The organism is Pseudarthrobacter linnaei, from assembly GCF_055412825.1.
This window is the reverse complement of sequence record NZ_JBVAYX010000001.1, coordinates 1-114,769: the sequence shown is the minus strand read 5'-3', so window position 1 is coordinate 114,769 and position 114,769 is coordinate 1. Positions and strand designations below refer to the sequence as shown.

The 114,769-nt window shown below is 67.3% G+C and carries 102 protein-coding genes, 1 pseudogene and 1 riboswitch (1 of these 104 cut by a window edge); of the genes and pseudogenes, 49 read left to right on the top strand and 54 right to left on the bottom strand.

Features of this window, described 5'->3' with window-relative positions:
- The 5 genes from lplAB to ACZYZ3_RS00495 all read right to left on the bottom strand — a co-directional run.
- Positions 1–239: the beginning of a lipoate-protein ligase LplAB gene (gene lplAB / locus ACZYZ3_RS00515; protein WP_463961918.1), read on the bottom strand. The gene continues 868 nt to the left of window position 1, outside the view; only the first 239 of its 1,107 coding nucleotides appear in the window; it begins with the start codon at positions 237–239; its stop codon lies off the left edge, out of view.
- Positions 240–332: 93 nt separating this feature from the next.
- Positions 333–590, bottom strand: a complete 258-nt coding sequence (locus ACZYZ3_RS00510) for a type B 50S ribosomal protein L31 (RefSeq protein ID WP_282379259.1) — start codon at positions 588–590, stop codon at positions 333–335.
- 174 nt (positions 591–764) lie between these two features.
- Positions 765–1,574 carry a TrmH family RNA methyltransferase gene (locus ACZYZ3_RS00505; protein ID WP_463961917.1) on the bottom strand — a complete coding sequence of 270 codons (810 nt, stop codon included), beginning with the start codon at positions 1,572–1,574 and terminating at the stop codon, positions 765–767.
- 44 nt (positions 1,575–1,618) lie between these two features.
- The gene (locus ACZYZ3_RS00500; protein WP_463961916.1) at positions 1,619–2,404 is read right to left on the bottom strand and encodes a sulfite exporter TauE/SafE family protein; all 786 of its coding nucleotides are present in this window, start codon (positions 2,402–2,404) and stop codon (positions 1,619–1,621) included.
- An 18-nt stretch (positions 2,405–2,422) separates the two neighbouring features.
- Positions 2,423–3,208 (bottom strand): ABC transporter ATP-binding protein, encoded by a 786-nt coding sequence (locus tag ACZYZ3_RS00495; protein WP_463961915.1) that lies wholly within the window; start codon positions 3,206–3,208, stop codon positions 2,423–2,425.
- A 144-nt stretch (positions 3,209–3,352) separates the two neighbouring features.
- Here ACZYZ3_RS00495 and serB point away from each other — a divergent pair, with 144 nt between their 5' ends.
- A complete protein-coding gene (gene serB, locus ACZYZ3_RS00490; protein WP_463961914.1) occupies positions 3,353–4,261 on the top strand; it encodes a phosphoserine phosphatase SerB in 909 nt (302 codons plus the stop codon).
- Positions 4,262–4,362: 101 nt separating this feature from the next.
- Here serB and ACZYZ3_RS00485 read toward each other — a convergent pair whose 3' ends face one another.
- Positions 4,363–5,115, bottom strand: a complete 753-nt coding sequence (locus ACZYZ3_RS00485; protein WP_463961913.1) for an SDR family oxidoreductase — start codon at positions 5,113–5,115, stop codon at positions 4,363–4,365.
- Positions 5,116–5,322: 207 nt separating this feature from the next.
- Between ACZYZ3_RS00485 and ACZYZ3_RS00480 the strand changes: the two genes are divergently transcribed.
- A complete protein-coding gene (locus ACZYZ3_RS00480; RefSeq protein WP_463961912.1) occupies positions 5,323–5,700 on the top strand; it encodes a DUF5655 domain-containing protein in 378 nt (125 codons plus the stop codon).
- A gap of 96 nt (positions 5,701–5,796) precedes the next feature.
- Here ACZYZ3_RS00480 and ACZYZ3_RS00475 read toward each other — a convergent pair whose 3' ends face one another.
- Positions 5,797–6,216 carry an Hsp20/alpha crystallin family protein gene (locus ACZYZ3_RS00475; RefSeq protein ID WP_463961911.1) on the bottom strand — a complete coding sequence of 140 codons (420 nt, stop codon included), beginning with the start codon at positions 6,214–6,216 and terminating at the stop codon, positions 5,797–5,799.
- 184 nt (positions 6,217–6,400) lie between these two features.
- Positions 6,401–7,126 (bottom strand): beta-ketoacyl-ACP reductase, encoded by a 726-nt coding sequence (locus ACZYZ3_RS00470; protein WP_463961910.1) that lies wholly within the window; start codon positions 7,124–7,126, stop codon positions 6,401–6,403.
- Between the two features lie 152 nt (positions 7,127–7,278).
- Here ACZYZ3_RS00470 and ACZYZ3_RS00465 point away from each other — a divergent pair.
- From ACZYZ3_RS00465 to ACZYZ3_RS00450, 4 genes and pseudogenes are all read left to right on the top strand, one after another.
- A pseudogene (locus ACZYZ3_RS00465) lies at positions 7,279–7,725 on the top strand (DUF3099 domain-containing protein); the annotation flags it as partial.
- Between the two features lie 107 nt (positions 7,726–7,832).
- Positions 7,833–8,081 carry a hypothetical protein gene (locus tag ACZYZ3_RS00460; RefSeq protein ID WP_463961909.1) on the top strand — a complete coding sequence of 83 codons (249 nt, stop codon included), beginning with the start codon at positions 7,833–7,835 and terminating at the stop codon, positions 8,079–8,081.
- Positions 8,082–8,972, top strand: coding sequence for an SURF1 family cytochrome oxidase biogenesis protein (locus ACZYZ3_RS00455; RefSeq protein ID WP_463961908.1), 891 nt, complete (start codon positions 8,082–8,084; stop codon positions 8,970–8,972).
- 12 nt (positions 8,973–8,984) lie between these two features.
- Positions 8,985–9,452 carry a YbaK/EbsC family protein gene (locus ACZYZ3_RS00450; RefSeq protein ID WP_463961907.1) on the top strand — a complete coding sequence of 156 codons (468 nt, stop codon included), beginning with the start codon at positions 8,985–8,987 and terminating at the stop codon, positions 9,450–9,452.
- A gap of 73 nt (positions 9,453–9,525) precedes the next feature.
- Here the strand turns inward: ACZYZ3_RS00450 and ACZYZ3_RS00445 are convergent, their stop codons facing one another.
- Positions 9,526–11,124, bottom strand: coding sequence for an ABC-F family ATP-binding cassette domain-containing protein (locus ACZYZ3_RS00445; RefSeq protein WP_463961906.1), 1,599 nt, complete (start codon positions 11,122–11,124; stop codon positions 9,526–9,528).
- Between the two features lie 316 nt (positions 11,125–11,440).
- Here ACZYZ3_RS00445 and ACZYZ3_RS00440 point away from each other — a divergent pair, with 316 nt between their 5' ends.
- From ACZYZ3_RS00440 to ACZYZ3_RS00430, 3 genes are read left to right on the top strand one after another with little or no spacing between them, the layout of a single operon-like run.
- Positions 11,441–12,130, top strand: coding sequence for a biotin transporter BioY (locus ACZYZ3_RS00440; RefSeq protein WP_463961905.1), 690 nt, complete (start codon positions 11,441–11,443; stop codon positions 12,128–12,130).
- Positions 12,127–12,924, top strand: a complete 798-nt coding sequence (locus ACZYZ3_RS00435) for an energy-coupling factor ABC transporter ATP-binding protein (RefSeq protein ID WP_463961904.1) — start codon at positions 12,127–12,129, stop codon at positions 12,922–12,924. The genes ACZYZ3_RS00440 and ACZYZ3_RS00435 overlap by 4 nt, the downstream gene beginning before the upstream one ends.
- Positions 12,921–13,592, top strand: a complete 672-nt coding sequence (locus ACZYZ3_RS00430) for an energy-coupling factor transporter transmembrane component T family protein (protein ID WP_463961903.1) — start codon at positions 12,921–12,923, stop codon at positions 13,590–13,592. The genes ACZYZ3_RS00435 and ACZYZ3_RS00430 overlap by 4 nt, the downstream gene beginning before the upstream one ends.
- 375 nt (positions 13,593–13,967) lie before the next feature.
- Here ACZYZ3_RS00430 and ACZYZ3_RS00425 read toward each other — a convergent pair whose 3' ends face one another.
- Positions 13,968–15,173, bottom strand: a complete 1,206-nt coding sequence (locus ACZYZ3_RS00425) for a thiolase family protein (RefSeq protein WP_463961902.1) — start codon at positions 15,171–15,173, stop codon at positions 13,968–13,970.
- Positions 15,166–16,590 (bottom strand): class I adenylate-forming enzyme family protein, encoded by a 1,425-nt coding sequence (locus ACZYZ3_RS00420; protein WP_463961901.1) that lies wholly within the window; start codon positions 16,588–16,590, stop codon positions 15,166–15,168. Before ACZYZ3_RS00420 ends, ACZYZ3_RS00425 begins: the two co-directional genes overlap by 8 nt.
- A gap of 58 nt (positions 16,591–16,648) precedes the next feature.
- Between ACZYZ3_RS00420 and ypfJ the strand changes: the two genes are divergently transcribed.
- Complete coding sequence (gene ypfJ / locus ACZYZ3_RS00415) at positions 16,649–17,536, top strand: KPN_02809 family neutral zinc metallopeptidase (protein WP_463961900.1); 888 nt, start codon at positions 16,649–16,651, stop codon at positions 17,534–17,536.
- A gap of 139 nt (positions 17,537–17,675) precedes the next feature.
- Here ypfJ and ACZYZ3_RS00410 read toward each other — a convergent pair whose 3' ends face one another.
- From ACZYZ3_RS00410 to ACZYZ3_RS00385, 6 genes are all read right to left on the bottom strand, one after another.
- A complete protein-coding gene (locus ACZYZ3_RS00410; protein WP_459317961.1) occupies positions 17,676–18,008 on the bottom strand; it encodes a metal-sulfur cluster assembly factor in 333 nt (110 codons plus the stop codon).
- Positions 18,009–18,021: 13 nt separating this feature from the next.
- A complete protein-coding gene (gene sufC / locus ACZYZ3_RS00405; protein WP_463961899.1) occupies positions 18,022–18,819 on the bottom strand; it encodes a Fe-S cluster assembly ATPase SufC in 798 nt (265 codons plus the stop codon).
- Positions 18,820–18,908: 89 nt separating this feature from the next.
- On the bottom strand, positions 18,909–19,268 hold the full coding sequence (locus ACZYZ3_RS00400) for a non-heme iron oxygenase ferredoxin subunit (protein ID WP_463961898.1): 360 nt from the start codon (positions 19,266–19,268) through the stop codon (positions 18,909–18,911).
- 31 nt (positions 19,269–19,299) lie between these two features.
- Positions 19,300–20,586, bottom strand: a complete 1,287-nt coding sequence (sufD, locus tag ACZYZ3_RS00395; RefSeq protein WP_463961897.1) for a Fe-S cluster assembly protein SufD — start codon at positions 20,584–20,586, stop codon at positions 19,300–19,302.
- On the bottom strand, positions 20,586–22,049 hold the full coding sequence (sufB, locus tag ACZYZ3_RS00390) for a Fe-S cluster assembly protein SufB (protein ID WP_463961896.1): 1,464 nt from the start codon (positions 22,047–22,049) through the stop codon (positions 20,586–20,588). Before sufB ends, sufD begins: the two co-directional genes overlap by 1 nt.
- Positions 22,049–22,912 carry a helix-turn-helix transcriptional regulator gene (locus ACZYZ3_RS00385; RefSeq protein ID WP_463961895.1) on the bottom strand — a complete coding sequence of 288 codons (864 nt, stop codon included), beginning with the start codon at positions 22,910–22,912 and terminating at the stop codon, positions 22,049–22,051. The genes sufB and ACZYZ3_RS00385 overlap by 1 nt, the downstream gene beginning before the upstream one ends.
- 170 nt (positions 22,913–23,082) lie before the next feature.
- On the opposite strand from ACZYZ3_RS00385, the gene ACZYZ3_RS00380 reads away from it, so the two are divergent.
- Genes ACZYZ3_RS00380 through ACZYZ3_RS00370 form a run of 3 tightly spaced genes read left to right on the top strand, consistent with a single transcriptional unit; the run spans position 23,083 to position 25,809 of the window.
- On the top strand, positions 23,083–24,051 hold the full coding sequence (locus tag ACZYZ3_RS00380; protein ID WP_463961894.1) for an ABC transporter ATP-binding protein: 969 nt from the start codon (positions 23,083–23,085) through the stop codon (positions 24,049–24,051).
- Positions 24,048–24,857 (top strand): ABC transporter permease, encoded by an 810-nt coding sequence (locus ACZYZ3_RS00375; RefSeq protein WP_463961893.1) that lies wholly within the window; start codon positions 24,048–24,050, stop codon positions 24,855–24,857. Before ACZYZ3_RS00380 ends, ACZYZ3_RS00375 begins: the two co-directional genes overlap by 4 nt.
- A gap of 7 nt (positions 24,858–24,864) precedes the next feature.
- Complete coding sequence (locus tag ACZYZ3_RS00370) at positions 24,865–25,809, top strand: COX15/CtaA family protein (protein WP_463961892.1); 945 nt, start codon at positions 24,865–24,867, stop codon at positions 25,807–25,809.
- A gap of 122 nt (positions 25,810–25,931) precedes the next feature.
- On the opposite strand, the gene ACZYZ3_RS00365 is transcribed toward ACZYZ3_RS00370, so the two are convergent.
- A complete protein-coding gene (locus ACZYZ3_RS00365) occupies positions 25,932–26,894 on the bottom strand; it encodes a heme o synthase (protein WP_463961891.1) in 963 nt (320 codons plus the stop codon).
- A gap of 521 nt (positions 26,895–27,415) precedes the next feature.
- Between ACZYZ3_RS00365 and tkt the strand changes: the two genes are divergently transcribed.
- From tkt to pgl, 6 genes are all read left to right on the top strand, one after another.
- Complete coding sequence (gene tkt, locus ACZYZ3_RS00360) at positions 27,416–29,533, top strand: transketolase (protein ID WP_463961890.1); 2,118 nt, start codon at positions 27,416–27,418, stop codon at positions 29,531–29,533.
- A gap of 71 nt (positions 29,534–29,604) precedes the next feature.
- A complete protein-coding gene (tal, locus tag ACZYZ3_RS00355) occupies positions 29,605–30,735 on the top strand; it encodes a transaldolase (protein WP_463961889.1) in 1,131 nt (376 codons plus the stop codon).
- A gap of 4 nt (positions 30,736–30,739) precedes the next feature.
- Positions 30,740–32,374, top strand: a complete 1,635-nt coding sequence (locus ACZYZ3_RS00350; protein WP_463961888.1) for a phosphoglucose isomerase-related protein — start codon at positions 30,740–30,742, stop codon at positions 32,372–32,374.
- A gap of 15 nt (positions 32,375–32,389) precedes the next feature.
- Positions 32,390–33,964, top strand: coding sequence for a glucose-6-phosphate dehydrogenase (zwf, locus tag ACZYZ3_RS00345; RefSeq protein WP_463961887.1), 1,575 nt, complete (start codon positions 32,390–32,392; stop codon positions 33,962–33,964).
- Positions 33,961–34,902: a glucose-6-phosphate dehydrogenase assembly protein OpcA gene (locus tag ACZYZ3_RS00340; protein ID WP_463961886.1), complete on the top strand. Its 942-nt coding sequence runs from the start codon at positions 33,961–33,963 to the stop codon at positions 34,900–34,902. The genes zwf and ACZYZ3_RS00340 overlap by 4 nt, the downstream gene beginning before the upstream one ends.
- Positions 34,892–35,698 (top strand): 6-phosphogluconolactonase, encoded by an 807-nt coding sequence (gene pgl / locus ACZYZ3_RS00335; protein WP_463961885.1) that lies wholly within the window; start codon positions 34,892–34,894, stop codon positions 35,696–35,698. The genes ACZYZ3_RS00340 and pgl overlap by 11 nt, the downstream gene beginning before the upstream one ends.
- A gap of 49 nt (positions 35,699–35,747) precedes the next feature.
- Here the strand turns inward: pgl and ACZYZ3_RS00330 are convergent, their stop codons facing one another.
- The 17 genes from ACZYZ3_RS00330 to ACZYZ3_RS00250 form a co-directional block, all read right to left on the bottom strand.
- Positions 35,748–36,128, bottom strand: coding sequence for an RNA polymerase-binding protein RbpA (locus ACZYZ3_RS00330; RefSeq protein ID WP_463961884.1), 381 nt, complete (start codon positions 36,126–36,128; stop codon positions 35,748–35,750).
- Between the two features lie 116 nt (positions 36,129–36,244).
- Complete coding sequence (gene secG, locus ACZYZ3_RS00325) at positions 36,245–36,499, bottom strand: preprotein translocase subunit SecG (protein WP_463961883.1); 255 nt, start codon at positions 36,497–36,499, stop codon at positions 36,245–36,247.
- Positions 36,500–36,548: 49 nt separating this feature from the next.
- Entirely contained in the window at positions 36,549–37,364 is an 816-nt protein-coding gene (gene tpiA / locus ACZYZ3_RS00320; protein WP_463961882.1) for a triose-phosphate isomerase, read from the bottom strand.
- Positions 37,365–37,445: 81 nt separating this feature from the next.
- Positions 37,446–38,672, bottom strand: a complete 1,227-nt coding sequence (locus tag ACZYZ3_RS00315; protein WP_463961881.1) for a phosphoglycerate kinase — start codon at positions 38,670–38,672, stop codon at positions 37,446–37,448.
- A gap of 10 nt (positions 38,673–38,682) precedes the next feature.
- On the bottom strand, positions 38,683–39,693 hold the full coding sequence (gene gap, locus ACZYZ3_RS00310; protein ID WP_463961880.1) for a type I glyceraldehyde-3-phosphate dehydrogenase: 1,011 nt from the start codon (positions 39,691–39,693) through the stop codon (positions 38,683–38,685).
- A gap of 283 nt (positions 39,694–39,976) precedes the next feature.
- Positions 39,977–40,600, bottom strand: a complete 624-nt coding sequence (locus ACZYZ3_RS00305) for a superoxide dismutase (protein WP_463961879.1) — start codon at positions 40,598–40,600, stop codon at positions 39,977–39,979.
- 172 nt (positions 40,601–40,772) lie between these two features.
- Positions 40,773–41,753 (bottom strand): DNA-binding protein WhiA, encoded by a 981-nt coding sequence (gene whiA, locus ACZYZ3_RS00300; RefSeq protein WP_066438143.1) that lies wholly within the window; start codon positions 41,751–41,753, stop codon positions 40,773–40,775.
- A 10-nt stretch (positions 41,754–41,763) separates the two neighbouring features.
- Entirely contained in the window at positions 41,764–42,783 is a 1,020-nt protein-coding gene (locus tag ACZYZ3_RS00295; RefSeq protein ID WP_463961878.1) for a gluconeogenesis factor YvcK family protein, read from the bottom strand.
- Positions 42,783–43,706, bottom strand: coding sequence for an RNase adapter RapZ (rapZ, locus tag ACZYZ3_RS00290; RefSeq protein WP_463961877.1), 924 nt, complete (start codon positions 43,704–43,706; stop codon positions 42,783–42,785). Before rapZ ends, ACZYZ3_RS00295 begins: the two co-directional genes overlap by 1 nt.
- 121 nt (positions 43,707–43,827) lie before the next feature.
- Positions 43,828–45,858: an excinuclease ABC subunit UvrC gene (uvrC, locus tag ACZYZ3_RS00285; RefSeq protein WP_463961876.1), complete on the bottom strand. Its 2,031-nt coding sequence runs from the start codon at positions 45,856–45,858 to the stop codon at positions 43,828–43,830.
- Positions 45,859–45,948: 90 nt separating this feature from the next.
- Positions 45,949–46,617, bottom strand: coding sequence for a lysophospholipid acyltransferase family protein (locus ACZYZ3_RS00280; RefSeq protein ID WP_463961875.1), 669 nt, complete (start codon positions 46,615–46,617; stop codon positions 45,949–45,951).
- Entirely contained in the window at positions 46,604–47,380 is a 777-nt protein-coding gene (locus tag ACZYZ3_RS00275) for an HAD hydrolase-like protein (RefSeq protein ID WP_463961874.1), read from the bottom strand. Before ACZYZ3_RS00275 ends, ACZYZ3_RS00280 begins: the two co-directional genes overlap by 14 nt.
- 122 nt (positions 47,381–47,502) lie before the next feature.
- A complete protein-coding gene (uvrA, locus tag ACZYZ3_RS00270) occupies positions 47,503–50,403 on the bottom strand; it encodes an excinuclease ABC subunit UvrA (protein WP_463962167.1) in 2,901 nt (966 codons plus the stop codon).
- A 176-nt stretch (positions 50,404–50,579) separates the two neighbouring features.
- Positions 50,580–50,951 (bottom strand): GntR family transcriptional regulator, encoded by a 372-nt coding sequence (locus ACZYZ3_RS00265; RefSeq protein WP_463962166.1) that lies wholly within the window; start codon positions 50,949–50,951, stop codon positions 50,580–50,582.
- Between the two features lie 17 nt (positions 50,952–50,968).
- Positions 50,969–52,750 carry an ABC transporter ATP-binding protein gene (locus ACZYZ3_RS00260; RefSeq protein WP_463962165.1) on the bottom strand — a complete coding sequence of 594 codons (1,782 nt, stop codon included), beginning with the start codon at positions 52,748–52,750 and terminating at the stop codon, positions 50,969–50,971.
- Between the two features lie 212 nt (positions 52,751–52,962).
- The gene (locus ACZYZ3_RS00255) at positions 52,963–54,690 is read right to left on the bottom strand and encodes an ABC transporter ATP-binding protein (RefSeq protein ID WP_463961873.1); all 1,728 of its coding nucleotides are present in this window, start codon (positions 54,688–54,690) and stop codon (positions 52,963–52,965) included.
- Between the two features lie 141 nt (positions 54,691–54,831).
- A complete protein-coding gene (locus ACZYZ3_RS00250) occupies positions 54,832–55,611 on the bottom strand; it encodes a trans-aconitate 2-methyltransferase (protein ID WP_463961872.1) in 780 nt (259 codons plus the stop codon).
- Between the two features lie 181 nt (positions 55,612–55,792).
- Here ACZYZ3_RS00250 and ACZYZ3_RS00245 point away from each other — a divergent pair, with 181 nt between their 5' ends.
- The 3 genes from ACZYZ3_RS00245 (at position 55,793) to ACZYZ3_RS00235 (ending at position 60,311) form a co-directional block, all read left to right on the top strand.
- Positions 55,793–58,339 carry a DEAD/DEAH box helicase gene (locus tag ACZYZ3_RS00245; RefSeq protein WP_463961871.1) on the top strand — a complete coding sequence of 849 codons (2,547 nt, stop codon included), beginning with the start codon at positions 55,793–55,795 and terminating at the stop codon, positions 58,337–58,339.
- Positions 58,340–58,411: 72 nt separating this feature from the next.
- Entirely contained in the window at positions 58,412–58,912 is a 501-nt protein-coding gene (locus ACZYZ3_RS00240) for a GNAT family N-acetyltransferase (protein WP_463961870.1), read from the top strand.
- Positions 58,913–59,036: 124 nt separating this feature from the next.
- Positions 59,037–60,311 (top strand): alpha/beta fold hydrolase, encoded by a 1,275-nt coding sequence (locus ACZYZ3_RS00235; protein WP_463962164.1) that lies wholly within the window; start codon positions 59,037–59,039, stop codon positions 60,309–60,311.
- A 105-nt stretch (positions 60,312–60,416) separates the two neighbouring features.
- Here the strand turns inward: ACZYZ3_RS00235 and ACZYZ3_RS00230 are convergent, their stop codons facing one another.
- The 4 genes from ACZYZ3_RS00230 to coaE form a co-directional block, all read right to left on the bottom strand.
- Positions 60,417–61,814 carry an MFS transporter gene (locus tag ACZYZ3_RS00230; protein ID WP_463961869.1) on the bottom strand — a complete coding sequence of 466 codons (1,398 nt, stop codon included), beginning with the start codon at positions 61,812–61,814 and terminating at the stop codon, positions 60,417–60,419.
- Positions 61,815–61,840: 26 nt separating this feature from the next.
- Positions 61,841–62,869, bottom strand: a complete 1,029-nt coding sequence (locus ACZYZ3_RS00225) for a TerC family protein (RefSeq protein WP_463961868.1) — start codon at positions 62,867–62,869, stop codon at positions 61,841–61,843.
- A gap of 178 nt (positions 62,870–63,047) precedes the next feature.
- Entirely contained in the window at positions 63,048–65,129 is a 2,082-nt protein-coding gene (gene uvrB, locus ACZYZ3_RS00220; RefSeq protein WP_463961867.1) for an excinuclease ABC subunit UvrB, read from the bottom strand.
- A gap of 40 nt (positions 65,130–65,169) precedes the next feature.
- Positions 65,170–66,453, bottom strand: a complete 1,284-nt coding sequence (gene coaE / locus ACZYZ3_RS00215) for a dephospho-CoA kinase (protein WP_463961866.1) — start codon at positions 66,451–66,453, stop codon at positions 65,170–65,172.
- A gap of 22 nt (positions 66,454–66,475) precedes the next feature.
- Between coaE and ACZYZ3_RS00210 the strand changes: the two genes are divergently transcribed.
- Complete coding sequence (locus tag ACZYZ3_RS00210; protein ID WP_463961865.1) at positions 66,476–67,177, top strand: IMPACT family protein; 702 nt, start codon at positions 66,476–66,478, stop codon at positions 67,175–67,177.
- On the top strand, positions 67,161–67,685 hold the full coding sequence (locus ACZYZ3_RS00205) for a GNAT family N-acetyltransferase (protein WP_463961864.1): 525 nt from the start codon (positions 67,161–67,163) through the stop codon (positions 67,683–67,685). The genes ACZYZ3_RS00210 and ACZYZ3_RS00205 overlap by 17 nt, the downstream gene beginning before the upstream one ends.
- A gap of 913 nt (positions 67,686–68,598) precedes the next feature.
- Here ACZYZ3_RS00205 and rpsA read toward each other — a convergent pair.
- From rpsA to polA, 3 genes are all read right to left on the bottom strand, one after another.
- Positions 68,599–70,080: a 30S ribosomal protein S1 gene (gene rpsA / locus ACZYZ3_RS00200; protein ID WP_282379167.1), complete on the bottom strand. Its 1,482-nt coding sequence runs from the start codon at positions 70,078–70,080 to the stop codon at positions 68,599–68,601.
- A gap of 199 nt (positions 70,081–70,279) precedes the next feature.
- On the bottom strand, positions 70,280–71,569 hold the full coding sequence (locus ACZYZ3_RS00195) for a GNAT family N-acetyltransferase (RefSeq protein ID WP_463961863.1): 1,290 nt from the start codon (positions 71,567–71,569) through the stop codon (positions 70,280–70,282).
- Positions 71,570–71,643: 74 nt separating this feature from the next.
- Positions 71,644–74,286, bottom strand: coding sequence for a DNA polymerase I (gene polA, locus ACZYZ3_RS00190; protein WP_463962163.1), 2,643 nt, complete (start codon positions 74,284–74,286; stop codon positions 71,644–71,646).
- Between the two features lie 223 nt (positions 74,287–74,509).
- Here polA and ACZYZ3_RS00185 point away from each other — a divergent pair, with 223 nt between their 5' ends.
- Positions 74,510–74,974: a hotdog fold thioesterase gene (locus ACZYZ3_RS00185; protein WP_463961862.1), complete on the top strand. Its 465-nt coding sequence runs from the start codon at positions 74,510–74,512 to the stop codon at positions 74,972–74,974.
- Positions 74,975–75,007: 33 nt separating this feature from the next.
- Here ACZYZ3_RS00185 and ACZYZ3_RS00180 read toward each other — a convergent pair whose 3' ends face one another.
- From ACZYZ3_RS00180 to ACZYZ3_RS00170, 3 genes are all read right to left on the bottom strand, one after another.
- Entirely contained in the window at positions 75,008–75,559 is a 552-nt protein-coding gene (locus ACZYZ3_RS00180; protein ID WP_463961861.1) for a dihydrofolate reductase family protein, read from the bottom strand.
- A gap of 156 nt (positions 75,560–75,715) precedes the next feature.
- Entirely contained in the window at positions 75,716–76,399 is a 684-nt protein-coding gene (locus ACZYZ3_RS00175; RefSeq protein ID WP_463961860.1) for a hypothetical protein, read from the bottom strand.
- Positions 76,400–76,502: 103 nt separating this feature from the next.
- On the bottom strand, positions 76,503–77,372 hold the full coding sequence (locus ACZYZ3_RS00170) for a universal stress protein (RefSeq protein WP_463961859.1): 870 nt from the start codon (positions 77,370–77,372) through the stop codon (positions 76,503–76,505).
- A 184-nt stretch (positions 77,373–77,556) separates the two neighbouring features.
- On the opposite strand from ACZYZ3_RS00170, the gene ACZYZ3_RS00165 reads away from it, so the two are divergent.
- Together ACZYZ3_RS00165 and ACZYZ3_RS00160 are read left to right on the top strand one after the other, a co-directional pair.
- The gene (locus ACZYZ3_RS00165) at positions 77,557–78,603 is read left to right on the top strand and encodes a hypothetical protein (protein ID WP_463961858.1); all 1,047 of its coding nucleotides are present in this window, start codon (positions 77,557–77,559) and stop codon (positions 78,601–78,603) included.
- Between the two features lie 11 nt (positions 78,604–78,614).
- Complete coding sequence (locus ACZYZ3_RS00160; RefSeq protein WP_463961857.1) at positions 78,615–78,743, top strand: hypothetical protein; 129 nt, start codon at positions 78,615–78,617, stop codon at positions 78,741–78,743.
- On the opposite strand, the gene ACZYZ3_RS00155 is transcribed toward ACZYZ3_RS00160, so the two are convergent.
- Entirely contained in the window at positions 78,740–80,053 is a 1,314-nt protein-coding gene (locus ACZYZ3_RS00155) for an erythromycin esterase family protein (RefSeq protein WP_463961856.1), read from the bottom strand. The two genes, ACZYZ3_RS00160 and ACZYZ3_RS00155, sit on opposite strands and share 4 nt — an antisense overlap.
- The gene (locus ACZYZ3_RS00150; protein WP_463961855.1) at positions 80,050–81,432 is read right to left on the bottom strand and encodes an MBL fold metallo-hydrolase RNA specificity domain-containing protein; all 1,383 of its coding nucleotides are present in this window, start codon (positions 81,430–81,432) and stop codon (positions 80,050–80,052) included. The genes ACZYZ3_RS00155 and ACZYZ3_RS00150 overlap by 4 nt, the downstream gene beginning before the upstream one ends.
- 314 nt (positions 81,433–81,746) lie before the next feature.
- On the opposite strand from ACZYZ3_RS00150, the gene ACZYZ3_RS00145 reads away from it, so the two are divergent.
- Positions 81,747–83,519, top strand: a complete 1,773-nt coding sequence (locus ACZYZ3_RS00145; protein ID WP_463962162.1) for a long-chain-fatty-acid--CoA ligase — start codon at positions 81,747–81,749, stop codon at positions 83,517–83,519.
- A 364-nt stretch (positions 83,520–83,883) separates the two neighbouring features.
- Here ACZYZ3_RS00145 and ACZYZ3_RS00140 read toward each other — a convergent pair whose 3' ends face one another.
- The 3 genes from ACZYZ3_RS00140 to ACZYZ3_RS00130 all read right to left on the bottom strand — a co-directional run bounded on the left by ACZYZ3_RS00140 (position 83,884) and on the right by ACZYZ3_RS00130 (position 87,345).
- Positions 83,884–85,071 (bottom strand): glycosyltransferase family 2 protein, encoded by a 1,188-nt coding sequence (locus ACZYZ3_RS00140; RefSeq protein ID WP_463961854.1) that lies wholly within the window; start codon positions 85,069–85,071, stop codon positions 83,884–83,886.
- Positions 85,010–86,029, bottom strand: coding sequence for a polysaccharide biosynthesis protein (locus tag ACZYZ3_RS00135; protein ID WP_463962161.1), 1,020 nt, complete (start codon positions 86,027–86,029; stop codon positions 85,010–85,012). Before ACZYZ3_RS00135 ends, ACZYZ3_RS00140 begins: the two co-directional genes overlap by 62 nt.
- Positions 86,030–86,499: 470 nt before the next feature.
- Positions 86,500–87,345 (bottom strand): dienelactone hydrolase family protein, encoded by an 846-nt coding sequence (locus ACZYZ3_RS00130; RefSeq protein WP_463961853.1) that lies wholly within the window; start codon positions 87,343–87,345, stop codon positions 86,500–86,502.
- A gap of 213 nt (positions 87,346–87,558) precedes the next feature.
- Here ACZYZ3_RS00130 and ACZYZ3_RS00125 point away from each other — a divergent pair, with 213 nt between their 5' ends.
- Positions 87,559–89,910 carry an FdhF/YdeP family oxidoreductase gene (locus ACZYZ3_RS00125; RefSeq protein WP_463961852.1) on the top strand — a complete coding sequence of 784 codons (2,352 nt, stop codon included), beginning with the start codon at positions 87,559–87,561 and terminating at the stop codon, positions 89,908–89,910.
- Positions 89,911–90,184: 274 nt separating this feature from the next.
- Here ACZYZ3_RS00125 and ACZYZ3_RS00120 read toward each other — a convergent pair whose 3' ends face one another.
- Both ACZYZ3_RS00120 and ACZYZ3_RS00115 read right to left on the bottom strand, forming a co-directional pair.
- The gene (locus ACZYZ3_RS00120) at positions 90,185–90,502 is read right to left on the bottom strand and encodes a DUF6457 domain-containing protein (protein ID WP_463961851.1); all 318 of its coding nucleotides are present in this window, start codon (positions 90,500–90,502) and stop codon (positions 90,185–90,187) included.
- 250 nt (positions 90,503–90,752) lie between these two features.
- A complete protein-coding gene (locus tag ACZYZ3_RS00115; protein ID WP_463961850.1) occupies positions 90,753–91,352 on the bottom strand; it encodes a recombinase family protein in 600 nt (199 codons plus the stop codon).
- A gap of 309 nt (positions 91,353–91,661) precedes the next feature.
- On the opposite strand from ACZYZ3_RS00115, the gene ACZYZ3_RS00110 reads away from it, so the two are divergent.
- The 8 genes from ACZYZ3_RS00110 (at position 91,662) to ACZYZ3_RS00075 (ending at position 100,108) form a co-directional block, all read left to right on the top strand.
- Positions 91,662–92,273 carry an RNA polymerase sigma factor gene (locus tag ACZYZ3_RS00110; RefSeq protein ID WP_463961849.1) on the top strand — a complete coding sequence of 204 codons (612 nt, stop codon included), beginning with the start codon at positions 91,662–91,664 and terminating at the stop codon, positions 92,271–92,273.
- Positions 92,270–93,280, top strand: coding sequence for a hypothetical protein (locus tag ACZYZ3_RS00105; RefSeq protein ID WP_463961848.1), 1,011 nt, complete (start codon positions 92,270–92,272; stop codon positions 93,278–93,280). The genes ACZYZ3_RS00110 and ACZYZ3_RS00105 overlap by 4 nt, the downstream gene beginning before the upstream one ends.
- 630 nt (positions 93,281–93,910) lie before the next feature.
- Complete coding sequence (locus tag ACZYZ3_RS00100; protein ID WP_463961847.1) at positions 93,911–94,531, top strand: RNA polymerase sigma factor; 621 nt, start codon at positions 93,911–93,913, stop codon at positions 94,529–94,531.
- Positions 94,528–95,355, top strand: coding sequence for a peptidase M56 family protein (locus ACZYZ3_RS00095; protein WP_463961846.1), 828 nt, complete (start codon positions 94,528–94,530; stop codon positions 95,353–95,355). The genes ACZYZ3_RS00100 and ACZYZ3_RS00095 overlap by 4 nt, the downstream gene beginning before the upstream one ends.
- A gap of 431 nt (positions 95,356–95,786) precedes the next feature.
- Positions 95,787–96,041 carry an META domain-containing protein gene (locus ACZYZ3_RS00090; protein WP_498049684.1) on the top strand — a complete coding sequence of 85 codons (255 nt, stop codon included), beginning with the start codon at positions 95,787–95,789 and terminating at the stop codon, positions 96,039–96,041.
- Between the two features lie 1,021 nt (positions 96,042–97,062).
- Positions 97,063–97,156: riboswitch (TPP riboswitch) on the top strand.
- Positions 97,150–97,956 carry a hydroxyethylthiazole kinase gene (gene thiM / locus ACZYZ3_RS00085; RefSeq protein ID WP_463961844.1) on the top strand — a complete coding sequence of 269 codons (807 nt, stop codon included), beginning with the start codon at positions 97,150–97,152 and terminating at the stop codon, positions 97,954–97,956. Its footprint overlaps the riboswitch before it by 7 nt.
- Positions 97,953–98,606, top strand: coding sequence for a thiamine phosphate synthase (thiE, locus tag ACZYZ3_RS00080; protein WP_463961843.1), 654 nt, complete (start codon positions 97,953–97,955; stop codon positions 98,604–98,606). The genes thiM and thiE overlap by 4 nt, the downstream gene beginning before the upstream one ends.
- Positions 98,603–100,108 (top strand): bifunctional hydroxymethylpyrimidine kinase/phosphomethylpyrimidine kinase, encoded by a 1,506-nt coding sequence (locus tag ACZYZ3_RS00075; protein WP_463961842.1) that lies wholly within the window; start codon positions 98,603–98,605, stop codon positions 100,106–100,108. Before thiE ends, ACZYZ3_RS00075 begins: the two co-directional genes overlap by 4 nt.
- A gap of 696 nt (positions 100,109–100,804) precedes the next feature.
- On the opposite strand, the gene ACZYZ3_RS00070 is transcribed toward ACZYZ3_RS00075, so the two are convergent.
- Positions 100,805–102,019, bottom strand: a complete 1,215-nt coding sequence (locus ACZYZ3_RS00070; RefSeq protein ID WP_463961841.1) for a glycosyltransferase — start codon at positions 102,017–102,019, stop codon at positions 100,805–100,807.
- Between the two features lie 104 nt (positions 102,020–102,123).
- Between ACZYZ3_RS00070 and ACZYZ3_RS00065 the strand changes: the two genes are divergently transcribed.
- The 4 genes from ACZYZ3_RS00065 to ACZYZ3_RS00050 all read left to right on the top strand — a co-directional run bounded on the left by ACZYZ3_RS00065 (position 102,124) and on the right by ACZYZ3_RS00050 (position 104,365).
- A complete protein-coding gene (locus tag ACZYZ3_RS00065) occupies positions 102,124–102,834 on the top strand; it encodes a TetR/AcrR family transcriptional regulator (protein WP_463961840.1) in 711 nt (236 codons plus the stop codon).
- Between the two features lie 310 nt (positions 102,835–103,144).
- Positions 103,145–103,738: a VOC family protein gene (locus ACZYZ3_RS00060; protein WP_463961839.1), complete on the top strand. Its 594-nt coding sequence runs from the start codon at positions 103,145–103,147 to the stop codon at positions 103,736–103,738.
- 40 nt (positions 103,739–103,778) lie between these two features.
- The gene (locus ACZYZ3_RS00055; protein ID WP_463961838.1) at positions 103,779–104,066 is read left to right on the top strand and encodes a hypothetical protein; all 288 of its coding nucleotides are present in this window, start codon (positions 103,779–103,781) and stop codon (positions 104,064–104,066) included.
- A 74-nt stretch (positions 104,067–104,140) separates the two neighbouring features.
- A complete protein-coding gene (locus tag ACZYZ3_RS00050; RefSeq protein ID WP_463961837.1) occupies positions 104,141–104,365 on the top strand; it encodes a hypothetical protein in 225 nt (74 codons plus the stop codon).
- Between the two features lie 998 nt (positions 104,366–105,363).
- Here the strand turns inward: ACZYZ3_RS00050 and ACZYZ3_RS00045 are convergent.
- The gene (locus ACZYZ3_RS00045) at positions 105,364–106,350 is read right to left on the bottom strand and encodes a LysR family transcriptional regulator (protein WP_463961836.1); all 987 of its coding nucleotides are present in this window, start codon (positions 106,348–106,350) and stop codon (positions 105,364–105,366) included.
- A 114-nt stretch (positions 106,351–106,464) separates the two neighbouring features.
- Here ACZYZ3_RS00045 and ACZYZ3_RS00040 point away from each other — a divergent pair, with 114 nt between their 5' ends.
- From ACZYZ3_RS00040 to ACZYZ3_RS00005, 8 genes are all read left to right on the top strand, one after another.
- Positions 106,465–107,343: an FAD binding domain-containing protein gene (locus ACZYZ3_RS00040; protein ID WP_463961835.1), complete on the top strand. Its 879-nt coding sequence runs from the start codon at positions 106,465–106,467 to the stop codon at positions 107,341–107,343.
- 5 nt (positions 107,344–107,348) lie between these two features.
- Positions 107,349–107,918: a (2Fe-2S)-binding protein gene (locus ACZYZ3_RS00035; protein ID WP_463961834.1), complete on the top strand. Its 570-nt coding sequence runs from the start codon at positions 107,349–107,351 to the stop codon at positions 107,916–107,918.
- The gene (locus tag ACZYZ3_RS00030) at positions 107,915–110,308 is read left to right on the top strand and encodes an aerobic carbon-monoxide dehydrogenase large subunit (protein WP_463961833.1); all 2,394 of its coding nucleotides are present in this window, start codon (positions 107,915–107,917) and stop codon (positions 110,306–110,308) included. Before ACZYZ3_RS00035 ends, ACZYZ3_RS00030 begins: the two co-directional genes overlap by 4 nt.
- A gap of 1 nt (position 110,309) precedes the next feature.
- On the top strand, positions 110,310–111,287 hold the full coding sequence (locus ACZYZ3_RS00025) for an XdhC family protein (protein ID WP_463961832.1): 978 nt from the start codon (positions 110,310–110,312) through the stop codon (positions 111,285–111,287).
- Positions 111,271–111,921 carry a nucleotidyltransferase family protein gene (locus tag ACZYZ3_RS00020; RefSeq protein ID WP_463961831.1) on the top strand — a complete coding sequence of 217 codons (651 nt, stop codon included), beginning with the start codon at positions 111,271–111,273 and terminating at the stop codon, positions 111,919–111,921. Before ACZYZ3_RS00025 ends, ACZYZ3_RS00020 begins: the two co-directional genes overlap by 17 nt.
- A complete protein-coding gene (locus ACZYZ3_RS00015) occupies positions 111,918–112,841 on the top strand; it encodes an AAA family ATPase (RefSeq protein ID WP_463961830.1) in 924 nt (307 codons plus the stop codon). The genes ACZYZ3_RS00020 and ACZYZ3_RS00015 overlap by 4 nt, the downstream gene beginning before the upstream one ends.
- Positions 112,838–114,142: a vWA domain-containing protein gene (locus tag ACZYZ3_RS00010; RefSeq protein WP_463961829.1), complete on the top strand. Its 1,305-nt coding sequence runs from the start codon at positions 112,838–112,840 to the stop codon at positions 114,140–114,142. Before ACZYZ3_RS00015 ends, ACZYZ3_RS00010 begins: the two co-directional genes overlap by 4 nt.
- A partial coding sequence (locus ACZYZ3_RS00005; protein ID WP_463961828.1) for an SRPBCC family protein occupies positions 114,142–114,769 on the top strand: 628 nt, incomplete at its 3' end. The genes ACZYZ3_RS00010 and ACZYZ3_RS00005, both read left to right, overlap by 1 nt.

Sequence of the window (114,769 nt, the reverse complement as noted above, 5' to 3'; positions counted from 1 at the left end):
GAGATGTCCGCCGCCCCGGCGTCTGACGGGAGGCCGGTGAGCGCCCGGTTGATGTCCAGCAGCGCCTCGTCCGGTTCCAGGAAAAAGTCCCCGCTGAGCGAGACGTTGGTGAGGACGCCGTCGGCAACGTCGAAATCGGCCACGACGAGTTTGCCGCCGGGAACCTTATACTCCCCGTGGCGGCGGGCCCCGCCGTCGTCCGCGCTGCCGGGACCGGGAGCCAAGTGTTGGGCTGTCATGGCGTTAATCCTGCCACGCGAACCGGCGGCGGACGCAAAAAGCCCGCACCGTCACCGGTGCGGGCTTTTCCAAAAGACCTTGGGGAGAAGAAGTTACTTCTTGCCGCCGAAGCCCTTGAAGCGAGCGTTGAAGCGCTCGACGCGGCCTGCAGAGTCCATGATGCGCTGCTTGCCCGTGTAGAACGGGTGGGACTCGGAGGAGATTTCGACGTCGATAACCGGGTAGGTGTTTCCGTCTTCCCACTCGATGGTCTTCTTGGAAGACACGGTGGACTTGGTCAGGAACTTGACGCCGGAAGCCAGGTCGTTGAAAACAACAGCTTCGTACTTCGGGTGAGTATTAGTCTTCATAATTGGACCTTCGTTCGCACAACTGGATTTTGCCAGTTGCCAGGTATGAATGGGATGGCCGGCGGAATGCACCGGACGGCCAGCTACCAATCATAGCGGAAAGTCAGCGCCCTCGCCGCGAGACAGCGGCGCTGTCCACTGCAGTTGTCCAATGCAGCGGTTCAGGGCAGCGGTTCATCCCCTGGGGCGCAACTCCCAGAAGGCGACGGCGGACGCCGCCGCGACGTTGAGCGAGTCAACGCCTGCGCGCATCGGGATCTTCACGGCGAGGTCGACGGCGGCGAGCGTGTCCGCGCTCATCCCGGCACCCTCGGTGCCCAGCACCAGCGCGAGTTTCTCCGGCCGGCGCGCCGCCAGCGCGTCGACGTCGGCCGCGTCGGCCGTAAGTTCCAGGGCGGCCACGGTGAAGCCCTGGCCGCGGAGCACCTGCAGGTCCCCCGGCCAGTCCTCCAGCCGGGCCCAGGGCACCTGGAACACCGTCCCCATGCTGACCCGGACACTGCGGCGGTACAGCGGGTCCCCGCAGCGCGGCGAGACCAGGACCGCGTCGATGCCCAGGGCCGCGGCGGAGCGGAAGATCGCGCCGACGTTGGTGTGGTCCACGATGTCCTCCAGCACGGCGACCCGGCGGGCGCCGGCGAGAAGCTCGGGCAGCGGCACGGGTTCCGGGCGCTGCATGGCCGCCATCGCGCCGCGGTGCAGGTGGAAGCCGGTGATCTCCTCGAGCAGCGCGGCGGAACCGATGTACACGGGGACGTCCGGGTACTGCGCAAAGATGTCCGCGAGGTCCGCGAGCCATTTCTCGGCGAGGAAGAAGGACCGCGGCGCGTGGCCCGCCGCGAGGGCCCGGCGGAGCACCCGGGAGGACTCGGCGATGTACATGCCCTCGGCGGGTTCCCGGAGCTTGCGCAGGTGCACGTCCGTCAGCTGCGTGTAGTCCGAGACCCGGGGGTCGGCGGCGGATTCAAGGCGGTGGAAAGTCACAGGCGGGTCATTTCAGCGGGAACTTGTGCGGTCACAGGACCGGGTTACTTGAACAGGTTGGCGATCATGAACCCGAGCGCGACGAGGCCCAGGACGAAGATGACACCGCGCAGCACCACCGGGGACAGCCGGCGGCCGACCTTGGAGCCGATCACGCCGCCGATCAGCGAGCTCACGGCGATCAGCCCGACGACGGCCCAGTCGATCCGGCCGAAGGCGAACAGCAGGTAGGAGGCTGCCGCGACAACGTTGACGGCAAGGACCAGGATGTTCTTCATGGCGTTGGCGTTCTGGATGGTCCCGGTCATGAAGATGCCCAGGATCCCGACCAGCAGGATGCCCTGCGCCGCGACGAAGTAGCCGCCGTACACCCCGGCGAAGTACACGAGGACCACCAGGAGGACGCCGTGGCGGCGGTCCCGGATGGCGTGTTCGGGGTTCTCCTCGCGGTTCCTGACCCACTGCTGCAGCCGGGGCTGGAAGGCGACCATCAGCAGCGCGAGCACGATCAGGGCGGGGGCGGCGTAATAAAAGACCTTCTCCGGCAGGTGCAGCAGCAGGTAGGCGCCGGAGATGCCGCCCAGCAGGGAGGCGGGCAGCAGCCTGAGCAGCTGCTTGCCGCGTCCCTTCAGTTCCTTGCGGTAGCCCCATGCCCCGGCGGCGTTCCCTGCCACCAGGCCCATCGCGTTGCTGATGGACGCCGTGACCGGTGCGTATCCGAGCGCGATCAGTACCGGGAAGGTCACCAGGGTCCCGGAACCGACGACACTGTTAATGGTGCCGGCCCAGAGCCCGGCAAAGAAAATGAGGACACTACTGAGGAACTCCACGCGCGGTCAGCGGCCCGGTCAGCGGCGCGCGGTGGCCGTGTAGCGGCCGGCCGAGACGCTGACGTCCAGCGGCAGCCCGAACGTCCGGCTCAGGTTCCCGGCCGTGAGGACGCCTTCGATCGGGCCCTGGGCCACCACGCCGCCCTCGCGCAACAGCATGGCATGGGTGAAGCCCGGCGGGACCTCTTCGAGGTGGTGTGTGACCAGGACGATGGCCGGGGAGGTCTCGTCGCGGGCGAGTTCGCTGAGCCGGTGCACGAGGTCCTCGCGGCCGGCCAGGTCGAGTCCGGCAGCGGGTTCGTCGAGGAGCAGGAGCTCGGGATCGGTCATCAGGGCCCGGGCGATCTGGACGCGCTTGCGCTCCCCCTCGGACAGGGAGGCGAACGGCCGGTTCAGCAGCGGCCCCATGCCCCACTCGTTCAGCAGGGCGAAGGCGCGGCGCTCGTCGTCCTTCTCATAGCCCTCGCGCCACCGTCCGGTAACACCGTAGGCGGCCGTCACGACGACGTTGAGGACCTTCTCGTGCTCCGGGATCTGGTTGGCCAGTGCAGCCGAGGACAGGCCGATCCGGGGCCGCAGTTCAAAGACGTCGACGGCGCCAAGGATCTCCTCCAGGATGCCGGCCATGCCGCTGGTCGGATGGATCCGGGCCGCCGCGAGCTGAAGCAGTGTGGTCTTGCCGGCGCCGTTGGGTCCCAGAATCACCCAACGTTCGCCTTCCTTGACCTGCCAGTCGACCTTGTCCAGCAGGGTCTTTGCCCCACGTACAACGCTGACGGCGGCCATTTCAAGAACATCACTCATAGGAGTAGACACTAGGACAAAACAGCGGACGACTGATAACCGGAACGCCGTGCCCGCGCAGCGCGCAGGCCGCCCTGTTGCCGCGGCGTCACCGGAGCGCAACGGATTCGGGCCCGCATCGGCGTGATCGCTAGGATTGCAGCCATGAACCTGTTCGTGACCGCCGTGAGTTATGCCCCCAAACTGACCCATCCCGAGGTGCAGCGGCTCCGTTCGCTGCTCGCAGCGGCGGGAGTGACGCTGGACGCGGAAACCCGCACCGGAGACGACCGCTTCGAGGTCTACACGGCGGAGGGGAGCATTGACCTGGCCGCCGGCCCGGACCACGGGGTGACGGCGCTGGCGGAGCTGCGCCGGGCAGCGGCAGATCACGGCCCCGCCGGAGTGGACACCGCGATCGTGCCCGCCGCCCTCCGGAGTGCCCGGCGGAAGTTCCTGATCATGGACGTGGATTCCACACTGATCCAGCAGGAAGTGATTGAACTCCTCGCCGCCTATGCCGGCAAACGCGAGGAAGTCACGGCGGTCACCGAGGCCGCCATGCGCGGCGAACTCGACTTCGCGCAAAGCCTGCATGCGAGGGTGGCGGTGCTCGCCGGCCTGCCGGCCGCCGTCGTCGATGCCGTCCGCGCCGAGGTGAAACTGAGCCTCGGTGCGGCGGAGCTCGTGGCCGCCTTCCACGCCGCGGGCCATGTGGTGGCGGTGGTCTCCGGCGGCTTCAACCAGATCCTGCAGCCGATCGCGGAGGGCCTTGGACTGGATTACTGGGTTGCCAACGAACTCGAAATCGTCGACGGCGCGCTGACCGGAAAGGTTATCGGTGAGGTGATCGACCGGGCGGCGAAGGAAAAGTACCTGCGTGACTGGGCCGCCAGGGAAGGCATCCCGATGGAGCACACGATTGCCGTGGGCGACGGCGCCAACGACCTGGACATGCTGGGCGCTGCCGGGATCGGGGTGGCGTTCAACGCCAAACCGGCCGTCCGTGCGGTCGCGGATGCCGCCGTGAACATGCCCTATCTCGACGCCGTGCGGCACATCGCCGGCGTCTGAGGCATGTCCCGGCAACCGGGAAAGCAGCGCAGAAGGCCGGGGCGGTTGCCCCGGCCTTCTGCGTTGCGCTTCTACGTTCCGCGGGTGGGCGCGGAAGCGCGCTAGTTGCTGCTCTTGTCGAAGTAGTCGGATCCGCCGACGTACTCGGTGTGGCCGGACTCGACGTCGGCGGTGACCATCCTGGCGACCTCGGCGGCGAACTCCGTGACCGAATACAGCTTCCCGGCCTCGGCGCGGCGGGCCTCGATGGCGCCGGGGTTGGAGCGGTCCAGCAGCGTGGCGGTGACGGTGCCCTCGATCATGTCGCCGGAGATGACGACAAGGGAGATGCCCTTCTCGGCGAGGTTCGGCACGAGTTCGCGCAGTGCGTCCTCGCCGGCACGCTTGCTGCGTGCCACGGGCTCGTAGTTCTCCATGGTGGGCACGGTGTTGATGAAGTGCGCCTGGTGGCTCGTCACGAAGACGACCCGGGACCCCTCGGGCATCAGCGGCACGGCAGCGTTGAGCATGTTCACCTGCGCGTCACGGTTGAGCTTGAGCGCGTAGCCCTCCTCCATCCCGGATTCCATCCCGCCGGAAGCGTTGAGGACCAGGACATCCAGCGAGCCGAAGTTCTCCATCGCGGCGCTGGCCAGGGCCTGGACGCCTTCCTGGGTGGTGAGGTCGGCGCCGACGGCGGCGGCACGGCCACCGGCGGCCTCGATCTCCGTGACAACCTTGTTGGCGCGGGGCGCCTTCTGGCGGTAGTTCACGACGACGGCGGCACCCTCGGCGGCGAGGATCTTGGCGACTTCAGCGCCGATGCCCCGCGACGAACCGGTCACGATTGCGGTCTTGTTCTCCAGCAGTCCCATACGAGCTCCTTTGTTCCAAACGTCCAAAAACGGTGGGTCTGCAGTCCATCATGCCAGCGGTGCAGGCGCTTTTCGTTGTCCGGGTTCAACAAAGAAGCAGCAGCGGGGTAGTTCCGGCCCGCCCCGCGGGCGTACGATCGCGGTCATGGAACGTCCGCGCGGTGTGTGCCGGAAGGCCGGACAGCGGGCTGGGCATCAGGAGACCCGGTGCCGCGGGGCGTGAGCGAGGACTCCACGCCGGAGCGGGTTTTCAGCGGTTCCCCCGTGGGCCTGGAGCTGTTCCATGCAGTGGAAAGGTTGCTGGCCGCACCGACCCCGCCGGAGGTCCGTGCAACAAAAAGCCAGGTGGCCTTCCGGGAGAAGCGCGGTTTCGCGTACGTGTGGTGGCCGGGGCGGTACGTGGATTCCGGGGTGCCCGCCGTGCTGTCGATAGCGTTCCCGCGGCGCATCGATTCCGCCAGGTTCAAGGAGGTCGTCAACCCCTCGCCCGGGGTGTGGATGCACCACCTGGAGCTGCATGACGAACAGGAACTCGACGCCGAGGTTGCCCGCTGGCTGCGGGAGGCCCGTGCTGCGGCGGGCTGAGGCCCATGCCGGGCGGCCTCGGGCGGGGGGCGGGAGTCTGGTGGCCGAACGGGGCGGGCGGACCATCAGGGTCCGCCCGCCCGGCGGCGCCGCCTGTTACGTGTGGTCGATCCTGACCTTCTTGGCCGTCTTGTCCGGCGCGGCCACAGGGGCCGGAGCCCGCACCTCAAGCACGCCGTCCTTGTAGGTGGCGGTGACGTCCTCTTCCTTGGCACCCGGCGGCAGCGCCACACTGCGCGAGAAAGAGCCATACCGGAACTCCGAGCGGTAGCCGTCCTTGCCCTTGTGCTCGGTTTTCTCCTCACGCTCCGCCTTGATGTGCAGCATGCCCTCGCTCACGGAGACGTCGACGTCCCGGTCCGGATCAATCCCGGGAACCTCAGCCCGCACCACCAGGGTGGTGCCGTCCACAAACTGTTCGACCTTGATGGACGGTGTCATGGTCATGTCCCCGTCGAGGAAACGCTTGATCGGTTCCAGCACGTCCGACGGGACCCACTTGTTCACTTCAGCCACGATTGTCCTCCTGATTTTTTTGCCCCTGCCGTGGTGTAGTTAGAGGCTGTAGCCCCATTACACACCCCGGCAGCGCCCGGCGCTACGGGCTGAAAGCCCTACTGCGGCTGACCCGGCGCGTGCCGCCGGGCGGGCGGACAGCACCGGCGGCTCCCGCCGTCGTCGTTGGCTTCTGGAACCCGCCCTAGTGGCCCATGCCCATGCCGCCGTCGACCGGGATGACGGCACCGGAGATGTAGGCGGCCTCGTCGCTGGCGATCCAGCGGACCACGTTGGCGACCTCGGAGGCCTCGGCGAAGCGGCCGGCGGGAACCTTGGAGAGGTAGTCCTTCTGGGTTGCCTCGGACAATTCCGCGGTCATGTCCGTGTTGATGAAGCCGGGTGCCACGACGTTCGCGGTGATGCCGCGGGCGCCCAGCTCGCGGGTCAGCGAGCGGGCGATGCCCACGAGGCCGGCCTTGGACGCCGAGTAGTTGATCTGGCCGGGCGCGCCGTAGAGGCCCGAGACGGAGGAGATGAGGACCACGCGGCCTTTGCGTGCCCGGATCATGCCCCTGGAGGCGCGCTTGATCACGCGGAAGGCGCCGGTGAGGTTGGTGTCGATGACCGAGGTGAAATCATCCTCGCTCATGCGCATCAGCAGGGTGTCCTTGGTGATGCCGGCATTGGCCACCAGCACCTCCACGGGGCCATGGGCGGCTTCCACTTCGGTGAACGCGGCGTCCACGGAGGACTCGTCCGTGACGTCGGCCTTGACGCCGAGGATCCCCGCCGGGAGGGACGATTCGCTGCGGTACGTGACGGCGACCTTGTCGCCGTTGGCGAGGAAGGCTTCGGCGATGGCGAGGCCGATTCCGCGGTTTCCGCCGGTGATCAGGACACTGCGGCCGGTGGTTGCTGTTACAGGCATGGTGGGGCTCCGGAATTCTGCGGCGGGGCGGTGCCGCGCTGGGGGCGGGATTTTCCTGCCTCCGATCTTAGCGCCCGGTGCCGTCCGCGTTTGGGCGGCTCTCCCGTTGGTGAGAGAATTGCAGTAAGCCTTGGGAGCGTGATCTGACAGCCTTGACACTCAAAAACCGACCCGGTGTACCTGTGCCCGGGAGCCCGGACGCACCGTCCGGTGATTCCGAGGTTCACAGCATCACGGACGCTGCCGCCGCGCACTCGGAAGAGATGCGCCAGCGGATGATCAAGTACGCCGTGGCGATGGGAATCCGCATGGTGTGCCTGGTCCTGATTTTTGTGGTGGACGGCTGGTTGAAGATCCTTCCGGTCATCGGGGCCGTGTTCCTGCCCTGGGTTGCCGTCATCATCGCCAATGGAAGCGACACGGCGGAAGTGCATTCCGACTCGCTGCTGGATTCCGCGCCGCTGGCCCAGCTCGATGCGCCGGCCGCCGGGCCGGACGCCGGACCGGACGCCGGCGGTGGCGTGGTGCCGGAAGACCCGTCGATGACCTTGCTGCAGGGCGAACTCGTCGATGAGGATGGCTCCCCGGCGGCGGCCCGCGGAGGTTCCGGCGTCCCGGAATCCCCGGACGTTCCGGAAGCCCCGGAAGCCCCGGAAGTCCCCGGCGGACACTCGGCTGATGACACCGGCCGGGGACGGGCCGCGTCATGAACCTTTTTGACCTCACCGGGAACGGCGGGGGTGCCGGACCGGCGGAAGCCGTCTGCTCCCGCAAAGCGTGCCGGAGCAGCGCCGAATGGCAGCTGCTTTGGAACAACCCGAAGATCCACACCCCCGATCGGCGCAAGATCTGGCTGGCCTGCGGAGAGCACCGGGCCTGGCTCGAGGACTATCTGCAGACCCGCGGGCTCTGGAAGGACACCGTGGCATTAAACCCGGCAGGCAGGGCAAGCTGAATGTACCGTTTTCTTTTCTCCAGCAAGTGGCTGGGGTATCTGTTGCTGGCCGCGATTTTTGCTGCGGCGTGCGTCGGACTGGGCCGCTGGCAGATGGACCGCCGGGCCGAGACGCTCGCCGAGATCAACCGGGTCACCTCGAACTACTCCGCTGCACCCGTGCCGTTCGCTGAGGTCAAGGACCAGTTCAGCTCGCTGGCGGCGGAACGCGAGTGGACCCAGGTGGAGCTCAAGGGCAGTTACGACGTCGCCGGGCAGCGCATCGTCCGCAACCGCCCGCTCAACGGCCAGCCTGGCTATGAGGTCGTCGTCCCCTTTAAGGTGGTCACCGGCGAGACCGTCGTGATTGACCGCGGCTGGCTGCCGATCGGCAACAACAATCCGGGCAGCCCCGACGCGGTTCCTGCGCCCCCGCAGGGGGCCGTGACCGTCGTCGCCCGGCTCAAACCCGCCGAGCCCGGACTCCAGCGCGGCGCCCCGGACGGACAGCTGGCCTCGATCGATCTCGCCGGCTACTCCGCGGAGCTGGGCTACCCCCTCCTGACGGGCGCCTACGGGCAGCTGGCCTCGGAAAGCCCGGCAGCAGCGGACATGCCCTTCCCGTTCCCCAAGCCCTCCACCGAAGAGGGCACCCACCTGTCCTACTCGCTGCAGTGGTTCGCCTTCGGCGTGCTGATGTTCATCGGCTTCGGCTACGCGGCCCGTCAGCAGGCCCGAAACGCCGCCATCGACGCCGAGGACGCCGAAGCCCAGGCCGGAGACGGAGGCCCCGCCGCCGTCGTTATGCACTCCAGCGGCCCGGTGGCCCGCCGGCGCCCTGTCCCCCGCAAGCGGAAGAACGCGACCGCGGAGGAAGAGGAAGACGCGATCCTGGACGCCCAGGGGTTCTGAGGAATGTCCGCCGTGGTCCCGGAACCCGTGGCCCGGGTGAAGCACGCGCTGAACGCGCTCGGCGCCGAGGACACCGTCACGGTGTTCGCTTCGACGGTCCCGACGGCGGCCGCGGCGGCTGCGGCGCTGGGCTGCGAGGTCGCGGCGATCACCAACAGCCTCGTGTTCGACCTTGAGGGCGCCCCGCTGCTGATCCTGGCCAGCGGCGCCGCCAGGGTCGATGTCCGGAAGGTCGCCGCGCAGCTCGGCGCCGGAAGAATCCGCCGAGCCTCCCGCGAGTTCGTGCTGGAGCACACCGGCCAGGAAGTGGGCGGCGTGGCCCCGGTCGGGCATCCGGAGAAAATCAGGACGCTGTTGGACGAATCCCTGAAAGCCCATGCGGTCCTCTGGGCCGGGGCAGGAGACCACCACTCGATGTTCTCCATCAGCTTTGGCGATCTACGGAGAATCACCGAGGCCGAGGAAATGCCCGTCCGCTAGCCCCACTGACTCGCAGTTGTGGCCCATTTTGGGCTGGGTGACAACGGCCCCTGCTGCGAGTCCTTGGGTGGCCCTACGCCAGCGTAATGAGGTCCAGGTAGTCTTCGTTCCAGTGGTCCTCGATGCCGTCCGGCAGCAGCACAACGCGCTCCGGATTCAACGCCTCAACGGCACCTTCATCGTGGCTCACTAGGACCACGGCGCCGGTGTAGTTGCTCAGGGCCCCAAGGATTTCGGCGCGGCTGGCGGGGTCGAGGTTGTTGGTGGGCTCATCGAGGAGCAGCACGTTCGCACTCGAGGCCACGATGGTGGCCAGGGCCAGGCGGGTCTTCTCGCCGCCGGACAGCACACCGGCGGGCTTGTCGACGTCGTCGCCGGAGAACAGGAACGAGCCCAGGATGTTGCGGACCTCCGCGTCGTTCATGTCCGGGGCGGAGGAGCGCATGTTCTGCAGCACGGTCCGGTCCACATCGAGCGTCTCGTGCTCCTGGGCGTAGTAGCCGACCTTGAGGCCGTGGCCCGCGACGACCTGGCCGGTGTCGGGCTTGTCGACGCCGGCGAGCATCCGCAGCAAGGTGGTCTTGCCCGCGCCGTTGAGTCCCAGGATGACCACCTTGGAGCCGCGGTCGATCGCGAGGTCAACGTCGGTGAAGATCTCCAGCGAACCGAAGGACTTGCTGAGGCCGTCCGCTGTGAGCGGGGTCTTGCCGCACGGCGACGGATCTGGGAAGCGCAGGGCTGCCACGCGGTCGGTCGCGCGGACGGCTTCGAGGCCGCCCAGCAGGCGCTCGGCACGCTTGGCCATGTTCTGCGCGGCGACGGCCTTGGTGGCCTTGGCGCGCATCTTGTTGGCCTGGTCGAAGAGGACCTGGGCCTTCTTCTCCGCGTTGGCTCGCTCCCGCTTGCGGGCACGCTCATCGGTTTCGCGCTGCTGGAGGTAGCGCTTCCAGTCCATGTTGTAGAAATCGATCTGCGCACGGTTGGGATCCAACAGGAACACCTTGTTCACGGTGGCCTCCAGCAGTTCCGTGTCGTGGCTGATCACGATCAGGCCGCCCTGGTGGTTCTTCAGGAATTCGCGCAGCCAGGTGATGGAGTCGGCGTCGAGGTGGTTCGTGGGCTCATCGAGGAGCATCGTTTCGGCGTCCGAATACAGGATGCGCGCGAGCTCCACGCGGCGGCGCTGGCCGCCGGACAGGGTCTTGAGCGGCTGGTTCAGCAGCCGGTCCGGGAGGGCGAGGTTGGAGCAGATCGCTGCGGCCTCGGCCTCGGCAGCGTAGCCGCCGGCAGCCAGGAATTCGGACTCGAGCCGGTCGTACCGGTTCATCGCCTTGCGCTGGACCTCGGCGTCGTCGCTGGCCATGTCCTCGTGGGACTGCCGGAGTTTGCCGACGGCGATGTCCAGGCCGCGGGCGGACAGGATCCGGTCTCGGGCCAGCTGTTCCATGTCCGGGGTCCGGGGGTCCTGCGGCAAATAGCCGATCTCGCCGCTGCGGGTGACCTTTCCGCCGGCGGGCTGGCCTTCGCCGGCGAGCACCCGGGTGAGCGTGGTCTTGCCTGCACCGTTACGGCCCACAAGGCCGATCTTGTCTCCCTTGTCGATCCGGAAGCTCACCTGGTCCATAAGGAGGCGGGCGCCGGCGCGCAATTCGAGATCCTGGACGGTAATCAATGCAGCTAAGGCCTTTCACAACAGGGAACGCCGCGGCACAAAGGTGGTAGCTGAAGGGGGCCGGGGCAGGGTGGCCGAGAGAACGGCCTCCCTAAGTCTACCGGCCCAGCCTGCGCCCGCTGACAAGTGCCCCGCCGGCTGGAGGAAACCAGGGACGACGGCGGTGCCGGACGTGCGCCGCCCGGCACCGCCGGAGGCCATTGGTGCGGCCCTCCAGTTGCCGGGCCCCCGGTTAGTGGAGCCCCTACAAAAAACCCGTCCCGGCATGCTCGTAAGGTCAGAAGCAGAACCGATTCACTCGCGATAGGAACTCCCCATGACGCAGACCAAAGGCAGCACACCCGCCACCCCCGCCCGGCAGCGGAACCGCTGGAACGCCACCGACCTCGGACTGATCGCGGTCTTCGCCGCGCTCGTGGCCGGCTCCGCCCTGATTGCCGCCATTCCGGTGGCCGGGATGGGGGTTCCCATCACGGTGCAGACGCTCGCTGTGATGCTCACCGGCCTGGCCCTGGGCCCCGGCAGGGCGTTCGCCGCCGTCGGGCTCTACGTTCTCCTCGGTCTCGCCGGGCTGCCGATCTTCAGCGGCGGTCGCAGCGGGCTCGGGGTCCTGGCCGGCCCCTCGGCGGGCTACATCATCGGTTTCGTCCTGGCCGCGGCGGCGGCGGGCTGGCTGACGGTCCTCGTGCTGCGCCGCACAGCGGGCCGTCCCGGCAGGCTGCGCGCGGTCCTGCTTTTCGCGGCCGCGATGGTGAGCAGCATCATCTTCGTCCATGGCCTTGGCATCCTCGGCATGATGGTTAACGCGAAGCTGGACTTCTCAAAGGCGTTCCTCGCGGACCTGGTCTTCTACCCGGGAGATGTGATTAAGAACGTGCTCGCCGTGACCATCGCCCTGGCCCTGCACAAGGCATTTCCGGATCTGCTGATCCGCCGCATCCCGGCCGGGGCCGGTGCCCCGGCCGGCAGGCCCGCTCCCCACGCAATGGTGGATCACCGGCCGTGATTCTCATCGCGCTGGACCGGGTTGCGGTGCGGGTGGCTGTTGACGGCCGCCCCGCGCCGAAAACCCTGCTCTCGGAGCTGACCCTGCGGCTCACCGAGCAGCGGATCGGCATCATCGGCGCGAATGGCTCCGGCAAGTCCACCCTGCTGCGGCTCCTCAACGGACTCGTGCTGCCCAGCAGCGGGACCGTGACGGTGGACACGTGGGACACGGTCCGCTCGGTACGGGAGGTGCGCCGGCGCGTCGGTTTCGTCTTCACCGACCCGCTGTCCCAGCTGGTCATGCCGACCGGGAGGGAGGACGTGGAACTGTCGCTGCGCCGCTCGGTCCGGAACGCCCGCGAACGCAGCCGCCAGGCGGAGGCAACCCTGGACCGCTTCGGGCTGCTGCCGCTGGCCGACCAGAGCATCTACGAGCTCTCCGGCGGGGAACGCCAGCTCCTGGCCCTCGCCGCGGTCCTCGCCGTGGACCCGGCGGTGCTGGTCCTGGACGAGCCGTCCACCCTGCTGGACCTGCGCAACCGGGAGCTGCTGCGCCGGACCCTGGCCGGACTGAACCAGCAGCTCATCCTTTCCACCCACGACCTTGAGCTCGCGCTGGACCTCGACCGGGTCCTGGTGGTCGACGCCGGCGCGGTGGTGTTCGACGGCGGGCCGGCCGACGCCGTCGCGCATTACCGTGCGCGGTGTGCGGAGGGGCTCCCGCCTTGCGGGGCAGCGGCGGACGCGGCACGGCAGGGGCGGCCGCAGCAGCAGGATCCGCAGCGGGCGCCGCGGGACCCGGGGCAGCGGTGAGCGGCCACGGGTTCCTGCTGGCCAACTACGTGCCGGGCGACTCCCTGCTGCACCGTGCGCCGCTGTGGCTGAAGTTCCTGCTGGTCGTCGGCTGCGGCATGGCGTCGTTCCTGATTGTGGACTGGGCCGTGGCCGCCGCCGCCCTGGCCGTAATGTGCGCCCTGTTCCTGTTCAGCGGGGCGGGTGTAGCGCGGCTGTTCCGGGCGGTCCGGCCCGTGCTGCCGGTGCTGGGGGCGATCGGGCTGTTCCAGTGGTGGCAGGTCGGCGGCCCGACCGCGGCGCGGATTGTGCTCAACGTCATGGTCTGTATTGTGGCGGCGTCGATCCTCACGGCCACCACCCCGGTGCAGCGTCTGCTCGACGGTGTGGCTTCCCTGGCGAAGCCGTTCCAGCGTCTCGGTGCGGATCCGGAGCGCTTCGCTCTGACCATCGCCATCATGCTGCGCAGCATCCCCTTCATTGCCGGCGCCTACAGTGACGTCCGCGATTCCGCCCGGGCGCGCGGGCTGGAGCGCAACCCCCGGGCCCTGATCCTGCCGGTCTTCATCACCACCGTGGCCTTCGCCCGGCAGACCGGCGACGCCCTCGCCGCCCGCGGCCTGGGCGAGGCCGAGAGCGAGGAGCATGCCCCACCGGCCACCCCCGCCACGGGACATGTTCTCCCCTGACCCCGCGGGATCACGGGACATGCGCTCCGCAGGGCGCGGCTTCGGGACATATGCCCACTGTGTCCACCGGCCCGGCCCAACGATGGGCATGTCCCCCGCTGGCGTGTTGCGGGGCTGAGCTCCCAAACCGAGGGACCACTGGACATGCGCTCCGCAGGGCGCGGCTACGGGACTTATGCCCCCTGTGTCCACTGGCCCGGCCCAACGATGGGCATGTCCCCCGGTGGCGTATTGCGGGGCTGAGCTCCCAAACCGCGGGACCACGGGACAGGCCCTCCGCAGCGCGCGGCGACTGGACCTAAGCCCACGGTGTCCGCTGGCCGGACCCAGGGCTGGGCATGTCCCCCGGAGCCCGGAGCCAGGAGTCAGACCGGGCTAGGCGAAGCTCCGGTACTCCAGCAGCGCGGCGGTCCCCATGCCGCCGGCGATGCTGATCAGGGCCAGCGCCAGTTGCCCGTCGGCCGGGCTGCGGCGTGCCTGGGCCAGCAGCCGCGTGACGAGTACGGCGCCGGACGCCCCGTAGGCGTGCCCCAGGGCCAGCGCGCCGCCGTCGACGTTGGCGCGTTCCGGGGCGATGCCCAGTTCGTCCAGGCACGCAATGGTCTGGGATGCGAATGCCTCATTGAACTCGACGAGACCCAGCTCCGGGGCCGCAACGCCGCTGTGTTCGAGCAGGCGCCGGGCCGCACGGGCAGCCCCGATGCCCAGCAGCTGCGGGTCCACGCCCGCCGTGTCTGTGCCCCGCATGAGCAGGCCGTCGCCGGCTCCCAGCCCGCGGGCGCGTTCCACCGAGGTGATGACGACGGCGGCGGCACCGTCCGCGTCGAAGCAGGAGTTCCCGGCGGTGACGGTCCCCCCAGCGGCGAACACCGGAGCGAACCGGGCCAGCACGGCGGCGGTCAGCCCGCGGCGCGGCCCGTCGTCGGCACTGACCGTATGGGAGCCGTCCGGTCCGGACACACCGGGCAGCGGGACGATCTCGGCGTCGAAATAGCCCGCGGCGGCGGACGCCAGCGCGCGCCGGTGGCTGCGCAGCGCCAGCGCGTCCTGCCGTTCCCGGCTGACGCCGAAGCGTGCGGCTACATTTTCGGCGGCCACACCCATGTCCGGATCGCCCAGGCCCGGGGGTGCGAACTGCGCCCGCGCGAAGAATTCCGGGGCCCCGCCGGCATCCCGGCGGGCCCGGAGCGGTGCCGTGCTGATGCTCTCCACTCCGCCGGCCAGGTACACGCCGCCGCCGCCGGCGGCCACGAGCCGGGCGGCCAGGGCAATCGCGTCGAGCCCGGACCCGCACTGCCGGTCCACTGTGAGGCCGGGGACGCTGACCGGCAGGCCTGCCTCGAGGGCCGCGAGCCGGGCTACGTTCCCGCCGCCGCCGGCGGCGTTGCCGATCACCACATCCGCCACCGACGCCGGGGCCACACCGGTGTCGGTGAGCAGGCGGCGGAGCACCGGGGCCAGCAGTTCATGGGCGTTGAGGGTTTTCAGGGCGCCGTTGGCGCGGCAGATCGGGGTGCGCCGGGCGGCGATGATGACCGGCTGACGGTCGTCGGGAAGACTGCGCGGATGGGCCTCAGCCAAGGCGCTGGATCCGGGGGTCGCTGCGGGCAATCCAGTCGAGCAGCAGACCCCTGCTGAGCTTGCCGCGGTCCGTCAGGGGAAGTTCGGCCAGGGCGAAGTATTCCAGCGGCCGTTTGGTGCGGGCCAGCGCGTCCTCGACGCCCGCCCTCAGCTGGGTGGCGGTCACCCCGCCGAGCGAGGGAACAATGCCCGCGACGACCTTCTGGCCGCGCAGATCGTCCGCGAGGCCCGCGGCCACGGCGGCGGCCACACCGGGGACTGAGGCCAAAGCCAGCTCGACCTCATGCGGGTAGACGTTGGTTCCGGCGGTGATGATCATGTCCGAGCGGCGGCCCAGCATGTGCAGGGTCCCGCCGTCGAGGTAGCCCTGGTCCCCCACCGTGTGCCAGCCGTCGAAGCTTTGCAGGGCCTGGCCGTCGTCGCCCCAGAGGTAGCCGTCGCTGACCATGCCGCTGCGGACGCAGATGTTGCCGTCGGTGCCGTCCGGCAGCCGGGCCCCGCCGTCGTCGAGGATGCGGATCTCGACGCCGGGAAACGTGGTCCCGATCCCGGTGCCGCGCTGGTCCGGCTGCTGCGCGGGGGCGAGGCCGGCACCGGAGACGAAGCTGAGCTCCGAGGCGCCGTAGTACTCGAAGATGGTCGCGTTGGGTGCCCAGCGGCGGGCGGCTTCCAGGGTCCGGGCGTCCAGTTTTGACCCGGCGCAGATGATGCTTCGGATGCCCGAGGCGTCGACCCCGCCGCTAAGTCCCCGTTCGCTGAGGATCCGGAGCATCGTGGGGACAAGGACCAGCCGCGTGATGCCGTCGTGGCTGACGGCGGCGTGTGTGTCGCCGACGTCGAAGCCGGCCAGGGTGTGGAACTCCGAGCCGGCGTAGAGGCATTCGGCCAGGGCATAGAGGTTCAGGCTGGCCGCGAGGGGCCCGGGCGCCAGGGTCCGGTCGTCCGCGGCCAGGCCAAAGAATTCCACCGACGCGTCGAAGGACAGCTGCCAGGACCGGCGCGAGCGGGTGAAGGCTTTAGGGACAGACGCGGTACCGGAGGTCAGGCCGATCAGGAACGGGGTGTCCGGGAGCCCGTCGACGAGTCCCGGACCGTCAGCAAGGTCCGCGACAGACGCGGCGACAGGCGCGGGAACGACGGTCCCGCGGATCCGGTCCCTGATGCTGTCCTGCAGCGGCTGCGGCCACGTCGGGTCCAGCACGGCGCATTGCCGCTCCCCCGCGACGGCGGCCGCGAATGCTGCAGCGAAGTGCAGCGAGTTTTCCTCGGACAGCACGGTCACTGCGGGGGTACCCGGCACCAGGCCGGCGGCGGTGTCCCGCAGCTCTTCCCAGCTCAGGCGCTGGCCGGCCACGACGACGGCGGTCCCGTCGGGGCGGTGATCGGCCCAGCGCTGGAGTCTGTCGAGAAATGGCATCAGACCAACTTTACCGGCCCGGGGCGGCCCGAAAGGGGGGACGCGATATTGTGACAGCATGAGTTTCAATGACAACGTCCAGCTGGACCCCTCGCAGGTCCAGGACCGGCGCGGCATGGGCCGCGGCGGAAAAGTCGGGATCGGCCTCAGCGGCGGCATCATCCTGCTGATCGCTTCCCTGCTCGGCATCAACCCGGGCCTGCTGGAAGACCTGGCCGGCAGTACGCAGGACCCAGGATCGCAGGGCCAGGGCACCGCCCCGGCCTGCACCAGCGGCGCCGACGCCGACGCCCGGCTGGACTGCCGGATCGTGGGCACTGTGAACAGCCTCAACGCCTTCTGGCCGGCCTACCTCGCCCAGTACGACAGGCAATACCCGCAGCCCGAAACCGTGATCTTCACCGGAGGCACCAACACAGGCTGCGGCGCGGCGACGTCGGAAGTAGGGCCGTTCTACTGCCCCGCCGACACCACGGCGTACTTCGACCCGGGATTCTTCCAGGAACTGGTGGACCGCTTCGGCTCCTCCGGCGGACCGCTGGCGCAGGAGTACGTGGTGGCCCACGAGTTCGGCCACCACATCCAGAACGTGCTTGGGAACCTCGATCAGGCCCAGCAGGATCCCCAGGGGCCGGAATCAGGGGCGGTCCGGGTCGAACTCCAGGCTGACTGCTACGCCGGGCTGTGGGTCCGCTACGCCACCACCCAGGAGGACCCCAAGACCGGGCTGCCGTTCCTGGATCCGCTGACGGAGAAGGACCTGCAGGACGCCCTGTCCGCGGCCTCGGCCGTCGGCGATGACCGGATCCAGCAGGCAGCGACAGGGCGGGTCTCGCCCGAGTCCTGGACGCACGGGTCCAGCGAGCAGCGGCAGAAGTGGTTTTACCAGGGCTACACAACCGGCGACATCAACAAGTGCGACACCTTCGGCGTCGCCACTCCCTAAACCCGTCCGCTGCTCCATAACTGCCGTTCTGACGGCCCATAAGGGCAGTTACGGAGCAGCCGATTCCACTCAGGACGACGACGGCGGACCCACCTCATCGAGGTGGGCCCGCCGTCGTTTGTGCCTCAGGGAGGCGGTGCTAGATGTTGAAGCCCAGCGCGCGCATCTGGTCGCGGCCGTCCTCGGTGATCCGCTCCGGACCCCACGGCGGCATCCATACCCAGTTGAGGCGCCATTCGTCGACAACCCCGTCCAGGGACTTCCCCACCTGCTCCTCGATCACATCGGTGAGCGGGCAGGCGGCCGTGGTGAGCGTCATGTCGATCAGCAGGGCGCCGTCGTCGTCCGAGTACTTCAGGCCGTACAGCAGGCCCAGGTCAACGATGTTCACGCCCAGTTCGGGGTCGATCACGTCCTTGAGTGCTTCTTCGACATCCTCGAGGCCCGTACGGGCCACATTGAGTTCGGTCATTGCCAAGTCCTAACTAGGCCTGTGCTGCAGCGGACGCCGCAGCGATGGTGGCTGCGCCGGCGCCGGTGGCGTAGCGGTCGTAGCCTTCTTCTTCGAGGCGGTCGGCGAGCTCCGGGCCGCCCTCTTCCACTACCTGGCCGTCAACGAACACGTGCACGAAGTCCGGCTTGATGTAGCGCAGGATCCGGGTGTAGTGCGTGATGAGCAGGGTGCCCATTTTGCCCTCGGAGTGGGCGCGGTTGACGCCCTCGGAGACAACCTTGAGCGCGTCGACGTCCAGGCCCGAGTCGGTCTCGTCCAGGACTGCGAACTTGGGCTTGAACAGCTCCAGCTGAAGGATCTCGACGCGCTTCTTCTCGCCGCCGGAGAAGCCCTCGTTGACGTTGCGCTGGGTGAAGTCGGCGTCGATGCGCAGCTGCGCCATGGCGGCCTTGACGTCCTTGGTCCAGGTCCGCAGCTTGGGTGCTTCGCCGTCAATGGCCGTCTTGGCGGTCCGCAGGAAGTTCGTCATGCTGACGCCGGGAACCTCGACGGGGTACTGCATGGCCAGGAACAGGCCGGCGCGGGCGCGCTCGTCCACGCTCATCGCCAGGACGTCTTCGCCGTCCAGCGTGATGGTGCCGGAGGTGACGTTGTAGCGCGGGTGCCCGGCGATGGTGGACGCCAGGGTGGACTTGCCGGATCCGTTCGGGCCCATGATGGCGTGTGTTTCGCCGGTCCGGATTCTCAGGCTGACGCCCTTCAGGATTTCCTTCGTGCCCTGCTCGGTGTCAATGCTGACGTGCAGGTCCTTGATCTCAAGAGTAGACATATGCCTTGTTCTCCTCTGCGCCGTGCCCTCCGGCACGGTGCGGTTTCTTGTCGATAAGTTCTGTTGTGCGGGTTGCCGGCTGCGGGCAGCTAGCTGAAATTCGGGGCCTCGGCGCCGTTCAGGACGTTGGTGAAGTCCACGTAGACCTCGTCATCCAGGACGGTCACAGCGAAGACGGGCACAGGATCATAGGCCGGCAGCTGGAGCGGCTCGCCGCTACGCAGATCGAACTGGGAGCCGTGGCCCCAGCACTCGATCTTGCAGCCTTCCACCTCACCCTCGGAGAGGGAGATGTCCGCGTGCGAGCAGGTGTCGCCGATGGCGTGGATCTCGCCCATCGAGTCCTTCACGATCGCGACAGGGTAGTCGTCGATCAGGATCCGCAGCGCCTGCTTGAGGTGGATCTCACTGGCGTTGCAGACGAGCTCGCCTTTTGGCTGTTCAGTCATGAAAGGTTTCCGTGTTCTCTGGTGCTGCGCACTAGTTGTCCGTGGCCGCGAGTTCGCGCTCGACCGCGGCTGTGAGGCGCTCCTCGATGGCGGGAACCCTGATCTGCTGGATGATCTCGTTCAGGAAGCCGCGGACCACCAGGCGGCGGGCCATTTCTTCCGGAATGCCGCGGGCCATCAGGTAGAACAGGTGCTGGTCGTCGAACCGTCCGGTGGCGCTGGCGTGGCCGGCGCCGGCGATCAGGCCGGTTTCGATTTCCAGGTTCGGCACCGAGTCGGCGCGGGCGCCGTCGGTGAGGACCAGGTTGCGGTTGGCCTCATAGGTGTCGGTGCCTTCTGCTTCCTTGCGGATCAGGACGTCACCCACCCAGACGGTGTGCGCGTTGCGGCCCTGGAGGGCGCCCTTGTACAGGACCCTGGACTTGCAGTTCGCGACGGCGTGGTCCACGAAGAGGCGCTGCTCCAGGTGCTGGCCGGCGTCAGCGAAATACAGGCCAAACAGCTCCACTTCAGCGCCCGGGGCGGTGAAGCGGGCCGACGGGGTGACGCGCACGAGGTCGCCGCCGAGGCTGACGACGATGTGCTTGAACTTGGCGTCGCGGCCGAGCTTCGCCTGCTGGGAGGACGCATGCACAGCGTCGTCGGTCCATTCCTGGAGCGAGATGACGGTGAGCTGCGCGCCGTCCTCCACCAGGATCTCGATGTTCTCCGACACGACCGCGGTGCCCTGGTGGTCCAGGACCACCACGGACTTGGAGAATTTCTCCGCGATGATCACCACGTGCTGGGCGGAAGCCTCGGTCCCCTGGCCGGTCAGCAGGACGCTGACCTCGCCGTCGACCTGGACCTCGGCCGGGACCGTGATGACGGTGGCTTCGGTGAAGTTCTCCCAGGCGTTCGCGGAGACCCGGTCCTCGGGGATCGCTGCGGAGCCGATCCGGCGGTCATTCCGGCCGACGGTTTCGACGGTGACGCTGTCCGGGGCGGTGACGCTCACGGACGGTGCGGCCCCGTTGAGGACTTCGGTGTGCAGGCCGCGGAGGCGCTTGAGCGGGGTGAACCGCCAGTCCTCCTCCATGCCGGTCAGCGGCTTGAAGTCTGCCAGCTTGAAGGAGGTCAGGCGTCCGGCGCGTGAGCTGTCCGGAACGCCGACGCCGCCGCCGTGCGAGTGGCGCTTGACGGCTTCGCCGGCGAGCGGGGACTTGGACTCTGCGGCGTTCAGCGGTGAAAGGCTTTCGCCTTCCTCGGTGAAGCCGTTGATGAACGGCTTGGCTGAGGGCGCGCCAATGCGGGCCTTTTCAGTAGTGATGTCAGTCATTAACCGACCGATCCTTCCATCTGCAGTTCAATCAGGCGGTTCAGCTCGAGGGCGTATTCCATCGGCAGTTCACGGGCAATCGGCTCGATGAAGCCGCGGACGATCATCGCCATGGCCTCGTCTTCGCGCATGCCGCGGGACATCAGGTAGAACAGCTGCTCTTCGCTGACGCGCGAGACCGTGGCCTCGTGCCCCATCGTGACGTCGTCCTCGCGGATGTCGATGTACGGGTATGTGTCCGAACGGCTGATGGTATCCACCAGGAGCGCGTCACAGCGGACCGTGTTGGCCGAGTGCTTGGCGCCTTCGCGGACCTGGACCAGGCCGCGGTAGGCGGCGCGGCCGCCGCCGCGGGCCACGGACTTGGACACGATCGAGCTCTTGGTGTTCGGCGCGATGTGGACCATTTTGGAACCGGTGTCCTGGTGCTGGCCTTCGCCCGCGAACGCGATGGACAGGGTCTCGCCCTTGGCGCCCTCGCCCACGAGGTAGACGGCCGGGTACTTCATGGTGACCTTGGAGCCGATGTTGCCATCGATCCATTCCATCGTCGCGCCCTCTTCGCAGATGGCGCGCTTGGTCACCAGGTTGTACACGTTGGTGGACCAGTTCTGGATGGTCGTGTAGCGGACGCGGGCGCCCTTCTTCACGATGATTTCCACCACAGCGGAGTGCAGTGAATCCGAGGTGTAGATCGGCGCGGTGCAGCCTTCGATGTAGTGGACGTAGGAGTCCTCGTCCGCGATGATCAGCGTGCGCTCGAACTGGCCCATGTTTTCCGTATTGATGCGGAAGTAGGCCTGCAGGGGAATGTCCACGTGGACGCCCTTGGGGACGTACACGAAGGAACCGCCCGACCAGACGGACGTGTTCAGCGAAGCGAACTTGTTGTCGCCCACCGGGATGATGGTGCCGAAGTACTCCCGGAAGATCTCCGGGTGCTCGCGCAGCGCGGTGTCCGTGTCCAGGAAAATGACGCCCTGCTGTTCCAGGTCCTCGCGGATCTGGTGGTAGACGACCTCGGACTCGTACTGGGCGGCCACACCGGAGACGAGGCGGCTGCGCTCCGCTTCCGGGATGCCCAGCTTCTCGTAGGTGTTCCGGATGTCCTCGGGGAGGTCTTCCCAGGTGTTGGCCTGTTTTTCCGTGGACCGTACGAAGTACTTGATGTTATCGAAGTCGATGCCGGAGAGGTCGGCACCCCAGGTCGGCATGGGCTTGCGGTCGAAGTACTTCAGACCCTTGAGGCGCAGGTCCAGCATCCACTCCGGCTCACTCTTCTTGGCCGAAATGTCGCGGACCACGTCCTCGTTGATGCCGCGGCGTGCGTTGGCTCCGACGTCGTTCTTGTCGGACCAGCCGTACTCGTAGGTTCCGATTCCGTGGAGCTCGGGATTCTTTTCCAGAATCTCCGAAATCACAGTGGATTCAGCAACCTTTTTCTCTGATAGTTGGTCCGTCATCACGGCCTTTCTTGCAGATGGTTGGATACTTCGTCCAGACTGCCCGGGGTGGTTGCGGGGCTGTGAGGCCCTCTGGCCGCCGGACGGCCTGTAGGTATGTGGGTGGTGCAGACGTGCCCGCCGCGTGCCAGCGTGGAGAGCCGGCGGACGTCGACGCCGACCAGCCGGGAGAACACGTCGGTCTCGACGTCGCAGAACACCGGGAACTGCGCGGCCAGTTGCTGGATGGGGCAGTGTCCCTGGCAGAGTTGGACGCTGGAGAGCGCCGCAGGCAGCGGCGCCTTGGCCTGGATCGACGTGGTGGAGGCCACAAAACCGTCGCGGCTCAAAGCCTCGGACAGCGCCCGGGCCCGGGCAGTGATATCCGGGCCGGCGGCGTCGATCTCCGGCGCGTAGCGGCGTTCCATCTCCCCGAAGCGTTCGACGGCGAACTGCCGCACGGCGTCGGGCCCGGCCGTTTCGCCGAGACGCTGCAGGGCCAGGGTGGCAATGTCCAGGTAGTCGTTGCCCAGCGTGGACTGGCCCTGGGAACTGAGGACATAGCGGCGGGCCGGGCGCCCAGCACCGGCACCGGCACGGGTTGCGCGTTTGACCTCAATTACGCCGCTGCGTGAGAGGTGGTCCAGGTGCCGCCGGACAGCGGCGGGCGTAAACCCCAGCAGGTCGCCGAGTTCGGCGGCGCTGATGGGGCCGTGTTCCAGTACTGCGTTCAGCACGCGGTCCCGGGTGCGTTCTTCGGCGTCGGCCGCCGGGAAAGCGGCGGCCGCCTGGGCTGCCACGGATCCCGCTGGCCCCGCCGCGGCGGACGACGCCGCACGCAGGCGGCCGCGCCCGGCAGGCGCGACAGAAGTGGAGGGGCTCATGGAATACACAACACAATCATGTCGTAATTTAGTCCCGCAGGCCAGTAAGGCATGGCTATCCTCGGCCCCCGGCGGGAGTGGCAGTCCGGAGCCGACGCCGTGCGCCGTTCCCCGGCCCGGCTCCGGCAGCCGGCCGGAACGGGCCGTACTACATCCCGTAGAATGCTGTGGTGCGATCCCCCGAATCCCCCGTCCTGTCCATCAGCGGGCTAGTCAAGGATGTTGGGCCGCTGCCCACCCTCGACGGCAAAATGCTGCGCGTGGTCAGCGGCCTTTCCCTCGTCGCCGAACGCGGGCAGGTCACGGCCCTGCTGGGGGCCAACGGCGCGGGCAAGACCACCACCATCGAGTGCGCGCAGGGTCTGCAGAAACGCACGCACGGCAGCATCAGCCTCCTCGGTGAGGACCCGGACACCGCGGGGGCCGGACTGCGGGCCCGCGTCGGGGTGATGCTGCAGGACGGCGGGCTGCCGCCGTCGGCCCGTCCCGTTCCCCTGCTCAAGCATATTGCCGGGATGTACCAGGACCCGTGGCCGGTCGGGGAGCTCATCGAGCGCCTCGGGATCGACACTTTCAGCCGGACGTCGGTGCGGCGGCTGTCCGGCGGGCAGAAGCAGCGGCTCGCGCTCGCGGCCGCGCTGGTGGGCAACCCCGAGGTGCTCTTCCTGGACGAGCCGAGCGCCGGCCTGGACCCGCAGTCGCGCCAGCTGGTGTTCGAGCTCATCTCTGAACTCCGGAACCGCGGGATGGGGATTGTCCTGACCACCCACCTTATGGACGACGCCCAGCGCCTCGCCGATTACGTCTACATCATCGACGCCGGCCGCAATGTCGCCGAGGGGACCGTCGCCCAGCTCCTGCAGAACCCCCTGCCGCCGGAAGCCGGCGAGCGGCACGTCCGCACCCTGCTGTTCGAGACCGACCCCGGACTGGATTTCACCGGGGTGCTGCCCGACGGCGTCAACGTCACCGAGGCGCGGGCCGGCAGCTACGCCGCCACCGGAGCGCTGACCGCCGCGGACCTCGCGGCGATCACCGCATGGTGGGCCGCGCGGGGAATCATGCCCCGCTCGCTGAGCCTTGAAGCCCGCAGCCTTGAGGACGTCTTTCTCGACATCTCCGGAAGGGAGATCCGATGACCCGCGACAGTGCCGCCCTGGGCAGCGCACCGCCGGGCAGCGCCGCGCCGGCCCGCCCCCTCGGCAGCGCCCCGGCCCCGCTGCTGCGGCGCATCGTGCTGCAGGGCAAGTACGAGACGATCACCATGATCCGGAACGGAGAGCAACTGATCCTCGCGGTCGTGCTGCCGCTGCTGGCCATGGTGGGCCTGACGGTCACGCCCCTGCTGGACGGGTTCGGCGCGAGCCGGATCAATGTTGCCGTGCCGGGGATCCTCGCGCTGTGTGCCATGTCCACCGCGTTCACCGGCCAGGGCATCTCCACCGGGTTTGACCGCCGCTACGGGGTCCTGCGCTTCCTTTCCACCACTCCGCTGGGGCGCACCGGGCTGATCGCCGGGAAGGTCCTCGCGGTCCTCGCGGTCCTGGCGCTGCAGGTGCTGGTGGTCTCGGCCGTGGCCCTGCTGCTGGGCTGGCAGCCGGATCCGCTGGGCTGGGCCCCGGGGCTGGCGTTGCTGGTGCTCGGTGCGGTGGCCTTCACCGCGCTGGGCCTGCTCGTCGCCGGGACCGTCCGGCCGGAGGCGACCCTCGCGATCACCAACCTGCTGTGGATCCTGCTCGGTGCCCTCGGCGGGATCGTGATCCCGGCCGAACGGCTGCCCGCCCTGCTGGAGTCGATCGTGCAGTTCCTTCCCTCCGGCGCCCTGGGGCAGGCCATGAGGGAAGCTTTCCTTTCGGGCAGCGTCAGCCCTGTCCCGGTACTTGTCCTGCTGCTCTGGACGGCGATCGCCGGCGGCGCAGCAACCCGTTGGTTCAAATGGAATTGAGAAAACTGTGAGCACGGCCTCCCGCCCTCCCCGGACCGCGTCCCGGAACATCGCCTGGCTGCCCGTCACCGTCAACACGACGGTGCGGCGGCTGGCGGTGCTGTCCCTGATCGGCCAGACCGTCCTGATCGTCACCGGCGGCGCGGTCCGCCTCACCTCCTCGGGCCTGGGCTGCCCCACCTGGCCGCGCTGCACGGACGCCTCGCTCGTGAACACCCCGGAAATGGGCATCCACGGCATCATCGAATTCGGGAACCGCCTCCTGACGTTCGCGCTGGCCGCCGTCGCGATCGCCATGCTGGTGTATCTCTGGAACCTCCGCAGGGAACGCCGCGACCTGTTCCTGCTGGCCCTCGGCCTGCTCGCCAGCATCCCGGCGCAGGCCGTCATCGGCGGCATCACGGTGCTCACGCGGCTGAACCCCTGGGTGGTTGGCCTGCACTTCCTGGTCTCGATGGCCCTCGTGGTCGTGGCCACCCTGCTGGTCAACCGGGCCTACGGGCGGACGGGCCGCTTCCGGGTGGCTGGACTGCCGGCCCTGCCGGGTGTCGCGCGCCCGCTGATGACCGCCGTCGCGCTGTTCTCCGCCCTGGCCGTCTGCCTGGGCGTTGTGGTCACCGGCGCGGGCCCGCACGCGGGCGACGCCGAGGCGCCGCGCAACAACCTGGACTGGGACCTGTTCTCGCACATCCACGCCGTGCCGGCCTACCTGGTGACTGCCGGGGCGCTGTTCGCGCTCTACCTCGTCATCCGCGACCGGATCCCCGGCCCGTTCCGCGCCGCCGTCGTGATGCTCCTGGGCGTCACCGTAGTGCAGGCCGCCATCGGCTTCACGCAGTACTACAACGGCATCCCGGCGCTTCTGGTGGCGGCGCACATGCTCGCCGCCGCCCTGCTGATGAGCGCGGCCACCAACGCCGTCGACCTGGCCCGCAGCAGCCCGGTCAAGTAGCCGCACCACCCAGCCCGGCCTACCCGCCGCACACAAAACAACGCGGGGTCACTTACGGCCCATCCGGACGCCCGGATTGGGCCGTAAGTGACCCCGCGTTGGTGTTGCGGAGGGTGGGGGGGCTAGCCGCCCATGATGGGAGAACCGACGAACGGGTCGACGGCGAGGGCGATGAAGAGCAGGGTCAGGTAGCTGATCGAACCGTGGAAGACCTTCATGGCGCCCTTATTGGACACGTCGCCGGCCTGCGCCCGGTTGTACAGGCCGTGCGATTCGTAGAGGAACCAGGCTCCGGCGAGCACCGCGGTGACGGTGTAGACCCAGCCCGCGCCGCCGACCGGGACCAGCAGCAGCGAGCAGGCCACCATGGCCCACGCGTACAGGACCACCTGGACGGCGACCACCTTGGCCCCCGCGATTGCACCGAGCATCGGCACATTGGCGTTGCGGTAGTCCTCGCCGTAGCGCATGGACAGCGGCCAGTAGTGCGGCGGCGTCCACAGGAAGATGACCATAAAGAGCACCACGGCGGGCCACTGAACCGTGTTGGTCACAGCGGCCCAGGCAATCAGCACCGGGAAGCAGCCGGCCGCCCCGCCCCAAACAATGTTCTGGGCCGTGCGGCGCTTGAGGATCATCGTGTAAATGACCACATAGAAGACGATGGCGCCGACGCCGAGCCAGGCGGCGAGCGGGTTGGCGCCGAACCAGAGGATCGCGATCGCGGCCGCGCCGAGCAGCCAAGAGAAGACCAGCGCCTCGCGCGGGGTGACCTCGCCGGTGACCAGCGGCCGGTTCTCGGTGCGGTGCATGAGCTTGTCGATGTCGCGGTCGATGTAGCAGTTGAACGCGCCCGCGCTGCCGGCGGCAAAGGCACCACCCACCAGGGTCGCCACGATCAGGCCAATCGACGGGAAGCCGCGCTCCGCGTAGATCATGGTCGGCAGGGTGCTGACCAGCAGGAGCTCGATGACACGGGGTTTCGTGAGCGCCAGATAGGCCTTGGCTTTGCGGGCGAAGCCGATTCTTCCGCGGACGGGAGAGGCGTTCAGCGGCGTATCTGTTGTGCTCACGGTGGCAGTCACTCTGTTCTGTCTGGCTGTTCAGTCCGGCTGGTTCCGCAACGCGGGTTGCTTATCGGAGGGGTCCACGCGCAGCGCACAGGCAAGTCCCCGCCCCCGTTGGTCGCCAGGACCTATCATACCGTGCAGGCGCAGCGCGGCGGGTCCTTCGGAACACTGCTGGTGGAGAGCCCTGATTCGAACAGATTAACGCGGGCTCACAGCCGCCGCGGACACCGGTGATTCACATAAGGGACAAATCCGGTCCAATTGGTGAGATTTACCGCACCCGCCCGGAGGAATAGGGCTAAGCTGTCTGCAGATCAGCGCGCACAGGAACGGCCAAAAAGGCCTTAGCTGGTGCCGGATGTACCTTCCTGCAGATTTCTGCAGGCGAGCACTGGCGCACGCCGCTGAAGGATAGATCAACGTTTCGATGGTGAACGGCTGGTACGTACCGCAGCGGGCACCGAACTGTGCCCCGGACGGGACTGACCGTACCACCCGCCATCAGCACAGAGAGGGGCCCGGTTTTCGTGCCACATTTGGAAGAGCAAGAACTGTCTTGGACCAGCCTGGACCAGCGGGCCGTGGACACCATCCGTGTCCTCGCCGCCGACGCGGTGGAGAAGGTCGGCAACGGCCACCCCGGCACCGCCATGAGCCTGGCTCCGGCCGCCTACCTTCTCTTCCAGAAGCTGATGCGGCACGACCCGAAGAACCCCGACTGGCTGGGACGGGACCGCTTCGTCCTCTCCCCCGGCCACACCTCCCTGACGCTGTACATCCAGCTCTTCCTCGCCGGCTACGGCCTGGAACTGAAGGACCTTGAGGCGCTGCGCACCTGGGGTTCCCTGACCCCCGGCCACCCGGAATACAAGCACACCGCCGGCGTCGAGATCACCACCGGCCCGCTGGGCCAGGGCCTGGCCTCCGCCGTCGGCTTCGCCTACTCCCAGCGCCGCATGCGCGGGCTGTTCGATGCCGACGCCGCCGCGGGTACCAGCCCGTTCGACCACACCATCTGGGTCATCGCCTCCGACGGCGACCTCCAGGAAGGCGTGACCTCCGAGGCTTCCTCGCTCGCCGGGCACCAGGAGTTGGGCAACCTCGTGGTGATCTACGACGAGAACCACATCTCGATCGAGGACGACACCGACATCGCCTTCACCGAGGATGTCCTGGCCCGCTACGAGGCCTACGGCTGGCACACCCAGCGGGTGGACTGGACCCGGACCGGGGAATACAAGGAGGACGTGGCCGAACTGCACACCGCGCTCCTCGCCGCGAAGGCCGAGACGGGCAAGCCCTCCATCGTCTCGCTGCGCACCATCATCGGCTACCCGGCCCCCAAGAAGCAGAACACCGGCAAGATCCACGGCTCCGCCCTCGGCGCCGAGGAAGTCACCGCGCTGAAGAAGGTCCTCGGCTTCGACCCGGAGCGCACCTTCCAGGTCGACGACGACGTCCTGGCCCACGCCCGGAAAGCCCTGGACCGCGGCGCGGCCGCCCGCACCGAATGGCAGGCAGCCTTCGAGGCCTGGCAGTCGTCCAACGCCGAGGCCGCCGCGCTGCTCGAACGCATCGAGGCGAAAAAGCTCCCGGCCGAGCTCGACGCCGCGCTCCCGGTCTTCGAAGCCGGCAAGGACGTCTCCACCCGCGCCGCGTCCGGCAAGGTCCTGAACGCCATCGGCCCGGTCATGCCGGAACTGTGGGGCGGCTCTGCCGACCTCGCCGAATCCAACAACACCACGATCGAGGGCTCGCCGTCGTTCATCCCGGCCTCCCGCTCCACGGCCGCCTGGAAGGGCAACCCCTACGGACGCGTGCTGCACTTCGGCATCCGCGAGCACGCAGCCGCGTCGATCGTGAACGGGATCGCCCTGCACGGGCGCACCCGCGCGTTCTCGGGCACGTTCCTGATCTTCAGCGACTACCAGCGCCCGGCGATCCGCCTCGGTGCCCTGATGGGGGTCCCGTCCCTGTACGTCTGGACGCACGACTCGATCGGCCTCGGCGAGGACGGACCGACCCACCAGCCGGTGGAGCAGCTCGCCTCACTCCGGGCCATCCCGGGCCTGGACGTCGTCCGCCCGGGAGATGCGAACGAGGTCGCAGCGGCCTGGAAGGTCATGCTCGAGAATCACGGGAACCCTGCCGGCATCGTGCTGACCCGCCAGAACATTCCCACCTATGCCCGCGGAATTTCCGGCGCCGAGGGCGACACTTTCGGTTCCACCGACGGCGTCGCCAAGGGCGGCTACGTCTTGGCGGAAGCCTCGGCCAACGGCCGGACCGCCGCGCCGCAGGTCATCCTGATCGGCACCGGCTCGGAAGTCCAGCTGGCCGTCAACGCCCGCGAAGCGCTCCAGGCCGAAGGCATCCCCACCCGCGTGGTGTCGATGCCGTGCGTGGAGTGGTTCACCAAACAGGACGCCGCCTACCGCGAAGCGGTGCTCCCGGCGGCAGTCAAGGCACGGGTGTCCGTCGAAGCCGGGCTGGCCCTGGGCTGGAAGGAATTCGTCGGCGACGCCGGCCGTTCCATCAGCCTCGAGCACTTCGGCGCCTCGGCGGACTACAAGCGCCTGTTCCAGGAATTCGGCATCACCGCGGAGGCTGTGGCCGCCGCAGCCAGGGAATCCCTCGCGGCCCTTCCGGCCTGATCCACAACTTCACGCTTCCCGGGCCGCCGCCCCAATTTCAGGGCGGCGGCCCCAGACTTCAGGAGTTAACTATGAGCACCACCCCCAGCTCTACCCCCACGCAGCAGCTCTCCGACGCCGGCGTCTCGATCTGGCTCGATGACCTCTCCCGCGGCCGCCTCGCCACCGGCACGCTGCGGAAGCTGATCGAAGAGAAGAACGTCGTCGGTGTCACCACGAACCCGTCGATCTTCCACGCGGCCATCACCACCGGCCACGACTACGACGACCTCCTCGCCGCCAAGGCCGCCGCCGGCGCCAGCGTCGAGGAGACCATCTTCGCGATCACCACCTCCGACGTCGCCGACGCCTGCGACCTCTTCGCTCCGGTGGCCGCGGCCACGAAGGGCATCGACGGCCGCGTTTCGATCGAGGTTGACCCGCGCCTGGCCTGGGACTCCGCAGGCACCATCACCGAGGCCAAGGAACTCTACGCCCAGGTCAACAAGGACAACGTCCTGATCAAGATCCCGGCGACCCTCGAGGGCCTGGAAGCCATCACCGCCACGCTCGCCGCCGGCATCAGCGTCAACGTCACCCTGATCTTCTCGCTGGAGCGCTACCGCGCCGTCATCAACGCGTTCCAGTCCGGCCTGGAGCAGGCCAAGGACAACGGCCACGACCTCTCCAAGATCCACTCCGTCGCGTCCTTCTTCGTCTCCCGGGTCGACGCCGAAATCGACAAGCGCCTCAACGCCATCGGCACCGACGAGGCCCGCGCCCTCAAGGGCAAAGCCGGCCTCGCGAACGCACGCCTGGCCTACCAGGTCTACGAGGAGCTCTTCTCCACCGAACGCTGGGCCCTCCTCGCCGACGCCGGAGCCCTCCCGCAGCGCCCGCTGTGGGCCTCCACCGGTGTCAAGGACCCGGCCTACCCGGACACCCTGTACGTCACGGAACTCGTCGCCCCCGGCGTCGTGAACACCATGCCGGAAAAGACCCTCGACGCGGCCTTCGACCACGGCACCGTCACCGGCAACACGATCAGCCGCGGCTACGACGACGCCAACGCCACCCTGAACGCCCTCGATGGCCTCGGGATCTCCTACAACGAGGTCGTCGCGGTGCTCGAGTCCGAAGGCCTCGACAAGTTCGTGGCAAGCTGGAAGGAACTCCTCGCCGACGTCGAGGCAGCCCTCGCCGCTGCACGGAAGGACGCATAGTCCCATGACCACTCTCAGCTACGACGCCACCGGTGCCGCCCGACTGGCCCACGAACAGCACCTGCCCGCCCTGCTGGAAGACAAGGTCGCCACCCGGATCTTCGCCAAGGACCCCACCCTGTGGGGTCCCGACGCCGAGGCCGAGGCCACCGTCCGGCTCGGCTGGGTCGAGGCGGCCACCGTCTCCCAGCGTCTTGTCGCTGACATCCTGGCCCTCCGTGACGCCCTGCGCGCCGACGGCGTCAGCCGGATTGTCCTGTGCGGCATGGGCGGATCCTCGCTGGCCCCCGAGGTCATCGCCGGAACCGCCGGCGTCGAGCTGACCGTGCTGGACAGCACCGATCCGGAACAGGTCGCCTCCGCGCTTGCGGACCGGCTGGCCGAAACCGCGATTGTGGTGTCCTCCAAGTCCGGCTCCACCCTGGAGACGGATTCGCAGCGCCGGATCTTTGAGACCGCCTTTACCGAGGCCGGGCTCGACGCGAAGAGCCGCATCATCATCGTCACCGATCCGGGTTCGCCGCTGGACAAGGCCTCCCGCGAGGCCGGCTACCGCGCCGTCTTCAACGCCGACCCCACCGTCGGCGGACGCTACTCGGCGCTCACCGCGTTCGGGATGGTGCCGTGCGGACTGGCCGGCGTGGACATCCAGGCATTCCTGGACGAGGCGGAGGAAGCCGCCGAGGTCCTCAATGAGGACGGCGAGGAAAACATCGGCCTCGCCCTCGGCGCGGCGCTGGGCGGCACCAGTCCGCTGCGCGACAAGATCGTCATCGCCGAGGACGGCTCCGGGATCAAGGGCTTCGCGGACTGGGCCGAACAGCTCATCGCCGAGTCCACCGGCAAGCTCGGCACCGGTGTGCTGCCGGTCGTCGCCGGGCCGTCCTCCCCGGAGGCCACCCTCGGCGCCCCCGACGTCCTGGTGATCCGCCTCGTCGCGGCGGACGCCGACGTCGAACTCGGCGACAACGAGGTCGCGATCGCCGGCGGCCTGCCCACCCAGATGATGACGTGGGAGTTCGCCACCGCGGTCGCCGGGCGCCTCCTCGGCATCAACCCCTATGACCAGCCCGACGTCGAGGCCGCCAAGGTGGCGGCGCGCGGCCTGCTGGACGCCCAGCCCGAACCGACGCCGGCGGCCTTCACCGACGGCGCCATCGAGGTGCGCGGCGGCGACTGGCTCGGCGGTGCGGGCACCGCGGCCGAAGCGGTCAGCGCCCTGCTGGGCGAACTTGGTCCGGACAACTACTTGAGCGTCCAGGCCTACTTCGACCGGCTTGCCTATGCACCCCTTGAGGGGGTCCGGGACCAGCTGGCAGCGCTCAGCGGCCGTCCGGTGACCTTCGGCTGGGGTCCGCGGTTCCTGCACTCGACCGGGCAGTTCCACAAGGGCGGACCCGCGATCGGAGTCTTCCTGCAGGTGACGTCCGCGTCGGCCACCGACCTGGCCATCCCGGACCGTCCCTTCAGCTTCGGCGAGCTGATCTCCGCGCAAGCCGCCGGCGATGCGCAGGTACTCGCTGAACACGGCCGCCCGGTCCTCCGCCTGCACCTCACGGACCGCGCCGCCGGCGTCCGCCAGCTGCAGGAGATTATCTCCACGCTGGCTGGCCAGGCAGTCCCCTCCTCCGAAAGCTAAGGCGCCCACGCAACCATGCCAGACAAACACAACGGCGGCCGCAGCTCCGCGACGCGTTCGGGCCGGCCTGCCCGCAACCCGCTCCGGGACCCGCGGGACCGCCGCCTGAACCGTATTGCCGGACCGTCGTCGCTGGTCCTGTTCGGGGTCACGGGGGACCTCGCACGCAAGAAGCTCATGCCGGCCGTCTACGACCTGGCCAACCGCGGGCTGCTGCCGCCCAGCTTCGCCCTGGTGGGCTTCGCCCGGCGGCACTGGGAGACCGAGGACTTCGCCGCCGAGGTGAAGGCCGCGGTCAAGGCCTACGCCCGCACCCCGTTCGATGAAACGGTGTGGACGCAGCTCGCCGAGGGCATCCGCTTCGTGCAGGGCGAGTTCGACGACGACGACGCCTTCAAGCGGCTGTCCGAAACCATCGACGAACTCGATGAGCAGCGCGGAACCCGCGGCAACCACGCGTTCTACCTCTCCATCCCGCCGAATGCCTTTGAGCTGGTCTGCCGGCAGCTGTCCAAGCATGGCCTGGCCCAGGCCGAAGGGAACAAATGGCGGCGCGTTGTGATCGAGAAGCCGTTCGGGCACGATCTCGAGTCAGCGCGGCAGCTCAACGACATCGTCGAGTCGGTGTTCCCGCCGGACGCGGTCTTCCGGATCGACCATTACCTGGGCAAGGAGACGGTGCAGAACATCCTGGCGCTGCGTTTCGCCAACCAGCTCTTCGAGCCGCTCTGGAACGCGAACTACGTGGACCACGTCCAGATCACCATGGCCGAGGACATCGGTACCGGCGGGCGGGCCGGGTACTACGACGGCGTCGGCGCGGCCCGCGACGTTATCCAGAACCACCTGCTCCAGCTCCTGGCGCTGACCGCGATGGAAGAACCGATTTCCTTCAACGCCGATGACCTCCGCGCGGAGAAGGAAAAGGTCCTCGCCGCCGTCCGGCTCCCCGAGGACCTCTCCACGCACTCGGCGCGCGGGCAGTTCACCGGCGGCTGGCAGGGCGGTGAAAAAGTGGTCGGCTACCTCGAGGAGGACGGCATCCCCGCCGACTCCACCACCGAGACGTTCGCCGCGATCCGGGTCGACATCAACACCCGCCGCTGGTCAGGGGTGCCGTTCTACCTGCGCGCCGGCAAGCGGCTGGGACGCCGGGTGACGGAGATCGCCGTCGTGCTCAAACGCGCGCCCAACCTGCTCTTCACCGACCACGGCGAGGATGACTTCGGCCAGAACGCCGTCGTGATCCGGGTCCAGCCCGACGAGGGCGCCACCATCCGCTTCGGGTCCAAGGTCCCGGGCACGCAGATGGAGGTCCGCGACGTCACCATGGACTTCGGCTACGGCCACTCCTTCACCGAGTCCAGCCCGGAGGCCTATGAACGGCTCATCCTCGATGTGTTGCTCGGGGAGCCGCCGCTGTTCCCCCGCCACGCGGAAGTCGAACTGTCCTGGAAGATCCTGGACCCGTTCGAGGAGTACTGGGCGTCCCTGGCCGAGCAACCCGAACCCTACGCCCCGGGAAGCTGGGGACCCCCCTCCGCCGACGAGCTCCTTGCCCGTGACGGACGAACCTGGAGAAGGCCATGATCGTAGATCTTCCCGACACCACCACCTCCAAGATTTCCAAGAAGATTATGGCGCTGCGCGAGCAGGGCGGCGTGATTGCCCTGGGCCGGGTGCTGACCCTCGTGGTCGTCACCAAGTCCGGGCTCGAGGAGGAGGCCATCGAGGCCGCCAACGAGGCCAGCCGGGAGCACCCCTGCCGGATCATCGTCCTCGCCGACGCCGGCGCCAAGGCCCCGACCCGGCTCGATGCGCAGATCCGGGTGGGCGGCGACGCCGGGGCCTCCGAGGTCATCCTGCTCCGCGGCTACGGTGAACTAGCGGAGGAAAGCGAGTCCCTCGTCGCGGCCCTGCTGCTGCCGGACGCGCCGATCGTGGCCTGGTGGCCGCACGGCGCGCCGAAAAACGCCTGCGAGACCTCCATCGGCCGGATCGCGCACCGCCGGATCACGGACTCCGCCAACGAGAACGATCCGCAGCGCGCCCTGGAGAACATCCGCCGCACCTACAAGGCCGGCGACACCGACTTGGCCTGGACCCGCCTGACCAACTGGCGGATCCAGCTCGCCGCGGTCCTGGACCAGGTGAACGGCTCGCCGGTGACGGCGGTCGCCGTCGAGGGCGCCTCGGACTCCCCCAGCACGATCCTGCTGGCGGCCTGGCTCACGCTGGCGCTGGACGCGCCTGTCACGATCGTCGAGGACCCCGCCGGCACCGGGATCCGGCGGGTGCGGCTCACCCGCACCGCAGGGGATGTGCAGCTGTTCCGGCCCGGTCTCACCGTGGCGGAACTGAGCCAGCCCGGGCAGCCGGTCCAGCGCATTTCGTTGCCGCGCCGCAGCCTTAAGGACTGCCTGGCCGAAGAACTGCGCCGCCTCGACCCGGACGAAGTGTTCGGTGAAGTGATTACTATTGGACTGCCACGTACCAATCTAAGGAGTGTCCGTCCCAGTGAGCGCTGACCCCAGAGTAAGCATTCATCCCGACTCGTCCGTCCTGATGGCAGCCATCGCGGCCCGTCTGATCACCAAGCTGGTGGACATCCAGGACAAACACGGCGAGGCGACGGTGGTACTTACCGGCGGGACGATGGGCATCGGCTCGCTCAAGGCCGTGGCCGAGTCGCCAGCCTCTTCCGCCGTTGACTGGTCCAAGGTTAATTTCTGGTGGGGCGATGAGCGCTTCGTCGCCGCCGACGACCCCGAACGCAACGCCCGGCAGGCCCACGAGGCGCTGCTCTCGCGCATCAATGCGGATCCGGCCCGGATCCACGTACCCGGGTCCACCGGCGACTTCGGCACCCCGGAGGAGGCAGCCGTGGACTACGCCCGCCAACTCAGCGACGCGGCGGCAGCGGAACACGCCGCGGACATGTCCGCTGACCGGCCGGAGCACGCGTCAGGACTCCCCCGCTTCGACATCGTCCTGCTGGGGGTGGGGCCGGACGCGCACGTTGCGTCGCTCTTTCCCGAACATGCCGGCATCCGGGAGAAGGAGCATTCCGTGGTGGGGGTCCGCAACTCCCCCAAGCCGCCGCCGCATCGGGTTTCCCTGACGCTGCCCGCCATCAACACGGCCTCGGAAGTCTGGATGGTCGTCGCCGGCGAGGACAAGGCAGGCGCTGTGGGGCTGGCCCTCGCGGGCGCCAACCCTGTGCAGGTGCCGGCGGCCGGGCCGCGGGGCAGGAACGAAACCCTCTGGCTGATCGACGAAAATGCCGCCGCCCGGGTTCCGGCACAGCTGGTCCGGAAGAGTTAGCCCGGCAGGGCTTCTGCCCGGGGCTATCCCCCTGCGTTATCGCCTTGTGTCATCCCTCCGGGAGGGCCCGGCTGGCCCGCAGTCGCTCAAGCGCTCCGGCCAGCACGTCTTCGGCGTCCTGGCTGGAGCGCCGCTCTTTAACGTATTCCAGGTGGCTCTTGAAGCCTTCCGCGGGAACTTCCTCGAGCGCGAACTGCGCCTCGTCCCGGGTGGCCGTCCCGCCGCAGCGGCGGCAGTCCCAGACCCCGGGGACCTGGTCATCGGGCAGCTGGGCGAAGACCAGCGGCGTGTCATGGCCTTTGGCGCAGCGGTAGCTGATGCGGATGCGGGGTGTGCGGACGGCGGCGCCGTCGAGCGGTTCGTGGCGGGGAGAGGCCCCTTCGGTGGCTCCTACGCGGATGCCCCGGAATCCGGAGGCGGAATGCAGCATCGGGAACTCCTGGCTACTTGGGGACGGAATGCGCGTGCAGTCAGCCACAGTGTAGTTCGGAGTTCCCGATGCAAGGGAGGGCCAAAAGGACCCCATATTAAGTTTTCGGAGGGGACTTAGGAGTCGCCGCCGCTGAACCGCATGATCAGGCCAAGGCCGACGATCACGGCACCCCACGTGATACCGAGGATGACCGTGAAACGGTTAAGGTTTCGTTCGGCCACTCCGGAGGAGCTGAGGCCGGAGCTCATGCCGCCGCCGAACATGTCGGACAGACCGCCACCACGACCCTTATGGAGCAGGATGAGCAGGGTCAGCAGGAGGCTGGTGATACCCAGGAGGACCTGCAGAATGACATGAAGAACGTCCACGACGGCCTTTCAGAAGATTTGGATTGCGGGGGCCACGACAGTGTCCGGACTAATCCGTCAGCAGGTGACTCTCGAACCTGACAATATTAGCAAACTCAGCGGCGTCCAGGCTGGCACCGCCGACCAGCAATCCGTCCACGTCGCGTTCCTTGAGGATCGAGGCGGCATTGTTGGCCTTGACCGAGCCGCCATAGAGCAACCGGGTCTTGGCGGCGACGTCCGCGCCGAAGAGGGTGGCGAGCTCGGCGCGGATGGCCGCGCACATTTCCTGGGCGTCGTCCGGCCCGGCAACTTCACCGGTGCCGATGGCCCAGACCGGCTCGTACGCGACGACGAGTTCGGCGGCCTGCTCGGGGGTGAGGCCCTCGACGCCGGCGCGGAGCTGCGCGAGGGTGTGGTCGACGTGTGTTCCGGCCTGCCGGATTTCCAGGCCTTCACCGACACAGAGCACCGGGGTAATGCCGTGCCGGAAGGCTGCCTTGGTTTTGGCGTTCAACACCTCGTCCGACTCGTGGTGGATGGTCCGGCGTTCGCTGTGACCGACGAGGACGTAGCTGCAGCCGAGCTTGGCGAGGAACTGCCCGGAGATGTCGCCAGTGTAGGCGCCGGAGTCGGCCGGGGAGAGATCCTGGCCGCCGTAGACAATCTTGAGCTCGTCGCCCTGAACCAGGGTCTGGACTCCGCGAAGATCGGTGAACGGTGGGAAGACGGCGACCTCCACCCGGCCGTAGTCGTGCTTGGCGTCGGACAGGGTCCAGGCCAGTTTCTGCAGGAGGGTGATGCCCTGGACATGGTCCATGTTCATCTTCCAGTTGCCCGCAATGAAGGGCGTGCGGTCGAAGGTGCCGTTGGTTGAAGTAGTCACGTGGTCTCCCAAAAGGTCGTAGCAGTGGAACAGCCGGCAGGGCGCCCCGGCCCGGGATGGGCGCCCTGCCGGCCGGAGGGTCTAGCGGTCCAGGACGCTCAGGCCGGGAAGATCCTTGCCTTCAAGGTACTCGAGGCTGGCGCCGCCGCCGGTGGAGATGTGACCGAACTGGTCATCGGCGAATCCGAGGGTCCGCACTGCGGCAGCGGAATCGCCGCCACCGACCACCGTGAACGCCCCGGTCTCGGTCAGCGCCTGCGCGATGGCCCGGGTGCCCGCGGCGAAAGCCGCGAACTCGAACACGCCCATGGGGCCGTTCCAGAACACCGTCCGGGCGCTCTTGATCCGTTCAGCGAAGGCTGCCGCGGATTCCGGTCCGATGTCCAGGCCGATGCCCTGGGCGCCGAAGCTGCTGCCTTCAATCGCCTCGGCCCGCACTGTCTCGTGCTCGGCGTCGGCGGCGAACTTGCTGGCCACCACGACGTCGGTGGGAACCACGAACTCGGTGCCGGCGTCCGCGGCGCGCTTGAGGTAGTCCTGCACGACCGGGACCTGGTCCTCTTCCAGCAGGCTGCCGGCCACCTTGTGGCCCGCGGCGGCGAGGAAGGTGAACAGCATGCCGCCGCCGACCAGGATGGTGTCCGCTTTGCCGATGAGGTTGTCGATCACGGCGAGCTTGTCCGAGACCTTTGACCCGCCCAGCACGACAACGTAGGGGCGCTGAGTGTCCGTGGTGAGCTTGCGCAGCACCTCGACCTCGGCGCGGACCAGGTCGCCCTGGTAGGACGGCAGGCGGGTGGCAACGTCGTACACGGACGCATGCTTTCGGTGCACGGCCCCGAAGGCATCATCCACGAAGGCGCCGCTGGAACCGGTCAGGGCCACCAGCTCGTCCGCGAACGCGCCGCGCTCGGCGTCGTCTTTGGACGTCTCACGGGCGTCGAAGCGGACATTTTCGAGGACGAGGACTTCACCGTCCTGCAGGGCCGCGGCGGAGGCCCGGGCGGACTCCCCGACGGTGTCCTCCGCCAGGGACACCTTAAAGGAAGCGAGCTCGGTCAGCCGCGCCGCGGCAGGCTCGAGCGAGTACTTGTCCTCGGGGGCGCCCTTGGGGCGGCCAAGGTGGGCTGTGACCAGCACGCGGGCGCCGGCGTCGGTAAGCTTCGCCAGCACCGGCAGGGAAGCCTTGATGCGGCCGTCGTCAGTCACTGTAGAGCCGTCGAGCGGCACGTTCAGGTCACTTCTGACCAGAACGTACCGCCCGCGGACACCATCAGCGATCAGTTCGTCGAGGGTGTGGAATGTCATGAGTCTTACCCTAGCCCAGCTTGGCTGCGACGAGCTCCGTGAGGTCCACGAGGCGGTTGGAGTAGCCCCATTCGTTGTCATACCAGGCAACAACCTTGACCTGGTTGCCGATCACCTTGGTCAGGCCGGAGTCGAAGATGGAGGACGCCGGGTCGCCGACGATGTCCGAGGAGACGATCGGCTCATCGGTGTAGGTCAGCAGGCCCTTGAGCTCTGCGGTCTCGGAGGCGGCCTTGAGGACTGCGTTGACTTCCTCGACCGTGGTTTCGCGGGAGACGACGACGGTCAGGTCAGTGGCGGAACCGGTGGGAACGGGGACGCGGATGGCGTAGCCGTCGAGCTTGCCCTTGAGTTCCGGGAGGACCAGGCCGATTGCCTTGGCCGCACCCGTGGAGGTGGGGACCATGTTGATGGCGGCGGCGCGGGCGCGGCGGAGGTCCTTGTGCGGGCCGTCCTGCAGGTTCTGGTCGGCCGTGTAGGCGTGGATGGTGGTCATCAGGCCGTGCTCGATGCCGAAGGCGTCGTTGACCACCTTGGCCAGCGGGCCGAGGCAGTTGGTGGTGCAGGAGGCGTTGGAGATGATGTGGTGCGCGGCGGGGTCGTAGAGCTTCTCGTTGACGCCCATCACGATCGTGATGTCCTCGCCCTTGGCGGGGGCGGAGATCAGCACCTTCTTGGCGCCGGCGTCGATATGCTTCTGCGCGTCGGCGGCCTTGGTGAAGAACCCGGTGGATTCGATCACGATGTCCACGCCGAGCTCGCCCCACGGCAGCTTGGCCGGATCGCGCTCGGCCAGGACCTTGACGGTCTTGCCGTCGACGACGATGTTGCCGTCCTTGACCTCGATGCTCTCCTGCAGGCGTCCGCCCACGGAGTCGTACTTGAAGAGGTGGGCCAGGGCTTCCGGGCTGGTGAGGTCGTTCACGGCCACGATCTCCAGGTCTGCCCCCTGGGCAAGTGCGGCGCGGAAGTAGTTGCGGCCAATACGGCCGAAGCCGTTAATACCAATACGGGTGGTCACGTTTTCAGTCTCCTTGGTGCTCTTGCAAGCACGACTAGTTGAGAAGGCGCTCAAGCCAACTAACAAATCCCGCACGCCATTGGGCAGAGATGATTAACAGATCGGAGGGCGACCAGCCACATTGCTGAAGGCTGACCGCCTTCCGTGACCTATCTTACGTTTAACTTGGCCTGCCCCCGCAAGTGCGGGGGCAGGCCGTCCACGATCTGAGCCGGCCGGCCCGAATTGTGAAGTTTGTTACAGGTGCGTGAACTCCGTCCGACGGACCAGCGACGCGGCGGTGTTAAAGCGTGATCAGGCCGGTGGCGTTCTTGCGGGCGGCGTCAAAGCGCTTGGCGACGTCGGCCCAGTTCACGATGTTCCAGAAGGCCTTGACGTAATCGGCCTTGACGTTGACGTAGTCCAGGTAGAAGGCGTGCTCCCACATGTCCAGCATCAGCAGCGGGGTGGTGCCGAGCGCGACGTTGCCCTGCTGGTCGTAGAGCTGCTCGATGACGAGGTTGCCGCCGATGGGCTCGTAGGCCAGGAAGCCCCAGCCGGATCCCTGCAGGCCCAGCGCCGCGGCGCTGAACTGGGCGCGGAACGCGTCGAAGGAGCCGAACGCGTCGTCGATAGCGGCTGCCAGCTCACCAACGGGTTTGTCGCCGCCGTCCGGGGAGAGGTTGTTCCAGAACACCGAGTGGTTGACGTGCCCGCCGGTGTGAAACGCGAGGTCCTTGGAGAGGCGGTTGATGTTGGCGAAGTCGCCCTTGTCGCGTGCCTCGGCCAGCTGGGCGAGGGCGTTGTTGGCTCCGGCCACGTAGGCGGCGTGGTGCTTGCTGTGGTGCAGCTCCATGATCCGCGCGGAAATGTGGGGCTCCAGCGCTGCGTAGTCGTAGCTCAGTTCGGGCAGTACATACTCGGTCACAAAATCCTCCAATGTCGTGGACTGGTTGTCCGTTGGGTAACTCTCGGATTGTGCATCCGGATGCGGTGGCACCCGGAAGGCTCTGGATCGGAATCCAGTGGGCATAGCCTCCGGTCCCCCTGAGGTATTCCCGCCGGCCCGATCCGATTCTGCAGATGTTTCTGCGGAGAGGCTACTCGTCCAGCATTTCCGGCGTCACATTGGCTTCCGTGCCGGGGATGCCGAGGTCCTGCGCTCGTTTGTCCGCCATGGCCAGCAGGCGGCGGATCCGCCCGGCGATGGCGTCCTTGGTCATCACGGGGTCCGCGAGGCGGCCAAGTTCATCAAGGCTGGCCTGTTTGTGCGCCACGCGGAGTTCACCGGCGTACTTCAGGTGGTCCGGGACGTCGTCGCCGAGGATCTCCAGGGCACGGTCCACGCGGGCGCCCGCGGCGACTGCAGCCTGGGCCGAACGCCGCAGGTTGGCGTCGTCGAAGTTGGCCAGCCGGTTGGCGGTGGCCCGGACTTCCTTGCGCATCCGCCGTTCCTCCCACACCATGAGCGCGTCGTGGGCCCCCATCCGGGTCAGCAGCGCGGCGATCGTGTCGCCGTCGCGGATCACCACGCGGTCCACTCCCCTGACCTCGCGGGCCTTGGCCTGGATGCCGAGCCGGCGGGCCGCGCCCACGAGGGCCAGGGCCGACTCGGGGCCGGGGCAGGTGACCTCCATGGCGGAGGACCGGCCGGGCTCGGTGAGGGAGCCGTGGGCCAGGAAGGCGCCGCGCCAGACAGCCTCGGCGTCGGCGGCGGATCCGTTCACCACGACCGAGGGCAGGCCGCGAACCGGGCGGCCCCGGGCGTCCAGCAGGCCGGTCTGGCGGGCGAGGGCCTCGCCGTCGCGCACCACCCGGACGACGTAGCGGCTGCCGCGGCGCAGTCCGCCGCCGGACACGACAATGATCTCGCTCTGGTGGCCGTAAACCTCGGCGATGGCGGCGCGCAGCCGCCGCGCGGTCGAGGCGAGGTCGACTTCGGCCTCGATCACGATCCGTCCGGAAATGATGTGGAGTCCGCCGGCGAAGCGAAGCATGGCGGACACTTCAGCCTTGCGGACCGAGGACTTCTTGATGTCCAGCCGGGAAAGTTCTTCCTTGACTGATGCTGTCAGTGCCATGGCACTTTTCCTACCTGTTCCCGAAAATGTCGTGGTACGCCGTTGCCAGACGCAGCGGGTCGTGGATCGGCCGGCGGCTCGACGCCCCCACTTTACCCAACACCACCTCCGCGCCGAGCATCCCGGCCGCCTGTTCGAAATCGGCGAGGTCCGTCACGGAGGCCGGATCGGCCAGGACGACGTCGATCGTGAAGTCCGGGGCGTAGTCCCGGAGCACCCGCAAGTGGTCGGCGGCGGACATGCCGAGGGTTTCCTTGGTGTCGGTGGCGAGATTCATGGTGAGGCAGCGGCGTGCGGCCGTGCTGCAGAGCGCCTCGCGCATTTCCGGCAGCAGCAGGTGCGGCAGCACGGAGGTGTACCAGGAGCCGGGGCCCAGGATGACCCAGTCGGCCAGTTCGATCGCGGTCAGCGCCTCGATGCAGGCGGGGGCGTCCGCAGGCAGCAGGCGGACGCGTTCCAGCGAGCCGGCGATGGCGCACTTCGCCTGGCCGGTCAGGGTCTGCAGCGCCTGGCTGCCGTCCGGCGCGGTGACCCGGACCTGGCCCTCGATGGTCAGCGGGACGCTGGACATCGGCAGGACCTCCCCGCGGGCGCCCAGCAGCGCGCCGGCCCATTTGAGGCCGGCCACGGTGTCGCCGAGGAGCTCCCACAGGGTCACGATCAGCAGGTTGCCCATGGCGTGCTCGTCGAGGGAACCGCCGCGGCCCTTGCCGGGCGCGAAGCGGTGCTGCATGACGTCGCGCCACGTGCGGCCCCAGTCGGTGTCGTCACAGAGCGCCGACAGCGCCATCCGGAGGTCACCGGGCGGCAGGACGCCGTACTCCTCGCGCAGCCGTCCCGAGGACCCGCCGTCGTCCGCGACGGTGACGACGGCGGTCAGCTCTGAGGTGAGGAGGCGCAGCGCGGACAGCGACGCGGCGAGGCCGTGGCCGCCGCCGAGCGCCACCACGGAGGGACCTTTGTCCTGCTGGCTGGCGAAGGCGGCGCTGGCCGGGGGGACAAGCGGCAGAGGACCGGTGAGCAGCGCCATTATTCGCGGCCCAGGTCCCGGTGGGTGGTGGTCACGGTGACCCGCGGGTACTGCGCGAGCCGGCGGGACAGCTCGACGGCGACGGCCACGGAGCGGTGCTTGCCGCCGGTGCAGCCGACGGCGATGGTGGCGTAGTGCTTGTTCTCCCGACGGTAGCCGTCGAGGACCGGTTCGAGGGCCAGCACATAGCGTTCCACGAAGCTGCTGACGCCACGGGCCTCCAGCACGTAGTCGCTGACGTCCCGGTCCAGCCCGGTGTGCGGGCGCAGCGCCGGGACCCAGTGCGGGTTGGGGATGAAGCGGGCGTCGGCGACGAAGTTGGCGTCGACCGGGAGCCCGTATTTGAAACCGAAACTCATCACGTTGAGGCGGAGGGCCACGGGCCCAGTTTCGCTGAACAGTTCGGTGATCGCGGTGGCGAGGCCGTGGACGTTCAGGGTCGAGGTGTCCAGCACGATGTCGGCGGAGGTGCGGAGTTCGTGCAGCACCTCGCGTTCGGCGGCGATGCCGTCCAGGATCCTGCCGCCGCCCTGCAGCGGGTGGGGGCGCCGGCCCTGCTCGAACCGGCGGACGAGGACGTCGTCGTTCGCGTCCAGGAACAGCACCCGGAATCCGACGCCGCTGGCTTCCAGGTTGCGCAGGGCGGTGCGGATGTCAGCAAACAGCTCCTTGCTGCGGACGTCCATCACGACCGCGAGCTTGGAAATGGAACCCGGCGCGTGGGACACGATTTCCGCGAGGGTGCCGAGCATCTGCGGGGGGAGGTTTTCCACGACGTACCAGCCGTGGTCCTCCAGCGCGTCCGACGCAGTGCTCCGGCCGGCTCCCGACATGCCCGTCACGACGAGCAGTTCGGCCTCGACGGGTTTGACCGGCGTCATGCCGTCCGACTCCGTCCCGGATCCTACCGTCGACTCTGCCATCAGTGAAGCCCCGTTCTGCTGTGCTGTTGTTCCCGATGTCTGACAGGAGCGGCCCGCGGTGCGATGAACCGCGGCGCGCCGTTTCCCAAGTCCTTACCCTAGCTAAGTTTGCCGGGGCTAGCTAAGTCTCCAGGATTTCGCCGGTGGTCATGTTGATGGCGGGGACGGTGGCGGAGCCGCCGCCGTCGTCGCTGAAGTGCCGGACGATCGCCGCTGCCAGCGAGGGGCCGATCCCCTTGGCGCCGGTGAGTTCCTCGACGCTGGCGGTCCTGATGCTCCTGACCGAGCCGAACTGGGCGAGCAGGGCCTTGCGCTTGGATTCGCCGAGGCCGGGCACGCCGTCGAGCGCCGACACGGTCATCGCCTTGCCCCGCTTCTGCCGGTGGAAGGAGATCGCGAAGCGGTGGGCCTCGTCGCGGACGCGCTGCAACAGGTACAGCCCGGCCGAGGCGCGCGGCAGGATCACCGGGAAGTCGCTGTCCGGCAGCCAGACCTCCTCGAGCCGTTTGGCGAGCCCGACGACGTAGACGTCGTCGATGCCCAGTTCGGCCAGGGCACGGGCGGCCGCGTTGACCTGCGGCCTGCCGCCATCGACCACCACGAGGTTGGGCGGGTAGGCGAACCTGGTCCGCGGCGCCGGGGTTGTCGTGTCGGCCAGTGCAACCGCGGAAGAAGCCGCGACGGCGGCGTCGGCCGTGGCGTTGAGCATGGCCTGATGCCCCGGCTGCCGGGCGGCGTCCGCCTGGACGGTTTTCTCCTGCAGGTAGTTCCGGAACCGCCGGGTCAGCACGTCATGCATGGCCGCGGTGTCGTCCGTGGCGGCGGCGCCGGTGACGGAGAACTTCCGGTATTCGGACTTCTTCGGCAGACCGTCCTCGACCACCACCATGGAACCGACCACGTTGGTGCCCTGGACGTGTGAGATGTCGAAGCATTCGATCCGCATCAGCGCGACCGGCAGATCGAGGGCCTCCTGCAGTTCCTGCAGTGCCTGGGACCGCAGCGTCAGATCCCCGGCGCGGCGGGATTTGTGGAGCTTGAGGGCGTGCTCGGCGTTTTCCCGGACGGTGGACAGCAGGGCGGCCTTGTCCCCGCGCTGCGGCACTCGGACATCGACGCGCGCCCCGCGCAGCCCGCTGAGCCACTGGGCCAGCTCCGCGGCGTTGCTGGGCTCCGCCGGGACGAGGACCTCGCGGGGCAGTCTGCCCTGGAGGCCGGCTTCCTCGCCGTACACCTGCTGGAGCAGGTGCTCAACGAGGTCCGGCGTGGTGGAATCCTCGACCTTTTCGACGACCCAGCCGCGCTGGCCGCGGATCCGGCCGCCACGGACGTGGAAAACCTGCACGGCGGCTTCGAGTTCGTCCTCGTGCAGGGCGAAGACATCGGCGTCGGTGCCCTCGGCGAGGACGACGGCGTTGCGTTCGAACACCTTCTTCAGCGCGACGATGTCGTCGCGGATCCGCGCTGCCCGCTCGTAGTCCAGTTCCGCGACGGCGGCGGCCATGTCCTTTTCCAGCCGCGTGACGAAGGGCTTGGCCTCGCCGCCCATGAAGGTGCAGAAGTCCTCGGCCAGGGCGCGGTGCTCCTCGGCGGAGATGCGTCCGACGCAGGGCGCCGCGCACTTGTCGATGTAGCCGAGCAGGCAAGGCCTGCCGCTGGCCTCGGCCCGCTTCAGGACGCCGGTGCTGCAGCTGCGGACGGGGAAAACGCGCAGCAGGGTGTCCATGGTGTCGCGGATGGCACCGGCGGTATAGGGGCCGAAGTAGCGGGTGCCCTTGCGGCGTTCGCCGCGCAGGACCTGGACGCGCGGGTACTTATCCCCCATTGAGACGGCCAGGTACGGGTAGCTTTTGTCGTCCCGGAACATCACGTTGAACCGGGGCTTGAATTCCTTGATCCAGGTGTACTCGAGCTGCAGCGATTCGAGTTCGCTGCCGACGACGGTCCACTCGACGCTGCTGGCCGCATGGACCATCGCATGGGTCTTGGGGAGCAGCCCTGCCGGGTTCGCGAAGTAGGAGTTCAGCCGCGCGCGCAGGTTCTTGGCCTTGCCGACATAGACGACCCGGCCATGCGGGTCGCGGAAGCGGTACACGCCCGGATTGGTCGGAATCTCACCCGTCTGGGGTCGGTAACTCGCTGGATCTGCCACGGTTCAAGTCTACTGAGCCTGCGGCGATGACTCGGACGGCGGGTCCCGGGCCGCTCGGCCCCTGGCGCTCAGGCCGTGCCGGTCCTCCCTTTATTCAATGGATTTGCTCTGGTTGTAGATCGGGGAGCGTTCCTGGCCGCTGAGTTCCGCGATCGCATCCATGATGCGGTCGGTGGCCTGCCGGCGGGCGGGCAGGGAGTGGTCCGGCCCGGTCTTGTCGAAGTACAGCGGTGCACCGACTTTCATGGTGAAGTGCTGCGGCTTGACCGACTTGCTGTCTGCGGGCTGGAGGTGTTCGGTGCCGACCAGTCCGACCGGGATCACCGGGGCGCCCGTGGTCAGGGCCAGCCAGCCGACGCCAGTGCGGCCGCGATAGAGGATGCCGTCGCGGGAACGTGTTCCCTCCGGATAGATGCCGACGCCCTTGCCGGAGTCAAGGATTTCCAGCAGGGTCTTGAGCGCCTGGACGCTGGCGGCCTGTTCGCCGCGTTCCACCGGGATGGAACCGACAGCTTCGAAGAAGGACTTCATCACCTTGCCCTTGACCCCGCCGGTGGTGAAATATTCCGCTTTGGCGAAGAAGGCCACGGGGCGGGGCATAAGCGCCTGGACGATCACACTGTCCAGGAAGGACAGGTGGTTGGGGGCCACGATGAACGGCCCCTCCTTGGGGACGTTTTCGAGTCCGATGACCGTGGGCCGGCACGTCGAGGTCACCAGGCCCCGCGTGGTCCAGCGGATTGCATCAAACATTGCCATCGGTGTGCACCTCGTCTACGGCGTCGGTCATCGGGTCAGCGGTCACTGCGTCCGGGTTCACGGCGGTAACCCGCCCCGGATCCCGCCGGGCAATGGTCTCGTGGAGGGCCGCGCTGCTGTGCACGATCTCCACCGCGCCGGCCGCGTCGAGTTCGCCGTCCGGAGCGAAGCCCCAGCCTACGCCGATGCATTCAATTCCGTTGGCAGCCGCTCCGGCCACGTCCTGCGCGCGGTCTCCCACCATCACGGCATGCCGGGTGTCCACGCCGTAGTGGCCGGAGAGGTCCGCCAGCGCTGCGGCCACGATCGCCGCCTTCCCGGAGGGACCCCCGGCTGCCGCCGCCTCGTCGGCATCCGAGCCGCGGATGGTGTGGAACAGGGCCGCGATGCCGTGGTGCTCCAGGACAATGCGGGCGAGGCCTTCAGGCTTCTGGGTCGCGACGGCGATGGGCCGGCCTGCCTCGGCGAAGGATTCCAGCAATGCCCGGATTCCCGGGTACAGCAGGCTTTGGCCGATGCCCGTGGCGCGGTAGTGCCCGCGGTAGATGCGGATGGCGTCCTGGAGCCGTTCGGCCGGCACGCCGGCGATGTCCGTGAGGGAATGGCTGAGTTTCGGGCCGATCATGGCATCCATCAGGGCTTGGCCGGGAACGCCGAGTCCAAGCTCCGTGAGGGCCGCTGCGATTCCGTCCGTTATCCCTCCGGCCGGATCGACAAGAGTGCCGTCCAGGTCGAAGATCACGGGCACTGTTGTTTGCGTCACCGGCCTAGTTTCTCACGAGAGCACGGATGCCAGAAACTCGCATGCCCCGGTGGGAATGTATCCGTGGCGGGAGGGCCGGCGCCTCCGCGGAGACTGCGTGGAGGCACCGGGGCCGGGCCGGGTCAGGCCAGAATTTCTGCGAGGAAGGCCGCCGTGTGGCTCTCGGTGGACTTGGCCACCTGTTCCGGGGTTCCGGAGGCGACAATCCGGCCGCCGCCGGACCCGCCGTCGGGGCCCAGGTCCACGATCCAGTCCGCACTCTTGATGACATCGAGGTTGTGCTCGATCGTGATGACCGTGTTGCCCTTTTCCACGAGGCCCTGGAGGACCAGGAGCAGCTTGCGGATGTCCTCAAAGTGCAGGCCGGTGGTGGGTTCGTCCAGCACGTAGATGCTGCGCCCGTTGGAGCGCTTCTGCAGCTCCGCGGCGAGCTTGACGCGCTGCGCCTCGCCGCCGGAGAGCGTCGTTGCGGGCTGGCCCAGGCGGACGTAGCCGAGGCCGACGTCGACGAGGGTCCTGAGGTGCCGGGCGATCGGCGAGAAGGCAGCGAAGAACTCCGCGCCTTCCTCGATCGGCATGTTCAGGACATCGGCGATCGTTTTGCCCTTGTAGTGGACTTCCAGGGTTTCGCGGTTGTACCGGGCGCCGTGGCATACCTCGCAGGGCACGTACACGTCCGGCAAAAAGTTCATTTCGATCTTCAGCGTTCCGTCGCCGGAGCAGGCCTCGCAGCGGCCGCCCTTGACGTTGAAGGAAAACCGGCCAGGCAGGTAGCCGCGGACCTTGGCCTCGGTGGTTTCGGCGAAGAGCTTCCGGATGTTGTCAAAGACGCCCGTGTAGGTCGCCGGGTTGGACCGCGGGGTCCGGCCGATCGGGCTCTGGTCGACGTGGACCACCTTGTCGAGGTGCTCGAGGCCCTGGATTGACTTGTGCCGCCCGGCCACCTGCTTGGCGCCGTTGAGCTTGTTGGCGAGGACCTTGTAGAGGATCTCGTTGACCAGGGTGGACTTGCCGGAGCCGCTGACGCCGGTCACCGCGGTGAACAGGCCCAGCGGGAAGGCGGCATCCACGTTCAGGAGGTTGTTCTCCTTGGCGCCGACGACCTTGAGTTCGCGCTTCTTGTCGTACTTGCGGCGTTTCTTGGGGATTTCAATCCGTTTACGGCCGGAGAGGTAGTCGCCGGTGAGCGATCCGGTGTTCTCAAGCAGCTCCTTGTAGGAACCCGAGTGCACCACCATGCCGCCGTGTTCACCGGCCCCCGGTCCGATGTCCACCACCCAGTCGGCTTCCTGGATGGTGTCCTCGTCGTGCTCCACCACGATGAGGGTGTTCCCGAGGTCCCGCAGCCGGGTGAGAGTCTCGATCAGGCGGCGGTTGTCCCGCTGGTGCAGGCCGATGGACGGCTCGTCCAGGACGTAAAGCACGCCCACGAGGCCGGAGCCGATCTGGGTGGCCAGCCGGATGCGCTGGGCTTCGCCGCCGGACAAGGTGCCGGACGGGCGCTCCAGGTTCAGGTACTCCAGTCCGACGTCGAGCAGGAACGTCAGGCGGGCCTGGATCTCCTTGAGGACTTGGTTCGCGATCTGGGCTTCGCGGCCGGTGAGGACGAGATTGTCCAGGAAGTGGGCGCATTCGCGCATCGGCAGGGCGGCGACCTCGGCAATGGACTTGCCGTTGATCAGCACCGAGAGCGACGCCGGGTTCAGGCGCGCGCCGTTGCACGCCGGGCAAGGGATCTGCCGCATGTATTCCTCGTAGCGGTCGCGGGCCGAGTCCGAGTCCGTTTCGAGGTGTTTGCGGTGGACGTACTGGATGACGCCCTCGAAGCCGGTGCTGTATTTGCGTTCCCGGCCGAAGCGGTTGCGGTACTGCACCACGACTTTGTGGTCCTTGCCGTGCAGCACGGTCTGGCGGGTGTCCTCGGAGAGCTTGTCCCACGGGGTCGTCATCGAGAAACCGAGTTCCTTGGCGAGACCGCCGAGCAGGCGGTTCCAGTACTCGGTCGTGGCGGTGCCCAGGGACCACGGTGCGATGGCCCCTTCCGCGAGGGACAGTTCCCCGTTCGGGATGATGAGTTCCTCATCGACTTCCAGCTTCGTGCCGATGCCGCTGCAGGCCGAGCAGGCGCCGAAGGGGTTGTTGAAGGAGAAGGAGCGGGGCTCGATCTCGTCGATGGCGAGGGGGTGCTCGTTGGGGCAGGCGAGGTGCTCGGAGAACGCCCGGATCCGCTCCGGGTCATCAGCTTCAAGGTCGACGAATTCGGCGAGGATGCGCCCCTCGGCCAGACCCAGAGCGGTTTCCACCGAGTCGGTGAGCCGCTGGCTGATGCCTTCCTTGACCACGAGGCGGTCCACGACCACTTCAATGGTGTGCTTGAACTGCTTTCCCAGCTTGGGGGGATCGCTCAGCTGGATCAGCTTGTCATCGACCCGCGCCCGCGAGTAGCCCTTCGCGGTGAGTTCCTTGAACAGTTCGACAAACTCGCCCTTGCGGCCGCGGACCACCGGGGCCAGGACCTGGAAGCGGGTGCCCTCCGGCAGTTCCAGCAGCTGGTCGACGATCTGCTGCGGGGTCTGCTTCGCGACGAGCTCCCCGCAGACGGGGCAGAACGGGCGGCCGACGCGGGCCCACAGCAGGCGCATGTAGTCGTAGATCTCGGTGATGGTGCCCACGGTGGAGCGGGGGTTCTTGCTGGTGGACTTCTGGTCGATGGACACCGCGGGCGAGAGGCCCTCAATGAAGTCGACGTCGGGCTTGTCCACCTGGCCCAGGAACTGCCGGGCGTAGGCGGACAGGGATTCGACATACCGGCGCTGGCCCTCGGCGAAGATCGTGTCGAAGGCCAGGGACGACTTGCCCGACCCGGAGAGCCCGGTGAAGACAATCATGGAGTCGCGGGGCAGGTCCAGGTCAACGTTGCGCAGGTTGTGCTCGCGCGCCCCCTTGACAATGAGCCGGGACATGTCCGGGCGTTTCACCGCGGGGCGGGGATCCGCCGCGCGGCCCGGTTTGACCGGACTCATCGGATCGGAGTCCATCGGAACTGGGCTCTCCTGGACTGCGGAGGGCGGGGAATCAACGGCTGGATCTTCAGCTACGGCTTTAGGCACGCTACCAATGCTAATCGAAAACTTCTTCGAATTTCCATTTCCGGCCGTGCCGCCGGGCGGGCCAGGCCACCCGATGTGTTAATGGTGCGCTAGTCGCGGTCGTAGGCGGCGGCGAGGAGTTGGACGGCCTCGGCGAAGCTGGCGCCCTGGGCCTTTGCTGCGGCAGCGAACTCGGCGGCGGCAGCGGAGAGGGAACTCCAGGCCTCGTCCCGGGCGCACACCACCGTCCCGTTCCGGCCCCTGGTCACCACAACGCCGGCGCCCTCGAGTTCCTTGTAGGCGCGGGCCACGGTATGCGGCGCGACGCCCAGTTCGCCGGCCAGGCTCCGGACGGCAGGAAGCTTGGTCCCGGGCGCCAGGGTGCCGTTGTCCGCCCGTTCAATGACGTTGAGCCGGAGCTGTTCGAACAGCGGGACGGAGCTGCCCGGATTGGGCCGCCAGGCACCCGGGAACGGTGTGATGGACGTCTCGGTGGGGGTCACTGTCCGGGCTCCTTGGGGTGCTTGCCGTGTTCGCGGCGGGCGAACTGCGCCTCGTGCAGATTCGGGTACAGCCCGCCCCTGGCCATGAGTTGCCGGTGGGTGCCCTGTTCAACAATCCGTCCTTGGTCCATGACGAGAATTAGATCAGCGTCCCGGACGGTGGACAAGCGGTGGGCAATCACGAAGCTGGTCCGCCCCTGCCGGAGCCGCCGCATGGCCTGCCGGATCTGCGCCCCCGTGCGGCTGTCCACGGAGCTGGTCGCCTCGTCGAGGACCAGGATGCCGCGCCCGGCCAGCTGTGCCCTGGCGATCGCGATCAGCTGGCGCTGGCCGCGGCTCAGCGAGTCACCGTCGTTCCCGAGCATCGTGGCGTAGCCGCCGGGCAGGGCACGGACGAACTGGTCCACGTGGCTGGCCTGCGCCGCGGCCACAATGTCGGCGTCGCCCGCGCCGGGGCGGCCGTACTCGATGTTGTCCCGGATGGTTCCGGTGAACAGCCACGTGTCCTGCAGCACTGTGCCGAAATTGGCCCGCAGTTCATCCCGAGGGAGCGCCGCGATGTCCGCCCCGTCGACCGTGATCCTGCCCGAATCCAGTTCGTAGAACCGCATCAGGAGGTTCACCACAGTGCTCTTGCCGGCGCCGGTGTGCCCCACGATCGCTACGGTCTGGCCCGGCTCCACGGCAAAGGACAGGTCCCGGACCACGGGCGAGCCGGGCCGGTAGCCGAAGGTGACACGCTCGAACGTGACCCGGCCGGCGGGCCCGGTCGCCGGCACCCCGGCGGCGGACGCCACAGCGGAGGCCCCAGCGGAGCCCCCCGGCGCACCTGCCGGTGGAGCCGGGGCAGGTTCCGGCGGGATCTCCGGAGCGTCGAGGAGTTCAAAGACCCGCCCCGCCGACACGAGGCAAGACTGCATGAGGGTCAGCATGCCGCCGATCTGCCCCATCGGCACGCTGAAGAGCCTGCTGAACTGGAAGAACGCCTGGAGGCCGCCGATGGTCAGGGCGCCGGAGAGGACCTGAAGGGCCCCGACGACGGCGACCGCGACGTAGTTGAGGTTGGACACCAGGACCATGAGGGGCTGTACGACGCCGGACACGTACTGGGCGCGGGCGCTGGCACGGCACAGCTTGTCGTTGCCGTCCTTGAAACTGGCCGCGGCGGCCTCCTGCCGCCCGAAGGCCTTGATGACCTCGTGGCCGGTGCAGAACTCCTCGAGCTGTGCGTGCAGCTCGCCCGTGCTCCCCCACTGCTCGGTGAAATGGGCCTGGGACTTCCGGGCCAGCAGGAAGGTGATGAGGGTGGACACCGGAACGGAGACCAGCGCGATCACGGCCAGGACCGGGGAGAGCCACAGCATCATGGCCAGGGCCCCGGAGAGCATCAGCAGCGACAGGATCAGCTGGTTGAGGAGCTGGTTGAGGGCCTGGGCGATGTTGTCGACGTCGTTCGTGGCGCGGCTCAGCACGTCCCCGCGGTGTTGGACGTCAAAATGGCTGGACGGCAGGACGTGCAGCTTCTCCTCCACCGAGGCCCTGAGCCCGTAGCCCAGGCGCTGCACCGCTACGGCCGTCAGGGTTCCCTGGAGCCAGCTGAAGACAGCGGCCCCCAGATACATGACGGACACCGCCGCCAGCAGGGTTACCAGTTTTTCCTGGTCGAAGGATCCGGTGGCCACGCCCTCGACGACGACGTCGGTGGCGTCCCCCAGGATTTTGGGCGCCGCCACATTGAGCGCCACAAAGGCGCAGGTGGCGGCGATGACGCCGGCCATCCGCCACTTTGATGGCCGCAGCAGCCCGAGCAGCCGTCCGGCCGTGCGCCAGCGGAACCGGCTGCCACTTCCCGCGTCCTCAGAGGACACCGGATGGGATTCATTGCGGCCGCCGGAGGTCAGGTCCGCCCGGATCAGGTCCGCCCGGGTCGGGTCCGGGGCGTCCCGGGCGGTGGGTGCGTCGGTCCCTGCGTCGAGCGCCGGTTCACGGGTCACAGGGTTTCCTCCAGCACCAGCTGCGACGCTGCGATCTCCTGGTAGCTCGGCGACGACTCCATCAGCTCGTGATGTGTTCCCCGCGCCACGACCCGGCCGTCTTCGATGACCAGTATCAGTCCGGCGTCCACGATCGTGGCGACCCGTTCGGCGACCATCAGGACGGTGGCCGTGTGCAGCAGCGGCGCCATCGCCTCACGGAGCCGGTAGTCGGTGCCGTAGTCCAGGGCCGAAAAGCTGTCGTCAAACAGGTACACGGGAGCCTTCCGGAGCAGCGCGCGCGCGATGCACAGCCGCTGCCGCTGGCCGCCGGAAAAATTCGTGCCGCCCTGGCTCACCGGTGACTCCAGGCCCTGCGGCAGCTCCCGGACAAACTCCGCGGCCTGCGCGGCGTCCAGCACCTGCCAGAGATCCTGGTCCGTCGCCGCGGGCGCCGCCATCCTCAGGTTCCCGGCGAGCGTTCCGGAGAACAAGTACGAATGCTGGGGAACGACGGCGACCAGGTTCCGCAGCGCCGCCAGGGGCAGGCCGCGCACATCGCATCCGCCGATGCTGATCTGCCCGCCGGTGGCTTCCAGGAACCTGGGCAGCAGGTTCAGCAGGGTGGTTTTGCCGGTGCCGGTGGCGCCGATGACCGCCGTCACGGCCCCGGGAGCGGCCGTGAAGCTGACGCCGTCGAGGACCGGCGCCTCGGCGCCCGGGTACGCGAAGGACACGTCGCGGAACTCCACGGCGTTGCCCTCGGGTGCGGCTGCGCCCGGACCGTCCGTGATCGCCGGCGCCGTGTCCAGGACCGCCTGGATCCGTTCGGCGCAGGCTGCCGCGCGGGGTGCCGTCATAAAGACGTACATCGCCATCATGATGGCGATCAGGATCTGCAGGATGTAGGCGATGAACGCCGTCAGCGCGCCCAGCCGCATGTCGCCGGACTGGATCCGGTGACCGCCAAACCAGACCACACCGACCGAGGACAGATTAACCACGAGCATGATCAGCGGCATCATTCCCGCGACCAGCAGCGCGGAACGCAGGTTGTTCCGGGTCAGGTCCCTGTTGGCCCCGTCGAAGCGCCGCATCTCGTGGCCTTGGCGGACAAAGCCCCGGATGACGTTGGCGCCGATGATCTGCTCGCGCAGCACCCGGCTGATCCGATCGATGAGTTCCTGGCCCTGGCGGTAGAGCGGGACCAGGCGGCGCACGATCAGGACCATGATGACCGCGAGCACCGGAATGACCGCGACGACGATGCCGGACAAGGCGATGTCCTGGTGCACGGCCAGCACGATGCCGCCGATGAAGATGGCGGGCGCCGCGACCAGCATCGTGAATACGAGGACCATAAGGGTCTGGATCTGCGCGACGTCGTTCGTGGCCCGGGTGACCAGACTGGCGGCGCCGAACGCGGCGACTTCCTGGGAGGACATGGACTGCACCTTGGCAAACAGTTCTTCGCGCAGTTTCCGGCCGACCTCCATTGCCACGACGGCGCCGAGATACCCGGCGGCGACCGCCGCCGCCACCTGGACGCAGGCGATCGCGGCCATCCACGAACCCAGGTGCAGGATCTCCGGGATGTGGCCGCCGACGATCCCGTTGTCAATGATGGCCGCGTTGAGGGTGGGGAGGAGGAGGTTCGCGGTCGTCTGCACGAGCTGCAGGACCACGATGGCCAGCATGGTCCCTTTGTGGGCGGTCAACAGCCGGCCCGTCAGGCCAATAAGCACCGAACCTCCTTCGCTACGTCAGGGCACGGATCGGGATGGGTCGAGGCAGCCGCCCCCACGCTGCCTCGACATTGTAAGCAGTCTCACACCGTGCTCCCTTGTCATATGTTGTCCGGCCGGTCTGCCGGTCCCGGCTGCGGATCAGGCCCGCTTCCGGGCCACGGCGAAGATCCGACGGAAGGGGAACACGGTGCCATGCGGCCCGGCCGGGTAGGCCTCCGCGAGCAACGTCGAGTATTCGGCTTCAAACACACGGGCGTCCGCGCCGGACAGTGCCGCGAGCACGGGCCGGAGTCCGGTGCCGCGGACCCACTCCAGGACGGGGTCCGGGCCGGGGACGAGCTGGAAGTACGTGGTCTCCCATGCGTCGGCGTCGCAATCGGCGTCGAGCATGATGGCCAGGTAATCGTCCGGCTCGCCCACCACGTCATCGTGGCGCAGCACTCCGGCGAGCCGCCCCGCCCACGCCGGGGACTCAGCCAGCCCGCGCATCAGCGTGTGCGAGGGGGAATTGAAGTTCCCGGGGACCTGCAGCGCGAACCAGGCGCCGGGCCGGAGCGCCGCGAGCCAGCGGGCCAGCATGTCCCGGTGGCCCGGAACCCACTGCAGCGCAGCGTTGGTGACGACGACGTCCGTGTCCGCGGCGGGCATCCAGCCGGCGATGTCTGCCCCGCCGAAGGACAGATTGGGCAGCCGCTCCGCATAGCCGGCGGCCTGGGCCAGCATTTCCGCGGAGGAGTCCAGTCCGGTGACCCGGGCCAGGGGCCAGCGCTCGGCGAGGGTGGCCGTCAGGTTGCCGGGACCGCAGCCGAGATCGACGACCTGACGGGGCGCGTCCGCAAGGACCCGGGCAGTCAGGTCAGAGTACGGCCTGCCCCGGTAGTCCCCGAACTGCACGTATTTGGCGGGATCCCATTTCACTGCTTCCTCCAGTCACCGGCGAACGACGCGACGTCCGAAGCCTAACCCCGGCCGGAATGGCAGCCCAGGAGGCGCGCGACCCTGCCGCGCCGGCCCTGCCGCGCCGGCCCTGGCGCGCCGGCGGGCACGGCGTCCCGGACACAGCCCTGCGCCGCGGCTCCGGCCACTAAGCTGGTGAGCAATGAAACTTGTTGATCAGCTCCCCGCCCCGGCCGCCCGAGTTCCCGGCCGGGCCGGCCTGGACCCGGACGAGCTTTACACCCGCTTTGTCGAGTGGACGGAAACCCGCGGGCTGGCCCTGTACACCGCCCAGGACGAGGCTGTTATGGAGCTTGCCGCCGGCGCCAATGTCATCCTGGCAACCCCGACCGGATCGGGGAAGTCCCTCGTCGCGATCGCGGTGCACTTCCAGGCCATGGCCCGCGGACAGCGCAGTTACTACACCGCACCGATCAAGGCCCTCGTCTCGGAGAAGTTCTTCGCCCTGTGCGAGATCTTCGGCGCCGAGAACGTGGGCATGATCACCGGCGACTCCGGCGTCAACCAGGACGCCCCGATCATCTGCTGCACGGCGGAAATCCTGGCCAACATCGCCCTCCGCGAAGGCGCCGCCGCCGAGCTCGGCGCCGTCATCATGGATGAATTCCACTTCTATTCCGACCCGCAGCGCGGCTGGGCCTGGCAGGTCCCGCTGCTGGAACTCCCCCAGGCGCAGTTCCTGCTGATGTCCGCCACGCTCGGGGACATGGGCCGCTTCGAGGCCGGCATCACCGAGCTGACCGGCCGGCCGACGACGACCGTCAGTTCGGCGGAGCGGCCGATCCCGCTGCACTACTACTACGAGCAGACGCCCGTGCACGAGACGCTCGAGGAACTCCTCGCCACGAAGCAGGTCCCCGTTTACGTGGTGCACTTCAGCCAGGTGGAGGCGATCGACCGGGCCCAGAACCTGATGAGCGTCAACGTCTGCACCCGCGAGGAGAAGGACAAAATCGCGGAACTGATCGCCGGTTTCCGCTTCGCAGCCGGTTTCGGCAAGACGCTCAACCGGCTGGTCCGGCACGGCATCGGCGTCCACCACGCCGGCATGCTGCCCAAATACCGCCGGCTCGTGGAGCAGCTCGCCCAGGCCGGGCTGCTGAAGGTCATCTGCGGTACCGACACCCTCGGCGTGGGCATCAACGTCCCCATCCGCACCGTGCTGCTCACGGCGCTGAGCAAGTACGACGGCGTCCGCACCCGGCTGCTGAATTCCCGGGAGTTCCATCAGATCGCCGGCCGCGCAGGCCGGGCCGGCTACGACACCGCCGGGACCGTCGTCGTGCAGGCCCCGGAACATGTCACGGAGAACGTCAAGGCGATGGCCAAAGCCACGGCGAAGTTCGGCGACGACCAGAAAAAGCTCCGCCAGGTGGTCAAGAAAAAGCCGCCTGAGGGCTTCGTGTCCTGGGGCGAACCGACCTACAAGCGCCTCGTGGAGTCGGTCCCTGATCCGCTGACGTCCAGTTTCAGTGTCACCCACGCAATGCTGATGAACCTGATGGAGCGGCCGGGCGATCCGTTCAAGGCCGCCCGCCGCCTGCTGACCGAAAACCATGAGCCGCGTTCATCCCAGCTGCAGCTCATGAAGAAGGCACTGGGCATCTACCGGGAGCTCCTGGCCGCCGGGGTCGTGGAGCGGATCCCGCTGCAGGAGCAGGGCGCGGACGGCCGCACGGTCCGCCTGACGGTCCACTTGCAGGCCAACTTCGCCTTGAATCAGCCGCTGTCGCCCTTCGCCCTCGCGGCGCTGGAGCTGCTGGATCCGGAGTCGCCGTCGTACGCCCTCGACGTCGTGTCCGTGATTGAGTCCACGCTGGAGAAGCCCCGGCAGATCCTGTCCGCGCAGCTGAAGAAGGCGCGCGGCGAGGCGATCGGCGCAATGAAGGCCGACGGCATCGACTACGACCAACGCATGGCCATGCTTGAGGAAGTCAGCTACCCGCAGCCGCTCGCTGAGCTCCTCGGCGAGGCGTTCGATGTGTACCGCCGGGCCGCCCCGTGGATCGGCGACTTCGAACTCGCACCCAAGTCCATCGTCCGGGACATGTACGAACGGGCGATGAACTTCGGCGAGTTCGTCCAGTTCTACGGACTGGCACGTTCCGAGGGCATTGTGCTGCGCTACCTTGCCGACGGTTTCAAGGCGCTGCGGCAGACCGTCCCGCAGGACGCCCTCCGCGAAGACCTCGAGGACCTCATTGCATGGCTCGGCGAGCTGGTCCGCCAGGTCGACTCCAGCCTGCTCGATGAGTGGGAGGAGCTGACCTCCGGCAAGGCGCCGACGCCGCACGACGCGCCACCGCCGCCGCCGCCGTCGCTGACCTCCAACGTCCGCGCCTTCCGTGTGATGGTCCGCAATGAGATGTTCCGCCGGGTGGAGCTCTTCGCGGACGAGGACGCCACCGCCCTCGGCGAACTCGACGCCGGTACCGGCTGGGACGCAGAACGGTGGGAGGACATGCTGGATGACTACTTCGACGAACACGACGACATCGGCACCGGCCCGGACGCCCGCGGCCCGGGCCTGCTGATCATCACCGAGGAGCCGGGCCGGTGGAAGGTCCGGCAGATCTTCGAGGACCCGGCCGGGAACCATGACTGGGGCATCTCCGCGGAGGTGGACCTCGCGGCATCTGACGAGACCGGAACCGCCGTCGTGCGGGTCACGGACGTGAACCGGCTCTAGCGGGTCCGCGAACCTGATCGGCACCAGCGGGCCGGATCGGCAGCAGCGGTCCGGCGCTAGTAAACTCGGGTGATGAGTGTAATCCGGCCGGCGACGGCGAACGATGTCCCCGATATCCTGCAGATGATCCATGATCTGGCCACCTACGAGAAGGAGCCGGACGCGGTCCGGAACACCCCGGAGATGCTTGCCGAAGTACTGTTCGGTGGGAACCCGCGGGTGTTCGCGGCGGTGGCCGAGAACGAGGCCGGCGAGGTCCGTGGCTTCGCCCTCTGGTTCCTGAACTACTCCACCTGGGAAGGCGTCCACGGCATCTACCTCGAGGACCTGTACGTGCGCCCCGAGGCCCGGGGCGAAGGCCACGGGAAGGCGCTCCTGCAGCATCTCGCCGCGACCGCTGTCGACCGCGGCTACGCCCGCGTCGAGTGGAGCGTCCTGGACTGGAACGAGCCCTCCATCAATTTCTACAAGAAGCTTGGGGCCAACCCGATGGAGGATTGGTCCACTTTCCGGTTGACCGGTGACGCGCTGGAAGCCTTCGGGATCGCGCACAAAGTCCGCGCCCATGGCTGACCTGCCCCGGGCTGCCCTTCCCCTGCCGGGCCTTCCCCGGCCGGGGACCGCTGCCGCCGGCCTGCTGGAGGCGGTGCCGCCGACCGTCGCGCACACCATCAAGGCGCGGCACGAGTACCGCGGGATGCGCACGGCGGAGCACTACTTCGAAGTGCCCCTGGACCACTTCGGCTCCGGCGCGCCAGCGGGCGAGACCATCACGGTCTTTGCCCGCGAGTACGTCGCCACGGACCACAGCGAGGCCGAAGCCGCCGAGCTCCCGTGGCTGCTGTACCTGCAGGGCGGCCCGGGCGGCCGCGGCAACCGCCTCCCGGCGCTGGGCGGGTGGAGCAAGGCCGCCGCCAAGGACTTCCGGATTCTGATGCTGGACCAGCGCGGCACCGGCCTGTCCGCCGCCGTCGACCGCAACACCCTGCCGCTGCGCGGGAACGACGCCGACCAGGCCGACTACCTCGCGCACTTCCGGGCAGACTCGATCGTCGCCGACGCCGAGGCCATCCGGCTGGCGCTGGGCTCCGGTCCGTGGACGATCTACGGGCAGAGCTACGGAGGCTTCTGTGCCCTTAGCTATCTCTCCTTCGCCCCCGGGGGCCTCCGGGAAGTCCTCATCACCGGCGGCCTCGCGCCCCTCGCCGGACCCGCGGACCGGGTCTACCGGGCCACCTTCGGGCGGGTGGCGGCCCGCAACGCCGAATACTTCGGCCTGTACCCCGAGGACCGCGCCGCGGTCACCCGGATCGCCCGGCACCTTCGCGACACGACGGAATACCTGCCCGACGGCGAACGGCTCACCGTGGAACGCTTCCAGATGGTGGGGTCCTTCCTGGGCGGGAACACCCGGGTGGATGCCCTGCACCACCTGCTGGAGGATGCCTTCGTCGGCACGCCCGGCGGGGATCGCCTCTCGGACGCGTTCCTTGACCAGGTCCGCGGGCTTGTGTCCCGGGCCGCCAACCCCCTGTACGCGCTGATGCACGAGTCCATCTACGGCCAGGGCGAGTCAACGGACTGGGCCGCCTGGCGGGTGCTGCAGGATTTCCCGGAGTTCTCCCCCGGGGCCCCCGAGCCGCTGCTGACCGGCGAAATGGTTTATCCCTGGCACTTCGAGCAGGATCCCGCACTCCGGCCGCTGCAGGACGTTGCCCGGCGCCTCGCCGAAAAGGACGATTGGCCCCGGCTCTACGACCCGGAGCGGCTCGCGCTCAACACCGTCCCGGTGGCCGCTGCCGTCTACACCGACGACATCTACGTCGACCGCGGACTGTCGCTCGAGACGGCCGCGGCCGTCCGGGGCCTGCAGGTCTGGGAGTCCGCTGACTTCCACCATGACGGCATCTCGGACGACGGCGAGGGCATCTTCGCCCGGCTCCTTGGCCTGACCCGGTCCGTCCGGGACTGAACCCGGGACTGAACCCAGGACTGGACCCGTGACTGGACCCGGGACTGAACCCGGGCCTGAACCCGTGACTGAACCCGTGACGGAACCCGGCGGTGCCTCCGGCGCCTAGGCCGGTGCCTGCCCGCCGCGGTCCTGGCCGGCAGCGCGGAGGGCGACGGCGAACACCACCGCGGCGACGGCGGCTGCCGCCATGTTGAGGCCCTGGTAGCCGACGCCGCTCATCACCAACCCGGAGAACCCTGCGCCCACGGCGCCGGCGACCCCCATCATGGTGTCCGAGACGCCCTGGACGAGGACTCGGTCGTCGGCGCCGACGCTCTCGGCGAGCAGCGTGGAGCCGGCGATCGTGGCCGCCGACCAGCCGAGCCCCAGCAGCACCAGGCCAACCGTCACCAGCACCGGCGCGGCCTGGCCGAAGCCTGCCACGAGCACGGAGAGCAGGATCAGGCCGTGGCCCAGCAGGATGACCGGAAGCCGCCCGGCCTTGTCGGTCAGCCAGCCCATCACCGGCGAGAGCGCGTACATCCCGGCAATGTGCAGCGAGATGGTGAACCCAATCAGGACCAGCACGTCGGTGCTGGCCGCGTGGGCGTGGCCGGCCGGCATGTCAGCCAGGGGGCCCCCGGTCAGCAGCTGCAGGTGCAGGGGCGTCATTGACATCACGGCGGCCATGCAGCCGTGCGCGGCAATGGTCGCGAGAAGTGCCAGTCCGGCCCGCGGCGAGGCCCGGATGGCGCGCATGCCGTGACGGATGCCGTGCCGCGGCCGGGTTCCGCCGGCGCCTCCGACGGAGCCGCCGGCCGCGCCCCTCGCTGTGCTCGCCGTCCCGCCGCCGGCGTGCCGTCCGTCTGCCCAAAGCCGGGCCGCGAGCAGCAGCGGATCCGGGCGCAGGCCGATGAGCAGCAGCAGCGCGGCCAGCGCGAGCCCCGCCGTCGAGAACACAAAGGGTCCGGCCAGTGCCGGAAGCCCGAGGGCCGCCCCCACGAGGGCGCCGGGACGGATCAGGTTGGGCCCAGCGACGGCGCCGATGGTCACGGCCCACACCACGATTGCCAGGGACCGGCCGCGGTGTTCCGGCGCGGCGAGGTCGACGGCGGCGAAGCGGGCCTGCAGGTTGGCGGCCGTGCCGAGCCCCAGGAGGGCCGCGGCCAGCAGCAGTACCGGGAAGCTGCCCGTCACCGTAGAGGCGATCACCAGCAGGGCCCCGGCCATGGCGGCGAGCAGACCCGTCACGAGGGAGGCCCGCCGGCCGCGCCGTCCGGCCAGCCCGGCGAGGGGCAGGGCGGCCGCCGCGGCTCCGAGGGTCATGGTGGTGGTAACCGAGCCCGCCCAGCCGTTCGAGCCGGAGAGCTGGACGGCCAGCAGCGACCCGACGGACAGGCTGGCGCCGCTGCCGACGCCGCTGAGGAGCTGGGCGCAGCTCAGCACCCAAACGGTGCGGCGCTGGACCCGTTGCGGGTCCAGCGCCGTACCGTTGACTGCTGGAGTGTCGAAAATTTTCACGGTCCGAGCCTAGCCGAACCGTAGGGCTACTCGGCGTCGACCAGGCTCTTGCGGGAGTCCTCTTCGAGCCGGGCATCGAGCTTCGACTGCGTGGCCTTGGAGCTGACCAGGCTGGCGATCACAGCGACGATAATAGTGCCGACGATCACGCCGAGCGAGATGTACGTCGGGATCTCGGGGGCCCACTCGATGTGCTGGCCGCCGTTGATGAAGGGCACTTCGTTGACGTGCATGGCGTGCAGGACCAGCTTCACACCGATGAAGGCGAGGATCACCGAGAGTGCGTGCTTGAGGTAGTTCAGGCGGGTCATCAGGCCACCCAGGAGGAAGTACAGCTGCCGCAGGCCCATCAGGGCGAAAATATTGGCCGTGAAAACGATGAACGCGCTCTGGGTCAGCCCGAAGATGGCCGGGATGGAGTCCACCGCGAAGAGCAGGTCCGTCAGGCCGATCGTGACGAAGACGATCAGCATCGGGGTGAAGACCTTCTTGCCGTCGACCACCGTGCGGAGCTTGCCGCCGTCGAACTTCTCCGACATCGGCAGGACCTTGCGGATCCGGGCGATGAGCGGGTTTTCCTTGTCCTCCTCGTCCTCACCGTCGTCCTGGGCCTGCTTCCACGCGGTCCACAGCAGGAAGACACCGAAGATGTAGAAGACCCAGCTGAACTGCTCGATCACGAGGGCACCGAGAAGGATGAAGATGCCGCGCAGGATCAGCGCGATGATGATGCCGACCATCAGGACTTCCTGCTGGTACTTACGGGGTACCGAGAAGCGGGCCATGATGATGATGAAGACAAAAAGGTTGTCGATGCTGAGGCTGTATTCCGTCATCCAGCCGGCGATGAACTGCCCGCCGTATTCCGGGCCGGTGAAGGCAAACATGGCACCGGCGAAGACCAGGGCCAAGGCAATGTAGAAGGACACCCACAGGCCGGCTTCCTTCATGGAAGGCTCGTGCGGACGTTTGAGGACCAGCAGCAGGTCGATGGCAAGGATGATGCCGAGAACGACGAAGGAACCGATCTCAAACCAAACGGGAAGTTCGGGCACGAAGGTACCTTTCGCAGGGTGAGACCGTGCGGTGTAAGTCTGTCCGACTGGCCTTAGTGTCCGGTACTAACGAATCCGGTTCTGCTTGGCTGCCCGCTACGCCCGGCACGGCATCTGTGCCGTGCGTGCTGACGATCGTAGCGATTGGGATACTCCCCTACGTCCGCGCAACATTACCCTAGGCATGCCCCGCGGACTGCATCTGGCGCAGTTCCTTCTTGAGCTCGCCCACCTCGTCGCGGAGCCGTGCGGCAAGCTCGAACTGGAGCTCCCCGGCGGCGGAGTGCATCTGTTCGGTGAGCTGCTCAATCAACCCCACCAGGTCCTCGGCCGGTGCGGCCGCGAGGCCGTCCGCGCGGATCCTCGAGGCGCCCTTGCCCTTCCCGCGGGCCTTGCCCGCGTTGGCGAGGAGTTCGCGGGTGTCGGCGTCCTCTTTGGCGATCTGGTCGGTGATGTCGGCGATCTTCTTCCGCAGCGGCTGCGGGTCGATGCCCTTTTCGGTGTTGTACGCGACCTGGATCGCGCGGCGGCGGTTGGTCTCGTCGATGGCGTGGGCCATGGAATCGGTGATCCGGTCCGCGTACATGTGCACCTGGCCGGAGACGTTGCGGGCGGCACGGCCGATGGTCTGGATCAGCGAGGTGGACGAGCGCAGGAAGCCTTCCTTGTCCGCGTCCAGGATGCTGACGAGCGACACCTCGGGCAGGTCCAGGCCTTCGCGGAGCAGGTTGATGCCCACCAGGACATCGAAGACGCCCATCCGGAGCTCGCGGAGCAGTTCCACCCGGCGCAGGGTGTCCACGTCCGAGTGCAGGTATTCCACTTTCACGCCGTGGCCCAGCAGGTAGTCGGTGAGGTCCTCGGCCATCCGTTTGGTCAGGGTGGTGACCAGGACGCGCTCGTTCTTTGCCGTGCGGGTCCTGATCTCACCGAGCAGGTCATCGATCTGGCCCTTGGTCGGCTTGACCACGATCTCGGGGTCGATCAGTCCGGTGGGCCGGATGATCTGCTGGACGTAGCCGTCAGCCTTGCCGAGTTCATACTTGCCCGGCGTCGCCGAGAGGTAGACCGTCTGGCCCACCCGGTCCTGGAACTCATCCCACTTCAGCGGCCGGTTGTCCATCGCGGAGGGCAGCCGGAAACCGTGGTCCACGAGGTTCCGCTTGCGGGACATGTCGCCCTCGTACATGGCGCCAATCTGCGGCACGGTGACGTGGGACTCGTCAATCACCAGCAGGAAGTCGTCCGGGAAGTAGTCGATCAGGCAGTGCGGCGCGGTCCCGCGGGCGCGGCCATCGATGTGACTCGAGTAATTCTCGATGCCGTTGCAGAACCCCATCTGCTGCATCATTTCCAGGTCATAGGTGGTGCGCATCCGGAGCCGCTGCGCCTCCACGAGCTTGTTCTGGCTCTCCAGGACCTGGAGCCGCTCGGCGAGTTCGTCTTCGATCCGCTTGATCGCCCGGCCCATGCGTTCCGGACCGGCCACGTAGTGCGAGGCAGGGAAAACGTACATCTCGGTCTCATCCCGGATGATCTCCCCGGTCAGCGGGTGCAGCGTATAGATGTTCTCGATCTCGTCGCCGAAGAACTCGACCCGGATCGCCAGCTCCTCGTACATCGGAATGATTTCCACCGTGTCGCCGCGGACCCGGAACGTGCCCCGGTGGAAGTCCATGTCGTTGCGGGCGTATTGCATGGAGACGAACTTGCGGAGCAGGTCGTCCCGGTTCATCTGGGCACCCTTGCGGAGCGTCACCATGCCGGCGATGTACTCCTCCGGGGTGCCCAGGCCGTAGATGCAGGACACGGTGGCCACGACGATCACGTCACGGCGGGTCAGCAGCGCGTTGGTGGCGGAGTGCCGGAGCCGTTCGACTTCCTCATTGACTGAGGAGTCCTTTTCGATGAAGGTGTCCGTCTGCGCCACGTAGGCTTCCGGCTGGTAGTAGTCGTAGTAGGACACGAAGTACTCGACGGCGTTGTTGGGAAGCAGCTCGCGGAATTCGTTGACGAGCTGCGCGGCGAGGGTCTTGTTCTGCACCATCACCAGGGTGGGCCGCTGGACCTGCTCGATCAGCCACGCCGTCGTCGCGCTCTTGCCGGTGCCGGTGGCACCGAGCAGCACCACGTCCTTCTCGCCGTTGTTGATGCGCTCGGTCAGTTCAGCGATCGCCGCCGGCTGGTCACCGGCCGGCTGGAATTCGCTGATGACCTCAAAGGGCGCCACGACACGATTGATCTGCTGCGCAAGACTCATGTATCTAATCTACCGCCGGCCCCCGACACGAGGTCCTGATTCAGCTTTGGGCGGTACGATCCGTCTCTGTCTCTGTCGCTGTCGCTGTCGCTGTCTCCGTCCCGGGGCCGGGGCCGGTGTACGACGGAGGGGACCAGCCGGTGCGCTGCACCCACGCCTGCATCCGAGGGGCCGCGTGCCCGGTGAACCAGGCTTCCTTGTCGGCGGCGTAGCGCGCGGTGGATTTGTCCACGCCGTGCAGCCTGGCTACCCGGCGCTTCTCGGCGAGGTAGTCGGTCCGGGCGGTTTCGTCGTCGCGCAGCCAGTCCCGGAAGCAGAGCGCAAAGCGCCAGCCCGGGGAGCCCACCGCGCGGACGTGCAGGTTGACCGCGCGGCCGGGGTCCGCGTTGCCGTGCACCCGTTTCGGCCAGTCCGACGGGTCCGGGTGGGAGGGCTTGGGGTTGTCGGTGAGGATGCCGGGCCAGGAGGGGAATCCGGCGTCGGCCAGCAGCGGCGCGAGCCGCTCCGCGGCGGCCATGTCCACGACGCCGAGCTGAAGGTCCAGAATGTCCTTCGCCGGGAGTCCGGGGACGGCCGTGGAACCGACATGGTCCAGGGTGAGGATGTCCCCGGCGGCGGCCGCCCGCAGACGCGCGATGAGCCGGGCGGCCTGCGCGGGCCAGACAGGGTTGGCGGGCGCCAGTACCGGCCCCCCGGTCCGCGGTGCGAGGCGGTGCCTGGCCAGGTTCACGGCAAACGGTGCCAGACGGAATTTCCAGAGCCGGTCCACCGCGTCCCGCAGCTCCTCCTTGGCGCCGGAGTTGTCCAGGACGGCGTCGGCTGCTGCCAGCCGGTCGGCCCTGGTGGCCTGGGCGGCCATCCGGGCCCGGGCGTCCGCGGCGGTCATGTGCCGGTGCTGCACCATGCGCTGCACCCGGACGTCGTCCGGGGCGTCCACCACCACGACCAGATGGAAGTTGGCGCCCTGGCCGGTCTCGACGAGGAGCGGGATGTCCTGGACGACGACGGCGCCCTTCGGAGCGGCGGCGGCCAGCGCGGCGGCGCGCTCCCTGACGAGGGGATGGATGATGGCGTTAAGTACGGCGAGGCGTTCCGGGTTGCCGAAGACGAGGGCGCCGAGCTTCGGCCTGTCCAGGCCGCCGTCGGGCGCCAGGATGGCCTTACTGAAGGCATCGGCGACCTGGGCGAGTCCCGGTGTTCCGGGTTCCACGACCTCACGGGCCAGGGCATCGGCGTCGATCACCACGGCCCCGAGTTCGCGCAGGCGTGCGGCGGCCACTGACTTCCCTGAGGCGATGCCGCCCGTCAATCCGATTTTCAGCACCCCTCCAGACTAAACTGATCCGGTGGCTGAAGATGCGGAATTCCCGGAGAGCAGGGCCACCGTTTACACCACGCTGGCGGCGGGGCGGGAGTTCCGCCACGAGATCGAAGTGAAACGCTCCCGGTTCATCACCGTGCTGCACCGCACCGAAGACGAGGAGGGCGCCCGCGCCGTCCTCGCCGGGCTGCGCAAGGAATTCCACGATGCACGGCATCACTGCTCCGCATTCGTGCTGGGTCCCGACCGCGCCGTGCAGCGCTCCAACGACGACGGCGAGCCGTCCGGCACCGCGGGCACCCCGATGCTCGACGCCTTGCTTAAACGCGAAACCGCGCCGGGTGTGACGGACCTCAGCGACGTGACCGCCGTCGTCGTCCGCTATTTCGGCGGGATCCTGCTCGGCGCCGGCGGACTTGTCCGGGCCTACTCCGAATCCGTGTCCGCTGCCCTCGACCGGGCACCGCTCGCCCAGCGCCGCCGGCTGCGGATCTGCGCGGTGACGGTCCCGCACACGGCGGCCGGCCGGCTGGAGAACGAGCTGCGCGCCGCGGGCTATGTAATGGCCGAAACCAGTTATGAAGTGCAGACTACTGTCCTGAGGCTTGCCCTGCCGGATGATCCGGCGGGTCTGGCCCGGGCGGGGGAACGTGTCGCCGCCCTGTCCGCCGGAACCGCCGAATTGCTGCCTGGAGAAACGGAGTGGATCGATGTCCCCCTCGGCTGAGCCCTCTCCTGCCGCTGTCCGGCTCGTCGACGTCACCGAGCCGGTTTTGGAGCAGCTCCTGACCGTCGCGATCCAGGACGCAGACCCGGACGAGGTGACCCCTCCCCTGGGCAGGGCCTCCGGCTGGAACTCGGAGCGGATTAGCTGGTTCCGCGAGTACCACCACGCTGCCGCAGGGCTCGACGGGCCGGCGAAGCAGAAGAGCTGGGCAATCAGCTCGGACGGGAAGCTGGCAGGATCCATCCGGCTCCAGCGGACCGGAGCGGACTCGCTGGAAACGGGTATCTGGCTGGGCCGCAGCTTCCGTGGCCACGGCATCGCACGTGAGGCCCTGCGCCTGGTGATTGGGCGGGCTGCCGCGTCCGGGGCTGCCGTCCTGGAGGCCGACACCACGGCGGGCAATGCTGCGGCGCTGGTCCTCCTGCGCTCAGCCGGGGCCGAGTTCGTGGAAGGCGAAGCCTCAGACGCCGCAGCGGTCCCGGTCAAGGCCAGGATCCCGCTGCGCTGAGGGCCCGGCTGGACATGCCCCACGGCCTGCCCTCCCAGCGGACATGTCCCACCAGATCACACGCGCTCCGCTGGACATGCCCCGCCGGACCACACGCGCTCCGCTGGACATGCCCCGCTCTCGCCGCAGCAGCTGGACATATGCCCCTTGTGCCCATTCGCGTGTCCCGTGACTGGACATGCCCGCCTCCGGTCCGCGGCCCGCGACTGGACATGCCCCGCCGCGGTCGCAGCCACTGGAAATATGCCCATTGCGCCCATTCGGGTGGCCCGCGATTGGACATGTCCTGCCGCTGGCTGCGCGGGCGGGGCTGCAACTTCACCGATGTGGCCGGCTGGATGGCTGACATTGGCCGTTCGTATCGCCCAGGGCCGGTCCATCGGTCGGTTGAGTGGCCCGAGGCCGCCGCCCGCGAGTTCGGCCCACAGGGCGTCGATGGCGTTCACGGCGTGTACCTCGGTGGAGCACTGCAGTCGAGACCCCGCGGCATCGGAATCCGACACGCCGGGCGGCCTCAGTTTGGGACCTCGGGGCATGCCTCGCGCGAGGACCCGGGGCTGGACATAATGCCACTGTGTCCACGCTGCGGAGGGAAGAGTGGGCATGCCCCTTGGGCACCCCGGAGACGCATGCCGGAGCATGCCCTGCCCGCAGGTCCGTGGCTGGACATATTGCCGACATGTCCAGGGGCCGCGGTCAGGGCTGGGCATGTCCACCTCGGAAAGGGGGCAACACTGGGCATGTCCACCTCGGAAAGGGGGCAGCACTGGGCATGCCCACCCGGACAAGCACCCGCGGGGCATGTCCTTAACGAAAGGTGGCCGCCCCCGCAGGGACGGCCACCTTCACGGTGCTGCTTCAAGCTACCTACTGCCACGCCTCAGGGAGCGGACTCCCTGAAGAGCAGAGGCAATTAGTTGCCGGTCAGCTTCTCGCGCAGTGCTGCAAGAGCCTCGTCGGAAGCGAGCGTGCCGCCACCGGTGTTGGTCTCGGCTGCAGCCGGCTCGGAGGAGTAGCTGGTGGTGCCGGAGTCGCTCTCACCGGACGTTGCAGCTGCAGCGTCGTCGGCAGCGTGCTGGGCAACCTGCTTCTTGTGGGCTTCCCAGCGGGTCTGGGCGTCAGCGTACTGCTGCTCCCAGGCGGCGCGCTGCGTCTCGTAGCCTTCAAGCCACTCGTTGGACTCCGGATCGAAGCCCTCCGGGTACTTGTAGTTGCCCTCTTCGTCGTACTCAGCGGCCATGCCGTAGAGAGCCGGATCGAATTCGGTGGACTCGGCGTCGACGCCCTCGTTGGCCTGCTTGAGGGACAGCGAGATGCGGCGGCGTTCGAGGTCGATGTCGATGACCTTGACGAACAGCTCGTCACCAACGGAGACAACCTGCTCGGCCAGCTCAACGTGGCGCACGGCGAGCTCGGAGATGTGGACCAGGCCTTCGATGCCGTCTTCAACGCGAACGAACGCGCCGAACGGAACCAGCTTGGTGACCTTACCCGGCACAACCTGCCCGAGGGCGTGGGTGCGGGCGAAGGTCTGCCACGGATCTTCCTGCGTAGCCTTGAGCGACAGGGAAACGCGCTCGCGGTCCAGGTCGACCTCGAGAACTTCGACGGTGACTTCCTGGCCGACTTCGACAACCTCGGACGGGTGGTCGATGTGCTTCCAGGACAGCTCGGAAACGTGAACCAGGCCGTCTACGCCGCCCAGGTCCACGAAGGCACCGAAGTTGACGATGGAGGAAACGACGCCGGGACGAACCTGGCCCTTTTCCAGCTTGTTGAGGAACGTGGAGCGGACCTCGGACTGGGTCTGCTCGAGCCAGGCACGGCGGGACAGCACAACGTTGTTGCGGTTCTTGTCCAGCTCGATGATTTTGGCTTCGATCTTCTGACCGATGTACGGAGCAAGGTCGCGCACACGGCGCATCTCGACGAGGGATGCGGGCAGGAAGCCGCGCAGACCGATGTCGAGGATAAGACCACCCTTGACAACCTCGATGACGGTACCGGTGACGACACCGTCTTCTTCCTTGACCTTCTCGATGTCGCCCCAGGCACGCTCGTACTGAGCGCGCTTCTTGGAGAGGATCAGGCGGCCTTCTTTGTCTTCCTTGGTGAGCACCAGGGCTTCGACGAGATCGCCAACGGAGACGACGTCTCCGGGATCAACGTCGTGCTTGATGGACAGCTCGCGGGAGGGAATGACACCTTCGGTCTTGTAACCGATGTCGAGCAGGACTTCGTCGCGGTCGACCTTGACGACGGTACCTTCGACGAGGTCTCCGTCGTTGAAGTACTTGATGGTGGCGTCGACTGCTGCGAGGAAGTCCTCAGCGGTACCGATGTCGTTAATGGCGACTACGGGTGTACCGGGCTTCTCGGTGGAGGTGATGGTCATGTAGTAGGGGCTCCGTTGTGGATAGTTAGTCGGTCAGGCAAACCGCTGCGCCCGCGTCGGCGACACGGGCACAGAACACGGCATATCGCCGGGTCATCCTGATTTATGGATTGTAGATGCGCGCACGTAGTACACGCCCGTTTAGTGTAGTCGTTTACGGGAACGCCGGTCAAAGCGCAACGGGGCGGCCGGGATCCGCCTAGAAGTGCGTCAGGCAGTGCGGTGCGCGCTCGACGGCGAACATGAGTCTCGCCGTCAGCGCCGCCCCGGGCGCGTGCTCGGTGATCCGCCCGGCGGCGGCCAGGGTCACCGGGCAGACGGCGCCAAGATAGATGGATCCGAGTTCCGCGACGTCGAGGGTCAGCTCCGGACCGGCGCCGTCCGGGGCCGCCGCGACGCTTGCTTCCCCGGCACTCACGGTCAGGGTGAACACGCCGGCCGCGAATCCCAGGGTGTCGGTGACGCGCAGCACCAGGCTGCCATCGGAGGAGTAACGCCGCGCGCCCAGGGCCTTGACCGTGTCCAGAATCCGGAGCCAGAGCATGTCGCCGTTTTCGCTGGACTCGATGCAGCGCGGGTCCTCCAGGGCCCACGCCAGCGGATCGTCCACGGGCGCCTCTGCCCAGGTGACCCGGTCGATGAGGTCAAGGCTGCCGAGGAACTGCCACAGCTCCAGGTAGCCGGGCTCGGTGGCCGCCACGAGGTCGATGACTTCCATGGCGGGAGGCTTGGTGTCCCACCCGGAGAACTTGTAGGCGACATAGCCGTCCACGGCGCCGTCGGCGTCGTAGTGCAGGGCGCACCTGATGGATTCGTCCTCCGCGCCGTCCTGGCCGAGCGTGCCCGAGCTCCGCTGCCGGTAGGCGTCCTGCCGCACGAGGGAGCCCGGTGTGGCCCGGTGGACGCGTTCGAACACGACCGGTGCCAGTTCCAGCAGGACCTTCCGGTCGGCGATCTCCACTGAACCAGTCGGGGTGTGCCGCAGCCGGAACCGCGGTCCGGTGTTGACCTTGATGCTGCGCTCAAACGTTGCGACGCCGAAGCCGAACCGGCCGTAGATGGAGGCCTCCGATGCCGTCAGGGCTGCCATCGCCAGGCCGTCGGCCCGCGACGCGGCGAGGTCCTCGGTCATCATCCGGCGCAGGAGTCCCTGCCGGCGGTGGGTTCCGCGGACGGTCACGGCGGTGATCAGCTGCGCCTCAAGCTGCCGGCCGTAGCCGACGTTCAGGTGCTTGCGCAGGGTGCCGAAGGTTGCCACCGGAACATCGGCCGCCAGGGAGTGCGCGGCGACGGTGCCGGCCTGGTAGACCCCGGTCATCTCCCGGTTGTCCGTCCGGTACATGGCCATGACCTTGTCGACGAACTCGTCCTTGTGCCGCTCGTCGTAGAACCCGACGCCGACGCCGCGCAGCCAGGCGACTCCCAGCGCGTAGTCCGGTTCGCCCTTTTCGGCCGAGCGGAACCTCCGGATTTCGTATTTTTCTGCCACGTGTTGCTCCCCCTGAAAATGTTGCGGTGCCGGCAACCCCCGGAGGGGACCCCGGCGCCGGGCTGGCTGGATGACTAGTGCCCGGCCTCGTACCAGCTGGATCCGACACCGATCTGGACGTCGAGCGGAACGGTCAGCCTGGCGGCCGAGCCCATCTGCTCGGTCACGAGCTTCTCCACGGCCTCACGCTCTCCATGGGCCACTTCGAGGACCAGTTCATCATGGACCTGCAACAGCATCCGGGATTTCAGGCCCTGGCCGGCCAGGGCCCCGGAGACGCCCAGCATGGCCCGTTTGATGATGTCCGCGGCTGAGCCCTGGATGGGCGAGTTCAACGCGACCCGTTCGGCGATTTCACGGAGCTGGCGGTCGGTGCTGGTCAGGTCCGGCAGGTACCGGCGCCGGCCCTCGATGGTGGCGGTGTAGCCGTCGATCCGGGCCTGCTCCACCACGCCGCGGAGGTAGTCGCGGACGGCACCGAAACGCTCGAAGTACTCCTTCATGAGGGTCCTGGCCTCATCGACGGAGATCTCCAGCTGCTTGGACAGCCCGAAGGACGTCAGCCCGTAGGCCAGGCCGTACGACATCGCCTTGACCTTGGACCGCATCGCACTGGTGACCTCAGCGGGGGGCACATGGAAGATGTGCGAGCCGACGTAACGGTGCAGGTCCTCACCCTCCTGGTATGCCTGGATCAGTCCGGGATCGCCGGAAAGGTGGGCCATAATGCGCATTTCGATCTGCGAGTAGTCCGCGGAAAGGAGGCACTCGTAGCCCTCGCTCACCACGAAGATACTGCGCACCCGGCGGCCTTCCTCGCTGCGGATGGGGATGTTCTGCAGGTTCGGGTTGTTTGAGGAGATACGCCCGGTCGCGGCCACGTTCTGGGCATAGCTAGTGTGGATCCGGCCATCCTCGGCGACGGACTTCTTCAGCGATTCGATCATCTGCCGCAGCTTGGCGGATTCCCGGTGCGCCATGAGCTGGACCAGGAACTCGTGGCCGGTTTTTTCCAGCAGGTTTTTCAGCGACGCGGCGTCGGTGGTGTAGCCGGACTTGATCTTCTTGGTCGTGGGCAGCCCCAGTTCCTCGAACAACACGGTCTGCAGCTGCTTGGGCGAACCGAGGTTGACCTCGTGCCCGATCGCGGCGAACGCGAGCTCCTGGGCGTTGTCGATCACCTTGGCCAGGTCCGCGAGCTGTTCGTTCATCCGGTCCATGGACACGCCGATGCCCTCGAGTTCCATCTGGGCGAGGACCCGGCTGACCGGCAGTTCCAGGCTCGTGAGCAGTTCCTGGGCCTTGCGGACCTTCAGTTCCGTTTCGAAGTGGTGGCTCAGGGCGTGCACGACGGCGGCCCGCTGGACGAGCGCGCCGGCGGCGGCGTCGTCGTCCTCTCCCCCGAGGGCGAGTTCCAGCTGCCCGGTCTTGGCGGCCTCCGTGGAGACCGTCATCTTCAGGTGGTGCTGCGCGAGCTCGGCGAGTTCGTAGCTGCGGCGGTCCGGCTGGATCAGGTAGCCGGAAATCGACGTGTCGTCGACAACGCCGTCCAGGCCGAGGCCGCGGGCGGTGAAGGCCTTCAATGCGGACTTGAAGCCGTGCGTGACCTTGGCCGCCTCGGGGTCCTGCAGCCAGCCGGCGAGCACCGACTCGGCCGCCGCGTCCAGCGCCGTGAGGTCGATGTAGGCCGCCGCGTCCTCGCGGAGTACGGCGATGGCGGGGGCGTCGTCGACGATGCGGCCGGGGACGAAGTCGACGGCCAGGGCCGAACGGTGGCCCTTTCCGGCGTCGAAGAAGGCCTTGAGCTCCGCCGCGTCGCTGAGCGTGGAGAATTCCGGGACCTCAATGCTGTCCTGCCCGGCATCCTCGGCGTCGGCAGCGTAGAGCGCGAACAGCCTGGGACGGAGCGTCTTGAACTCCAGCCGGTCAAAGATCTCTTCGATCGCGTCATTGTCCGGGCGCGGCTCCTCCAGCTCCTTGAGCGAGACGGGCAGTTCCAGGTCGGTCAGGAGCCGGTTCAGCCGGCGGTTCCGCTTGACGGAGTCGATGTGCTCACGGAGCGCACCGCCGACCTTGCCGCCGATCGAGTCCAGGTTCTCCAGGATGCCCTCGAGTCCGCCGTACTGGTTGATCCACTTCGCGGCGGTCTTGGGTCCGACGCCGGGGACGCCGGGAAGGTTGTCCGCCGACTCACCGACGAGCGCGGCGAGATCCGAATACTGCGGGGGTGTGACGAAGTATTTGGTCTCGATGGCCTCGGCGTCCATCCGCGGGATGTTGCTCACGCCCGTCTTCGGATAGAGGACGAAGACGTTGTCCGTGATGAGCTGGAAGGTGTCGCGGTCCCCGGAGACGAGGAGCACCTCATAGCCTGCGGCGTCGCCCTGGGCTGCCAGCGTGGCGAGAATGTCGTCCGCCTCGTAGCCGGGCATTTTGATGGTTTTGATGCCCCACGCGGTCATGACCTTTTCGATGAGGTCGATCTGTCCGCTGAACTCGCGTGGCGTCTCGTTCCGCCCGGCCTTGTAGCCGTCGTATTCAGCTTTGCGGAACGTGGTGTCGTCGGAGACGTCGAAGGCGACGGCGACGTGCGTGGGCTTCTGTTCCTTGATCAGGTTGATCAGCATCGACGTGAACCCGTGGACCGCGTTAGTGTGCTGGCCCGTCGACGTGGCGAAGTTTTCGGCCGGCAGGGCGTAGAAGGCCCGGAAGGCCATGGAGTGGCCGTCGAGGACCAACAGGCGGGGCTGGTCTGTGATCGGCACGACCGGCGCCTCGGTGGCGGAGACCTCCGCGGCGGTGCGGCGGGTCTTCCTGGCAGGCTCGGCGACGAGCACGGACGCGGTGCCGGCGGCGGGAGCCGGGTCTGTTGCGGTGTCTGCAGAAAAAGGGGAAGGGGCCGGTTTGGTAGTTTCGCTCACAGGTGCCAGCCTAGTTCCCATGAAGGACAATTTCACGCCGGGCCCGTTCGCGGCCGAACTGGCGGCTGCCGGGATTCCCGAGGAAATGCACGACTGGCTGGGGCAATACGGCGTGGGTGCCCTGGTCGTGAAGATGGGGATCCAATTCCTGGAGATGAGTCCGGAGCGCACGGTCGCCACCATGCCGGTGGAAGGCAACACCCAGGTGGCCGGGATCCTGCACGGCGGCGCCCATGTGGTCCTGGCCGAGACTTTGGGTTCGTTCGCTGCCGGAATGCACGCCGGGCCGAAGCGGCAGGCACTGGGGATTGAGGTCGGGGCGACCCATCACCGGGCCATCACCACGGGGACCGTGACCGGCACGTGCACGGCGATCCATCTGGGCCGCACCCTGACCACCCACGAGATCGTCATGACGGACGAGCAGGGCCGGCGGCTGTCCACGGCGCGGATCACCAACCTGATCCGCGACACTTCCGAATAGGCACCGCCCGCGTGGCCACCGCCCGGGCGGGGGCTACGCCGGGGCGGGCCCGAACCGGTACCGCAACTCGACGATTCCCCGCCCCATGGTGTGCGAGGACAGCAACTCCAGCGGCGCCGTCGGGCCCGTCATGGGCAGCACCGCCTTGCCGCTGCCAAGGACCACGGGAATGATCGAGATGATGATTTCGTCGAGCGCCCCGGCGTCCGCGAACTGGGCCGCCAGGACCCCTCCCCCGACGACCCAGACGTTCCGGCCCCCCGCTGCGGCCCTGAGGTCCTCTACGAATTCGGCCACGGGGCCGCGGACAAAGGTCACGTCCGCCCCCTTGGGGGCGGAGAGCTCGTGGTGGGTGAACACCCAGCACGGCGTGGCGGGATACGGCCAGTTGCCTGGTTCATGTTTCCTCAGCCAGGCGTAGGTGTCGCCCCCCATAACGATGCAGCCGACGTCGGCCATGAACGCGTCGTAGCTGTCCTTGCCGCCGGCGAACCCGTCGAACTGGAGCAGCCAGTCCAGCTGGTCATCGGAAGTGGCGATGAACCCGTCCAGCGAAGACGCGACGAAATACTGGAATCCAGACATGGCCCCAGCCTAGCCAATCCCGGCCGGGCTGCCCATCCTCCGGGTCCCTGCGGTGCCGTGCGCCGCTCCGGTGCGCGGCCCGGAAGCCCGGGGCTACTTGCTGAAGTTGGGAATGATCAGGTAGAGCCCGGGTCTGCGCACCCGGGCCCGCCGCCGTCAGCCCTGATGGTCATCGGGTTTTCTGCCCGCGCCGATCATTGCGGCGATCTTCTCCTCAAGCGCGGCTAGCGTCGCGGCCGGCAGAACAATCAGCCCGTCCAGTTCGCGCCGCGCACGCTTGTACGCGGTCTGCCGCTCCGCCGGTGTCGCGGCAGCGTCCGAAGCGATCCGCAGCAGTTTGCGGGCCGTGGCGAGGCGGTCCCGCTCCGGCCCGGTGAAGTTGCTGTCCTTGATCCGCCGGGCTTCCCGCTCGGCGACGTCGAAGGCCAGCTCGAAACCGTGGACGGCCTCGCGGTACTCCCCCAGCTGCGCCGCCGTCGTGATGTCCTCCGGCGCTCCCGGCCGCAGGCTGTCGGCCGCCCGCTTGGCCCGCAGGAACGCCACGGTCAAGGGTTCGCGCACATCGGTCATGACCGGGAAGTCGATGAGTTTCCCCACGTCAAGCTCGTAGTCGAGCCAGCGGCCGTTGACGGCGTCGTGGCTGTCCATGAGCTTCCGGACCTGGGTCCGGCTGGCCTGTTCCAGTTCGGCTGCCTGGTTCCGGAGCTTATAGAGTTCCACCTTGCGCCGGTGCCGTCGTTCGCTGGCTTTGGACCAGGAGCGGGCCCAGCCGCCGAACAGTCCGCTCAGGGGAAAGATGAGCCACCAGAAGTGACCGACAAAATCCAAGATGGGTTCCACGGCATCATCCTCGCATCCGTCCCCGACAGGCTCAAGGGTCGCGCAGCAGGACAGCCCCCTCGCTCAAGGGGACTGTCCTGCGAAGGACTGGCCGTTCCGCCGCTCAGTCCTCGTGCTTGACCTTGTGCAACCGGGTGACGATGGTCGGACACGGCAGGTTGAGAAGGACCGCGTGGGCTGTGGACCCGAGGACCATCCGGGAGAAACCGCCGCGTCCGCGGCTGCCGATCACCAGGAGCCGGGCGTCCTTGGCCGCTTCGACCAGGGCCTTGGCGGGTTCGGTATCGGGCTCGAGCTTCTGGTGGACGACGAGGTCCGGATACTTGTCGCCCAGCCCGGCCACGGATTCGGCCAGGACGACCCGGTCCTCCTCGAGGATGGTCTCGGCGAGCCCGCTTTTCGGCAACTGGCTCTCGATCCAACGGGCGGGCCGGCGGAAGGCGAGGACTACGGTCAACTCGTCACCACCGCGGTCTGCTTCCGCCGCGGCGATGTCCACTGCCTGCAGGGATTCTTCCGAGCCGTCCACACCAACCACGACGCCGTGGCCACTGGACCCGCGCTTCAGCGGGATCACGGCCGCCGGGATTTCCGAGGCAGAGACGATCTGCAGGGCACGGTCCGTCAGCGGGCCGCCATCCATCCAGTGCTTGTCGTGCTCGCCGACGACCACTATGGATGCTTCCTTCGACACGTCGCGCAGGACCGAGCCGCCGCCGCCATGACGCAACTGGATGTCGACCTTCACGTCGGGCGCCTGCTCCGCGGCGCTGGCTTGCGCCTTCTGGAGCAGGTCCATGCCCGATTGCCTGATCAGCTCGTGGTACTGGAAATCCGGGGACATCCAGCGGTCGTCCACGGCATGGATGATGGTGACCGGAAGCTTGTAGCTGCCCGCCCTTTGGAGGGCCCACGCCAGCGCGGCCTCGCTGCCGGCTGATCCGTTGAAACCGACGACAATTGGTTTATTCATTCTGAATCCTGCTCTTTTCCGTGGCGCGGTCAGTTCTGCAAGGCCATGATCCGGGCGGCAGCCCAAGAGTCCGCCGACACCTCAGTGTGCGCCGGGCCCTGACCTCAGTGTGCGCCGGGCCCTGACCCCCGGTTAGGGCCTTAAGCCCCTCACTCCCCATGGGCACCGTGCGTAGCGTCGAGCCATGCACCAGGACGCGTTGCCGGCAGCCGTTGCGTGGCTGGCGGCATCCGAAGAACCTGCCGTCCGCCGGGCGGCGCATCTGGAATTCCTTGGCACGCCGTGGCCGGGTGGCTCCGTGATCAACGGCAGGATCGTGGCCTCCCTGCTGTCCGGCCAGCGGCCCGACGGCAGCTTCGGCGTCCACCCGTACCGGAAATGGACGGGCGCACACTGGCGGCTCGTCTCCCTGGTCGACCTTGGAGTGTCGGGAGCGGATGCCCCGTCACTGCTGGACGCCGCCGGCACAGTACTGGACTGGCTGCACAGCGACCAGCACCGGAGCCAGATCCGCATCATCAACGGACTCACCCGCCGCTGCGCATCGCAGGAAGGGAACGCCCTGTACGTCTGCAGCCGGCTGGGTCTGGCCACAGACCCCCGGGTGGCCCGGCTGGCCGACGACCTCATCCGCTGGCAGTGGCCCGACGGCGGCTGGAATTGCGACGTCGACGCAGGCGGAGACCGCTCCTCGTTCCACGAATCGCTGCCTGCCGCCAAGGGGCTGTACGCGTACTGGAGTGCCCGCGGTGACCCTGCGGCTTGGGCCGCCGCGGAACGGACGGCGGAGCTGTTGCTGGCACACCGGCTCTTCAAATCCTCCTCGGCCGGGCTTCCGATCGACCCGCGCTGGGTCAAGCTCCGGTACCCGGAGTTCTGGCACTACGGCATCCTCCCGGCCCTGTTGCTGCTGTCCCGGATGGGACTGTGCGGAGACCCGCGTGCGCTGGATGCCTGCGACGTGCTGCGGAGCAAGATGTTGCCCGACGGCCGGTGGCCGGTCGAGGGGGCCTGGTGGCACCCGCCGGGGTCGAAGGGCCAGACTGACGTGACTGACTGGGGCAGAACGGGGCCGAACGACTTTGTGACTCTCAGCGCCGTCCGGATCCTGGCCCCTGGCCCAAGCCCCCGAGGCCCCCATCAGCTGCCTCGTGATGGCCGGCCTGATCGTGAGCCGGACCCGCCAGACCCCGGCCCCCGGAGCACGCCGGCCCAGGCTCCGATTCCCTGACAGGAGCCAACATGGACCACCCCCGCAGGCATGCGGAGGCCCCCGCCGGGCTGTACTGCCTCAGCGGCGCGCCCAGCGGTCTGCTCGCCGCCGTCGCCATGCTGCGCCGGCCCGGTGTCCAGGCGCGGGGAACGGATTAGAAGCCGGTCGGTTCCGTCTCGAATTCCGATTCCGTTGGCGGTCTTTCATGGTGCACCGGTCGCAGTGCGTTGGTGTGTTCGAACCAGATCAGCGCATCGTAGCGTTCACCGATCCGGGTCGGAACGTAGTTCCCGAGCTCCCGCTCGGGGTGGTAGACCACACCGATCGCCCGGTGGCCAAGCCAGGTCGAGAGCCACGGGCCGGACCTGTCCTCACCGAACTCCAGGACCGACGGCACACCCAGGGCCTCGTGCAGGAAGTCTTCGTGGGTGCCCCGCCGGGCCGGCGGAACCGGCAGGATCCGTTCCGGGCTGCCCCACGCGTCCGCGGCGATCACCTCGCCCCGGTGGGAGGCCAGGCCCACCAGCATGACGCCGTCCGCGGCGTGCCGTTCACGCAGCAACTGCCCCACGTTGACGAGCCCGTCCTGGGCCATGTCGGTGGCCCGGGCATCCCCCACGTGGGTGTTGTGCTCCCAAATGAGGCCCTTCGAGTCAGGCCCAAGGTGCCTGCTGAGCCGGTCGATGGTGTCGGCCATGTGGTGGTCCCGGACGTTCCAGGACTGGCGGTCGCCGCGGACCATGATCCGGTAGTAGTGCTCGGCGTTGGCGGCCACTTCGGCATTCTGCACTGCGCCGAAGGCGGCCTCGTCGTGCCCGCCAGGGGTGGACACCCGGCTCCTGACCTCAGTAAGGAGCGCGATGACGTCAGCCTCGCAGGACTGCGGAACCAGCCGCGTACTCCAGGCGTACTTGTGCGGGTCTTCGCTGTGGGGCAGGAAACACTGCCAGGCACGCAGGGCTGCGGGGACGGCCTCGGGCACGTTGTCCTGAAGCCAGCCAATGATCTCCCGGAGTGAATCCCAGAGCGAGTACACATCGAGTCCGTAGAAGCCGACGCGCCGGCTCATCGGACGGCTCAGGTTCCAGGTGCGGAGCCAGTCCAGGAACGCGGCAACCTCCTCGTTCGCCCACATCCACGTGGGCCAGCGTTCGAAGCCGGCGAGCAGGGCATGGACACCCTGCTCCTGCCCCGTCTCGCCCCGCACCCAACGGTTGATCCGCCAGCAGTCCGGCCAGTCCCCCTCCACCCCGATCCAGTTGTAGCCCTCTTCTTCGATGAGGCGGCGGCTGAGGGTGTCACGCCAGGTATAGAACTCGTGCGTGCCGTGGGAGGCTTCCCCGATCGCGACGAACCGGCAGTCCGCCGCCCGCCGGACCAGCCCGTTGAGGTCCCGGTCCGTCTTCAGCGGCCGGGCCAGTGAGTGGATTTCGGCCAGGACTGAGGATTTGGCGACGCCGGAAGTCATCGCGGTTCCTCGATCGGTATCTGCTCCAGGTGTTCTGGGACCCGCGCACGCCAGCCGAGCTCTCGTTTGATCCTGATGCGCAGGGCATCCGAGGCGTCCGGTTCGCCGTGGGTGATGTAGGTCATCCGGGGTTCCCGTTCCGCGGCCTGCATCCACGAGATGATGCCGTCCGCGTCGGCGTGCGCGGACAGGCTTTCCATCTGGATCACTTCAGCCCGGACCAAGATGTCCTCACCATAGATCCGGAGCTCGCGCTCGCCGGCTGCCAGGGTGGAGCCCCGCGTGCCGCCGGCCTGGTAGCCGCTGAGGATCACCGCGTTTTTCGGATCAGGCCCGTACGCGCAGAGATGGTGCAGGATTCTTCCGCCGGTGAGCATTCCACTGGCGGAGATGATGATCATCGGGCCGCCGCGGAGATTCAACAGCTTGGATTCGTCGACCGAGCGGGTGAGCTTGGCGACCTTGTACATATTCAGGTATTCCTGCTCCTTCAGCCGGTGCTCCTCGGGGTGCCGCTGGTACATCCCGGACGCATCGATGGCCATCGGACTGTTGAGGTACACCGGGATGTCCGGGATCAGGTGCTTGCTGCGGAGCCGGGACAGGTGCAGCATCAGGGTTTCCGCCCGGCCGACGGCGAACGCGGCGAACAGCACGACACCGCCGCGCTTCGCGACGCGGTTGATGATGTCCCCGAGCTGCTGTTCAGGGTCCACGGTGGAGTGTTTCCGGTTCCCATAGGTGGACTCCGTGACCAGCACATCGCTCGCGACGAGCGGCCGGGGCGGGTACATCAGCGGGTCGTCCGCCCGGCCCAGGTCCCCGGTGAAGTGCACCGACCGTGAACCGATGCGGACGTGGACCTGCGCGGCGCCGAGGATGTGCCCGGCCGGCAGCAACGTCAGTTCCATGCCCCCGCCGAGGTCCAGCGGATCGTCGAAATCCTGGGTCTGGAAGCTGTTGAGGGACTTCACCGCGTCGGCCGCCGTGTAGAGCGGAAGGGCCGGACTGTGCGTGGACGATCCGCGGTGGGTGGCGTACCGGGCTTCCTCCTCCTGCAGGTAGCCGCTGTCGGGGAGGAGCAGCTTGCACAGGTCCGTGGTACCGGCGGTGGCGATCACCGGTCCGGTAAACCCGTCCCGCACCAGCGCGGGGACGTAGCCGGTATGGTCCAGGTGCGCATGGGTCAGGACCACGGCGTCGATCGAGGCCGGCGGGACCGGGAACGGGGTCCGGTTCCGTTCGCGGCTGCGTTTGTAGCCCTGGAAAAGGCCGCAGTCCACCAGCACGCGTTTTCCGCCGGCCTCGAGAAGGTACCTGGAACCGGTGACGGTGTCGGTGGCTCCGAGGAATCGGAGGGTGGGCTGCTGGTGTTTCATGGTGCTCCCGATCCCGGATGCCCTGCCTCGACTGACCTGCATCGATACGAAACGGCACGGCTGATCCGCGCAGGCGATGTACCAAGCTTCCGCCCGGGCCAGGCCCGCCCCTAGGGCCGAAGGTCACGAGCCGCCGCGGCGACGCGCGCCGCTGTGCGGGGTGCCGCACAGGACCCGGCGGGCGCCGATGGACGGGGTCCGGGCACAGGGCCCGGCGGGTAACCCCGCGCAGCCAGGCCCGGGCACCGGTAGGATCTTCCGGCGGGCCCTTTTACTCGCAAACACCCGGCGGATTCCAGCGGCAAGGACTGATGATGAAGAAGAAATCCACGCGGACGGCGCCCAAGGGCACAACACAGCAGCCTGGGCAGCCTTGGCGTGACCGCCCGTGGACCGCTTCCTACGGTCCAGGCGTTCCGGCGGACCTGGTGCTCCCCGAGGGTTCGCTCGTGGACCTGATGGACAGCTCGGTCCGCCGCTACGGGTCGAAGACCGCCTTGGAATTCTTCGGCGCCCGCACCAGCTACCGCGAACTCGGCAGGCTGATCAGTCTGGCCGCCGCGGGGCTGGAGAAGCTCGGTGTCAAAGCAGGCGACCGGGTTGCCCTGGTAATGCCGAACTGCCCGCAGCACATCGTGGCCTTCCATGCCGTGCTGCGCCTCGGCGCCGTCGTCGTCGAGCACAATCCCCTCTACACGGACCGGGAACTGCGCCACCAGTTCGAGGACCACGGGGCCGCCGTTGCGATCGTCTGGGACAAGGCAGTGGAGCGGGTCCGCCAGCTGCCGGCCGACGTCGGGCTCCGCAGCATCGTCTCGGTGGAACTCATCCCCGCGATGCCGCTGCTGCAGCGCCTGGCGCTGCGGCTTCCGGTTCCCGCAGCCCGCAAGGCCCGAGCTGCCCTCTCCGTCGGCAAGGACCAGCCCAGGGGCCGGACGGCCCCGGCCTCCCGCCCTGTGCTTCCCTGGCGGAAGCTTCTCGACGCCGGAGAACTCAAGAGGAAACATCCGCGGCCCGCGGCCCGGGACCTCGCAGTCCTCCAGTACACCTCCGGCACCACGGGACTGCCGAAGGCCGCCATGCTCAGCCACGCCAATCTGCAGGCCAACGCGGCGCAGGGCCGGGCATGGGTGCCGGGGCTCAAGGACGGCCGGGAGACCGTGTACGCGGTGCTGCCGATGTTCCACGCCTACGGTCTGACCCTGTGCATGACGTTCGCCCTAAGCATCGGCGCGAAGCTGGTACTGTTCCCGAAGTTCGACGTCGACCTGGTCCTGAAGGCGCTCAAGAAGTCCCCGGCGACCTTCCTGCCGGCCGTGCCGCCCATTTATGACCGGATCGCCGCCGCGGCGGCGGAACGCGGCATCGGGCTCGAAAGCATCCGCTTCTCCATTTCCGGTGCAATGAACCTGCCGACGTCGACCGTGGAGACCTGGGAAAAGGCGACCGGCGGCTACCTGATCGAAGGCTACGGACTGACCGAAACGTCCCCGATCGCGATCGGCAACCCCTTCGGACCCAGCCGCAAACCGGGGACCGTCGGGGTGCCGTTCCCACTGACCGACATCCGGGTGGTGGATCCCCGGAACGTCGCCCTGGACCGCGCCCCGGGCGAAGAAGGGGAACTCCTGATCCGCGGCCCGCAGGTGTTCTCCGGCTACTGGAACCGCCCGGAGGAGACCGAGGAGTCACTGCTCGACGGCGGCTGGTTCCGCACCGGCGACATCGTCTCCGTGGACAACGACTACTTCGTGACGATCCGGGACCGGATCAAGGAGCTGATCATCACGGGTGGATTCAACGTCTCACCCAGCGAGGTGGAGGACGTCCTCGCCACGTTCCCCGGAATTTCGGAAGTCTCCGTGGTCGGGTTGCCACGTCCCGGAGGGGGCGAGGACGTGGTCGCCGCCGTCGTGCCCATCCCGGGAACCACCATCGATCCCGACGCGCTCCTGGTCTTTGCCCGGAAACACCTGACCGCCTACAAGGTGCCGCGCCGGGTGGTGGTGCTCGACTCCTTGCCCCGCTCGCTCATCGGCAAGGTCCTCCGCCGGGAAATCCGGGACACCCTCGTCGCAGGTCACTGACTGGCTGGACTCATAGGCGTTCCTGTGGGCCCCGCCTTCCTGGAGGGTGTGGTTACATGGTTCGGCCTTGCCGTTCTGCCAGGGGCGGCGGGGTTCCGTGCGCCGGTGTTTGGCGCCCAGACCGCGATGACCTTGGCGATTCCGCGGACCGGACGTCGGCCAGGGCGTTGTCGATCATGAGGTCGCGCACAGGTGCCCCGTTCGCGATTCCTCCAAGTTTCTTGACTTCAGTGTGCCGCAGCCCTCCGGCGGTCCCGGGCCAGCCCGACCAGGCCTTCGCGGTGCTTTTCGCCCGCCGGGAGTACCTTCGACCCTCGCCGCGGCCACGACTCCGGCGGGCCATGCCGGCGCATCAGCCGGCCCCTCAAAGGCTGGTGTCGGCAGGGACTCCGGCGCGCAGCCGGGCCAACGGCGAGGTCTGCCTGCTTCCACGCCTGAAGCGAATAAGCCCGAAGTTCTTTTCCGGTAGGGCCATCGCAAGGTACCAGGCGACACCGAGGGGAAGCAGGATAAGGCTTGTGAGCAGGGTATAGAAGGGCATCAACAGCAACCAAGAGTTCCGGGTCCTCCAGTGAATGCAGTAAACCATGCCGAAATAGAGTAGACCGGCCACGAGGAGTGACCACCCTGGTTGCAGGAGAGCCGACCATCGCAGGAAGAAGAAAGCGAAGAGGACTACGGCTCCGTAAATCCAGAAAAAGGGATGCCAGAAGCTGAATCGGATATTCATCACGTACAGTCTGAACTCACCGCCGGACCACGCCAACCGCTGCCGCCACCAGGAACCCCACGTTGACGGAACATCCGTATGGACAGAGAAGGGGATGTGTGTCACCCGGTACCCGAGTCGTTCGGCGATCAAACCCGTTTCGACATCATTTCCTTGGAAGAACAGAGAGTGTTGCGCCATGATCCTCCGCATCGAAGACGATCTACCCACGTGACACGCCCCGCTGAGGAGCCACGGAATGACAAACCGAAGACGCATCGCGAGACGGTACTCGTGTCGTTGCAGTTGGACCAACGCATTCCCCTGATCCTGGGGAACCAACTCTACGGATGCAACGTCGTCCCCTCTCAGCGAGAGTTCGTCCACCAATTCCCGCAGGGGTCTCGACGACGTTGTATCCGCATCCATACACACGACATAGGTAGCGGTCACGACTGACTCCAGGGCATCACGGACCACACGATCACGGATAGTCCCTCCGGTCCTTCTGAGACCATTGGACGGCGGCGCTGTATAGTCGCTCGCGAATATTCTAAAACCGTTGATGGATGCAATTCGCTGGAGAGAAGCGTGAAAAGCCTCAGTCTCGCCGGACGTCGTGCATAAGATGACGGAATTCCCATACTTGCGGAGATATTCGATGTTGGTCAGATACTTGGTATCCCCATAGATCGGAACTAGGACTTCGAACGATTCCCCCGCTTGAATTTTTTCAAGTTCGTGATTCCGGAATAGGCTACTGCGCGCAGCCGCAATCGCATCAACTGTTACTGCCAGTGCGGGCAGCAGCAAAAGTGGTAGTACGGTTCCGATCCAGTCCATTATTCGCCTTTCGGTCAACATTGAATTCAAGCGCTGTCCGGACGAGACCGGGATGTGCGCCATGGCTAACGAGCTGGCGAAGTGAATTCAGGGCTTCTTCTATTGGGTAGTAGCCGACGTCCACCCTGAGGATCCTCGGGTGTGCCGTCGAATAGTATGTTTCGCGCTGATCAAAGAGTTCTTCCGAAAGCTTCTCGCCAGGACGAAGCCCGGTGTACTGAATGGCCGGAGGAAGGCATCCAGCCAATTCGACGTAGCGCCGTACCAGTGACTCGATAAGAACTGGCGATCCCATGTCAAGGACATACGTTTCTCCCTGTTGCGCAAGACACGCCGCTTCAATCACCAGGCCCGCCGCTTCCGGGATGGTCATGAAATAGCGTGAAACGTTAGGGTCGGTAATCCTGATACAGTCCCCGTTCTCGATCTGCGTGACGAGAGTCGGAAGAAAGGACCCGCGGCTCCCGAGTACGTTACCGAAACGGACGCTGGCGATCTTGGTATCAGACGTGCGCGCATACTTGGCTGCAACATGTTCTGCGAGTCTCTTGGACCAGCCGAGCGCGGACGTCGGATTAGCAGCCTTGTCAGTACTGATGTTGACCACACGGTCCACATTCGCCGCGATTGCGGCGACAATCACGGCCTCCGTGCCGAAGACGTTGGTCTTGACTGCAGCTTCGGGAGCACGTTCCAGGAGTGGAAGATGCTTGTGGGCCGCAGCGTGGAAGACTATGTCGGGCTTCACTTCCTGCATGAGGCGCCGCATCAATTGTTCGTCCCTGACATCAGCAAGACGATAGGTTTCGTCGTCAAGCAGCGCCACACCCTCCTCCCCCATCTGGAGGTTGTAGAGGGCAAATTCGTCATTGTCCACGTAGTAGATCTGCTTCGCCCGCAGGAGTCGGATCTGCCGCGCAAGTTCAGAACCGATTGACCCACCGGCCCCTGTTACCAGGATAGTTTTGTCTTCGATGAGCGCTTTGGCACTCTGTCCGTAGACATGGATGGCTTCCCGGCCAAGAAGTCTTTCCGCACACACTCTTTGAACCATCGCTGACCCCCAATATAATCAGATGCTTATCCAGCTCATGACAAATCCGGTTAAATGCAGGCGGGTCTCAAAATGCCACGTAACTTCTCGGGAGAACGGAGCAATCAACGGCGTAATCAATGGACAATCCACTATTTCCGCTGCAAATTCTTTGTTCTGAGACCTTCCTATCCAAGCAAACAGGTTCAGAGTCACCAGTACACGAGTAGTCTGTACCCGCATCGCCTCTGTGAAGATCGATTGGCTACTCGAAAAGTAATTGCGACTACTTGGAAAATTGGTAGCGGCGAAGAAGTCATCCCAGACATGTAGATGTAATTGCGACGCCCTTCAGAGCCAAGCCCCCATTTGCGACGCCCTCCAGCGCCCAGCTATTAACTGGCCGTAGTGATGTCCGGCCGCAGGCGCTCTTCGATAAACTCGATGGTCCGTTCCAGCGCCGCTTTCGTCGGGTGTCCCGGGGTGTCCACCAGGTCCACCGTCAGGACGCAGTGCGCGGATGATGCGATGCCGAACGGGTTGCCCGGCGACGAATCGACCTCAATGCCTTCGAAGCTCTCACCGAACTCCCGCCGCAGGGTGGCGAAGCGCTCCGCCGGGCACCCCCGGTCGTTACTGAACCGCAGACCGAGCACCCGGAGTCCCTGGCTGGTCCGCGCCTTCACGCGCGCCAGTTCCTCCCCATCCAGCCCGAGCGCGGCACGCCTCCGCGCGGTCAGACCCGCCGGCAGCGCGGGCTGACTCATGACCGGCGCCAGGACTGCGGGTTCCATCGCCATCGCGAGGGCGAAGCTCCCCGTCATGCACATGCCGATCGCCCCGACGCCGGGACCGCCGCACTCCCGGTGCGCCTGGACGGCGAGGGCGCGCAGCCAACTCGTGGCCGGGCTGCTGCGGTTCGCCAGCACGGCGAATTCGCGGGAAATGCAGACCTTCGCGATGGACTTCACGATTCCCTCGCCCGCCTTTCCGCCGGGCCGCCCGAACATTGAGGGGAGGTAGACGGTGAAGCCCCGCTCGATCAGCCGGCGGCCGAGGTCCAGCACGCCCGGGTGGATCCCGGGAACCTCGTGGATCAGGATCACGGCCGTGCCCGCCCCGGCCCGAAAGACCTGGTGGCGGATGCCGCCGTGGCTGAAGGTCGACTCGGTGAAGCCCCCCAGCGCTTCCCCTTGCTCCGGTGGCTCCCGGTGCTCGGACGGTTCCCGGTGCTCCGGCATGGACGGCTCCCCTCGGTTCCGGGCGGCACTGCTGGAGACACTTCAGCCGCCCGCGTACCGGACATGCTGCGGAACCGGTGGCGCCGCCGTCGACGGCAGATCCCTTGCGGCGCTCCGAATCAGCTGATAGGCCTGTAACAGGCCAAAAGGTAGGGTGCTTAATACTAGAGACCCACGGCCTGAGCAGGCGGTGGTTGCAGAAGGGAAGTTCACGTGACCCGCAAGAATCCCCAGGTCGAGGAAAACGACGAAAAGGACATCGTGGTCGGCGACGGTCCAAAGGACTGGGCCGCCGGCATCCCCGGGGTGCTGCACTCCATGAAGCCGGCGATCGAACACATGGGCCTGAACCGCACCCGCAAGACGGTGCTGGCGATGAACCAGAAGGACGGTTTCGACTGCCCCAGCTGCGCGTGGCCGGACCCGAACCACCGCAAGGCTTTTGAGTTCTGTGAGAACGGCGCGAAGGCGGTCACCTGGGAAGCGACGCCGGTGGTCATTGGCCGGGAGTTCTGGGCGGAACATTCCGTCAGTGAACTGCGGACGCATTCCGAGTACTGGCTGGGGATGCAGGGCCGGCTCACCGAGCCGGTCCACAAGCCGGCCGGGGAGGACCACTACAAGCCGGTCAGCTGGCCGGAGGCGATCCGCATCATCGCGGACAAACTCAAGGGCCTGGACTCACCGGACGAAGCAGCCTTCTACACCAGTGGACGCACCTCCAACGAGGCTGCCTTCCTCTACCAGCTGGTGGTCCGCGGCTACGGCACCAACAACCTGCCGGACTGTTCCAATATGTGCCACGAGTCCTCGGGCTGGGCCATGGGCCAGACCATCGGCATCGGCAAGGCCACCGTCAGCTTTGACGATTTTGCCAAGGCTGACCTAATCATCGTTATGGGCCAGAACCCCGGCACCAACCACCCGCGGATGTTGACCGAGCTGGAGGCTTGCAAGGAAAACGGCGGCGAGATCGTCGCCGTCAATCCCCTGCCGGAGGCCGGCCTGCGCCGGTACAAGAACCCGCAGAAGGTCAAGGGCATCATCGGCCGCGGGACGGAGATAGCGGACCAGTTCCTGCACATCCGCATCGGCGGCGACATGGCGCTGCTGCAGGCCATCTCCAAACGTGTGTTCGACGCCGAGTCACGGAACCCGGGCACCGTCCTGGACCACGCGTTCCTCGCCGAGCACTGCGAGGGGCTGGACGAGCTCAAGGAACACCTCAGCCTGCTGGACGAGGACGCGGTCCTGCTGGCGACCAGCCTGCGCACCGAGGAAATCGATGAACTCGCCGCGCGTTACTTGAAGGCCGAGAAAGTCATCATCACCTGGGCCATGGGCATCACGCAGCAGAAGAAGGGCGTGGCCACCATCAAGGAGATCATCAACCTGCTCCTGCTGCGCGGGAACATCGGCAAGCCCGGCGCCGGCGCCTCGCCCATCCGCGGCCACAGCAACGTCCAGGGCGACCGCACCATGGGGATCTGGGAGCAGATGCCGCAGTCCTTCCTGGACTCCCTCGGCGAGGAGTTCGGCTTCGCGCCGCCCCGCGACCACGGCGTGGACGCGGTGGAAACCATCAACAAGATGCGCGACGGCGGCATCAAGGCGTTCATAGCGCTCGGCGGGAACTTCGTCGGCGCCATTTCCGACACCAACGCCACCGAAGCGGCCATGCAGAACACCGAACTGTCCGTACAGATTTCCACGAAACTCAACCGGTCCCATACCGTGACCGGCGCCGAAGCCCTGATCCTGCCCACTATGGGCCGGAGCGAAATCGACATCCAGGAGTCCGGCCCGCAGTTCGTGTCCGTGGAGGACACGGTCTGCGCCGTGCACCCCTCTTGGGGCAAAGTTGAACCGGTCTCGCACCACCTGCTCTCCGAACCGGCGATTGTCAGCCGGCTCGGCAAGGCGCTGGTCGGAGACAAAGTCAAGGCCGACTGGGACGGTTTCGAAAAGAACTACGACCTGATCCGGGATCACATCTCGCGGGTCGTCGGCGGCTGCGAGAACTACAACGAACGCATCCGGCAGGAGGGCGGCTTCATCCTGGCGAACGGTCCGCGGGATTCCCGCACCTTCCCCACCCCGACCGGCAAGGCAGTGCTGACCGTCAACGACCTGGAGCACGTGGAGAAGCCTGCGGGCACCCTGATCCTTCAGAGCATGCGCTCCCACGACCAGTTCAACACCACCATCTACGGCCATAACGACCGCTACCGGGGCATCAAGAAGGGGCGCCTCGTGGTGTTCGTGAACCCGGACGACATCGCCGAACTGGGCCTGGCGGACGGAATGTTCGTTGATATCCGGGGCGAGTACCAAGATGGCGTGGAGCGTATGGTCCGCAAGTTCCGGGTGGTCTCCTACCCGACCGCCCGCGGCTGCGCGGCGGCGTACTATCCGGAAGCCAACGTGCTGGTGCCGCTGAACCATACGGCTGAAGGCAGCAACACCCCGGTGTCAAAGGCTGTGATCGTGCGGCTCGAACCCAGCGAGGACCAGACCCCGGACGGTTCGACCACAGTGGCATCCGGCGCGGCCAGCACGCAGTAGTGCGCCACCCCGCGGGAACGTTCCGCGGGACACGAGCACAGGCTAGCTCCACGTGCGAGCTCCACGGGGACATGCCCCACTTTGGCGGCGGCCACTGGACGTCATGCCAATATGTCCATCCGCGGGCGCCCAGGGAGGGCATATCCCGCGGTGGCTGCCAGGTCCTCCACGGGGACATGCCCCACTTTGGCGGCGGCCACTGGACATCATGCCAATATGTCCATCCGCGGGCGCCCAGGGAGGGCATGTCCAGCCGGGGGCCTGGATCCTGTGGCTATTGGGCGCGCTTGGCCCAGCCCTTTTCGTCGGGGCCGCCGGACTCACCGTCCGCACAGAGCTCGAGGACTTTGTTGGACGCCGCGTGAACCGCCTCCTGCGCGCTCTTCCTGCCGTCGGTCGACGCGGTTCCCGCGGCGTACCCGACGATGAAGGCGCTGATGGCGTCTGCGTGCGGCCCGACGGCCTTCAGCGACCCGTCCGCGACCTGGACGATCTTCTCGTGGTCCACTTCCAGGTCAAGGATCTGCAGTGCCTGAATCAGGCGGGCGCTCCAGTGCCGCAGTGCGCTGTCTTCGTCCCGGGTCAAAGTCATTGTTGCTCCTTTACATTGGTGCGTCAGCCGATTGGCGTTCCTCACAAGGGTTAGCACCGACGCCGTGGTTCCGCAACGCGACACAGGCAAAACCCCGACGCCGGAGGAGGCCACATGTCATTTTCAGTACTCGCCTGCACAGCGTTCCGCGTGTTTCCAAGGTTCTGCAGGCCAGTATTGAGCGTTGAATTTTCAGTACTTTCCTGCACGACTCGCAGCTTTCGCTCGATACTCCTATACACCCTGATTCTCAGGGGCGTGTTGGTTCCGCCGCACTGCGTTGCCCGCGTTCAATTGCCCGGTAGACAGTGGAGCGGCCGACACTAAACAGCTCCGCCAGCTCTGCCTTGCTGTATTTCCCCGCGGCGTGCAGTTCGAGGAGGTGATTTTCCTGTTTGACGGTGAGTTTCGGTTGTTTCCCTCGTAGCCGGCCCTTGGCCTTGGCAACCTTCATTCCTTCACGGGTGCGCATGCGGATGAGGTCGGCTTCGAACTCGGAGATCATCGCCAACACGTTGAACAGCAGTTTGCCCATCGGGTCAACGGGGTCGTGGACGGATCCACCAATGCTGAGTTTGATTTCGCGGTTAGCGAGGCCATCTGCAATTTCGTGGGCATCACGGACGGAACGGGCCAAGCGGTCAAGTTTCGTGACGACGAAGGTATCCCCCGCCCGGCACGCGGCCAGGGCTTCGCGAAGTCCGGCGCGGTTCTTGTTCGTGCCAGTAAAGCCGTGGTCAACATAAATTCGTTCAGACTCAACGCCAAGGGCAGCGAGGGCATCACGCTGCGCAGTGAGGTCTTGCGCCTCGGTGGACACGCGCGCGTAGCCGACCAGTATTTTTGACATGGAAAATAGTGTGTCATATAGAGCCCCCTTACCGAACACTTCACCGGACGGGTCTTACGGGACGCTGATGGGCCCCAGCTCGCAATGATGCAGTTCAGCGGTGTGTGCGACCGCTGGAGGACCTTCTTACGGGACGGCCCGAATGTCAATCCGGACAGACCCCTAACGGGACGACGCCACTAATTCGGTGGCCAAAAGAAGTGCTGTACCTGATTCGTCTTTTGGACGATAAACGCCGCTCTATGTTGACGCCCGAAAAGTTGTCGGGCAAAACATGGAACCTTTCGATGTGTGCGGACACTATGGGGTATGGACGGAGATGACGAAGGGACAGACGAGGTACTTTGGAAGCTCGTCGTTAATGGGGACGGTGACGCCTTTGGCGCACTGTTTGATCGCCACCGCGATCGGGTTCTGCGTCACGCCCTGAGGCTCGTCGGCTCCGCTCATGCCGCCGAAGACGTCACTGCAATGGTGTTCTATGAGGCGTGGCGTCGCCGTGAATACGTGCGCATGGTCAACGGCTCCATCGTTGCCTGGCTGCTGGTCACCGCGAACAACACCATCCGCAACGATCTGCGCCAACGCCGGCGGTACAAGAACTTTCTAAACCGCCTCCCTCCACCGGCACATAGCCCCGATATCGCTGAGGCGTTCGCCGACGAGAACCAGCAGGAATTTGAGGCCGCGACGCTAGACCGGGCCTTCGCACGATTGCGCCAAGTGGACCGCAACGTGCTGACGCTTTGCGTGGTTGAAGAAATGAACATCCGAGACGCTGCGACCGCACTCGGTATCCCCGAAGGCACCGTGAAATCCCGACTAAACCGGGCCAAAACAAAGCTCGGACACCTCTATGACGAAGTTTCCAGCACTTATGCGATCGACCGTCAGGCCGCGTTTGAAAGGAGGCCACAATGAAGACACACCAGTTCCAGCCCGACAGAAGCGACGCGCTTCGCCGCCAGCTCGTGGACATGCCGGCACAAGAGCTCCCCAGGAGACGGCCGACAGGAAACTCGCAGGTTCCTGCAGCCAACCTGGCGTCCACCGATCATGGTCCTCTCCACAGACCACAACGCACGCGCCGCGTGGTGTTGACGATGGCCGCAGCCAGTGTCGGCGTGATCGTTCTGGGTCAGACCAATATGTCGATCCAGAGCGCCCACGCGGCCGGTCTCCTGCGGTCAGCAGCGGAACAAACTATGGCCTTTTCAGACCCCACGCCGGGTCCAGGGGAATACCTGCGCGTCCACACCCACGCCAACTGGCTGGCGGGCCGAAGCGATACTGCTGGAAATGACATGTTCACCATGAACGCCCAGACCATTGACGTCTACGTTCCCGGGGACCCCTCACGCGATTGGGTACTAGACCGGGACTGGGGCGCCATCGCCCCGCGCCCCGGTCAGAAGGACACCATCCACGCACCCGGTGGCGAGTTCTACGGGATCCCCTGGACCGTGATCGATAAGCAGGAACTTATAGGCCTGCCTCGCGAAGGCAAGGCCCTGATCGAGCACTTTAATGCCCAGTACCAGGGAGGGTCCGCGTCGCGGGACGAGGATAACTTCGTGCGCATTACGGATCTGCTGCGGACCGGACTTGTCCCGGCAGACCTGCGCGCAGGCCTCTACGAGGCGCTGGCACTGATCCCGGGCGTGAACGCCAGTGAGCAAACCAATTTTGATGGGAAACCAGGGATCTCCATCGGTCGATCAGAGCCGCTCCGGGCAGGACAACGCGATGAAATCATCATTGACCCGGCCACTGGCCTGGTCATCGGTGAACGCACCGTTATGACTTACGCACTCTTCGGGCTGGGAGCCAATAATCTCACCGCTCATACCGCCATTGACTACAGCATCGTTGGATCCGTCCCGCCGGCGAACCAGCCAGCCATGGAGGCCGGAGGGCCAGAGAAATGACCCACCGAAACGCTGTCAGCTCGGCAGGATCTGACAGCCGGACACTCCTTGCTCTCTTGGCTGCGTTCACAGCCGCCATGCTCTGGTGGATAGGCATCGTCGGCACCATCACCACTGGAGGCGGTGGAGCAATATTCCTCACCGTCCCAGCCCTGGCCACCATCGGAACCATCATGATCGGACATCGACACGGACGCCACTGGCCAATTCCCACGGCGCAACGACAACGCAGACACAGGAGCGCGCCACTGCCCGGCGCCCCCTATTCCGTTGTTAACCTGTGCGCATTTACGACCGCCTTATTGTGGTGGATAGGCATCACCGGTCTCGTCAACACAGGAGGCAGCGGAGCGCAGCCCTTCCTGACAGTTCCAACCATTGCAAGCATTGGGACACTAATAATCGCGCTCCGTCACCACCAAGGAAGAACCAGCAGCACGAGAAGTTAGCAGCCCGCCACGACCGTAGCGCTTAACAGAGCCATACGCATGGACATGTCCCGGGGAGGGTTTCCCAACGTAATGCATGTCAGGAAGCCCGCCAGGATCACCAGTCAGCTGGTGTGCCTAAGATTTCTGAGAAATCTCTGGGTCTGTGTAACCTTTTCGGCTGTCCCGGACAATACAGGGCATGGGGAACGTGAAGAATGACGAGGACCGACTGTGGTCCCGGAGCCTAAGTGGTGACGGCGATGCGTTCGGGGTGCTGTACGACAGGCATCGTGACCGGATTTTTCGCCACGCGTACAGGCTCGCGGGTAACCACCACGACGCCGAAGACGTCATGGCTGCTGCCTTCCTCGAACTCTGGCGGCGACGCACCAACGTGCGTGTAGTAGAAGGGTCAATTCTTCCCTGGCTGCTCGTCACGACGACCAACATGGCACGCAATAACGGGCGCGCAGCCCTCCGCTACCGGAAGCTGCTGAACGCATTACCGCGCACCGAAGGGGCCTCAGAGCCCATGGACATTGAACATTTCACCGGTACCCAGGAGACCCTGGACCGGGACTTCGCCAAGGCTCTCGGAACACTCAGCGCCGAGGACCTGCACCTGGTGAGTCTGGTCGTGTTCGAGGACTACCCTTTGGCTGCCGCAGCGGCAGTCCTGAATCTGACTCCCGGTGCCGCGAAGACCCGCATGCACCGGGCAAGGCAACGGATGAAAACCGCCCTCACCGGCACCACCAGCACGGGCGCTCCTACTGCCGGCAGCCTCGCACGGTCAGTTTTGGAAGGAGACAGGTCATGAACCAGTTCAAGGTCGATGACCGATTCAGCGACGCACTTCGAGCAGAACTCGTCGCCCAAGTCCACCAACCGGCCCCGGTACGGGCCCGCCAACACACCCGTCTCTGGCTCGGCGCCGGCACGCTGGCCGGCGCATGTCTGCTCGGTGGCATCGGCGCAGCCGCAGCCGGGTTCTTTCAGATTCCCGGCTCCCAGCAAGTGACTCCGTTGGCTTCGCCCGTGACAGAGAGCTACACCGGAACAGCCACCGTGGAACTCGGGAAACCACCGGCAGGCGCCACTGACATCGAATTGACGCTGACCGCCCTGACCCCCGGTTCGTTCGAGTTCCCAGGCGGTGCCAGCTGCAGCTACACCGACATCGATATGCAGACGCGTCTAAATTCCTGCCGGTACACCATTCCCCTCGAACCCGGACAGGAGACCGTTACGATCGGGACGGAACCGGGTAACCGCTGGCAACTCTCCGCCAGCTACGTGAAGCAGGAAAGGACCGAACTAGGCGTCAACGACAAAGGTGAAACCTACGGGGTTGAAAGTCCCGAAAACGGAGTTCCGGATCTGATCGCCGTCATGGCGACTAATGGAGCATCAGGCTACGCCTACGCAAAGGACCTCTACGGCGGCCCAATGCCTACCAGCCCGGAAGACGCAGCGAAAAACTTCAACACTCCGCGCCCACCCCGGGAGATCCCGGTATTCCTCAGCGACGGAGGAACCCAAGTTGGTGTCTTCCTGGCAGCGGGTTCTGGAGGCGGAACACCCGCCTACCCGTCTAGGTCACCAATCCCTTCACCGGACGCCACAGTAGTTCCAGCGCGCTAAACAAGCGTTCGCCGCCAGGACCAGACCGTAAAGGGTTCCCCCTACGGGGAACCTCGAACGGGACACTTTCGGGATTCATGAAAAACTCGGCCGTCTGTGTATAGGCTCCCATCAACGTCCACCTTCAGGGGAGCACAATGAAGCGCAATCGGTTGTGGCAATACACGGTTCCCCTCCTACTTCTCGGCATGCTGTTGACATCTTGCGGAGACACGAAAACGGGCGAACCGGGAACTGCCATACCCACGCCCAGCTCCACTACCTCGGCTACGTCCACCAGCTCAACCCTTGGCTCAACCAGCACCACGCCACCCCAAGAAACATGTACGGCGTTCCTACCAACGACCCAGTGCTCCCGATACGCCAGTGTTTCCGGCACGGCCGCCGGCAACGATCTACCCTGGGCGGCATCCGGCGGCGTCAGGGCATGGTTGACCTCCGCGAATGGAGAGCTTCAGTTGACCGTGACTACCGGATGCGGCCCCCTGGGCGGGCAGGCGACAATCACCGGGAACACGCTTACTGTCAGGAACATCGCCACCGGAGCGATGGGGTGCGCGGGCGATGTCGGCGAACAGCATCTGTGGGTGATGGAGTTCCTGAAGCGGCCCATCGAACTGACATTCAGCCAGGGCACTCTCAGCTGGAAGAGCGGAACAGACACACTCAGCTTCAAAAGCGAGTAGCAGCCCGCCCACCCACTTCGATCTTCCTTGTGCGAACCGCAACTGGATAGGACGAACCGATCCCTAAGCATGGCCGCTCTCGTGGGACGCGCGTCCCCAAGTCCCGCAAAAGGATCCCCTAGGGGACGGTGCCGCGGAGGGTTCGGCTCGGAGCCCTCCGCGCGGCCGGCAACGAGAACTCGTCCTCTGCGCGGCCGGCAACGAGAACTCGTCCTCTGCGCCTCGTGCCAGACGAGCCTTACGTCTTCGCCTGGGACAAGCTCAAGAAACTCATTCGCCCTCTGGACGATGCAAACGCTCGAACCCCTACTGCCGTTCTTTGGCGTCCAGAGCCTGTCGGGGACCGCCTAGTTACCCCTGGGTAGGCGGATGACCCGGACGGAGTGGAAAATGATCAGCCCCACTCCAACGCTCACGAATATGGTGTCTGGCCAGCGAGGCGGTTCTGTGGCCAGCCTGTATACGGCTGGAACCATGATGAATATGGCGAGGCCAATACCGAGCCAGGCTGAGAACCTGATTCGCCTTTTCTGTTCCGACGTTTTGGCAGCGGGCTCATTGCTGGTGGTGTGATCGTTGTCTGGTCTGCTGTAATGCTCTGGTTCCATGCGGCCCCCTCAGGCTTGGTGTCCCGAGCCTACCCGAGCCACCCGCCCACTTCAGGAGCAGCTGTCGGTCCCGTAGAGGGTTCCGCTTCCGGACCGGCTTACGGGCGCTTGATGTACTAGCCGTGGTCTTCTGAAGTGTGAGTCCCTTCTCCTGCCCAATGAGGTTTCGCAACGCAGTTACGCGATTCACCGTGCACCGAGATTCCGAGAGGTTCTGAGTGGGTCCCGGTCTCTTCGGTAGGACGCCTCTTATCTCTAGGGACACGAGACAACGCGCCTATCGCCGTGGGAGCCTTAGTTCGATTTCAGTTTGTCTGCCGGGGGTCGCGTCCGTAGCGCGGTGCTGCGTAGATGTGTTGGCCGCGTCCAACCATGAATGAGAACGAGGGCGCTGCGATACGCTGGGCCATAAGCCAAGTGACACGGGGTGCTCCATCTGGAGCTGAGATAACACCCGTTGAACCTGATCTAGTTAGTACTAGCGAAGGGATGTCGCGCATATGCGCACGCCAGAAGACCTGATTTCATTCACCTGTTCAGCTCTCGACGAGGTGCGGTCCCACCCGCCGCTCGTGCAGTGCATCACCAATAGTGTTGTGGTGAACTTCACCGCGAACGTGCTGCTGTCGCTAGGTGCGGCACCAGCGATGGTCGACATTCCGGGGGAGGCGGGCGCGTTCGCGCGGGTCGCATCCGGACTGCTCGTTAATCTCGGTACCCCCACCGCGGAACAACGCGACGCGATGGTCGAGGCCGTCACCGCCGCGAACGCCGCCGGAACACCGTGGGTGCTCGACCCCGTTGCCGTTGGTTTCCTGCCCGTGCGCACGCCGCTGGCCTTCGCCCTGCACGACCTGCGACCCACGGTGGTGCGCGGGAACGCATCGGAGATCATCGCGCTGGCGGGTGCCGGATCCGGCGGGCGCGGGGTCGACTCGTCCGACGAGGTGGATGCCGCACTGGCCGCAGCAGACGCACTGATAGGTATGACCGGTGGGGTGATCGCCGTCTCCGGACCCGTCGACATCATCACGGATGGCCGTGGGCTGGTACGCATCGACAACGGGCATCCGCTGCTCACTCGCGTTACCGGCGGGGGCTGTGCCCTCGGCGCGGTCATGGCCGCGTTCGCCGCGGTCGACGACGACAGGTTCGCCACCACGGTGGCCGCGGCCACGGTCTACACCGTCGCGGCCGAGCTTGCGGCAGAGTCCGCCGCCGGTCCGGGCAGCTTCGCTGTCGCCTTTGTGGACGCCCTGGCCACCGTCAACGCGCAGGACATCGCCCGCCGAGCGGTGCTCCGATGAACCTCGACCTGTCGTTGTACTTGGTGACCGACTCGGCGCAGGCCGCCGCGGCCGGGCGCAGCATCGTGGACGTGGTGCGCCGCGCCGTTTCCGAGGGAGTGAGCGCCGTGCAGGTGCGTGAGAAGGCGACCGCCGGGCGGGAGTTCCTCGACACCGTTCTGCGCATCGCGGATGTGCTGCCGGACACCGTGGCGCTGATCGTGAACGACAGGGTCGACGTATTCCTGGCCGCCCGTGCCGCAGGGCGCCGGCCGGCCGGGGTGCACGTCGGGCAGTCCGACCTGCCCGTCGGCGTGGTGCGTGCCCTCATCGGGGGTGACGCGGTGATCGGGCTCAGCGCATCGACGGATGCCGAGCTGCGCCGCGCGGCCGAGGATCCGGCCCTGGTCGACTACGTCGGCATCGGCGCGCTGCACGCCACACGCACCAAGAGTGACGCGCCCCCCGCCCTGGGGCTGGTCGAGTTCGCTCGCCTGGTCGGGGTTAGCACGCTGCCGGCCGTGGCCATCGGCGGGGTCGGCCTGCGCGACCTGGCCGCCCTCCGTGAGTGTGGGGCGGCGGGCGTCGCGGTGGTGTCGGCGATCTGTGCGGCGCCGCACCCCGAGCAGGCCGCCCGCGAATTGCGGGCAGCCTGGGGCGCGACGGCATGACCGGCGCATCCCTCCGCATTGCCCGCGTGCTGAGCATTGCTGGTACCGACCCGACCGGCGGAGCGGGCATCCAGGCTGACCTCAAAAGCATTGCGGCGAACGGGGGCTACGGCATGGCCGTGGTGACCGCGCTGGTCGCGCAGAACACCCACGGTGTGCGCTCGGTGCACGTGCCGCCGGTCTCGTTCCTGCTCGAGCAGCTGCACGCCGTGAGTGACGACGTCGAGATCGATGCCGTCAAGATCGGGATGCTGGCCGATGTGCACGTCACCAGCACCGTGAGCGAGTGGCTCGGCCAAGTGAAGCCCAGGCTCGTGGTGCTCGACCCTGTGATGATCGCTACTAGCGGCGACCGGTTGCTCACCGAGGATGCCGAGCAGGCTCTCCGCGACCTGCTGAGCGTCGTGCACCTGGTGACGCCCAATATCCCGGAGCTGGCCATCCTGGCCGGTTCTCCGGTGGCGACGAGCTGGTCGGCGGCCCTGAGCCAGGCGCAGCAGATCGCCGAAACGTACGGGGTTCTCGTGCTGGCCAAAGGCGGGCACCTCGCCGGTGACCTCGTCCCAGATGCCCTCGTCGATGCCCACACCGTGCGAGAGTTTCCCGGGCTGCGGATCGACACCCTGAACACACACGGAACCGGGTGTTCCTTCTCCTCCGCCGTCGCGACCAGGGTGGCGTCCCGGGCCGGCACGGCCGGACCGAGCCTCGCGCACTGGGGAGACGCTGTCTCCGAGGCGAAGCTCTGGCTGACCGAGAGCATTGCCCACTCCGGCGACCTGCAGGTCGGGTCCGGCCACGGTCCGATCCAGCACTTCGCCGGGCTGTGGCAGCGCGGCGGCCTGCAGAACCGGCCCAGCCCGGCGCAGGTGGCTGAGTCGTGGTGGCACGACATCCGTGACATCCGCACCGACACCGACGAGTTGCCGTTCATTCGAGCACTTGGGGATGGCTCGCTGCACCGGGAGGCCTTCGTCTGGTACCTCGCCCAGGATGCCCTGTACCTGCGCGATTACGCCCGGATGCTGGCCGTCGCGAGCCGACTCGCCCCGACCGCCACCGAGCAGGTGTTCTGGGCGGCCAGCGCGCATGGCGCGATCGCCGCCGAACTCGACCTGCACTCCAGCTGGATTGCCGACGAAACCCTGGCCGGCGTGCAGCCCAGCGAGACGACGACCGCCTACCTGAACCATCTGGCGGCCGCCGGCGCGAGCGGCGACTACGGCGTACTCGTCGCGGCGCTGTTGCCGTGCTTCTGGATGTATCAGGATGTCGGCACGCGGCTGCATCCGCTCTCGCACGACGCGCATCCGTACCGCAGCTGGCTGGATACCTACGCGGATGAGGAGTTCGCTGCCTCCACCGCCCGCGCAATAGAGATCGTCACCACGGTTGCCGCCACCGCGGATGAACCGTCCCGCCACCACATGGCCCAGGCGTTCCGCGCGTCGGCCAGGCACGAGCGAGAATTCTTCGCCGCGCCCCTGATCAGCCCCCGGTAGGAGTGCAGGTCCATCCTTTCGCGCCCCCAGCGGTTGCCGGAGCGACCATTCGTCAAGCACGCTGCGGCCCATGGACGGGCGAGACAGGAGCTCAGTTGCGGAGGATGAGTTCGCACAACTGCATGGTGCTGACGTTGTCAGCGGCGTTGCTTGAGGTGACTTCATGCGCTGGGCTTGCGCGGCGAAAGGCCTCGACCTCGCCTACGAAATCGCTCAGGTGCAGGTCTCGTTCGATGCCGGAGATGACGCTTGCGGTGGGTGTGAAAAGTCGTGACGTTCTCGCCGACCCGGCGCCAGTTCGGTGCGTCTGCTGGAGTGCGAATCTGCAGGACCAGGCGTGCGACATCTGTGATCAGCACGTGACCGGTGTTGCCGGAGACTCGCAAGACCTTGTTCTCGCTTGAGTACGTGGGTAGGCCGCTGAGGTACAGCGTGCTGACCATGCTGGAAGCGAACTGCAGAGTTGAGGAGAGGGCGACGGTCGCGCCGTGCGAATCGGAGTAGTTGACTGCCGGATCAATCCGCTGCTGACGACACCCTGTCAATCGAGACGCCAAATAGCGATCACAGAACTCCGCCAAACAGCGCGAATATTCACACCATGCAGGCGACTTTGGAAACTGACAAGTGCACCGAATCTTTTGAACGCGCCTGGTGGTTTGTAGCGGAAACGGTCGTTTTTGGAACGTGCTACCTCTACTTAGCAGCGGCCCGCAGCGCTGTCGCGACGGGCGCGGTTCCGTCTTCCGTTGCGAGCATTGCTGCCAGTTGGCGTGCTCGTGCGGCGTAGGCCGGCGTCGTGGTGGCCTGCGTGATGGCGTCGGCCAGCCGTTCGGTGGTGAGTTCCTTGTAGGGGACCTGTTGCGGGCCCGCGCCGAGGGACGTGATCCGTGCGGCCCAGAAAGGTTGGTCCGTATATATCGGCACGCTGACCGTCGGCACACCGGCGCGCAGCCCCGCCGCGGCGGTCCCCGCTCCGGCATGGTGGACGACCGCGGCCATCTGCGGGAACAGCCATTCGTGCGGAACAGCACCGATGCTGACGGCATCGGGTCCGGAGGCACCCTGCACGCCCTGCAGTACCGCGCGAACCCCCGCACGGTGCGCGGCGCCGAGCATGAAGTCTGCGTCCAGGGCCGCACTGCTACCAAAGCCGATGAACACCGGGGGCGGTCCGTCCGCGAGGAATTCGGCCAGCTCCGCAGGTGGCTGCCAGCCCGGCTCAACTTCCGGCCACCAGTAGCCGGTCATGGTGAGCCCGGATCGCCAGTCCGCCGGGCGCGGGAATATGGTGTGACTAATGCCGTGGAGAACGGGACTGTTGGTTTTCCTTCGGGTACGGTCGGACGCGGACCGGGCCTTTTTGGGTAGGCCGAGCATCTGGCGGATGCGGGCGCTCGGGGCGTCGTAGGGTGCTTTTCCCGCTGATATCAGTGAACCGAGCAGCTTGTTTCCGACCGGCCCCAGACTGCGGGCGGTCCCCAGGACCACGGGCGGGTAGGCGGTGCTGGGTTCGGTCGGCTGCAGGTGGGCACCGATGGCGGGGACACCGAGGGCCTCAGCAACATCGTAGGCATAGGGGGCGATCGCATTGGCCAGGATCAGGTCGGTGCCGGCCTCGGCCGCGGCAAGGGTGCCGGTCGCGGCCAGGTCCATGTAGTCACCGAGTTCGCGCATGTACCTGCGCAGATCCGCGCCCGTGGCCTTCTTCCCTGGCGCGGCGGGGCTGACCAGGTGGCTCATATCACCGGGCAGTTCGCGGTGCTCACACCCGGCTGCGGTGACCAGCGGGGCATAGGCGGCATTCGCCGCGATTGCGACGTCAAAGCCCAGGGCTTGAAGTCTGCTGCCGAGCCCGGCCATCGGGGCGACATCGCCTCGGGTCCCTGGCGTAATCATGAGTACCCGCATGACATTCCTCATTCCGCTTGATTGCGATCACTGTTCGCAATTAAGAATATAGTGGAATAGGTACGGCACCTAACCCAGGCGGCTAGACGAAAGGCGGAACTGGTATGCCCTCTCATGACCCCGTTAATATCTGGCTGCGGCCGGAGCGTTCCGGTGTCGGGCCGAAACCGGAGCACTCACGCGCGGGGATTGCCGCGGTGGCGATCGATATCGCCGACCGGGACGGCCTGACGGCGGTGTCCATCCGACGCGTGGCGGCCGCCATCGGAGCCGGCGGGGCGTCCCTGTACCGGTATCTGAAATCCCACGACGAGCTCATCGAACTCATCGTTGACACGGTCAGCAGTGAATACGACCTTGCCCCCTCCGATGAACCACCACCGATCCAGCTGCTGAATCTGGCACGGCAAGGCCGGGCCATTATGCACCGGCACCCGTGGCTGGCTCCGCTGCTGCTGACCCGGCCCTCAATGGGCCCCAACGCTCTCCGATATCTGGAGCGTGCCTTGTCCGCAATGGAGGCGGTGGACATGCCCGGGCCCGCCAAGCTGCAGACCGTGGCCATGATGACGGCCATCACCTCCGCATTTGTACAAAATGAGCTGGCATCAGCCGACAGCTCCGGGACGGGCCTCGACGGGGCGAACGCGCGCCTGCAGTACCTCTCCGATGTAGTCCAGTCCGGGAATTACCCGTTCCTGGCGGGCGCACTTACCGGGCAACACGACCCCGAGAGACCAGAAGAAGTGTTCAACAGCGTCATCACCAATTACCTGGCGGGCGTGGGCCTTCCAGTCGCCGTCGGTTCCGCCTGAGGGCACCTGAACCGCCAAACCGAGCTGTGGAAAAACCGCCATTCTGAATTGACAGTCACACGGGACGCTGATGAACCCCAGCTCGCATTGATGCAGTTCAGCGGTGTGTGCGACCGGTGGAGGACCGGCCTGCGGGCGGCTACTCGGCATCCGCGCTCAGGTTAGTGAAAGCCGCTTCGCTAATGCAGCAGGCGCCCATTTCCCTTGAAGATGCGTCCGACATCGGATTCACTGTTGGCACACGTAGGGGAGGCATTCAAAAATGACGATCTCGAACGCTGCAGCTGAATCACAAACTAGGTCTCTAAATATGAACATGCTGACGGGCGAGGCGATCGCCGAGGCCAAGCTAGCCGACTGGCGCATATTGGCCCGAGGACTGCACGCCATGGTCAGCGCCGACGCCATCTACCGCGGCGACGAGGGCACCTTACACGTCGTCGAATGGGTCACCCAGCAGGACGTCGACCTCGCGCGACGGATCACCGAGATCGCCGTCGACCACAAGGTCGCCGCCGACCCGGCCTCGGTCAGCGTCCTCGAACTCGGCCTCGACACGGGGCACGCAGCGACCATCGCCCCGGTGTGGGCAGCCCTGCTGACCGGCAACGCGGACGCCCAGGGCCACGGGTCACCCAGCGATGAGATCCGGGACGCCACGGGGCGTGTACCCAACCTGTGGTTCGGTGACGCCGACGAGCACGAGACGCCGAGTCAGCGGTTCCACGTCGAGGTCTATGTGGCGCCCGAGGTGGCCGAGCCACGAATCGCCGCTGCCGTCGCTGCGGGGGGAACCGTCGTGGATGACAGCGGTTCGCCGTCGCTCACCGTGATCGCCGACCAGGACGGCAACAGAGCGGTCCTGTGCGTTGCCGGGTCGCCGGCGACGAAGTCAGCTTCCTGACCTTCTTGAACTCGTTTCCGAGACAACCGCTGAGGTGGGCGTGGCAGCTCCGCACGTGATCAAGCCGCTCACCCCGGCGACCTTTCCGGCGTGGCTGGCGCTCGCGCAGAAACACAACGGGGTCTGGGGCGGGTGCTACTGCTCGTATTTCCACGACGACACCGAGGACACCGTCAAAAGCGAGTACGACCGGCCGACGTTCAAGCAGCGCCTCGTGGCGGAGGGCGTCGCACACGCCGCGCTCGTCTTCGACGGCGGCGACGCGATCGCATGGTGCGAGTACGGAAGTCCGGTTGAGCTGCCGGGGATCTATCACCGTAAGGAGTAAATGCGGGTGAAATCAAGCCAGCGCCATGGCGCATCACGTGCTTCTTCGTCGACCGCGACCACCGACGTCCGGGCGTGGCACGGGAAGCGCTAGACGGTGCGCTCGAGCTGATCGCGCAGGCCGGCGGAGGCGAGGTGATCTCGTTTCCCAACGAACTCACTCTCGGCAAGAGGACGTCGTCGTCGTTCGTTCACAACGGCACGCGAGCCATGTTCGAGAAGGCGGGATTCACGTTCGAGCGCCACATCGGCAAGAGCAAGACCGTGATGCGCAAGACGGTCCAACCTGCCCGCGGCTGACGCCAGGTTGAACAGGCCGGGCCAGCAACGAGTCGATAAGCGGACCCGCTGCGGGACGGCTCCCCCCCATCGCGTGAGCGCGTCCGGCCATGGATCCCTAAATGGCTCCAGCCGCGGCGGCGGGGTAGCCCTATTCCGCACCGATCAATAGCATGAGGTGTGGCCACGCCAAGTGAAAGTTCAAAGTTGATCAGGCGCCTAACGGTTGTCCTGCTCGGTTTTTCTCTTTTCGCTACGTCCTGCGCCGGAACGGGGCCTGCGGGTCGGGGCGGCGAAACTCCTCAGCCGCCCACGCATGAGTCGGCGCCAAGCCAACCGCCTACTGGCTCACTGGTCAGTCCTGAAGCTGCGCCGGCTGACGGAGCGATCGCTCATGTTGCCAGCACGCTGAGTCGGGAGCTGGCAGGGGATGCTGAATTCGCCTCAGTCGAAGTGATCAACGGGAACCGAATTATCGTTCATTGGCACGGCCCGGTGAGCGCGAAGCTGCGGGACCTACTGGCCCGGTTTCCGAGCGTCGACATTTCAGTCCAGCCCGCCGACTGCTCCCCTGCGCAACTTAACGATTTCGCCAGCGAGCTGTTGGCGTCAGACCCTGCTGTGAACATCACTTCGGTATCGCCTGATGGGTCGCACCTGACCCTCACGCTGGATGAATCAGTCAGGGCCGCATCGGACGTCGCCGACCTGGAGCGGAAGTATTCGCAGGCAGCTGGGTGCCCGGTCAAAGTGGAATTCGGGGGTATTGCCCCACTCGGCGGGTAATCCACACCCACTACGGAACGTCGTAAGGAATCCGACCGCAACCCTCGACAAAAAAACATCTGAAATCTCCGCGCGGTGTCCGCTAAGGGTTCCCCCTACGAACATGTGGGTCGTGCAGACGAGTGTGGACGTTCCGTGCAGGGCTTCGGAAACTGACATAGCCCGACGCCGGGGTTCCGCAACGCGACACGGGCAAAACCCGACGCCGGAACAGGCCACAGCCTGAAACTGCCTCAGCTCCACAACGCGACGTGGAACTTCGATCCCCGGCGTTCCAGTCCCCGGGAGCCGCCGGGAGCGACCATCGCCGCGGTCGCCTCAGCCGTGCCGGCAAAGCGCTGCAGCGTCCGCGCCATCGTGGTGGTCCGGTGGTTGTCCAGGGTGCTCGCCCACCACAATCCGGTGACAGGCGTGCCGACGACAGGCAGCCGCACGAGGATCCCGCTCTGGAGTTCGGACCGGACGATGTGGCCAAGCGCCAGCATGATGCCCTCCCCCGCCCGCACAGCGGCCAGGGCTTCCGTCTCGCTGCTGAGCCGGATGATCTCCGGCGCCACCCCCGTCGACGCCAGCCAACGGCCCTCCTCCGCGCTGTCCTGGATCCCCGCCGGTCCGGCGAACCAGCGCTGGTCCAGCAGCCGGGCCACGGATACCGGTCCGGGCGCCCGGACCAGCGGGTGCCCGGAACCGGCGACCAGGATGCGCTGGTAGCGCAGGAAAGGCACGCATTTCAGTCCCGGGCTGCTCACCGCGGTCCCCGCCGGCGCCGTCGGCCGGGCACCCAGGGCGATGTCGTAGGCCCGCTCCTGCAGCAGCGAGCACAGGTCCTCGGCGGACTCGACCACCACGTCCACCGAAGCGCCGGGAACCCGCTTGGTAAAGAGGTCCAGAAGCCGGCCGGCCGCATGTTCGGCAAAGGGCGCGGTGGCCACGATCTTCAGCCGCCCGGCGTCGTTCGTGGCGTTGGAAACCTCCCAGCGGGCCTGGTCCGCCAGCCCGACAATGTCCTGGGCATATTCCGCCAGCGCCCGGCCGCCGGGAGTCAGCGCAATGCCACCCCCGGCGCGCACGAAGAGCGGATCGCCGAGGTCCTGCCGGAGCGCCGTCAGGGCAGAGGAGACCGCCGGTTCGCTGACGCCGAGGGTCTCCGCGGCAGCGTGCAGCGAGCCCAGACGGGCAACGAGAGCGAACGTGCGGAGTTGGCTCAATGTCATCGACATGGCGTCATAACCTTTCGCTTATGACGATATTGACACTCCGTCCCAGGCGGGGCAAGACTGGCCTGAAATCGGTGCTGCACGACGTTGCCAGCGCCCTGACGTGAGGTGGGGACTATGCAGATTCCGGCTCCTTTCGACTACGTTCGGGCCACGTCCGTGGATAACGCCCTGGAACTCCTCTCCCGCCACGGTGCGGAGTCGCGGGTCATCGCCGGGGGCCACAGCCTCCTGCCGATGATGAAGCTCCGGCTCTCCAGACCGGAGTGGCTGATCGACATCAACGACCTGTACGAACTCGACTTCATCCTGCGCGACGGCGACAAACTGCGCATCGGCGCCCTGACGCGCCACACGACGCTGCTGGAGTCGGACGAAATCGCGGCGCTCTTCCCCATCGTCCGGGACGCCGAAGCCGTGATCGCCGACCCGGTCGTGCGGAACCGGGGCACCATCGGCGGTTCGCTCTGCCAGGCCGACCCGGCCGAGGACCTGTCCACGGTCTGCGACGTGCTGGGTGCCGAAGCCGTGATCCGCGGACCGGCCGGCGAGCGCATCCTGGCCATGGCAGACTTCCACCGCGGACCTTACGAGACAGCGGTGGGCCAGGACGAAATGCTGTGCGAAGTCCGCATCCCCATCCTTCCCCGGTCGGGCAGCGCCTACGAAAAGGTGGAACGCCGCGTGGGCGACTGGGCGGTCGGCGCCGCCGGCGCGTCCGTGACGCTGGCCGCGGACGGCACCATCGCCGACGCCGCCGTCGGGCTGACCGCCCTCGGACTCGACCACACCATCGCCGGGGCCGCCGACCTGCTCCGCGGCCGGCAGCCCCGGGAGGAACTGTTCGTGGAAGCCGGGCGGCTCGCCGCAGCGGCCTGCGACCCCGTGGCCGACCAGCGCGGTCCGATTGACTACAAACGGCATCTCGCCGACGAACTCACCCGGCGGGTACTGCGGCAGGCCTGTACCCGCGCCGCCAGGACACAGGAAGGCTGAAGCGGATGCAGATCAGCATGACCGTCAACGGCAACGAAGTCACCAGCGATATTGAGCCCCGGGTGCTCCTGGTCCACTACATCCGCGAAGTCCTGGGCCTAACCGGGACCCACTGGGGATGCGACACGAGCAACTGCGGGACCTGCGTGGTCCTGATGGACGGCCAGCCGGTGAAGTCCTGCACCGTCCTCGCGGCGATGGCCGCCGGACACGACATCCGCACGGTCGAGGGCCTCGCCAGCGGCGCCACCCTGGACCCGGTCCAGCAGGGTTTCATGGAGGAGCACGGGCTTCAGTGCGGTTTCTGCACCCCTGGGATGATGCTGACCGCCCGTGCCCTGCTCGATAAGAACCCGCACCCGGACACCACCGAGATCCGGCAGGCCATTTCGGGCCAGATCTGCCGGTGCACCGGCTACGCGACCATCGTCCGGTCGGTGCAGTGGGCCGCCGCCCACCCGGCGGGCGGCAACACGGACCCCACGGTGGACGAGGTCATCGAGGGCACGGACACGGTCATCGAGGACATCCCGGCGGAAACAGCGGAAACTGCAGACAACGAGGTGAGGGCATGACCGTCATCCACGAACGGCCCAGCAACCCGGCGGCCGGCGACGAGGACCGCCCGATCGGCTACGGCCGGATCCAGCGGAAGGAAGATCCGCGGTTTGTCCGTGGCAAAGGCAACTACCTGGACGACATCGTCCTGCCCGGCATGCTGCACGGCGCCATCCTGCGCGCCCCGGTGGCGCACGCCCGGCTGGTCTCCATCGACACCACCAACGCCCTCGCCCACCCCAAGGTCATCGCCGTCATCACGGGGAAGGACCTGCTGGGCCTCAAGCTCGCCTGGGCCCCCACCCTCTCCGCGGATGTCCAGGCAGTCCTCGTGACAGACAAGGTCCGCTTCCAAGGCCAGGAGGTCGCGTTCGTCGTGGCCGAGGACCGCTACGCTGCGCGGGACGCGCTGGAGCTGATCGACGTCGAATACGATGTCCTGCCCCCGGTCATCGACGCCCGGAAGGCCCTCGACGCCGGTGCCCCCGTAATCCGCGACGAGATCGAGGGCAAGACCGACAACCACATCTTCGACTGGGAAATGGGCGACAAGGCCGAAACCGAGGCTGTCTTCGCGAGCGCCGACGTCGTGGTCGCCCAGGAGATGGTCTACCCGCGGGTGCACCCCGCCCCGATGGAAACCTGCGGCGCGATCGCCGACTTCGACGCCGTCGACGGCAAACTGACCCTGTACGAAACCACGCAGGCCCCGCACGCGCACCGCACCCTCTTCGCGATCGTCGCCGGGATCCCCGAGCACAAGATCCGTGTGGTGTCCCCGGACATCGGCGGCGGCTTCGGCAACAAGGTGGGCATCTACCCCGGCTACATCCTCGCTGTCGTCGGGTCGATCGTCACTGGCAAGCCGGTGAAATGGGTGGAGGACCGCTCGGAGAATCTGATGTCCACCTCCTTCGCCCGCGACTACATCATGCAGGGCGAGATCGCGGCGACCAAGGACGGCAAGATCCTCGCAGTACGCACCAACGTCCTGGCCGACCACGGCGCGTTCAACGCCACCGCCCAGCCCACCAAGTACCCCGCCGGCTTCTTCTCCATCTTCACCGGAAGCTACGACATCAAAGCCGCCTACTGCAGCGTCACGGGCGTCTACACGAACAAGGCACCCGGCGGCGTCGCCTACGCCTGCTCCTTCCGCGTCACCGAAGCCGTGTACCTCGTCGAGCGGATGGTGGATATCCTCGCCCGCAAGCTGGAGATGGACCCGGCGGAACTGCGGCTGAAGAACTTCATCAAGCCCGAGCAGTTCCCCTACGCCAACAAGACCGGCTGGGTCTACGACTCCGGCAACTACGAACCGGCCATGAGGCTGTCCATGCAGCTGGCCGGCTACGACGAGCTCCGCCGCGAGCAGCGTGAGAAGCGCGAGCGCGGCGAACTGATGGGGATCGGCATCTCCTTCTTCACCGAAACGGTGGGCGCCGGACCGCGCAAACACTTCGACATCGTGGGCCTCGGCATGGCCGACGGCGCCGAACTCCGGGTCCACCCCACCGGCAAGGCCGTCGTCCGGCTCTCGGTGCAAAGCCAGGGCCAAGGCCACGAGACCACCTTCGCGCAGATCGTCGCGGAAGAGCTCGGCATCCCCCCGGAGGATATCGACGTCGTCCACGGCGACACCGACCAGACGCCCTTCGGCCTCGGCACTTACGGGAGCCGTTCGACGCCGGTCAGCGGCGGCGCCGTCGCGCTCGTTGCCCGGAAGGTGCGGGAGAAGGCGAAGCTGATCGCCGCGGCGATGCTGGAGACCCGGCCTGAGGACCTCGAGTGGGAGAAGGGCCGGTGGTTCGTCAAGGGCGATCCCGGCGCCGGGAAGACCATCTCCGAGATCGCCATGGCGGCCCACGGCACCATGACGCTGCCCGAGGGCGTCGACGGCAACCTCGACGCCGAGGTCACCTACGACCCGCCGAACCTAACGTTCCCCTTCGGCGCCTATATCTGTGTCGTCGACGTGGATCCGGGCACCGGTCACGTCAAGGTGCGCCGCTTCATCGCGGTGGATGACTGCGGCACCCGGATCAACCCGATGATCATCGAGGGGCAGGTGCACGGCGGACTGACCGACGGCGTCGGGATGGCCTTGATGGAGATCATCGAGTTCGATGCTGACGGCAACTGCCTGGGCGGGTCCTTCATGGACTACCTGATCCCCACCGCGATGGAAGTGCCGGACTGGGAGACCGGCTACACCATCACCCCGTCCCCGCACCACCCCATCGGCGCAAAAGGCATCGGCGAATCCGCCACCGTCGGGTCTCCCCCGGCGATCGTGAACGCGGTTGTGGACGCGCTGGCCCCCTACGGGGTGGTTCACATGGACATGCCCTGCACCCCGGCCCGGGTCTGGGCCGCCATGCAGGGCCGGGCAAGGCCGCCGATCTAGGATGACCACGACAGCAGACTCCCTCACGGCCCGGGCGAACGACCTTGCCTCCCGCCGTGAGCCGTTCGTGCACGCCACGGTGGTCCGCGCCCAGCACCCCACCAGCGCCCACGCCGGGGACACCGCCCTGGTGCTCCCCAGCGGGGAGATCCAGGGTTTCGTCGGCGGAAACTGTGTCGAGTCCTCGGTGCGGGAGTACAGCCGGCAGGTCCTCGTCTCGCAGGAACCGCTGCTGCTGCGGGTGGTCCCGGGCGAGCCGTCCCGCACCGCCGGGGAAGGCGCGGTCGAGGTCTCCAACCCCTGCCTGAGCGGCGGCGCGATCGAGATTTTCCTCCAGCCGCACATTCCGGCGCCCCGGGTCGTCGTGGTCGGCACCACGCCCGTGGCCCAGGCTCTTGAGACCCTCGGCGCCAGCGTGGGCCTGGCCGTGGAACTCACCGACGGGGAATCAGCGGGGCCCCGGGCCGACGACGCCGCGCTCATCGTGGCCTCGCACGGCAAAGCGGAGGAAGTCGCCCTCGAGGCGGCCCTGCGCGCCGGCGTGCCCTATGTCGCGCTCGTGGCCAGCGGGACGCGGGGAGCCGCAGTGCTGGAATCCCTCGACGTCGACCCGGCGCTGCGATCACGGGTCTTCACCCCCGCCGGGCTGCAGCTGGGCGCCCGCACCCCCGGAGAGATCGCGCTCTCGATCCTGGCCGAGCTCATCCAGGAGCGGGCCAAGTCCCGGCACGCCGCCACTGAAACGGCGCCAGACGCGCCGGCCGCGGCGCCGGTGACTGCGTCGGCCACAACATCCCCGGCCCCGGCGGCCGCCGCGCACACCGCGGCGACGGCGGTAGACCCCGTGTGCGGCATGACTGTCGCCGCCGCGGAATCCTCGCTGCAGCTCGAGCATAATGGCGTCACCGTGTACTTCTGCTCGCCCGGTTGCCGAGCGGCCTTCCGCAAAGATCCGGAGCGCTATGCCCTCATACCTTGACCGCGCAGCCACCACGCACCGGACGGCGGGGCTGATCCTGGCGGCCGGGGCGTCGCGGCGCCTGGGCCGGCCCAAGCAGCTGCTCCCCTACGGCCGCGGGGTCCTCCTCGACGCCGTGCTGGCGGCCGCCCGCGACTGCGGCTTCGACCAGACCGTGCTGGCCCTGGGAGGTGCAGCCGGGGAGGTGCAGCGCGCGGTCGACACGACCGGCTGCGAGATCGTGCTCAACCCGGACTTCGGCGCGGGCTGTTCCTCCTCGATCGCCGCCGGCATCGCCACGCTCCACCCGGACACGGACGCCGTCGTCCTGCTGCTCGGGGACCAGCCGGGCGTCCGGGCCGACACCGCACGGGCCCTGCTGGAGCTCCTGTTCACCGGCGGGCCAGGCGCCGGCGAGGGCGCCCCCGGCATCGCCGTCTGCCGTTATGACGACGGCGTCGGCCACCCGCTGGCGTTCGCCCGGCGGATGCTCCCGGAGTTGGCCGCCCTGCACGGCGACAAGGCAGTCTGGAGACTGCTGGAGCAGCGGGCAGGCGACGTCGTCGAACTCCCCGTTCCTGGCCCCGTCCCGCCGGACGTTGACACGGAAGAGGACTACCGCCGGGTCCTGGCCGGCCTGGAAGGCGCGCTATGAACACCGCGGCGCGCACCGGCGCGGAGGAGGACGTCCAGCGCAGGGTTCCCGACGTCGCTTCGCTGATGGAGGCGCTGGACAGCAGCGACTACCTGGCCGACGTCGGGCTGGCCACGGCGTTGTTCTTGGCCGTACGGCTGCCGCAGCCTATCCTGCTCGAGGGCGAGGCGGGCGTCGGTAAAACCGAGGCAGCGAAGGCCCTGGCCGAGCTGCTGGACACGCCGCTGTACCGGCTGCAGTGCTACGAGGGAATCGACGCCGGCGAAGCCCTCTACGAGTGGAACCACCAGCGCCAGCTGCTCGGGATCCGGCTGGCGGAAGTCCGGGATGGCTCCGTCACCGAGACGGACCTCTTCGGCCCTGAGTACCTGCTGCGCCGGCCGCTGCTGCAGGCGATCGAACATCCCGGCCCTCGCCCCGCGGTCCTCCTGCTGGACGAGATCGACCGGGCCGATGCCGAGTTCGAGGCCTTTACCTTCGAGCTCCTCGCCGAGGCCGCGGTCACCATCCCGGAGCTGGGCACGATCCGGGCCACCCACCCCCCGATCGTCATCCTGACCTCCAACCGGACGCGGGACCTGCACGACGCCCTGACCCGGCGCTGCCTCTACCACTGGATCGACTACCCCGGGCCGGAGCGGATCGCGGAAATCGTGCGCCGCCGCGTGCCCGCCAGCAGCGGCCCGCTGGCGTTACAGGCCGCTGCGGTGATCACCAGGCTGCGTACCCTGGACCTTGCCAAACCGCCGGGGATCTCCGAGGCCATCGACTGGGTGTCCGCCCTGGCCGTGCTGGGCATTGACCGTATCGACGCCACGACGGTGGAGCAGACGCTTGGCTCGATCGTCAAGAACCGCGACGACCTGGAGCTGGTGGTCGCCCGCGGGGCAGACTGGCTCGTGGCCGGGACGGGCGGGTGAGCCCGGCGATGGCCCGGGTCATCGGGGTCACGGTTACCGGGGACACGGCCGCTGCACCCCCCGCAGTGGAGGCCGCGACCCTGTCCGCGGCGTTCGTGACCGCCCTGCGCCGGGCTGGCCTGACGTGCTCGCCCGACCGGGCCGTGCGGCTGGCCGAGGCCCTCCGCCTGATCCCGCCCTCCGACGTCGAGCAGCTCTACTGGGCGTCCCGGGTGGTGCTGGTGTCCGCGCGCGGACAGTTGCCGGTGTTCGACGCCGTGTTCGCCGCAGTCTTCCGCGGCGGTTTCGACCCTTCCGGGCACCGCAGAAGCGCTACGCGCCCGTCCCCGCCCGGCAGCCCCGAGCAGGCAAGCACCCGGCCCTCCCCGGCCGGGGACCGTGCCCCCGGACAGGCGGCGGGGTTGCAGCAGACGGCGCCGGCCGTTGCCTCCGCGGGGCAGGACGGCGGCGGGGACCGCGACGCCCCGGAACGGGAGGCCGTGCTGGCCATGGCCTCAACCGAGGAACGGCTGCACGGGATGTCCTTCGCCCAGCTCACCGAGGAGGAAGTCCTGGAAATCAGGCGGCTGGCGTCCCGGCTGCTGCTCGCCACCCCCGTGCGCCTGAGCCGCCGAACCCGCAAGTCCGCCCACAGCAGCGCCCGGCTGGACGTCCGCGCCACGGTCCGCGCGGCCCGGCGCTCGGGCACCGACACCACCCGGCTGTTGTATGCCCGGCGCCGGGAGCAGCGCCGCAAGCTGGTGATGCTGTGCGACGTCTCCGGCTCCATGGAACCGTATGCGCGGATCTTCGTCTCGCTCCTGCAGGGTGCTGTCGCAACTGCCGGCGCCGAGGCCTTCGTGTTTTCCACCCGGCTGACACGCCTGACCCGGCAACTGGCGCTGCGCGATCCGGACGCGGCCCTGGCCCGGGCCGCCGTGGCCGCCCCGGACTGGGCCGGCGGCACCCGCATCGCCGACAGCATCCGGCACTTCGTCGACGAACACGGCCGCCGGGGCCTGGCCCGGGGCGCGGTGGTGGTGATCTTCTCGGACGGCTGGGCACAGGAGGACCCCGGAGAAGTGGCGGCCCAGATGGCGCGGCTGCGGCGCCTGGCGCACCGGATCATCTGGGTCAATCCGCGCAAGGCCGCCCCCCACTACCAGCCGCTGGCGGGCGGTATGGCAGCGGCCCTGCCGTACTGCGACGCTTTTGTCAGCGGACACAGCTACACCGCTCTGGCAGAGGTGGCGGCCGCAATCCGCGGCGACGGCCAGTCATCACTCAACGGCCAGTCATCATTCAAGGGAAGAGGCAACTAATGCAGATCAACAGCACTTTCTCGGTCGTCGCGCCGATCGACACCGTTTGGGACACCATCATGGACTTCGAAGGTGTGGCGGGCTGCGTCCCCGGCGCCAGGATCCTGAACAAGCTTTCCGACGACGCCTACCAGGTGGGCATGACCGTGAAGCTGGGACCGGTGAACATGCAGTACAAAGGGCTGCTCAACGTGATCGAACGCAACGCCGCCGAACACCGCGCCGTGCTTGGCGGCAAAGCCCAGGAAACCCGCGGCCAGGGCACCGCCGAGGCCACGGTGACCCTGCAGCTGACGGAGGAGGCCGGCGGCACCACCCGCGGCACCGTCAACGCCGAGCTGTCACTGTCGGGCAAGGCCGCCGCGATGGGCAAAGGCGTGATCGGCAGTGTCACCGAGCAGATGATGGCACTGTTCGCCAGCAACCTGCAGGCCATGATCACCGCGCCCGCCGCCGGAACAGAAGCGGGCGGCCTGCCGGCGGCCGTATCCGCGGCCGGGCTCGACGCGGAGGCCGAAGCGGAAGTCGCCGCGGCCAAGGTCGCCGGTGCCCCGGCGCCGGCCCCAGCGCCGGGACTTCCCGGCCTACCGGCCGGCGCCGTGCCCGCAGCGGCCCCGCCCGCCGGCA

Coding starts and splice junctions, on each gene's coding strand:
- ACZYZ3_RS00510 (WP_282379259.1), bottom strand. CDS start 590: ATGAAGACTAATACTCACCCGAAGTACGAAGCTGTTGTTTTCAACGAC.
- ACZYZ3_RS00495 (WP_463961915.1), bottom strand. CDS start 3,208: ATGAGTGATGTTCTTGAAATGGCCGCCGTCAGCGTTGTACGTGGGGCA.
- serB (WP_463961914.1), top strand. CDS start 3,353: ATGAACCTGTTCGTGACCGCCGTGAGTTATGCCCCCAAACTGACCCAT.
- ACZYZ3_RS00485 (WP_463961913.1), bottom strand. CDS start 5,115: ATGGGACTGCTGGAGAACAAGACCGCAATCGTGACCGGTTCGTCGCGG.
- ACZYZ3_RS00470 (WP_463961910.1), bottom strand. CDS start 7,126: ATGCCTGTAACAGCAACCACCGGCCGCAGTGTCCTGATCACCGGCGGA.
- ACZYZ3_RS00460 (WP_463961909.1), top strand. CDS start 7,833: ATGAACCTTTTTGACCTCACCGGGAACGGCGGGGGTGCCGGACCGGCG.
- ACZYZ3_RS00455 (WP_463961908.1), top strand. CDS start 8,082: ATGTACCGTTTTCTTTTCTCCAGCAAGTGGCTGGGGTATCTGTTGCTG.
- ACZYZ3_RS00440 (WP_463961905.1), top strand. CDS start 11,441: ATGACGCAGACCAAAGGCAGCACACCCGCCACCCCCGCCCGGCAGCGG.
- ACZYZ3_RS00420 (WP_463961901.1), bottom strand. CDS start 16,590: ATGCCATTTCTCGACAGACTCCAGCGCTGGGCCGATCACCGCCCCGAC.
- ypfJ (WP_463961900.1), top strand. CDS start 16,649: ATGAGTTTCAATGACAACGTCCAGCTGGACCCCTCGCAGGTCCAGGAC.
- ACZYZ3_RS00410 (WP_459317961.1), bottom strand. CDS start 18,008: ATGACCGAACTCAATGTGGCCCGTACGGGCCTCGAGGATGTCGAAGAA.
- sufC (WP_463961899.1), bottom strand. CDS start 18,819: ATGTCTACTCTTGAGATCAAGGACCTGCACGTCAGCATTGACACCGAG.
- ACZYZ3_RS00400 (WP_463961898.1), bottom strand. CDS start 19,268: ATGACTGAACAGCCAAAAGGCGAGCTCGTCTGCAACGCCAGTGAGATC.
- sufD (WP_463961897.1), bottom strand. CDS start 20,586: ATGACTGACATCACTACTGAAAAGGCCCGCATTGGCGCGCCCTCAGCC.
- sufB (WP_463961896.1), bottom strand. CDS start 22,049: ATGACGGACCAACTATCAGAGAAAAAGGTTGCTGAATCCACTGTGATT.
- ACZYZ3_RS00385 (WP_463961895.1), bottom strand. CDS start 22,912: ATGAGCCCCTCCACTTCTGTCGCGCCTGCCGGGCGCGGCCGCCTGCGT.
- ACZYZ3_RS00375 (WP_463961893.1), top strand. CDS start 24,048: ATGACCCGCGACAGTGCCGCCCTGGGCAGCGCACCGCCGGGCAGCGCC.
- tal (WP_463961889.1), top strand. CDS start 29,605: ATGAGCACCACCCCCAGCTCTACCCCCACGCAGCAGCTCTCCGACGCC.
- ACZYZ3_RS00350 (WP_463961888.1), top strand. CDS start 30,740: ATGACCACTCTCAGCTACGACGCCACCGGTGCCGCCCGACTGGCCCAC.
- zwf (WP_463961887.1), top strand. CDS start 32,390: ATGCCAGACAAACACAACGGCGGCCGCAGCTCCGCGACGCGTTCGGGC.
- ACZYZ3_RS00340 (WP_463961886.1), top strand. CDS start 33,961: ATGATCGTAGATCTTCCCGACACCACCACCTCCAAGATTTCCAAGAAG.
- ACZYZ3_RS00330 (WP_463961884.1), bottom strand. CDS start 36,128: ATGCTGCATTCCGCCTCCGGATTCCGGGGCATCCGCGTAGGAGCCACC.
- ACZYZ3_RS00315 (WP_463961881.1), bottom strand. CDS start 38,672: ATGACATTCCACACCCTCGACGAACTGATCGCTGATGGTGTCCGCGGG.
- whiA (WP_066438143.1), bottom strand. CDS start 41,753: ATGGCACTGACAGCATCAGTCAAGGAAGAACTTTCCCGGCTGGACATC.
- ACZYZ3_RS00295 (WP_463961878.1), bottom strand. CDS start 42,783: ATGGCGCTGCTCACCGGTCCTCTGCCGCTTGTCCCCCCGGCCAGCGCC.
- rapZ (WP_463961877.1), bottom strand. CDS start 43,706: ATGGCAGAGTCGACGGTAGGATCCGGGACGGAGTCGGACGGCATGACG.
- ACZYZ3_RS00280 (WP_463961875.1), bottom strand. CDS start 46,617: ATGGCAATGTTTGATGCAATCCGCTGGACCACGCGGGGCCTGGTGACC.
- uvrA (WP_463962167.1), bottom strand. CDS start 50,403: ATGAGTCCGGTCAAACCGGGCCGCGCGGCGGATCCCCGCCCCGCGGTG.
- ACZYZ3_RS00260 (WP_463962165.1), bottom strand. CDS start 52,750: ATGGCCGGCGTCATCGCCGCCACCTGCGCCTTTGTGGCGCTCAATGTG.
- ACZYZ3_RS00245 (WP_463961871.1), top strand. CDS start 55,793: ATGAAACTTGTTGATCAGCTCCCCGCCCCGGCCGCCCGAGTTCCCGGC.
- ACZYZ3_RS00240 (WP_463961870.1), top strand. CDS start 58,412: ATGAGTGTAATCCGGCCGGCGACGGCGAACGATGTCCCCGATATCCTG.
- ACZYZ3_RS00235 (WP_463962164.1), top strand. CDS start 59,037: ATGCGCACGGCGGAGCACTACTTCGAAGTGCCCCTGGACCACTTCGGC.
- uvrB (WP_463961867.1), bottom strand. CDS start 65,129: ATGAGTCTTGCGCAGCAGATCAATCGTGTCGTGGCGCCCTTTGAGGTC.
- ACZYZ3_RS00205 (WP_463961864.1), top strand. CDS start 67,161: ATGTCCCCCTCGGCTGAGCCCTCTCCTGCCGCTGTCCGGCTCGTCGAC.
- rpsA (WP_282379167.1), bottom strand. CDS start 70,080: ATGACCATCACCTCCACCGAGAAGCCCGGTACACCCGTAGTCGCCATT.
- polA (WP_463962163.1), bottom strand. CDS start 74,286: ATGGCCTTCCGGGCCTTCTACGCCCTGCCGGCCGAAAACTTCGCCACG.
- ACZYZ3_RS00185 (WP_463961862.1), top strand. CDS start 74,510: ATGAAGGACAATTTCACGCCGGGCCCGTTCGCGGCCGAACTGGCGGCT.
- ACZYZ3_RS00180 (WP_463961861.1), bottom strand. CDS start 75,559: ATGTCTGGATTCCAGTATTTCGTCGCGTCTTCGCTGGACGGGTTCATC.
- ACZYZ3_RS00170 (WP_463961859.1), bottom strand. CDS start 77,372: ATGAATAAACCAATTGTCGTCGGTTTCAACGGATCAGCCGGCAGCGAG.
- ACZYZ3_RS00165 (WP_463961858.1), top strand. CDS start 77,557: ATGCACCAGGACGCGTTGCCGGCAGCCGTTGCGTGGCTGGCGGCATCC.
- ACZYZ3_RS00160 (WP_463961857.1), top strand. CDS start 78,615: ATGGACCACCCCCGCAGGCATGCGGAGGCCCCCGCCGGGCTGTACTGC.
- ACZYZ3_RS00155 (WP_463961856.1), bottom strand. CDS start 80,053: ATGACTTCCGGCGTCGCCAAATCCTCAGTCCTGGCCGAAATCCACTCA.
- ACZYZ3_RS00150 (WP_463961855.1), bottom strand. CDS start 81,432: ATGAAACACCAGCAGCCCACCCTCCGATTCCTCGGAGCCACCGACACC.
- ACZYZ3_RS00145 (WP_463962162.1), top strand. CDS start 81,747: ATGAAGAAGAAATCCACGCGGACGGCGCCCAAGGGCACAACACAGCAG.
- ACZYZ3_RS00140 (WP_463961854.1), bottom strand. CDS start 85,071: ATGGACTGGATCGGAACCGTACTACCACTTTTGCTGCTGCCCGCACTG.
- ACZYZ3_RS00130 (WP_463961853.1), bottom strand. CDS start 87,345: ATGCCGGAGCACCGGGAACCGTCCGAGCACCGGGAGCCACCGGAGCAA.
- ACZYZ3_RS00120 (WP_463961851.1), bottom strand. CDS start 90,502: ATGACTTTGACCCGGGACGAAGACAGCGCACTGCGGCACTGGAGCGCC.
- ACZYZ3_RS00115 (WP_463961850.1), bottom strand. CDS start 91,352: ATGTCAAAAATACTGGTCGGCTACGCGCGCGTGTCCACCGAGGCGCAA.
- ACZYZ3_RS00110 (WP_463961849.1), top strand. CDS start 91,662: ATGGACGGAGATGACGAAGGGACAGACGAGGTACTTTGGAAGCTCGTC.
- ACZYZ3_RS00105 (WP_463961848.1), top strand. CDS start 92,270: ATGAAGACACACCAGTTCCAGCCCGACAGAAGCGACGCGCTTCGCCGC.
- ACZYZ3_RS00100 (WP_463961847.1), top strand. CDS start 93,911: ATGGGGAACGTGAAGAATGACGAGGACCGACTGTGGTCCCGGAGCCTA.
- ACZYZ3_RS00095 (WP_463961846.1), top strand. CDS start 94,528: ATGAACCAGTTCAAGGTCGATGACCGATTCAGCGACGCACTTCGAGCA.
- thiM (WP_463961844.1), top strand. CDS start 97,150: ATGCGCACGCCAGAAGACCTGATTTCATTCACCTGTTCAGCTCTCGAC.
- thiE (WP_463961843.1), top strand. CDS start 97,953: ATGAACCTCGACCTGTCGTTGTACTTGGTGACCGACTCGGCGCAGGCC.
- ACZYZ3_RS00075 (WP_463961842.1), top strand. CDS start 98,603: ATGACCGGCGCATCCCTCCGCATTGCCCGCGTGCTGAGCATTGCTGGT.
- ACZYZ3_RS00070 (WP_463961841.1), bottom strand. CDS start 102,019: ATGCGGGTACTCATGATTACGCCAGGGACCCGAGGCGATGTCGCCCCG.
- ACZYZ3_RS00065 (WP_463961840.1), top strand. CDS start 102,124: ATGCCCTCTCATGACCCCGTTAATATCTGGCTGCGGCCGGAGCGTTCC.
- ACZYZ3_RS00060 (WP_463961839.1), top strand. CDS start 103,145: ATGAACATGCTGACGGGCGAGGCGATCGCCGAGGCCAAGCTAGCCGAC.
- ACZYZ3_RS00045 (WP_463961836.1), bottom strand. CDS start 106,350: ATGTCGATGACATTGAGCCAACTCCGCACGTTCGCTCTCGTTGCCCGT.
- ACZYZ3_RS00040 (WP_463961835.1), top strand. CDS start 106,465: ATGCAGATTCCGGCTCCTTTCGACTACGTTCGGGCCACGTCCGTGGAT.
- ACZYZ3_RS00035 (WP_463961834.1), top strand. CDS start 107,349: ATGCAGATCAGCATGACCGTCAACGGCAACGAAGTCACCAGCGATATT.
- ACZYZ3_RS00030 (WP_463961833.1), top strand. CDS start 107,915: ATGACCGTCATCCACGAACGGCCCAGCAACCCGGCGGCCGGCGACGAG.
- ACZYZ3_RS00025 (WP_463961832.1), top strand. CDS start 110,310: ATGACCACGACAGCAGACTCCCTCACGGCCCGGGCGAACGACCTTGCC.
- ACZYZ3_RS00020 (WP_463961831.1), top strand. CDS start 111,271: ATGCCCTCATACCTTGACCGCGCAGCCACCACGCACCGGACGGCGGGG.
- ACZYZ3_RS00015 (WP_463961830.1), top strand. CDS start 111,918: ATGAACACCGCGGCGCGCACCGGCGCGGAGGAGGACGTCCAGCGCAGG.